The organism is Paraprevotella sp. (assembly GCF_986071375.1).
Window position 1 is genome coordinate 57,672 of the sequence record NZ_CFQRNQ010000005.1, and the last position, 105,161, is coordinate 162,832.

Annotated in this window: 57 protein-coding genes and 1 pseudogene (1 of these 58 only partly in view); 48 read left to right on the top strand and 10 right to left on the bottom strand. The window is 49.0% G+C overall.

Annotated features, from left to right (window positions below):
• From AC5RDV_RS04200 to AC5RDV_RS04220, 5 genes are all read left to right on the top strand, one after another.
• Nucleotides 1-1,230, top strand: the 3' portion of a protein-coding gene (locus tag AC5RDV_RS04200) for a toxin-antitoxin system YwqK family antitoxin (RefSeq protein ID WP_282748083.1). Its footprint begins 294 nt before the window's first position; 1,230 of the gene's 1,524 nt are visible here — the last part of the coding sequence; the start codon falls outside the window, past its left edge; its stop codon occupies nt 1,228-1,230.
• 37 nt (nt 1,231-1,267) lie between these two features.
• Nucleotides 1,268-1,675, top strand: coding sequence for a nucleoside triphosphate pyrophosphohydrolase family protein (locus tag AC5RDV_RS04205; RefSeq protein ID WP_282748082.1), 408 nt, complete (start codon nt 1,268-1,270; stop codon nt 1,673-1,675).
• A 132-nt stretch (nt 1,676-1,807) separates the two neighbouring features.
• Nucleotides 1,808-2,668, top strand: coding sequence for a DnaB-like helicase C-terminal domain-containing protein (locus AC5RDV_RS04210; protein ID WP_282748081.1), 861 nt, complete (start codon nt 1,808-1,810; stop codon nt 2,666-2,668).
• A 117-nt stretch (nt 2,669-2,785) separates the two neighbouring features.
• The gene (locus AC5RDV_RS04215; RefSeq protein WP_282748080.1) at nt 2,786-3,115 is read left to right on the top strand and encodes a hypothetical protein; all 330 of its coding nucleotides are present in this window, start codon (nt 2,786-2,788) and stop codon (nt 3,113-3,115) included.
• The gene (locus AC5RDV_RS04220) at nt 3,112-3,693 is read left to right on the top strand and encodes a hypothetical protein (RefSeq protein WP_282748079.1); all 582 of its coding nucleotides are present in this window, start codon (nt 3,112-3,114) and stop codon (nt 3,691-3,693) included. The genes AC5RDV_RS04215 and AC5RDV_RS04220 overlap by 4 nt, the downstream gene beginning before the upstream one ends.
• Here the strand turns inward: AC5RDV_RS04220 and AC5RDV_RS04225 are convergent.
• Nucleotides 3,688-4,008 carry an HU family DNA-binding protein gene (locus tag AC5RDV_RS04225; RefSeq protein WP_196993544.1) on the bottom strand — a complete coding sequence of 107 codons (321 nt, stop codon included), beginning with the start codon at nt 4,006-4,008 and terminating at the stop codon, nt 3,688-3,690. The genes AC5RDV_RS04220 and AC5RDV_RS04225 overlap by 6 nt on opposite strands.
• A 1,412-nt stretch (nt 4,009-5,420) precedes the next feature.
• Nucleotides 5,421-6,392, bottom strand: coding sequence for a FimB/Mfa2 family fimbrial subunit (locus AC5RDV_RS04230; protein WP_428388534.1), 972 nt, complete (start codon nt 6,390-6,392; stop codon nt 5,421-5,423).
• A gap of 369 nt (nt 6,393-6,761) precedes the next feature.
• Here AC5RDV_RS04230 and AC5RDV_RS04235 point away from each other — a divergent pair, with 369 nt between their 5' ends.
• From AC5RDV_RS04235 to AC5RDV_RS04415, 37 genes and pseudogenes are all read left to right on the top strand, one after another.
• On the top strand, nt 6,762-8,024 hold the full coding sequence (locus AC5RDV_RS04235) for a TolC family protein (RefSeq protein WP_130892656.1): 1,263 nt from the start codon (nt 6,762-6,764) through the stop codon (nt 8,022-8,024).
• Nucleotides 8,025-8,029: 5 nt separating this feature from the next.
• Nucleotides 8,030-9,118 (top strand): efflux RND transporter periplasmic adaptor subunit, encoded by a 1,089-nt coding sequence (locus AC5RDV_RS04240; RefSeq protein ID WP_282748078.1) that lies wholly within the window; start codon nt 8,030-8,032, stop codon nt 9,116-9,118.
• A gap of 15 nt (nt 9,119-9,133) precedes the next feature.
• Nucleotides 9,134-12,259, top strand: coding sequence for an efflux RND transporter permease subunit (locus AC5RDV_RS04245; RefSeq protein ID WP_282748077.1), 3,126 nt, complete (start codon nt 9,134-9,136; stop codon nt 12,257-12,259).
• Nucleotides 12,260-12,308: 49 nt separating this feature from the next.
• On the top strand, nt 12,309-12,986 hold the full coding sequence (locus tag AC5RDV_RS04250) for a response regulator transcription factor (protein WP_282748076.1): 678 nt from the start codon (nt 12,309-12,311) through the stop codon (nt 12,984-12,986).
• An 18-nt stretch (nt 12,987-13,004) separates the two neighbouring features.
• A complete protein-coding gene (locus AC5RDV_RS04255; protein ID WP_282748075.1) occupies nt 13,005-14,348 on the top strand; it encodes a sensor histidine kinase in 1,344 nt (447 codons plus the stop codon).
• A gap of 207 nt (nt 14,349-14,555) precedes the next feature.
• Nucleotides 14,556-16,079, top strand: coding sequence for an MFS transporter (locus AC5RDV_RS04260; RefSeq protein ID WP_282748074.1), 1,524 nt, complete (start codon nt 14,556-14,558; stop codon nt 16,077-16,079).
• 30 nt (nt 16,080-16,109) lie between these two features.
• A complete protein-coding gene (locus AC5RDV_RS04265) occupies nt 16,110-17,228 on the top strand; it encodes an endo-1,4-beta-xylanase (protein ID WP_282748073.1) in 1,119 nt (372 codons plus the stop codon).
• 72 nt (nt 17,229-17,300) lie between these two features.
• Nucleotides 17,301-18,272 (top strand): glycoside hydrolase family 43 protein, encoded by a 972-nt coding sequence (locus tag AC5RDV_RS04270; protein ID WP_282748072.1) that lies wholly within the window; start codon nt 17,301-17,303, stop codon nt 18,270-18,272.
• A gap of 13 nt (nt 18,273-18,285) precedes the next feature.
• Entirely contained in the window at nt 18,286-20,340 is a 2,055-nt protein-coding gene (locus AC5RDV_RS04275; protein ID WP_276787936.1) for an alpha-glucuronidase, read from the top strand.
• 248 nt (nt 20,341-20,588) lie between these two features.
• Nucleotides 20,589-23,147 (top strand): fasciclin domain-containing protein, encoded by a 2,559-nt coding sequence (locus AC5RDV_RS04280; RefSeq protein WP_282748071.1) that lies wholly within the window; start codon nt 20,589-20,591, stop codon nt 23,145-23,147.
• A 29-nt stretch (nt 23,148-23,176) separates the two neighbouring features.
• The gene (locus tag AC5RDV_RS04285) at nt 23,177-26,476 is read left to right on the top strand and encodes a SusC/RagA family TonB-linked outer membrane protein (protein WP_130892663.1); all 3,300 of its coding nucleotides are present in this window, start codon (nt 23,177-23,179) and stop codon (nt 26,474-26,476) included.
• A gap of 19 nt (nt 26,477-26,495) precedes the next feature.
• Nucleotides 26,496-28,211, top strand: a complete 1,716-nt coding sequence (locus AC5RDV_RS04290) for a RagB/SusD family nutrient uptake outer membrane protein (protein ID WP_130892664.1) — start codon at nt 26,496-26,498, stop codon at nt 28,209-28,211.
• A 5-nt stretch (nt 28,212-28,216) separates the two neighbouring features.
• A complete protein-coding gene (locus AC5RDV_RS04295) occupies nt 28,217-30,145 on the top strand; it encodes a fasciclin domain-containing protein (protein WP_130892665.1) in 1,929 nt (642 codons plus the stop codon).
• Nucleotides 30,146-30,181: 36 nt separating this feature from the next.
• Entirely contained in the window at nt 30,182-31,792 is a 1,611-nt protein-coding gene (locus AC5RDV_RS04300) for a hypothetical protein (protein WP_282748070.1), read from the top strand.
• A gap of 4 nt (nt 31,793-31,796) precedes the next feature.
• Nucleotides 31,797-35,033, top strand: coding sequence for a SusC/RagA family TonB-linked outer membrane protein (locus AC5RDV_RS04305; protein ID WP_282748069.1), 3,237 nt, complete (start codon nt 31,797-31,799; stop codon nt 35,031-35,033).
• 19 nt (nt 35,034-35,052) lie between these two features.
• On the top strand, nt 35,053-36,744 hold the full coding sequence (locus AC5RDV_RS04310) for a RagB/SusD family nutrient uptake outer membrane protein (RefSeq protein ID WP_282748068.1): 1,692 nt from the start codon (nt 35,053-35,055) through the stop codon (nt 36,742-36,744).
• A 175-nt stretch (nt 36,745-36,919) separates the two neighbouring features.
• The gene (locus tag AC5RDV_RS04315) at nt 36,920-40,501 is read left to right on the top strand and encodes a hypothetical protein (protein ID WP_282748067.1); all 3,582 of its coding nucleotides are present in this window, start codon (nt 36,920-36,922) and stop codon (nt 40,499-40,501) included.
• A gap of 104 nt (nt 40,502-40,605) precedes the next feature.
• Nucleotides 40,606-42,564 (top strand): NosD domain-containing protein, encoded by a 1,959-nt coding sequence (locus AC5RDV_RS04320; protein WP_282748066.1) that lies wholly within the window; start codon nt 40,606-40,608, stop codon nt 42,562-42,564.
• 966 nt (nt 42,565-43,530) lie between these two features.
• Nucleotides 43,531-47,571 (top strand): ATP-binding protein, encoded by a 4,041-nt coding sequence (locus AC5RDV_RS04325; RefSeq protein WP_282748065.1) that lies wholly within the window; start codon nt 43,531-43,533, stop codon nt 47,569-47,571.
• A gap of 162 nt (nt 47,572-47,733) precedes the next feature.
• On the top strand, nt 47,734-49,599 hold the full coding sequence (locus AC5RDV_RS04330; RefSeq protein ID WP_282748064.1) for a hypothetical protein: 1,866 nt from the start codon (nt 47,734-47,736) through the stop codon (nt 49,597-49,599).
• 26 nt (nt 49,600-49,625) lie between these two features.
• Nucleotides 49,626-49,787, top strand: coding sequence for a hypothetical protein (locus AC5RDV_RS04335; protein ID WP_008626294.1), 162 nt, complete (start codon nt 49,626-49,628; stop codon nt 49,785-49,787).
• 203 nt (nt 49,788-49,990) lie between these two features.
• Nucleotides 49,991-52,933 (top strand): glycosyl hydrolase 115 family protein, encoded by a 2,943-nt coding sequence (locus AC5RDV_RS04340; RefSeq protein WP_282748063.1) that lies wholly within the window; start codon nt 49,991-49,993, stop codon nt 52,931-52,933.
• A 68-nt stretch (nt 52,934-53,001) separates the two neighbouring features.
• Nucleotides 53,002-54,168 carry an alpha/beta hydrolase-fold protein gene (locus AC5RDV_RS04345; protein ID WP_282748062.1) on the top strand — a complete coding sequence of 389 codons (1,167 nt, stop codon included), beginning with the start codon at nt 53,002-53,004 and terminating at the stop codon, nt 54,166-54,168.
• A gap of 104 nt (nt 54,169-54,272) precedes the next feature.
• Nucleotides 54,273-55,325, top strand: coding sequence for a glycoside hydrolase family 43 protein (locus AC5RDV_RS04350; RefSeq protein ID WP_282748108.1), 1,053 nt, complete (start codon nt 54,273-54,275; stop codon nt 55,323-55,325).
• A 15-nt stretch (nt 55,326-55,340) separates the two neighbouring features.
• Entirely contained in the window at nt 55,341-56,711 is a 1,371-nt protein-coding gene (locus AC5RDV_RS04355; protein ID WP_282748061.1) for a glycoside hydrolase family 43 protein, read from the top strand.
• A gap of 61 nt (nt 56,712-56,772) precedes the next feature.
• Nucleotides 56,773-58,083, top strand: a complete 1,311-nt coding sequence (locus tag AC5RDV_RS04360) for a glycoside hydrolase family 43 protein (RefSeq protein ID WP_282748107.1) — start codon at nt 56,773-56,775, stop codon at nt 58,081-58,083.
• 26 nt (nt 58,084-58,109) lie between these two features.
• Nucleotides 58,110-60,200, top strand: a complete 2,091-nt coding sequence (locus tag AC5RDV_RS04365) for a glycoside hydrolase family 43 protein (RefSeq protein ID WP_282748060.1) — start codon at nt 58,110-58,112, stop codon at nt 60,198-60,200.
• Between the two features lie 34 nt (nt 60,201-60,234).
• Nucleotides 60,235-61,863 (top strand): glycoside hydrolase family 43 protein, encoded by a 1,629-nt coding sequence (locus AC5RDV_RS04370; RefSeq protein WP_282748059.1) that lies wholly within the window; start codon nt 60,235-60,237, stop codon nt 61,861-61,863.
• Between the two features lie 114 nt (nt 61,864-61,977).
• Nucleotides 61,978-62,823 (top strand): annotated as a pseudogene (locus tag AC5RDV_RS04375) (sialate O-acetylesterase); the annotation flags it as partial.
• A gap of 32 nt (nt 62,824-62,855) precedes the next feature.
• On the top strand, nt 62,856-65,189 hold the full coding sequence (locus tag AC5RDV_RS04380) for a CE1 family esterase (protein WP_282748058.1): 2,334 nt from the start codon (nt 62,856-62,858) through the stop codon (nt 65,187-65,189).
• Nucleotides 65,190-65,254: 65 nt separating this feature from the next.
• Nucleotides 65,255-67,684, top strand: coding sequence for a glycoside hydrolase family 95 protein (locus AC5RDV_RS04385; RefSeq protein WP_282748057.1), 2,430 nt, complete (start codon nt 65,255-65,257; stop codon nt 67,682-67,684).
• A gap of 29 nt (nt 67,685-67,713) precedes the next feature.
• Nucleotides 67,714-70,305: a glycoside hydrolase family 2 protein gene (locus AC5RDV_RS04390; protein ID WP_282748056.1), complete on the top strand. Its 2,592-nt coding sequence runs from the start codon at nt 67,714-67,716 to the stop codon at nt 70,303-70,305.
• 440 nt (nt 70,306-70,745) lie between these two features.
• Nucleotides 70,746-73,106: a glycoside hydrolase family 127 protein gene (locus tag AC5RDV_RS04395; RefSeq protein WP_282748055.1), complete on the top strand. Its 2,361-nt coding sequence runs from the start codon at nt 70,746-70,748 to the stop codon at nt 73,104-73,106.
• 483 nt (nt 73,107-73,589) lie between these two features.
• A complete protein-coding gene (locus tag AC5RDV_RS04400) occupies nt 73,590-76,187 on the top strand; it encodes a glycosyl hydrolase 115 family protein (protein ID WP_282748054.1) in 2,598 nt (865 codons plus the stop codon).
• Between the two features lie 82 nt (nt 76,188-76,269).
• Entirely contained in the window at nt 76,270-78,102 is a 1,833-nt protein-coding gene (locus AC5RDV_RS04405) for a sialate O-acetylesterase (protein WP_282748106.1), read from the top strand.
• Nucleotides 78,103-78,135: 33 nt separating this feature from the next.
• Nucleotides 78,136-82,161 carry a glycoside hydrolase family 98 domain-containing protein gene (locus tag AC5RDV_RS04410; protein ID WP_282748053.1) on the top strand — a complete coding sequence of 1,342 codons (4,026 nt, stop codon included), beginning with the start codon at nt 78,136-78,138 and terminating at the stop codon, nt 82,159-82,161.
• 75 nt (nt 82,162-82,236) lie between these two features.
• Nucleotides 82,237-84,354 (top strand): hypothetical protein, encoded by a 2,118-nt coding sequence (locus AC5RDV_RS04415; protein WP_428388505.1) that lies wholly within the window; start codon nt 82,237-82,239, stop codon nt 84,352-84,354.
• 96 nt (nt 84,355-84,450) lie between these two features.
• On the opposite strand, the gene AC5RDV_RS04420 is transcribed toward AC5RDV_RS04415, so the two are convergent.
• Entirely contained in the window at nt 84,451-87,351 is a 2,901-nt protein-coding gene (locus AC5RDV_RS04420; RefSeq protein ID WP_282748051.1) for a family 43 glycosylhydrolase, read from the bottom strand.
• A gap of 340 nt (nt 87,352-87,691) precedes the next feature.
• Here AC5RDV_RS04420 and AC5RDV_RS04425 point away from each other — a divergent pair, with 340 nt between their 5' ends.
• The gene (locus AC5RDV_RS04425; protein ID WP_282748105.1) at nt 87,692-90,049 is read left to right on the top strand and encodes a glycoside hydrolase family 2 TIM barrel-domain containing protein; all 2,358 of its coding nucleotides are present in this window, start codon (nt 87,692-87,694) and stop codon (nt 90,047-90,049) included.
• An 80-nt stretch (nt 90,050-90,129) separates the two neighbouring features.
• Nucleotides 90,130-92,985 (top strand): DUF8487 domain-containing protein, encoded by a 2,856-nt coding sequence (locus tag AC5RDV_RS04430; RefSeq protein ID WP_282748050.1) that lies wholly within the window; start codon nt 90,130-90,132, stop codon nt 92,983-92,985.
• 121 nt (nt 92,986-93,106) lie between these two features.
• On the opposite strand, the gene AC5RDV_RS04435 is transcribed toward AC5RDV_RS04430, so the two are convergent.
• Both AC5RDV_RS04435 and AC5RDV_RS04440 read right to left on the bottom strand, forming a co-directional pair.
• The gene (locus AC5RDV_RS04435; RefSeq protein ID WP_130892685.1) at nt 93,107-94,564 is read right to left on the bottom strand and encodes a DUF5723 family protein; all 1,458 of its coding nucleotides are present in this window, start codon (nt 94,562-94,564) and stop codon (nt 93,107-93,109) included.
• A gap of 28 nt (nt 94,565-94,592) precedes the next feature.
• Entirely contained in the window at nt 94,593-96,389 is a 1,797-nt protein-coding gene (locus AC5RDV_RS04440) for a hypothetical protein (protein ID WP_282748049.1), read from the bottom strand.
• 276 nt (nt 96,390-96,665) lie between these two features.
• Here AC5RDV_RS04440 and purL point away from each other — a divergent pair, with 276 nt between their 5' ends.
• The 4 genes from purL to AC5RDV_RS04460 all read left to right on the top strand — a co-directional run bounded on the left by purL (nt 96,666) and on the right by AC5RDV_RS04460 (nt 102,250).
• A complete protein-coding gene (gene purL / locus AC5RDV_RS04445) occupies nt 96,666-100,370 on the top strand; it encodes a phosphoribosylformylglycinamidine synthase (RefSeq protein WP_282748048.1) in 3,705 nt (1,234 codons plus the stop codon).
• Nucleotides 100,371-100,458: 88 nt separating this feature from the next.
• Nucleotides 100,459-101,007, top strand: coding sequence for a chromate transporter (locus AC5RDV_RS04450; protein WP_008626337.1), 549 nt, complete (start codon nt 100,459-100,461; stop codon nt 101,005-101,007).
• Between the two features lie 7 nt (nt 101,008-101,014).
• Nucleotides 101,015-101,590, top strand: a complete 576-nt coding sequence (locus tag AC5RDV_RS04455) for a chromate transporter (RefSeq protein WP_008626338.1) — start codon at nt 101,015-101,017, stop codon at nt 101,588-101,590.
• A 21-nt stretch (nt 101,591-101,611) separates the two neighbouring features.
• Nucleotides 101,612-102,250 (top strand): MarC family protein, encoded by a 639-nt coding sequence (locus AC5RDV_RS04460; protein WP_130894302.1) that lies wholly within the window; start codon nt 101,612-101,614, stop codon nt 102,248-102,250.
• Between the two features lie 105 nt (nt 102,251-102,355).
• On the opposite strand, the gene AC5RDV_RS04465 is transcribed toward AC5RDV_RS04460, so the two are convergent.
• The 5 genes from AC5RDV_RS04465 to AC5RDV_RS04485 form a co-directional block, all read right to left on the bottom strand.
• Nucleotides 102,356-102,820, bottom strand: coding sequence for a DUF4252 domain-containing protein (locus AC5RDV_RS04465; RefSeq protein ID WP_282748047.1), 465 nt, complete (start codon nt 102,818-102,820; stop codon nt 102,356-102,358).
• 12 nt (nt 102,821-102,832) lie between these two features.
• On the bottom strand, nt 102,833-103,270 hold the full coding sequence (locus tag AC5RDV_RS04470) for a DUF4252 domain-containing protein (protein WP_282748046.1): 438 nt from the start codon (nt 103,268-103,270) through the stop codon (nt 102,833-102,835).
• Complete coding sequence (locus AC5RDV_RS04475; protein WP_282748045.1) at nt 103,267-103,758, bottom strand: PG0215 family putative anti-sigma factor; 492 nt, start codon at nt 103,756-103,758, stop codon at nt 103,267-103,269. The genes AC5RDV_RS04470 and AC5RDV_RS04475 overlap by 4 nt, the downstream gene beginning before the upstream one ends.
• A complete protein-coding gene (locus tag AC5RDV_RS04480; RefSeq protein WP_282748044.1) occupies nt 103,736-104,260 on the bottom strand; it encodes a GFO_1088 family ECF-type sigma factor in 525 nt (174 codons plus the stop codon). Before AC5RDV_RS04480 ends, AC5RDV_RS04475 begins: the two co-directional genes overlap by 23 nt.
• Nucleotides 104,261-104,421: 161 nt before the next feature.
• Nucleotides 104,422-104,886: a MaoC family dehydratase gene (locus tag AC5RDV_RS04485; protein ID WP_282748043.1), complete on the bottom strand. Its 465-nt coding sequence runs from the start codon at nt 104,884-104,886 to the stop codon at nt 104,422-104,424.
• Nucleotides 104,887-105,161 lie beyond the last annotated feature (275 nt).

Consider the following 105,161-nt stretch of genomic DNA (forward strand, 5'->3'; position numbering starts at 1 on the left):
TCTACGAACTATTTAAATGGAAAGAAAAACGGAGCAGAAATAATTTATGATTCAGATGGGAAATACCCGATAAAAGTCACTGTTTATAAAGAAGATGAGCCTATCGAGCAAACTAAATATTTTGCTAACAACAAGAAAAAAAGTCACACAAAACTTATTGGAGACAAACAGCAAACAACTATATGGTATGAGAACGGAATAATAGAGTACGATGGAATATTACAGGTAACAGTTGGTAATTATGGAGACATAACAACTCCATTAAAATATATCCAACAAAATAAATCTGGTCAAATTATAGAAAAGCTCGAAGACGGAATTGTTTACAACTATTCCGATGATGGTAAGGTTCTATTAAAAAAGGAAAACCTGAATACAGGTTTATTAGAGGAGTTTGAGGAAAATGGAAATAGGAGCAAAACTATTCAAAAGAAAAGTGAAAATGGCTCTGAATATTATACTATAACATTATACAAAGATAATGAGTCTTATTCTACTAAGACATACGACAAGAATGGTAATGATTTGGAAGTCCTCAAAGCAAGAGAACAGGCAATACAACAGTATGATTCATTATATAATGTTCTAAATCAAAAATCACCTATTGATATTGCATACCAAATTTGCAATCTTAAAGATTACGCCGAAACTCCAACAAATCTTCCTATATACCAATATCGTACAAGTCGTGACAGAGAGAGCGTGATTGATAGAGCGATAAGAAGAATGAAACAAATTATAGATGAGAATGCCAAACAGCGTTTGAGATTCCAAAATTTTGATTTCTCCAACGAAGCTCATAATCCACAAAATGGAGTAGAAGAAATAACAAAATATTTAAAAGGTAATGTAAACCTTACCGAACAATATAACACCTATTCCAACATGTTGAATGTTGCGGAACAACTTGTTAGAAACATATATCTTATAGAAGCCAATTATATTGAAGCTGTTCTTGAGGAACGTGGATATAATTGTACTTTTCAACCTAAGGTACATTCAAAAATGTATTCTTCTTATGAAGAAGTAGTAAAATATTTAGAAAACAAAATTAGTCAAGAAAATATAGAACTTTCAGAATTAAGCAATTATATCAATCAATATTGCATCATTTCTAAAAAAGTCATAAAATGGTATCCTAAAAAAATATCACCTATCAATAAAGCATTGAAAAAAGCTACATCTGTTGAAGAAAAAATAAAAGTATTCTTAACTCAAGATGTAGAGTGATAAATTCATTATTAAAAATGGAAGCCGATGAAGAACTATGAGGAAACAACTTAAACAATTAGAAAAGTTTCACAAGGCATTCAGACTGTATATGAACGAAAGCCCCACCTTGCGCATCCCCCAAGATTTGCATGAACTTCGTATGCGTGTGATGAAAGAAGAAGTTGATGAATATGCAGAAGAATACGCAATCACAGGAGATACAGAGGATGAACGGCTGCAAGCAGTAGCCAAAGAATTAGCCGATATAGCTTACACCTTGTTGGGAACAGTTGTCTCTCACGGATTGCAGGATGAATTTGAGCGTATCTTCGATGCGGTGCATGAAAGCAATATGAGCAAGTTGGACGAAAATGGAAAACCGATTTATCGTGAAGACGGTAAAATACTGAAATCAAGCCGTTACCATGAACCCGATTTGAGTTTCTTGAAAAATAAGAAATAATTTCTCTATACCAACCGCTATGATTATGAAAAATTGTAGCGGTTGTTTTCGTAAATAAACAAATCCTACGTCAGAAAATGTCGCAGGTCAGGTAATAACTTTGCAATGTATTAATCATAAAAATTAGAAAATATGAAATGCTTTGGAAGAAATGGATTAGAGGGAACTAAAAAACCGAATATAAAATCGGGATTTCCTGAATTGGATAAAATAACAAATGGGTGGAACAATGGCGACTTGATTGTTATTGCTGCTCGTCCTGCAATGGGAAAGACAGCCTTTGGAATGTCTTTATTAAGAGAAATGGCAGTAAAGAACAGAATACCTACTGCTTTCTTTTCTCTTGAAATGTCAAATAAACAAGTTATAAACAAATTTCGTATGGCATTAAGCAAAGTGAATGGAGCGAAAATAATGGTTTACGACAATGGCTATACGGATACTTTAAACGAAGAAGAAAAACGCAGACTTGAAGATGCTGAAAAGCAAATGGATATTGCTCCTATTTACCTTGATGACTCTCCCTTTTTGTCCATACACGAATTATCCCAACAAGCAATCCGATTGGTTAGTGATTTCCAAATAAAACTGATTATTGTTGATTATTTGCAATTAATAAGCGCAGGACTTCTATTCTCAGATAGAAATGAGGAAGTGGCTTATATTATACGTAGATTAAAAGCATTGGCTAAAGACTTGAATATACCGATTATAGCATTCAGTCAACAGAATCGTGGCGCAGAAGATAGTGTTGGAATAGAGGGCAAACGTCCTAAACTAAGAGATTTACGTGGTAATACCATTGAGGAAGATGCAGATGTGATATGTTTTATTCATCGTCCAGAATATTATAAAATTTATAGTGATGAAAATGGTAATGACTTGCATGGTAAGACAGAAATAATTGTTGCCAAAAACAGGAATGGAAATACAGGAATTGCACGTTTAAAATTTAATGGAGAATATTCAAGTTTTGATAATTTAGATGAATAAGCCATAGCAACTCATATCCATAGAGCCATTATTCCAATTACGGAGTAGTGGCTCTTTTTCTGTACCTACGTCTAATTCTGTCGTAACCACCAACCTACCTTTGTTGCAAAAAATCCCATGCAAAGGAAAATATTCAAATTCAAAATAATAAGCAAGGAGGGTAATTGTACCCTGTTGCTTGATTATACTAATCTGACTAACGAGATTATCCGTCCAATCACGAAAAATCTAATCAAGATAGAACCTAACGAGAAATGTAAATTGCTGTTTGTAGGGAAAGAAGATTGCAGGCTTACATTGGAAGATGTCTATAATCTATCGAGCCTGTTCCAATCGGTTGTAGGTTCGGGTTTGGTATGGGATATTATAGGAGATTACCTATATACGGACGAGAGCCAAGACTTGGACGGTTACCTGCTTATTAACCCTGATATTATCAATCAATGAGAAATACATTACCACTATTCCAACAATACACCCCATATGATACGGAGATTGTAAAGACCGCCACCCGATGCGGTTTGTACCTTATCGGTGGAACTGCAATAGACTTGCTGTGTAGGTATTACTCCATTCCGTTTTGGAGAAACAGATCTGATAATGACCTCGATTTTTGGACTTCGTTTGTCAATAAGGAAAGGGACAGGTTCGTCAAACAGGTGGGTGGCAAATTCGGGATTGGCGTAGAGGACAGTTCCGATTATATGGTTTCCTTAGAACTGGAGAAAGTCAAGATTGAGACTGACATACTGATAGATTATGATTGCGCCAATACAAAGTTTGCATCTTTTATAAACGGAATTTGTGTGATGTCTCCTATATACTTGTTTTCCTCAAAGTTTGACAGATATATTAATACCGCTAACATTCAGCGCAAGAATACCGATTTTTATGATTTAAGGACATTGCTGTCTATAATCGAAAAGACAAACGGCTTTGATGAACTTGAAAGCCATTTGTCTAATCGGGATTATGACCAGAGAGCCGAAGATATGCTCAACGATATAATTGCAAGTATGTTATAAGCTGATATTATTTTCGTCTTTTCTTTTTCTCCCTCTTTTCTTAACGTTTAAGAGGTGATTCAGATAGATACTTGGCTTAAAGTTTACAACCTTTTTAGCAGGAATATCAATCGGGGCGAAAGAAGTCGGATTCATCCCTTTCCTCGCAGCTTTCTGTTTGACGGAGAACGAACCGAAACCGATAAGGGTGATTCTGCCATTCTGTTTCATTTCATTGGCTACGATTTCAATAACAGCATTAAAGGCTTTTTGAGCTTCTGTTTTAGTCAGCCCTGTTTTCTCTGCAAGAGCATTGCACAATTCTTTCTTGTTCATATTCTAATTCTATTGTTCGACAAGATTTTTTCAAGAATCGTTCCTTTGCATAAAAATATGACGAGCCGTCATATAGTGATTTGATAGAATATGACGTGGGGTCTGCTTTGATATGACGAGTAGTCATATTGAAAACACGGGTCTCAATCTGGGTCTCAATTCTGTGGCATATTGTGATACCCAATGAAACAATAGGCGACAAACTTTCTTGCATCCCAAGACAATCAATGTACCTGTATGTATCACTATGTGTCAGTAAGTAGATATGTTACTGCCCCGTACGCACCGCAATAATATTTCAAATCCCTTGAAAGTCAATCACTTTCAAGGGATTTTTTCTTGAGGTCTCAATCGGGAGACCAATCTGATAACAAAATCCAGGACGAGTTCAAGGATATCTATTGGATTTTAATCCAAGAACACCCGGACCTTACTGCAAGGGGATTTGTCGGTGTGGTTCATGGATGAATACCATAAACTACTTTCAGGGGACGTCCTGATGGGTGGTTAAAGCAAATCCTTAAATATAAGGAACCGAAAGCCAAAGCTAAGAAACAGGATAAAGATGAAAGCCGGAAGAACCGGGCAGAGGATAATCCGGATAATGTTGGTTGTTAAAGACGGCGGGCTGCTTCCATTATTTTACAAACTTGCGCACATTGTATTCTATCAGATATATGGCAATTTTCATCCCCAAATAGATACCGCAGGCAAGAGGTACGGTAAATGTAATGAAAGGGTTACCTACCGGATAACCAAACAACGCATAAATGACTGAGAGGATAACAAGTGCTTTTTCAAAGTAATAATAAAACCATAAGAAAGGTGTCAGACAAAGTTTGTCATGCCATTTATACAACAATAGTCTGTGACTTTTTTTCTGCAAATATGAACCGGATAAGAGTACAATGCACATTAGCGCAATGATTGTTCCACTGAACCATGTGCCTGTAATTGTTTCTGTAAACTGGATTTTCAATATCAGTAACAGGCAGATGGCTATATTGGAGGCTTCGTTCAATAAATAAATCTTTGTCTGCATATATGTACTACTTAATGTTATGATTCGTTTTAAAAATACGTATGCGGTTAAATTTATAAAGATACAAACTATTTCTTATAGAGCCAAAATTCAGAGGCAAAGTCAAGCATGAAGTGCGTTCTTCCCCCAGGAAGTTTGCAAAAGGGTATTCATCCTTTATTCTGTGAAGTGCTATATAATAGTATGTTAATGTGTGTTTTGAAGGATGAATGATATTTTTTGAAAAACTCAGGGGGAAGGAATACGCGAAAGAGAAGAATAATACAGGGAAGCCCGTCTTAAAATAAAAGAGACCGGACGCAAAAGTATATTTTGAGCCGGTCTCTTCCTCCAACATCATTCAGGAACATTGAATGAAGTCAGGGACTCCTCAATCCACCATTGGAAATTCAATGGTTTCACTAACTTCGTTCCAGTTTTCGATTGTGAAGTCCCCGGTACTACCCCCAGATAAAATATCTCCTATCACGATGTTAAGGGTTAGACGCGTGTTTGCTGATAAAGTTGAATTCAGGTTACGTGACAGCTTGTGTACGCTGCCATCTTTCAACGTGATGAGTAATTCCAACGGAGGAGTTTCTGAGGATGGGAATACCATTACAGTAGCATTACTCATTTCCGTTCCGTCTTCCGAACGTTTCAGGTCAAATTTAATCGTCTTTGTCATGTCGGATGCTTCTGCTGTATAGAAGTTGATTTGGTTTGCGATATTTCCGATACGCACCTGCATGTTTGTAATGTTCGAACTGAAGATACCATTGTTTTTCTTCTTGACAATGACTTTCATACCGGCGATGACACGTTTAAGCGATGCTTTTAAGTCTTCTTCTCCTACTTTAGCCTCTTTCACAGCATATACGAGGTCATATACAGGGCGGTAAGTCCCGTCATTGTTGCTCCATAAACTGAAGTAAAGAGAGGATAAGTCTACGCCAATGCTGAAGCCTGGTGTATGGATAGCCGGAGTGTCATAAATAGGTTCCTCATATTTAGGAGTACCCCAGTATACCATGTTATATGTATTCATAGGCAAGTGGAGTTCCCGATTATGTTCACCTTCAAGGATATGCCCGTCTATGATATGGTAGTAGCCATAGAATGGTGTAAGATTGCCATTGACATAGTTTCCGAAATAGGTAGAAGTTCCTGAAATACAGGGGTAAATTTCGATGACGCCAGTCAGTGGGCTTTGATTAAGGGATTCATCAGCGACCGTGGCACTGATTCTTGGGGTTATCATCCTGGTTTCATTGAGAATTTTGTTGTGGTCATCGGATGAACATGATGCAGCCAGAACAAGGAGGCTTAATGCTCCCATCATAACATAATTTTTCATAATCATGTTTTTTTAGAGTGAATAAATAAAGATTGGAAACAGAGGAAATTTGGGGATTAGATTTAAATACACTTCATAAAAGAGGAGTATACCAATAGGGCGGTAAAGTGAATTATGGCCTTATGGAAAAATAATCGGTTGTAAAAAACTTATTTCTTTAATCTTAAGTTGTAAAGATAGGTATTTAAGAGGTATAATCCAAGTTAAAAACAGCCAATCTATATTTCTAAAACATAATGGAGCTATTTATACCTTGAGCAAACAGAAGAATTTGCATTCTAATTATATTCTAATTTTGTCTAAGTCCTTTATAATGCTTTTCACCTGTTATTCTGGTTGGAAGATTCTATTTTTGCACAAAAATTGAAAAGTAGCATGAAGGGATTACTGATTATCGGCTTGGCTTTTACTGTCTGTGATGCTTTGTATGCCGAGGAAGGCATGCCGGGGCTTTCGTTGCGGGAAGCGGAAAAGTGCTTTCTGGAACATAATGTGCAGTTGACGGCTCAGAGATATAATGTAGACCGGGCACATGCACAGGTGGTGCAAGCCCGTTTGTTCGACAATCCGGTCATTTCGTTGGAGCAGAATGTATATAACCGCTTGAACGGGAAATATTTTGATGTGGGCAAGGAGGGAGAAGCTGCGATAGAGATAGAGCAGGAGATTCCGATAGCGAGGCAGCGTAGTAAACGTATCAAGTTGGGGGAAATCAACCGTGAAGCGGCCGAATACCGTTTTGAAGAAGTGTTGCGTACCTTGCGGAGCGAATTGTACCGGAGTTTTGTGGATACGTATTACCAGTCACGTTCCATCAGGGTGTACGATCGTGAAATAACTTCGGTAGGCAAGCTCTTGCAAGCGGTAAGGGAGCAGGAGGGAAAAGGAAACATGTCCCGGATGGAAGTGTCGCGCCTGGAACTGTTTCTTTTGTCTTTGCGGAAAGAACGGCAGGACGCAGAACAGAAATTGGTGGAGATGAGAGGGCGGTTGAATTTGTTGTTGGGTGCTCCGGTCGGACAAGACCGGGAACTGGTATTGGACGAGAGCATATTGGAAAAGGTAGACCTGTCCGCTGTTTCGTTTACTGATTTGGGCACGATGTTGGATTCGCGTCCGGATGTGCGTGCGGCCCGTGCCGGAGTGCGTGCGGCAGAAGCGAATGTGAAATTGCAACGGGCGATGGCAGCTCCCGAGTTTTCGGTGAGAGGGATGTACGACCGTGCCGGAAATTTCATCAACGACTATTTTGCCATTGGTGTCACATGCTCCGTGCCGATTTTCAACCGTAACCAAGGAGAAATCAAATCGGCCAAACTGGAATTACTTCAACAAGGCAAAGAGGAGGAGTATGCTGTGGATAAGGCGGAAATGGAACTTTATTCGGCCTGCCATCAATTACGGAAGGCCGTAGAGCTTTACCGGGCATTCGACGGCCGTATGGAACAGGATTTCGAGCAACTCATGGAGGGCGTCAACGAAAACTTTTACGAGCGCAACATCAATATGTTGGAATTTATCGATTATTATCAGAGTTATAAAGAAGCTTGCCTGCAATGCTATGCGTTGCGGCGGGATGTGTTCGGGGCAATGGAGAACCTGAACACGGTTGTAGGACGTACGATATTTAAACTTTGAAAAGCATGAACCGTATATTTTTTCTTATAAGTTTAGGAGTGTTGGCAGGGGCTTGTTCCCGTTCTACACAGGTGGCCGGTACGGAGGAGCCGGGAATATTCCTTACAGACAGTTTGAAACGTGTGGTGTCTGTCGATACGGTCCGTTGCCGGCCGGTGGCGGATGAATTGACGTTGACCGGCCGGGTGGCTTTCAATCCGGAAAAGGTGGCGCAGGTTTATCCTATATTCGGAGGGACGGTCGTGGAAGTACGGGCCGAAATCGGGGATTACGTGCGCCGGGGAGACGTGTTGGCCGTCATCCGTAGCGGCGAAGTGGCCGAGTATGAGAAACAACGCAAAGAAGCGCAACACCGGTTGGCTCTTGCCCGCCGCAACCTGCATTCCGTGCAGGATATGGAGGCATCCGGAATGGCTTCTGAAAAGGATGTCATGCAAGCCCGCAAGGAAGTGGGCGAGGCCGAAGCCGAGGCTGAGAGGTTGGCTGAAGTCTTTTCGATTTACCATGTGTCGGGCGGGGCCAATTATCAGGTCAAGGCTCCGCTTTCCGGGTTCGTGGTGGAGAAGCATGTCAATCCCGAAGAACAGTTACGCTCGGACGACGGTGAAGAAATGTTCACGATTTCCGGATTGGAAAACGTATGGGTGATGGCAGACGTATATGAAAGCGACATCAGTAAGGTAGGCGAAGGCGATTCGGTGCGTATCACCACGTTGGCCTATCCGGAGGATGTCATTGCCGGGAAGATAGACAAGGTATATAATATGTTGGACGAGGAGAGTAAGACCATGAGCGTGAGGGTGAGGTTGGACAATCGCGATTATAAGCTGAAGCCGGGCATGTTTACCCAAGTCCGAGTCTGCGGACGGGGGACGGGCAAGGAACGGCTGTGTGTCCCTTCGCAAGCCTTGGTCTTCGAGAATGGCCGCTATTATGTGGTTACGGTGGCATCGGACGACCGTTTGGCGGTGAAAGAAGTGGAGGTGTACCTGCACTCGGATGAGGTCTGCTACCTATTCTCTGGGTTGACGGCGGGCGAGCGCGTCCTGAACCGTAACGTGTTGTTGGTTTATAATGCATTGAATGCAGGCTAGTCGGGAGGAAGGAGTATGTACAAGTTCATAGATAACATCGTGGCTTTTTCGCTGAAGAACAAGTTCTTCATATTTTTCTGTACCGCCGTGGCTGTGATAGCGGGGATTGTGTCATTCAAGCATACCCCTATCGATGCGTTCCCGGACGTGACCAATACCAAGGTGACGGTGATTACCCAATGGCCGGGGCGAAGTGCCGAAGAAGTGGAGAAGTTCATCACGATACCTATCGAAATCGCCATGAATTCGGTACAAAATAAAACGGATATACGTTCCACCACGCTTTTCGGACTTTCGGTTCTCCATGTGATGTTTGAAGATGACGTAGATGATTTCGTGGCGCGCCAACAAGTGTATAACCTGTTGAATGATGCAGACTTGCCGGACGGGGTGACACCGGAGGTACAACCGCTTTACGGTCCGACGGGGGAGATATTCCGCTATACGTTGCGCAGCGAGAAGCGGGACGTGCGCGAATTGAAGACTTTGCAGGATTGGGTGATAGAGCGTAACTTGCGGGCCGTCTCCGGTGTGGCGGACATCGTGAGTTTCGGTGGCGAGGTGAAAACATTCGAAGTAAGCGTCAATCCCCATCAACTGAAAAACTACGGGATTACGTCTTTGGAGCTGTTTCAGGCGATAGCCAATAGCAATATCAATGTGGGTGGCGATGTCATTACGAAAAGTTCGCAAGCGTATGTCGTGCGGGGTATCGGGTTGATTAACGACATGGAAGAACTGCGTAACATCGTGGTGAAAAATATCCACGGCATCCCCGTGTTGGTCAGGCATCTGGCCGAGGTACACGAGGCATGCCTGCCCCGTTTGGGGCAAGTGGGGCGTATGGCCGAAGACGATGTCGTGCAGGGGATCGTCATCATGCGTAAAGGCGAAAATCCGGCCGAAGTAATCGACGCACTGAAAGCCAAGATAGATCATATTAACAAGGAGGTCTTGCCGGAAGACGTGCAGATCGTGACGTTCTACGACCGGGAAAACTTGGTGAATCTTGCCGTCCATACCGTGTCGCGCAATCTGGTGGAAGGCATCTTGTTGGTGACATTCATCGTGTTGATATTCATGGCCGATTGGCGTACGACGGTGGTAGTGGCTGTGGTGATACCTTTAGCCCTGCTGTTTGCTTTTATTTGTTTGCGGCTCATGGGCATGTCGGCCAACTTGCTCTCCATGGGAGCCATAGACTTCGGTATTATTATCGATGGGGCGGTCGTCATGGTGGAAGGGATATTCGTGGCACTCGACCGGAAAGTCAAAGAAGTGGGGATGCCTGCTTTCAACTTGATGTCGAAAATGGGGCTTATCCGGCAGACGGCCAAAGAGAAAGCCCGCGCCGTGTTTTTCTCCAAACTCATTATTATCACTGCGCTGATACCCATCTTCTCCTTCCAGAAAGTGGAAGGGAAGATGTTCTCCCCGTTGGCATACACCTTGGGATTCGCTTTGTTGGGAGCTTTGTTGTTCACGTTGACCTTGGTTCCGGTCATGTCGTCCATGTTGCTGAAACGGAACGTGCGCGAGAAGAACAACTTCTTTGTGCGTTTCATCAACGGGAAATCCGTGGCCTTCTTCGATAAATGCCATGCCCGTCGTAAAATGTCCGTCGGCATTGCTGGTATCGTGGCCGTGGGCGGTCTGTGGATGTTTACTTTGTTGGGGACGGAATTCCTGCCCCAGTTGAATGAAGGATCCATTTATATCCGTGCCACTCTGCCACAGAGCATTTCGCTGAACGAGTCGGTACAACTGGCCAACAAGATGCGGGCCAGACTGGCCGCTTATCCCGAAGTGAAACAGGTGCTTTCCCAAACCGGGCGGCCGAACGACGGTACGGATGCGACGGGATTCTATAATATCGAATTCCACGTGGACATTTATCCCGAAAAAGAGTGGGAGAGCGGATTGGACAAGATGCAACTAATCGAGAAGATGCAGGAAGACCTTTCGATGTATCCGGGCATAGACTTCAATTTCTCCCAACCCATTACGGATAATGTGGAAGAGGCGGCTTCGGGGGTGAAAGGTTCCATTGCCGTGAAGGTATTCGGGAAGGATTTGTACCGTTCGGAAAAGATTGCCATGGAAATCGACAAGATTCTCGGTACGGTCGAAGGGATTGAGGACTTGGGAGTGATTCGGAATATCGGGCAACCGGAGTTGCGTATAGAATTGGACGAGGGACGTTTGGCACGTTACGGGGTATCCAAAGAGGATGTGCAGGCCATTATCGAAATGGCCATCGGCGGAAAGTCGGCTTCGTTGTTGTACGAAGATGAACGCAAGTTTAACATCATGGTACGTTATAAACCGGAATTCAGGCAGGACGAGGAAGAAATCGGGAAAATACTCGTGCCGACAATGGATGGGACGATGATACCCATCAAGGAATTGGCGGAAATAAGGACCATTACCGGCCCGTTGTTGATTTTCCGCGACAATCATGCACGCTTTTGTGCCGTGAAGTTCTCGGTGCGTGGCCGGGATATGGGAACGGCTGTGGCCGAAGCACAGGAGAAGGTGAATGCCTCCGTCCGTTTGCCAGAGGGGTACAGTTTGAAATGGACCGGGGATTTCGAGAACCAACAGCGAGCCACGAAACGTTTGTCGCAAGTGGTCCCGGTAAGTATCGCCATCATTTTCGTCATCTTGTTCATTTTGTTCTCCAATGCTCGGGATGCCGGTCTGGTACTGTTGAATGTACCTTTTGCAGCTGCAGGAGGTATTGTGGCATTGTGGGCTACTGGGTTTAACTTTTCGATTTCGGCCGGTATCGGTTTCATCGCCTTGTTCGGTATCTGTATCCAGAACGGCGTGATTATGATTTCGGATATCAAGCATAACCTGAAAGAACGGTTGGCATTATCGTGTGCCGTGAAAGAAAGTGTGCGTTCCCGTGTCCGTCCGGTGGTCATGACGGCTGCGATGGCCGCCATCGGTCTGATGCCGGCAGCCGTAAGCCATGGCATCGGTTCGGAGTCGCAACGCCCGTTGGCCATAGTCATCATTGGAGGTCTGGTGGGAGCTACTTTCTTTGCCCTGTTCGTATTTCCTTTGATTGTAGAGTTTGTCTATGGTAAAATGTTGTATGATAAGAACGGAAATCTGAAGCAAAGGAGTTTGTGACATGCAAAATCCGTATATTTGCAGATGAAATCCCATGGATGCGAAGATTATGGCAAAAATACTATTGGCGGAAGACGAACAGAACATCGCTTCGTTCATCAGGCGGGGCTTGCAGGAGTTCGGGCATGAAGTACAAGTGGCACACGACGGAGGCACGGCATGGGCTATGTTACAGGAAGGAGTTTTCGATTTGCTTGTGTTGGATGTCATTATGCCGAAGATGGACGGGCTTGAGGTTTGTCGGCAGTTCCGTTTGAAGGAAGGGTACTATACACCGGTCATCATGCTGACGGCGTTGGGCACGACCGAGGATATCGTAAAGGGGCTGGATGCCGGGGCGGACGACTATCTGGTGAAACCGTTCAGTTTCCAAGAACTGGAAGCACGTATCAAGGCTTTGTTGAGGCGGGGAAAAGAACGTCCGGACAGGCAACTTTGGTGCCACGACCTCGTGTTGGATTGCGACACCCGTCGTGCACGGCGCGGGGATACGGTGATAGAACTGACTGTCAAGGAATACCGCCTGTTGGAATACTTCATGACCCATCAAGGGGTGGCGCTTTCTCGCCTGACACTCTTGAAAGACGTGTGGGACAAGAATTTCGATACGAATACCAATGTGGTGGACGTTTATGTGAACTATCTCCGGAACAAGATAGACCGTGAATTTGAGGTCAAGCTTATCCGCACGATTGTCGGAATGGGATATATCATGGGGGTACAGTAAAGCCGGGAAGGAAGAAGGATGAAGATCGGGTCGAAGATAGCTTTGTTTTATACCGTAATAACCGTCGGTGCCATTGCGCTGATTGTATTGGTGTTCTATTTCTTTACATTGAGATATATAAATAAGGTGTATGATTCGTATCTTTCGGAAAAGGCTTATCTGACGGCTCAAAAGTATTGGGAAAAGGATGAGGTGGACGAATCCCGTTACCGGGAAATACAGCAGAAGTATGACGAACTCTTGCCCCAGGCTTATGAAATCTTGCTGAATGCCGACAGTGTGACGGCCGTGGCAGACACCTTGGCGAAGTACCTCGACCGCCACCAACAGGCTCGGCTTTTCAAACATGAACCGGTCACGTTCGTTTATGGGCGTTTGCGGGGCGCGGCTCTTTATTATCCGGACAATGAAGGAAACTTTGTCGTTCTGGTGATGGCTTCCAACCATTATGGGCAGGACATACAGAAACATATATTGATGTTGGCGTTTCTCTTGTTGGCGGTGAGTTGCGGCTTGGTCTTCCTCATCGGGAAGCTGTATGCCAACCGGATTCTCCTTCCTTTGCAGCATTTACTGAAGGATTTGAAGCGCATACGTATCAACAATCTGGATGTCCGGTTAGAGACCTTCGGGAATAAAGATGAATGGGATGAACTCATTCGTGCGTTGAATGAGATGTTGGATTACCTGGACGCGGCTTTTCAGGCCGAGAAGGCTTTTATCAGCAATGCTTCGCATGAATTGAACAATCCGTTGACGGCGATTCAGGGTGAATGTGAGATTTGTTTGTTGAAACGACGTTCGACTAAGGAATACGAAGAGGCTTTGCAGCGCATCGCGGATGAAAGCCGACGTATCAGTATGCTGATAAAACATTTGCTGTTTCTTTCGCGGCATGACGAGGATATTCTGTGCCGGGGGGCAGAGAGGGTTGAATTGGCTGTTTTGTTGCAGGACTTGTGCCGGCAGTATGGACGGGTTCGGTTTGATGTTACGGGAATAGGTGCTGGGAGCGAACTGCGGGCCGATTCTCATCTCCTTCGAGTGGCTTTCCGGAACATTATAGATAATGCTTGCAAATATTCCCGGGAGGATGTGGAGGTCCGGATGGCACGTATGGAGGACGAGGTGAAGGTGGAAGTTCTGGACCATGGTATCGGTATACCGGAAGATGACATCAGATATATTTTTAATTCGTTTTATCGTGCCGGTAATGTTCGTGAATACCATGGACAGGGCATCGGACTGAGCTTGTCGATGCGGATTCTGAAGGTATACGGTGGCCGGATTTCCGTTGATTCGTGCCAAGGACAGTATACGAAGGTGACGGTAATTTTTAAGGTTTCGACAAAAACGAAGTAGGCCTCGTATCCGGAGGGGCCGTCACTGTTTTCTTGAATGTTTCTTCCAAAAACGCAAAAAAAGCCTGTTTTTTGCAGTTTTTTCCCGATAATGTTTCATTTTAAAAAGTATAGATTACATAACCGAAAATGAATCTCGGGTAAAATTTGTTACTTTGCAGCGTGGTGAAGTGATGAAAAACTATTTAAAATATAATAAAGGAACATTATGGATAAAATTTTAGGGAAAGTGCCGATAGGCGAGAAGATTGGTTATTCGTTGGGAGATGCCGCAGCCAATCTCGTTTTTCAGATGATGATGATTTATCAGTTGAAGTTCTACACCGACGTGTTCGGGCTTGAAGGGGCGGTAGCTGGTACCGTGCTTCTGATTGCGCGGATAGTGGATGCCTTTGTCGATCCGGCTGCCGGCATCTTGTCGGACAAGACACAAACGAAGTGGGGGAAGTTCCGGCCTTGGGTCATTTGGACCGCTCTCCCGTTCATGGTCTTTTATGTGTTGGCTTTCTACAATCCGGGAATAGAGAATAAGGCGTTGGTCGCAGTGTATGCCGGTATTTCATACGTGTTGCTCATGTCTCTTTATTCTTTTAATAATACGCCTTACAGTTCGTTGGGTGGTGTGATGACGGGTGATATGAAGGAGCGTACGAGCATTACTTCTATTCGTTTCGTAGCTGCCACCGTAGCACAGTTTGTGGTGCAAGGGCTTACGCTTCCTTTGGTACATAAATTCGGTCGTGGCTCGGGGGCGGACGATGCACAGGGATGGCTTTCTACCATTACGATTTTTGCGGTGGTGGGATTTATCTTTCTGGTCGTGGCCGGTTTTTCGGCTAAGGAACGTATTGCTCCACCTGCATCCCAGAAAATGGATGTCAAGAATGACATTAAGGGATTGTTTGCCGATGTGTCATGGCGCTCCATGTTTATTCTGACGTTGTTCGTGTTCATCACTTTGGCCATGTGGGGATCTGCCATGTGCTATTATTTCCAACATTATGTTGACCCGCAGGCGTTGGGGGCTTTTCTTGACAGGCTTGGATTGGTGAAAGAAGAAGGTGCCGCGTTGGGGGCAGGGATGCAGATTTTGGATTCTTTCAGCTTGTTGGCTACTCGGGGGGCAGACGGTAGCATTCCCTCAGCAGAGTCTTATTCCATCGGGCTTTCCGTATTCAATATGGCCGGTGCACTCGTGCAGTTGATAGGAGTGATTACGCTTTCCGAGTTCCTGGCGAACCGTTACGGCAAGAAGTCTACGTTTATTGTATGTTTAGGACTGACGGCCTTGTTTACGGCGGCTTTCATGCTTCCGGACAAGGATGATGTGGGGCTGATTTTTACCTTGGGTATTTTAAAGAGTTTGGCGTATGCGCCTACGGTACCATTGCTTTGGGCCATGATTGCCGATGTGGCCGACCACATGGAATATGTGAGCCATCGAAGGGCCACAGGGCTTTGTTTTTCCGGGGTGGTGTTCGCATTAAAAGCCGGGTTGGGCGTGGGAGGAGCCGTGGCCGGTTTGATTCTCTCTGTATTTGGTTATGTAAACGATGCTGCTGCCTCCCAATCGGCAGACTCGTTGTTCGGTATCCGGATGGCCTCAAGTATAGTGCCCGGTTTGTGTTTCGGTGTGGGAGTGGTGGCTCTTTTCTTCTACCCTATATCCAAGACGCTGAACGAAAAGATGCAGGCTGAATTGGCACGGAGAAGGACGAATGATGGTAAATGACGTTTTATTAATTTTTTAAATAGGTCTATTATGAAACGAAGTGTTTTTTTACTGGCAGCGGTAATGGCGACCATTGGGGTTTTTAGTCAGAAAGCTACTACCATGCGAGAAGCTTTTGCAGACAAGTTTCTTATCGGAACAGCCTTGAATACGCGGCAGGTGGTGAACCGTGATAAGGCTTTGCAGGCTTTGATTAAGGATAATTTCAGTGCTGTGGTGGCAGAAAACTGCATGAAAGCCGAAGTGCTGCAGCCGCAAGAAGGTGTCTTTAACTTTAAGGACGGGGATCGTTTGTGCGATTTGGCGGAAAAAAATGGGCAGGTGGTTACTGGCCACTGCTTGATATGGCATTCTCAAGCCCCCCGGTGGTTTTTCAAGGACAAAGACGGTAAGACTGTGAGTCGTGAGGTTCTTGTACAGCGGATGAAAGACCATATATATAAGGTAGTGAGGCATTACAAAGGACGTGTCAAAGGTTGGGATGTGGTCAACGAGGCCGTTGAAGGCAACGGTGAACTACGTAAGTCGCCTTTCTACAAGATTATCGGGCCGGACTTTATCCGTTTGGCTTTCCAGTTTGCCCATGAGGCAGATCCTGATGTGGAGCTTTATTACAATGATTATGGGATGGATTCACCTCGTAAACGAGAGGCTGTGGTACGTATGGTCAAAGACTTGAAAGCTCATGGTTGCCGTATAGATGCAGTGGGGATGCAGTCACATGTGGCATTTAACACCTCTCTTGGTGAATATGAAAAAAGCATGGAGGCTTTTATCAATGCCGGGGTCAAGGTCTTGGTGACAGAATTGGACCTTAGTGTATTGCCTTGGCCGAAAGGGAACTATGGTGCCGCTATTGAGACAAATTTTGATTATAAGAGAGAAATGGATCCTTATACTGATGGGTTGCCTGCGGAGAAAGCGAAAGAATTGGATGATTTTTATATAAAGCTTTTCGATATATATTTACGCCACAGCAAGGACATCGGAAGAGTAACGTTCTGGGGAGTGACTGACGGGGATTCTTGGAAGAATAATTTTCCAGTGCATGGCCGTACGGATTATCCTTTGGCTTTCGGTCGTGACATGAAGCCCAAACCCTTTGTGCGTACCATTATTGAGATGGCACAGTCGGGGAAGTATGATTGATGAGGTGATTTTAGGAACAAGTAGATTGTATATAATATAATAAGGTGTAACCATTCATTAAATATTTGTATCATGAAGAAAAGATATTTGATACCGGGCGATTATATGGCAGACCCGTCGGTACATGTGTTTGAAGGCAAAGTGTATATTTACCCCTCCCACGATTGGGAAAGTGGCATACCCGAGGACGATTGGGGGGCGCATTTCGACATGCGCGACTATCATGTATTCTCGTTGGAAGATGTGATGGAAGGAGATGTGACAGACTATGGTATGGTTCTTGACAAGACGGACGTACCTTGGGTGAAGCGTCAAATGTGGGATTGCGACTGTTGCGAAAAGGATGGGAAGTATTATCTTTATTTCCCTGCCAAAGACCATACGGATATCTTCCGTTTGGGCGTGGCTGTCAGCGACACGCCTTACGGGCCCTTTGTACCGGAGCCGGATCCCATCAGGGGAAGTTATTCCATAGATCCGGCCGTATTCAAGGATGATGACGGTCAGGTGTATGTTTATTTTGGGGGACTGATGGGCGGTCAGCTTCAGCGTTATAAGGATAATAGTGCTTTGGAATGTGCGGAGTTTCCGGCTGATGGTGAACCGGCCATACCTTCCCGTGTGGTACGTCTGGCGGAAGACATGAAACAGTTTGCCGAAGAGCCGCGTCCCGTGGTCATTTTGGATGAGGACGGAAAACCTCTGAAAGCAGGCGACCATGACCGCCGTTTCTTCGAAGCTTCATGGATGCATAAATACAACGGGAAGTACTATTTCTCTTATTCCACAGGAGATACGCATCTTTTGTGTTATGCCATCGGTGATAACCCATACGGTCCGTTTGTTTACCAGGGGGTAATTCTTACTCCGGTTGTAGGATGGACTACCCATCACTGTATCGTGGAGTACAAAGGAAAGTGGTATTTGTTCCATCATGATTCGGTGCCGTCGGGAGGGCGTACGTGGTTGCGTAGCCTGAAAGTCTGTGAATTGCGTTATGACGCAGATGGAAAAATCGAGATGATAGAAGGAATGGATGATTAACGGTTTGGGCAGGATGAAAAACTGGTTGTGGATTATAGGCTTGTTTTTCGTGCTTTCGCTCCATGCAGAGGATGGCCATCGGCTATGGCTCCGCATGGAGCGAAATGCGCTACCGGCTGATGTCAGTCTGTCGGAAAGTACGGAACGGACGGCAACTTTGGATATTGCGTCTCGTGAATTGAAAGACTTTTGGAAAGGGGAGGGGCGTGTGCTTCTTCGTGTCTCTAAGGATGGGGTTATGAGGGATGGTTTTACGATTTGCAGGAAAGGTCTGGACGTGGAGCTTTCTTCGGCATCCGACAACGGCGTGCTTTATGCCGCCTATGATTTGTTGCGTAGACAGCAGGCCGGAGATTTACTGTCGGATGGTGTGGCTGTGACAGAAAGACCTTCTTACGACATTCGCATCCTGAACCATTGGGACAATCCCGATGGGACGGTAGAGAGAGGTTACGCAGGACGTTCGATATGGAAGTGGGACGAGCTGCCCGAAACGGTTTCCCCATTGTACGAGGAATATGCTCGTGCCAATGCTTCTGTCGGCATTAACGCCGTGGTGCTCAATAATGTGAACGCCAAACCTCAGATGCTTTCCACCGGAATGCTTCGTAAAGTAGCGGTTATTGCCGAAGTGCTGCGCCCGTATGGCATAAGGACTTATTTGTCGGTGAACTTTGCTTCCCCGAAAGCCCTTGGGGAACTGTCTACGGCCGACCCGTTGGACGAGGATGTACAACGGTGGTGGAAGAAGAAGGCTAAAGAAATCTACCGTCTGATTCCCGATTTCGGCGGTTTTTTGGTCAAGGCGAACAGTGAAGGGGAACCCGGCCCACAAGATTACGGGCGGACGCATGCCGATGGGGCCAATATGTTGGCCGACGTGCTCGCTCCCTATGGGGGATTGGTGATGTGGCGGGCATTTGTCTATCAGGCGGAAAGTCCCGACCGGGCATGCCAGGCATACGAGGAGTTTATGCCTTTCGATGGGCAATTCCGTGATAACGTGATTGTACAGGTGAAAAACGGGCCGATAGACTTTCAACCCCGTGAACCTTTCAGCCCCTTGTTCGGTGCCATGCAACACACACAGGTTATGCCGGAGTTCCAAATAACCCAGGAGTATTTGGGGCAGTCCATTCATACGGTATTTTTGGCAACGATGTGGAAAGATTGTTTGGATGCCGAAACTTATCGGGTTGGGGGAGGAACTGTAGCAGATGTCACACAGCATCGGGTCGGCATTCATTCCCGGTCGGCCGTGGCGGGAGTGGCCAACATCGGGGATGTGGTCAATTGGACCGGAAACGACATGGCACAGGCTAATTGGTATGCTTTCGGTCGTTTGTGTTGGAATACCGAACTGTCGGCGGAACAGATTGCCGAAGAGTTTCTGAAGCAGACTTTCTCAACTGATGAACATTTCATCGAACCGGTGCGCCAGTTGCTTTTACGTTCATGGGATACGGCGGTTAGCTATATGATGCCGTTGGGGTTGCACCATATATTTGCTTTCGGGCATCATTACGGACCTGAGCCATGGTGTGCTCCTCCTGATACACGCCCGGATTGGTTGCCGAAGTATTACCACCGGGCCGATACGGTAGGAGTTGGTTTCGATCGCACGGTACGGGGGTCGAAGGCCGTTTTGCAATACCATGAACCGTTGGCTACGCTTTACGGAGATTTGGAAACATGTCCGGAAGAATATCTTTTATGGTTTCATCACGTGCCTTGGGAGTATGTGATGCGGAACGGTTTGACTTTGTGGGATAACCTCTGTTACATTTATAACAGCGGAGTCGAAGATGCCCGGGAGTTTGTGGATTTGTGGCAGAAAGTTCAACCGTATGTCGACACGGAGCGTTACGAAGCCATACAGATGCGATTCGAGCGGCAAGCACTTGATGCGGAATGGTGGCGGGATGCTTGCCTGCTTTATTTCCAACAGTATTCCCGTCGGTCGATTCCGGCCGATTGTCCTCCTCCGGTACATGATTTGGAGGAATTGATGGAATTCAGGTTACATTTGGACAATTATACGGCAGCTGATATGGATAAATTACCATAATTCATAGGAAATGTTACAAAGAACATAGAGAATGTAACATGAGGGCATTAATGCTTTTTTGAGTTACAAAAGCGGGAAAGACCTATCCAACGGGCTTTTTCGCTTTTTTTGTAGGTATGTAACAAAATAAAAGGAATATGATACATGAGCGAAAATGACTTTCAGTTTTATGCTGTAATTTAGCACCCGATAACGAGAGTTTCGATTTATTTTTAAATGAAGTAATAACACTAATAAAATAATCTAATATGAGTGCAAGGAAAAACAGAAGAAGATTCGCTCCTTTTTGGGCAGGCTTGGCATGCTGTGCCTTGGGTTGTGTCTACTCCTGCAATGATGGCTACGATTTGATAGATGAAGATCCGGCGTGGCTAGGCAGTAGTATTTACGACTATTTGAAGTCGAATGGGAATTACACCAATGTAGTGAGAATGATTGACGACCTTGGTTATACTGAGGTTCTTGCCCGTACGGGTAGCAAAACTCTCTTCGTGGCTGATGATGATGCCTACGCACGTTTCTATAATAGTGGAAAATGGGGCGTGAGAAGTTACGAGGAGTTATCCATGGCGCAAAAGAAGCAGTTGCTTTATGGCTCAATGATTAACAATGCTTGCCAGGTAGCTTATTTGTCCAGTTCCACAGGCCCGACAGAGGGAGACTGTATGCGCCGTTTGACTTCGGCATCGGCATACGACACTGTTCCCGTACTTCGGCCGATTGATATGCCGGATACAAAGTATTGGGCATATTACAAAAATTCAGGTAAGACTATCCCTTGTTTGGCAGATATGACCACGGCGCCTATGATCCATTTCATTGAGGCTTATTTGCAGAACCGTCGTATTTCCAATGACGATTGTAATTTCCTCTTTAATTACGCCACGGAGCGTAAGCCGGGTGATGCCAATGTGAATGGAGTGATGATGGTAGAGCAAAACATTCGTTGTTCTAATGGCTTTGTACATAAGATGGGAGATGTGATGACCCCGCTTCCTAATTTGGCTAATGTCATTGCAGGGATGCCACGCGCACAACAATTTTCAAAGATGTTGGATCGTTTTTCAGCACCTTATTATGATGAATCGTTGACGCAGGAGTATAACCGTTTGTATGGCACCAGTTATGATTCAGTTTTTCAGAAACGTTATTTTTCAGAGCGTTCACAAAAAGGACAACCTTTGAATTTGACACAGAAGGAAGAACCGGTGGAGGCGATGCTGAAATTCGACCCGGGTTGGAATGAATATTATTCCGAGTTGAATGCCAGTGTCTCTACGGATGTCCTTTTGCAACAAGACATGGCTGTCATGCTTGTGCCAACCGACGCCGCACTTACGGATTATTGGGAGAATGGTGCCGGAAAAGTATTGAAAGATAGGTATGGGACTTGGGAAAATGTGCCAGACAAGGTGCTTTCGAAGCTATTGAACGTAAACATGCTTAATTCTTTTTCCAATTCTGTTCCCAGTAAATTCAGCACAGTGTTGAATGATGCGAATGATGAACTGAAGATTAAAAAGGAAGATGTGGATAGCGTGTTCTTCGCTTGTAACGGGGCTGTTTATTTGACGAATAAAGTGTTTAGTCCGGTAGCCTATATATCCGTGTCGTTTCCGGCCTTAGTCAATGAAACTATGAATATCATCAATTGGGCTATTGAACAGTATGATTATGATGTATATCTGAATTCGCAAAATTCTACTTATAGCTTCTTCATTCCGACGAATCAAGGACTGCTGACTTATGTCGATCCATGTTCTTTTGGCAAGAATCAGACTCAGGTCTATGAGTTTCATTATGATGAGAAGGCCCAGACGGAAGCAGAGAAAGTACGGGCTTTTATCTTTAACTATGACGTGGAGTCTGGGACAAGGCTTGATTCGATAGGTGAAGCTTCGACGACTCAGATACGTGACCGTTTGACGGATATTTTGGAAACACATATTGTGGTTGGTAATGTGGAAAGCGGGGAAAAGTATTATAGAACAAAAGACGGAGGTACGATTTTTGTAGAAAATGCAGGAAAGCCTAATATGACCGTTGCCGGAGGATGGCAGGTGGAACATGGTGAAAAGTTGCCTATTGCACAAATTTATAAGGAAGAAAACGGTAAGGCTTATATATTGGAGGGCTCGCTTATACAGACCGCCCAGAAATCTGTTCCCGATTTACTGAAAGAACATGATGAGTTTTCGAAATTTTACGAATTGTTGGAAGGTTCCTCTATCATGTCAAATGTTATTTCGACAGGAAGTGGTGCAGATGCACCGTCTTATGCTTGTCCAAGTCCGAGTATTACATTATTTAATACGTTCCATTATACGGTATATGTACCGACTAACGAGTCCATACAAGCTTTACACGATGAAGGAAAGTTGCCGACTTGGGATGAGGTGGAAGCTGAACAGGACGAGGATGAAAAAGAGAAGATGACAGAGCGAATTGAAAAATTCCTTAAATACCACATTCAGGACAATTCGTTGTATATCGGTCAGGGAAAGATTGCCGAAGCTGACTATGAAACCTCTGCTTATGAAATCAATGGGGCGGATAACACCATTTCTTATTGTCGTTTGACAGTGGAGGGTGATGACAGTCATCTGACAGTAAAGGATGCGGCAGGGAACAAGCGCAACGTGTTGAAAAATGGTGGCCTTTACAACTTGATGGCACGTGAATACCAGTATAATACTGCAGACGTGGCCTCAGCTTCGGAGATTTATACGACTTCTTACGCTGTGGTGCATCAAATAGATGGACCGTTAATGTGGGAAAAGGATGCTGAAACGGGGAATATGGAATAAAATGTCAAACCAAATAATACTATAAATGAATGAAAACCCTATATCGACATATTATGTTAGGTGCGTTTGTCGCTTTGCCTTTGATGGGTTTTGCGCAAGCACCCGGGACGATGATTAGTGGTACTGTCTCTGACGATATTGAGCCATTGATGATGGTGAATGTGGTCGAAGTAGACGAGGCAAACCGTATCGTGGCTCATGGTGTAACGGACATCAATGGAAACTTTTCTTTCCGCATTGTGGATCCGAAGCACCGTCTGAAGATTTCGTACGTAGGCTATGCCACACAACTTATCCCTATTAAAGGGACACGTTACAATATAAAGTTGAAGAGCAACCTGCAATTAAAAGAAGTGGTTGTGAAACAGAAACGTGTAATACAATCCAGTGGTTTGGCCATACCGGAACGCGAAGTGTCGGTGGCTCATCAAACTATTGATGCTAAAGAATTTGAAGGATTGAGCCTGACGAGCATCGACGAGGCTTTGCAAGGTCGTGTGGCTGGTTTGGATATCGTGTTCAATTCCGGTGACTTGGGTGCTGGTACGACCATGCGTTTGCGTGGAGTCAGTTCTATCAACGGTAATACCCAACCTTTGGTGGTCGTAGACGGTAATGTGTTTGAAAGCGATTACTTGTCCGGTTTTGATTTCGCTTCGGCCACAGAGGAGCAGTATTCTGAGCTGTTGAATGTCAATCCGGACGACATCGCCAGTATTACGGTGTTGAAAGATGCCGCAGGTACGGCCATTTATGGTTCGCAGGGAGCAAATGGTGTGATTGAAATTAAGACAAAGCGTGGGGCAAGGGGGAAGACGAAAGTGACTTATTCCTATGCGGCTACGATGACTTACCAACCCAAAGGCATGCGCATGCTGAATGGTGACCAGTATACTATGTTGATGAAAGAAGCGTATTATAATCCTGCATTAAGTGATGCTTCGTCCAACATACCGGAATTCAATTATGATCCGTCGTTTGCGGAATATGAGAATTACAACAACAATACGGACTGGGTGGACGCTGTGACTCAAGTGGGTTGGTTGCAGAAACATTATGTGACACTCTCTGGAGGTGGTGAGAAAGCTGTATTCCGTATCTCTGCCGGTTACGACCACCAGACAGGTACGGTCATTGCCCAGAAGCTTGACCGTTTTACGACGCGTGTGGCCTTGGATTATTTTGTGAGCGACCGCATCAAGATTGTGACGAACTTTAACCTGACGTATCAGGATAATCAGAAGAACTATGATGATTTGTTGAATATTGCTTACCGTAAAATGCCGAATATGTCTATTTATGAGCAGGATGCTTATGGTAACAATACTTCAAATTACTATCACATGTTGCCGACGGCATCTTCCACATTCCGTCAGGATAAAGACCAATACAGTTTGGTGAATCCGGTGGCTTTGGCATACGAGGCCACGAATGATGAGACATTGTATAAGATGCAGCCCGAGTTCCAATTGCATTATAACCTTTTGGGCTTGGATGAGACCAAAACACAGTTGAAGTATGAAGGCAAAGTGTTGTTCAATATTGAGAACAGGTATACTGACAAGTTCTATCCTTCCAGTTTGGTAACAGCCGGATGGACGGACAAGAATAACAACAAGGCTTCATCAGAGGCATATAAGGGGCGGGCTATCACGACGACACATCGCTTGACGTTTATTCCGCACATTATGAATACCGACCATTCTTTCATGGCGATGGCACAGTTCCAACTGACGGATGGTGATTCCAAGAAGCAGTCTAATTCTGTGTATAACCTTCCGACAGGAAGCATCCAGTCGCCTACGGCAGACGGCTTGATATCCGATATGTCTACGTCGGCAGGTCAATGGCGAAGTATTTATATGACGTTTTCAGCCCATTATGCGTTTAAGGGCCGTTATATTGCAGACTTTTCTATTCGTCGGGACGGTACGACAAAGTTCGGTGATAACAAGCGTTGGGGAACTTTCCCGGCTCTGTCTTTCCGTTGGAATGTGGTGGATGAGCCGTGGATGAAAGGCACGCAAAAATGGCTGTCCATGCTTTCGCTTCGCCCGGGATGGGGGCGTGTGGGTAGCCAACCTACGGATGAATATCTTTTTTTCTCGAAGTATACGGGTACGGATTCCTACAACGGAGCCAATTCTATTTATCCGAGCAATATACGGTTGAGTAATTTGCAGTGGGAAGAGAAAGAGACATGGAACGTGGGCTTCGACCTCGGTTTGTTCAACAATATGATTACGGCAGATTTTAATATCTATACCCAAATGACATCCAAACTTTTGATGCGTGATGTGAAGCTTCCGTCATCGTCCGGATTTTCATCGCTTTCTTGGACTAATGTAGGAAAAATGCGTAATAACGGTTGGGAGTTCAATGTCAATGGGACGGATGTGGTCAAGGTCGGTAAGTTCAGATTGGGTTTCAACGTGACGTTCGCCAATAACAAAAACGAAATCGTGGAGATGGAGCCTACGGCATTGTCCAATCTTAATAAAGACTTCGATAATAAAAATGGTTCTTATCTGACCCGAATCCAGCTCAATAATCCATTTGGAGCCATATACGGTTTCCGTTATAAGGGTGTATATCAGTATTCCGATTATTCGGAGGTGGAAGTTCCGGGTGTAAGTGGTCCGAATGCTCCGGTAGCTCGGGATGAGAACGGTAATGTGATCCGTGACAAGGCTGGGTTCACCATTCCGATGGTATTCGGTTATGATAAGACGACGAATACAGAATTGTATGAGTTCCAGGGCGGAGATGCCATTTACGAGGATATTAACCATGATGGTAATATCAATGAGTTGGATATCGTTTACTTGGGTTCTTCTTTGCCTAAGATTACCGGTGGTTGGGGACTGAAGCTTTCTTATGGTCGTTGGTCGCTCAATGCGCAATTTAACTTCCGTGCGGGGAACAAAGTGATTAATGAAGCCAGGATGAATGCAGAGTCCATGTATAATAACAACAATCAGGCCGCTTCTGTGAATTGGCGTTGGCGTACGGAGGGGCAGGTTGCGGAAATTCCCCGTGCTTTGTATAACAAGGGATTTAATTATTTGGGTAGCGATCGTTTCGTGGAGGATGCTTCCTTCATGCGTCTGAATTATCTCTCTTTGGGATATTCTCTGAATCCCAAATTGTTGAGGCGGATTGGCGTTAACTCATTGAGTATCAATTTGAATGCTAGCAATTTGTTCTGTCTGACAAATTACTCGGGGGCAGACCCGGAAGTCGGATATGGTGGGATGAGTGTGGCCACGGATGGAGCCAAGACACCGCGTTCGCGGCAGTTTACGGCACGTGTGCAGATAGGTTTCTAATATTTAAAATGTTTACGTTATGAAATTCTATATAAACAAACAAGTGACAAGATTGTTCTCTGCGGCTTTATTGGCATCTTCGTTGACGGCTTGTGATGATTTTTTAAGTATTATCCCGCTCAATGACGTCGTATTGGAGAACTATTGGACAGAAGAGGCCGATGTAGCCAGTGTGGTGAATTCTTGTTATGCGCAGTTGGAATCGGGCGATTGCTTGAAGCGGATGTTGGTATGGGGTGAGATGCGTTCTGATAATTTGACTACGGGGGCAGGTGCTCCACAAGACATTATCCGGATTGCGGAAGAAAACTTGTTGGAAACGAATGGTTTTGCGAAATGGGAATCCTTCTACCAGTGTATCAACCGCTGTAATACGGTGATTCATTATGCGCCTCAGGTGCAAGCAAAGGATCCTAATTATACGGAGGCTGAATTGAAAGCGAATATTGCAGAAGCTACAGCTATACGCAGTTTGTGTTATTTTTATTTGATTCGTACATTCCGTAACGTTCCTTACGTGACGGAACCGTCCATTGACGATACGCAGGACTATCAGGTTCCTGCTTCCGGTTTCGATGAGGTTTTGGCTCATATTATTGCTGACTTGGAAGCCGTGAAGAATGATGCGATACGGACTTATGGCGAATATAGTAATGACAATATGAACCGTATTACCCGTTATGCCATATATGCCATGTTGGCAGACATGTATCTGTGGCAGGGGGATTACCAACGTTGCATAGACTATTGTGATTTGATTATTGATTACAAAAAAGAGCAGTATGACGATATGCTCCAGGAGTCTTCTTCTTTCATTGAAAATGTAGAGCTATACGGTGAATTTCCTTTGATTTCAGAAGCTCCTTATGGTTCGTCTTATGCGGGTACGGCATTCACGGAGATATTCGGGGAGGGAAATTCCTTTGAGAGTATCTTTGAATTAAACTTTGTGGATTCGGAGACGCGCGAGAATCTCTTGACGAAAGAGTTTTATGGGGCATACAATAGTACGAATGTGGGACAACTTGCAGCATGCCCGTATTTGAATGCTCAAGTGGCGGATGGTTCAAATTCTTATTTCAAGCGGACTGATTGCAGGGTATATGAGAACATGTCGGGAGAATCTACGGTAAGTATCCGCAAGTATGTCACTGCAGGCGTTGAATTTAGGACCAATACGACTACGGGTTCGGCTCCTACGGTGAGTGAATATCTTCGTTCGAACAATGTGGGCAATTGGATTGTGTATAGGCTTACGGATGTGATGCTGATGAAGGCGGAAGCGGAGGTACAACTTGCCGGAAATGTGGGAGATGGTTCTTCGCTGACATCGGAGCAGGAGGCTCGTTACCGGTCTGCTTTCTCTTGTGTGTCAGCTGTTTGGAAGCGGGCCAATAATAAACGCATCGCGACTACTGATACGTTGGTTTTTGAGGATTATGGCACCTCACGCTTGAGTATGGAAAATCTTGTGTTGGAGGAGCGTCAACGTGAATTGATGTTTGAAGGCAAGCGTTGGTTTGATTTGGTACGCCTTTGCCGTCGTGAAGGCTCCAACACCCGCATGTTAGATAAGGTTATGCAGAAGTTCAGCGAGAATACGGCTGCGCTCCGTATCCGCCTCTCTACTCCCGATGCCCTTTATTTCCCCTATCACGAAGATGAGTTGAAGGCCAATCCTTATCTGGTACAGAATCCGGCCTATGAGAATGAAAATATAACCACAACTGAATAATAGATATGAAAAAAATAGATAAAATATTAATGCGGTTCGTGATGGCGGTTTTGGTCATGCCTGCTTTCACAGTGTCTTGTTCGGACGAACCTTTGGCAGAGAACTATTATACGTTTACAGGAGAAATGGTGACTGACTATCTTCAGAACCGTTCCGGTGAATTCAGCGACTTCATAGCCATTCTCCAACGTTCCGGTATGTATGGCATGATGGCAGCCTACGGGAGCTATACTTGTTTGGCTCCGAATAATAAGGCCGTGGAGCAATATCTTCATGAATTGGGGATTCAAAGTGTGGACCAACTTACAAAGGAACAGTGCGATACCTTGTCATGGAACCATATTATTGACCAGGCCTACTTCACTACGGACTTGATAGATGGGAATATCCCCACGGCAAACATGAATGAACGCTATCTGACGTTTTCTTGTGACTCCGATGCCTTGAACAACAATAATGTGATTTATTACATCAACAAGAGTGCACGTTTGATTGTACGGGACGATTCTGTGGAAAACGGTGTGGTACATACGCTTGACCGTGTGATTGTGCCCCAGTCGTTCCTGTTGCCGGATTTGTTGGCGGAAGATTCCACTATTTCCATTTTCAATGAAGCACTCCGGTTGACAGGTTTATGTGATTCGTTGAGGCAGTATATCGACCCTACTTACTCTTGCGGAGAAGATTCCGTAAATCAGGATATGATAATTTCTACGGGAGGGTCATCGTACACTATGCGTTATGTGGGTACGCGGATGAAACGTTACACGGCTTTTGTGGAGACTGATGAAGTCTATGCAGCCAACGGCATACACGATTTGGATGATTTGAAAGCACACGCCAAGCAGGTATATGATCAGATGTTTCCTAAGGATGCAGGATTGTATGATGACGATTGGACGAACCGTAAGAATCCCTTGAACCGTTTCATTTCTTATCATTTGTTGCCATATTACGGGGCTTATAATGATTGGACCGTGTCGGGTGACATTAAAAATACATGTGCCAAGACGGATTTGATTGATTGTACAGACTGGTATACCACAATGTTGCAGGGAACTATCATGAAGATGAGTACGCCGTCCGATGGACTTTTCATCAACCGTAAAGGAGTGGGGGCACGTTATACGGTTCGGGGTACTAAAGTACTTTCTCCTTCAGAAATCGGTGACGTGGACCAACAGGCCTTGAATGGCATCTATCATTACATTGATCAGGTCTTGGACTATAATCAGGAAACTCGCGATGTCGTCTTTAACGACCGTATTCGTGTCATGGCTGCCACGCTATCTCCGGAATTCATGAACTGCGGTGCGCGTGGAAATACGGAACGTGCCACGGGATTTAAAGTTGTTGAAGGATGGGATTTTCATGGCAAGACCCCGACCATGACTTTACGTAAGCGTGATGTCTGGATGGTGACTTATGCGGATTGTATCGATATGGTGGGACAATTCGACGTGACGTTCAAGTTGCTTCCTGTACCTAAAGAAGGGACTTACGAGGTACGTTTCGGCTATGGTTGGGGAGATATGCGCGGAAAGGTGCAAGTTTATTTCGGTACGGACCCGGATGGTTTGTTGCCCATGGGGTTGCCTATCGACTTTACGCTTTGGCCTACAGACCCCTTGATTGGTTGGGTGGCTGATACTCCGGGTGACGAAGAAGGAAACCGTGCCATCGACAAGGCTATGCACAATCGTGGTTATATGAAGGATATGGATTCTTGGGCGCAAGGCGGAGCCAATATCCTGCGAGCACAACCGATGAAATTGCGTAAGATCTTGACCACGGAGAATATGAGTCCGGAAAAGGATTATTACGTACGGATTAAATTGGTTGTGGATAACCCACAGGCCGAGTTGCCTATCAATTATTTCGAGATTGTGCCGAAGAGCATCTATGCCGGGGTAGAAGCCGAGGATACCCATTGATTTGAGGTGATATAGGGAAAATATAAAAATAGGTATATGAAAACAAATAATAAAATAAAGATGTTTGCGGTAGTGGCAATGGCCTTGTCGGCTGTGGCTTGTACCGATACGTGGGACGAACATTATGGTAATGAAGGCCGTCCTGTGTCTGACAAGTCCCTTCTTCAGGTGATGGAGGAACAGGGTGATTTGGGTGACTTCCTCAAGGTGCTCCGTGCCACGCATGTGTTTAGCAATAATAAACCCACAAAAGTGACGTACGCAGATTTGTTGGCCAGCGACCAGACTTTTACTGTTTGGGCTCCCAAAGACGGGCAATTTAATGTGGACTCTTTGTTGGCGGAGTGTCAGACTGTGTCGGGTGATTCTATGTGCGGGCAGCATTTTGTGCAGAATCATATTGCGCATTTCGTAACCAACAGTACGGATGAGAAATCAGTTCTTATGCTCAATAATAAGTATCTTGATGCCATTCCCGGTTCTTTCCAAGGTGTGACGTATGAGTCCGGGAGGGCTAATGAAGCAGCAAAGAACGGGGTCCTGCACGTGCTTTCCGGGGAATTGCCTTATTTGTATAATGTATATGAAGCTTTGACTACCTTGTCGGAGTATTCCGGAATCGGTTCCTTTTTCAAAGGTTATGAAAAATTGGAATTGGATGAGAACTCCAGTATTCAGAGCGGAATTGTGGATGGAAACATCGTCTATTCCGATTCAGTGATGGTTACGACTAACATATTGTTTAGCAAGTTCGACCGCATAAATGAGGAAGACAGTAGTTTTATTATGTTGGTTCCTGAAACTCGGGTGTGGGATGAGGTTTATAATGAGGCAATGTCTTATTTCAATTACGGCAGCGTGAACCAGGCGGATTCTTTGCAGCGTTTGTATGCCCATCAGGCGCTTATTCGTGATTTGGTGTACAACCGGGATATTGGTTGTTCCCACATGGCAGATTCCGTGTATTCGATTGCATATAGCAAATATGACGAGGAGCGTCGCCATGTGTATTACAAGCCGTTGGCTGCCGGTGGAATCTTTTCTTCCGATTTCGTGCGAGACACGATGGCTTGTAGCAATGGAGCTATTTATAATTTGTACGAATGGCCGTTCAAGCCAGAAGACATATATTTCTACCCGGTAAAGACCGAAGCCGAGTATGAGAGCATGATGACAGATTACGAAGATTGTACTTATGCGTCACGAAGCTCGGTAGCCGACAGTATTTCCGATGGCTATTTGGTGATTTCGCCCCGTACGAATTCATCCAATTGGACTATGGAGTTCCAAATACCCTCTGTGTTGTCCGGTACGTATGATGTTTGTGCGGTTGTGTTGCCTCGTACAGTGTATAATGCCAGTGACCGTAATTTCCGTCCATGTAAATTTAAGGCTTCCATTGGTTACGAGACGGTAGACGGCGTGGAACAGACTTACGATTTTGAAGACGAAGTGCAGAACGACCCTTATCGGGTAGACACGGTGAAAATAGGTACGTTCACTATTCCGGTATGCAGTTATGGCCAACCCGATGCCAAAGTCCACTTGACGTTGGAATGCAGTATCAGCCGTATGGAGTCCGGACGGTATAACCGCGAGATGTATCTTGATTGTTTATATTTCAAACCCAATAGAGAAGAAGAATAGTGCCATGAAACATATTTTATCAACATTTTGCCTGATGGCCGCCGTGGCAGCTCCGGCGGTGGCTCAAGAGGTGGATCAGGAATCTGCCCAGGCTACGGTACGGGATTCTGCAAAGATGGTAAAACCCATGTTGCCGGAAGTTCCGATGCGCGAAATTAAAGGACGTGTCTATGATAATGCCACTAAGCAGCCGACAGCCGGTATCAGCGTCTCTGCTTTCAATGACGCACGTTATGCGGCTATGACCGACGAGAAGGGGGATTATGTAATCCGGGTTCCGGAATATGTTACTTCCTTGTGGATGCGCGGAGACGGTTACAACTCCCTTCAAGTGCCGCTCGGCAAAGGGAAAGGTTCGGTGGATGCCTATATTTTCAGCGATACTTTCAATCCGGTCTATACGGCTTCTGGGGCAGCTACGAGTGAAAGGACGGTGGCTGTGGATTATAACACGAATGAAATCAGCATTGACGGTCAGATTCAGAACAAGTTGGGAGCTGATATACATTCCATTACGCGTAGTGGTGTGCCAGGCATGGGCGTGGCCATGTTCATGAACGGCTTGAACTCGCTCAATACGAACGCGCAGCCGTTGGTTGTCATTGACGGGGTCATCACTGATATGAGGCTTTCGGCTCCTTCCGTCCATGACGGTTTCTTCAACAACCTCCTTGCGAATATCATGGTGGAGGATATTGAGAAAATCAGTGTTTTGAAGAACGGGACGGCTATTTATGGTGCGAAAGGTGCGAATGGGGTGATTCTCATCGAAACCAAGCGTAATAAGAGCATGGCCACGAAAATCGATGTTTCTATCGGTGGAAGCTATGAATTATTGCCCAAGTCGATGGATATGATGGATGGAGAACAGTATCGTATCTACGCTTCCGAACTGATTGGAACGACGGGTACGACCAATAACAGTTTCAAGTTTTTGCAGACGAATCCGAATTACTACTACTATGATGTGTACCATAACAATACGGACTGGCAGAAACATGTGTACGAGGAAGCCTTCACCCAGAACTATAGCATCAACGTGCAGGGTGGGGATGACGTGGCCAACTATAATCTGTCGGTAGGGTATGCTGCGGCTGATGCCACGTTGAAGAACAATTCTTTTTCGCGTTTCAATCTGCGTCTGAACTCTGACATCGTGTTGGCGAAAAACCTCACAGTACGTTTCGATGCAGCTTATAGCGATGTGACGCGCGACATGCGTGATGACGGGGCACCGGCCACATTGGATGACGGAGTGATTTCTTCACCGGGGTTCCTGAGCCTGATCAAGTCGCCTTTCCTCAGTCCGTATGCGTTTGACACGAATGGGAACATTTCTTCTTATTTGGCCGATGCTGATGATTACCTTTCAGATGTGTTGGTGACCAAGCCTTATTTGAACTCGTTGGCCAACCCTCTGTTTATTCTGGAAAACGGAGACGGTGACAACAAAAATTATTTCGGTAACCGTCTTATCACATTAGCCGTGACTCCGAAATGGAATATCAACCGCTATTGGAGCATTTCAGAGCATTTCGCATTCCAATTGGTGAATACGGACGAGAATGCCTATTTGCCGATGAACGGTGTTCCGGACTTTGATGTGGAAGGTGTGGGTGAAGCCTTGCAGAACCGTGCTTCTGCTTTGGCCGCACGCGAAACGGTCATCATGAGTGACTCTTATTTCGATTATGCCCGCCGTTTCAAGGCACATTGGCTTGGCTTGCGTGGAGGCTTGCGCTATCAGCGTACGAGTTACCAACTGAATTCCCAAGTGGGGTACAATAGTGGAAACGACAAGACCCCTAACATGTCGAATAACTTGCTCTACAAATCTACGGACGGTACGGAAGAAGAAGTGGTGGACATGACTTATTACCTTTCGGCCGATTACAACTGGCGTGAGCGTTACTATGTTTCGGCAGCGCTCAGTATGGCCGGTAGCTCCAAGTTCGGAGTGGATGCTGCCGACGGGGTGAAAATCGGAAATTATGCTTGGGGATTCTTCCCGTCAGTGCAGGCTGCATGGGTGTTGACCAATGAGTCGTGGATGCCCCGTACACGTGCCCTGAATTATTTGCGGCTGAATGTGGGTTTCGACCTTGTGGGTAACGATGACCTTGAAAGCCAGGCATCGCGTACGTATTTTGTGGGACAGAAGATGTGGAATACGTCTACAGGCTTGTCTATGGCCAATATCGGTAACACGCAATTGCAATGGGAGACTACGGCACGTTGGACGGCAGGTTTGGATTTGTCCCTTTTGGACAACCGTTTGGGCGTGAACTTCAATTATTTTTATGGAAAGACATCCAATTTGCTTAGCTTGAGCGCGTTGTCGTATGTCAGCGGTTTGAAGACCAATTGGAAGAACAGCGGTGAGATGAAGAACCAAGGTTTCGACGTGAGCCTGTCTGCCAGGGTCATCGATTTGAAAGACTGGAAGTGGAGTTTGGGAGCCAGTGCAGGACATTATAAGAACGAGTTGACTTCCTTGCCGAATGGTTCGTTTATTACGGAACTTTACGGAGGCAATGTGCTTTCACAGGTAGGTACGGCTGCCGGCGTGTTCTATGGTTACAAGACAGACGGGGTTTTTTCCACAACGGAAGAGGCTGATGCCGCAGCTTTATACCAGATTGACGAAACTGGGGCGAAGACCTATTTCAGGGCAGGAGACATGAAGTTCGTTGACGGGGATGGTAACCATATAATTAATGAAAAAGACATGCAGGTTATCGGTGATCCCAATCCCGACCTTTACGGGAATATTTTCACTAACGTGCGTTGGAAGAACCTTTCATTGGACGTTGTCTTTAATTATTCTTTGGGTAACGACGTGTATAACTATCAACGCCGTTTATTGGAGAGTGGGTCACGTTTCCACAACCAGACTACCGCCATGTTGTCCCGTTGGACACATGAAGGACAGGAAACAGATATTCCCCGTACCTATTATTTGGACACACCGGGCAACAGCCGCTTCTCCGACCGTTGGATTGAGGATGGTTCCTACCTTCGTCTGAAGAATGTCACGTTGAGCTATTACTTTCCTATCCATACAACTTATTTGCAAGGTATTACGGTGTGGGGAGCTGCCAATAACCTGCTTACGTTCACGAAGTATTTGGGAGCAGATCCGGAGTTCAGTGCAGACAACAGCGTGTTGTCCAGAGGTATTGATCGCGGTTTGTTGGCCCAAGGACGTAATTTCTCATTGGGCGTAAAGATTAACTTGTAACATTCAAATGAAACGAATCATGAAAAAGAACAAGATATTTTCTATGGTATTGGCATTGGCTTTTGGTGCCGGTGCAGCCTTTACCTCCTGTGTGGATACGGATTCAAGTTTGGTGGACTTCAATCCCCAACTGAATTCACCTAACGATACGGTGTTTTCCCTTTTGGGCATTATGAACAAAATGCAAGTGGTGGCCGACCGTACGATTATCCTCGGTGAAATGAGAGGGGAACTTTCATCCGCGACAGAAGCTGCCACGACCGACCTGAAAGAACTGGCAGACTTCACGGCAACTGTGGAGAACCGTTATAATGCGCCGGAGGATTATTATGCCGTCATTCAAAACTGTAATTATTATATTGCCCATGCCGATACGATGCTTGCTTTGCGTGGTGAGAAAGTGTTCATCCGGGAGTATGCCGCAGTGAAAGCTTTCCGTGCATGGACTTATTTGCAGTTGGCCATTTATTATGGCAAGGTGCCTTTCTTTACGCGACCGTTGATGACGGAGGTGGAAGCGGATCCTTCACGTTATCCGTTTTATGACGTGAAACAGGTTTGCGAATACTTCATTCCGGATTTGGAACCTTATGTGGAAACTGATTTTCCCTTAGCCGGGAACGACCGTTATTTCATCCCCGTGCGTGCCTTGTTGGGCGACCTTTGCCTTTGGGCAGGGCGTTACCGGGAGGCTGCACAATACTATCATGACTATCTGACGCATCCCGACAATCCCTTGGCTCCGGCCGGCAATATGGAAGCCCGTTGGATGAGTTATGAATTCAAAAGCCATTCTGCGAGTTATTCAAGTACTACCGATGTGACTGGGATACGGATGGAAACCAGTGAATATGACGGGGTGGTAAGCCGGTTGGGAGATATCCTGAATTCCACGGAGGATAACCGTTATTATTTTGAGATGACTTCTTCGCAGGCGTTGTTGGAGCTGTCTCAGGCGCAGCGTTACGTGATGGTGTATACGGATCCGACCACGAATTTACGGGATACGATATCACCGGGGGAGAATACGATATATAATGACAGCCGGGCGATGGGAGACTTGCGTTTGTGTTCAAATGTCACTACTTCTTATGCGACAAGTCTCGATGACTATTCGGAGGATTATCAAAGCATAAGCCGTTTCTCTGTGTCATCCAATTCCCCTTTCTTGTCGGAAATCCCCCTTTACCGGCTTTCGTCCGTCTACCTTCGTATGGCTGAAGCTTACAACCGTGCGGGGTTGCCCGAATCGGCTTTTGCCATTCTGAAGTATGGGCTGAGCAACGGGACTGTATCCAAGTATATCAGTGCCGGTGAACAAGGACGTGCAGGTGATTTGCTGACGTGGAGTCCATATAATTTCATTACGCAGGACATGTCGTCCACCTCTACGACGACGGTGAATACGGAGGGAATCCATTCTTATGGTTGTGGCGAGTCTTATGCCGACACGCTTTATGTCATTCCCGAAGGATTGGCCACTCGTGAAGATTCCATCCTCTTTGTGGAAGATTTGATTTGCGATGAGATGGCTTTGGAGCAGAGTTTCCTGGGGCAGCGGTTTGGCGACTTGCAGCGTATCGCACTTCGGCGCGGCGACACGGACTTTTTAGCCCGTAAAATAGCCGGACGTGACGGGAAAGATGGTTTCAATACGGAACTTTATGGCCGCCTTTCTGATCGGGAAAATTGGTATTTACCTTTGGAATGATGTTGTAATTGGTTGTAAATCAATTCTAATTGAAAGATGTTACAAATACGAAAGTATATGATACAAAATATTTTGGAGAAGATTCCGGCAAAGGCTAATTTAGCAGCCGGAATCTTATTTCCGACAGAAACAGAAGAGATATGGTAATTTTAGTATTAATCTTAAATTGAAGTTTATGAGGAAGAAAAACTTTTTGATGTTGCTCGGCCTTGCCGGATTCGGTTTGACGGCGCAGGCACAGGTCATTGCAACGTTAGGTTTCGAGGATGGTGACCAGTTCTACCATCACAAGGACTCCACGCAATTTGCGGACTTTTACGGTGACCACATCAATCTCCAACCCGGGGATGTGTGGAATGAGAAGTGTGAAGAGTCCTATTCGGGCAAGTATGCCTTGGAGGCGAACAACTCCAATACGGTACAGGGTTCCCAATGGTTTCGCGGTTTGAAGTTACGCTATCTGCCCATTGAGGAAGGCAAATCCTACCGTGTGTCGTTTTGGGTGAAGGCCAATCAGACGTTTACAATGGCCGATGGGGGCGATCCTATCAATACGGCCATCAAATCGAGCCTGTCCATCGGAAGGGAAAACCTTGAGGCTCCCTTGATGTCGCAGAGTGGTACGCAGTATTATTACGATTGGAAGGATGGCATCATGACGGGCGATTGGCGGCGTTTGTCGTTCGTGGCTTACAACTCCGGAAAGGCCGTGCAGGACAAGTTCTTCGACCAGTTCGACGATAACATCAAAGACATCATCGTGAATGATCCGGACGACCCGTCGAAGAACGACACGATTTGGTGGAAGGGTGATGATACGTCGTTCCCTGACACGTATTTCCTGACCATCAACATGTACAATCCTGGTCGTTACCTTTTGGATGACATTAAGATTGAAGAAGCCACGATGGCAGGCTGTACGTATAATTATGATGCCATCAAGGTGGACTTCGGTTATCCTACGAATGCCGCCCAGTTGGCTTCCGCCAGCACAGACCCGATCGGGGTGCGCCTGTTGCCCAATTCGTATGTGAAGGTGACGAACGGCGAGGAAGAGATGGAAGTGGCTTCTGTGGAACTGAAGAAGGATGGTTACATGTATATTTTCATGGCGAATGAAATCGCCGAGGATGAGAGTGCCAATATCAAAGTCAGCTTCACGCCAGATGCGGATTGCCCTCTCATCTATACCACCGACCAACGTCCGAGCATGGATGTGACGAGCGAGATGAAAGTGCTCCCATTCACGAGCGAAGCCATTTACTATGATGAGACTATTGAGGAAATGTCTTATCTGATGGATGGTCCGAACTATTTGTCTTCCGTGCCCGAAGACCATAGCTTTGAGTTGGATCCGGCCACGTTCAATGAGGTGCACGTAACTTACGACCGTGCCGTCTCTACGGAAATTGCTTCCGTCTTATTGATGCAGAATGGGGTTCAAGTGGCTGATTTGTATAGTTCCACAGTGGTGTCTGAGACCGATCCGAATACTTTGGTCGTATCGGTCGGGACATTAGAAAATGGCGAATACCAGTTGGTGGTGTCCAATGTGACTAATGCAATGAGCGGTTTTGAGGCTTTGCAGTCGCAGACCATCAACTTCTCCGTGGGACCGGACCAGAGCACGGGAACGAGCGAAATGGTTTATTCTGCCGCAAAAGACTTTGCCACCTATGCTAACGGTACTTTCCCGAAAGGATGGTTGTCGAACGACAATGGGACCATCCACCAGTATGGCGTGACGGAAACCGGTGAGGTCTGGAATTATAACTGGGGTGGTAACATCGGAGGCGGAGGATGCCGTTTGCAAGGTCCTTATACCGGTGATTTCAATGGCATGGGACTTTATTGGCGTGCTACCGGCGGTACGGTGGGTACGGCTACTTATGGCGAACAGGTAAAAGACTATGTGATGCCCGACGGCACTTTGGATCCGGAAATGGATCCGGGAGTGGCTCTTCATTTGACTCCACGTAAATATCAGGTTTCATTCCGCATGGCGGCATGGAAAGGTTTTGCCGATGGCACGTTCCCGAAATATGACTTCTCGCTCGAAAAGATTGATTTGAACAATCCGGATGCAGAAGGTGAGGTGGTAGCCCAGTTCAATGGTGTGGAAGCCAAGCCGAGCGTGGAGGGTGCTCAAAATGTTCAGGTGACGGGCACAACCCTTTCCACTACGGAGTTCACGGTGGCAGAAGAGGGTTATTACATGTTGAAGTTCTCTTGCCAGAGCGAGGGTGGTTTCCATGAATTCCTTTTGGGGGCCGTGGAATTGATTACCAAGCCTTCCGATGCGGCATATTACAAGGCGCAGTTGGCTGCGGCCGTGGACAGCGCGACCGTCGTGCTCAATGCTGTGGCCAATGAGATTTACAATGGCCAGACAAAGACAGCCTTGGCCGAGGCTTTGGAAGAAGCCAAGGGCACGTTCAACAGCCCGTCTGCCGTGGAGGCCATGAACGCGAAGTTGTATGGTTTGTGCGGTACGATGTTGACCCGTCAGGCTAATGTGGATAACTATGATCCGAAATTGCAGACATTGCGCGACAACATGGCCAAGATAGACCCGGCTTCCAAGTATGTGATGACGGATGAATATATTGAAGGCGAAGCTTTACTGAAAGAATATGGCGAAACGTCTTCTTTGGACTTGGACGATGAGGCATTGGCAAGTGCCGTAGAAAAGTTAGGTTCCATTGCGGACAAGGTGGGTAACATCCAATCTTGCGTGGACGTTTTGACTTACCGCTTGACGAAGTCTGCTGCTACGGCTGAGAAGTTGGGCGTAGAGCCTGAAAGCATCATCACGGATGCACTGAATGCCTTGGATGATGATGACGCTATGGCAGAAGATATGAACTGGCACAATAGGTTGGCTCTCTACAAGTTCTTGGGTGAGAATGGCAACCTTTCCGACGAGATGAAGGATACGCTATACAGTGAAACGGTGGCAGACGGTACCACAACTACAGGGTATAAGGTTCTGACTTCTGGTTTGGAACTTACCGGCTTCGTGAAGAATCCGCAGTTCTACACGTTCAGCAGTTCTTCTGCCGATACGATTACGACGGAGAATACACCGGGATGGGAAACCACAGAAGGTTATGCCCATTTGCGTGACGGTGCCGGTCTTTATTTGACGGATGCTTCTCACTGGGTGGTGAACTCTATGATTAACCTTTATCGTGGACGTTATACGGTGCGTCAGGTTCTTAGTAATTTGCCGGTTGGCGTGTATGACATTCACATGCGTACCCGTACAGCTCCGGGCAAGATAGCTGGCTTGGGAAGTGATAGCATTCCTGACATGTACATTTGGGCTTCTACGGCTGAAGGTGATACATTGCGTGCTGCTTTTGAACAAGGCGATACGAAGTATAGCCAATCTGAAGGATTCCCAACGGTCATTAAGAATGTGGAAGTGAAAGAAGGTATGGTATTGAGCATCGGTGTGAAAGAGGCGTACACTTCCGGTAAGAGTCTAAATGCGGATGGTACGGATCAAGGTTCTTGGGATACAAATACTTATGCTGATGATGTGCGTCTTATTTTCGTAGCTCCGCTTGCCGGTTACGACTATGCCAAGGCGTATGCCGACAATATTGACGGCGTGAAGGCTGCCGAGGCCGTGTCTTATGAATACTACACGTTGGACGGCATGAAGCTCGAACGTCCGATGAGGGGTGTGAATATCGTGAAGATCCATCGTGCCGACGGAACGACCGACGTGAAGAAGGTGGTAGTGAAGTGAACTCATAATTTTATTTTTTAATATTCCATTTCAAGGGGAGGTTTTCAGGTAAAGGGAAGCCTCCCCTTTTTTGGGGTAGGACGATGCAGGTTAAGATAAGCATTATGAAAAATCAGAAAAGAATCCTAATTGCCTTTTTGTGCTTTTCGGCATTCATGTTGCATGCGGCCGATGCCGGGGGCAAGTCTTATTATGTGTCAGCTGCTGCGGCTGACGGTGACGGGACACGGGAACACCCGTTCCGGAGCATACAGGTTGCTGCCTCCCTTGCCCGAGGGGGCGACACGGTGTTCGTCTCCGGAGGTTTGTACGTGCTCGACGATGTGAAACCCGGCAATTCCGGCAGTGAAGGGCGTTATGTGGTGTTTCAGGCGCAGCCTGGCACGGGAGAGGCCGTACTGCAGCATCCCGACACGTCACCCGGTGGCTACAGCGCGGTGTTCGACCTCTCCGGAATGCGATACGTCTGGTTGGAAGGCTTCACGTTCCGGGATTTCAAGTATGCGAGGTGCGCCGTGGCGATGGAGGGGAGCGAAGGTTGCGTGGTGTCCCGTTGCAGGTTTGAGCAGTTGGGGCATCCCGAGGTGTCGGCATGGAATGCCAACTCCGTCATTTGGATGGGGAATGCCCGGAGGAATGCGGTGGTGGACAATGTTTTTGAGGACATCATAGGCGACGGGGTTTCCCTCAACGGCCAGGAATGTACCGGCAACATGGTGGCACACAATTCGTTTTTCCGTTTCAGCGGCAAGAAACGTTCCTGGGGCGGAGAGAACCTTTATACGCGGTGCGTCGACGTGCAGGACATGTCAGACGGGGATAACCTCTTCGTTTCCAACTATTTTTCGGAGGTACGCACTTGCATTTGGCTCGACCGCGACGGTAGCCGCAATGTCATATTGAGGAACCGTGCGCACGATTGCGGTGATTTTGTTTTCAATGAATCGAGGTGTGCCGGCAACGTGGTGGCTGAAAACATCGGGGGCAACTTGGAGGGGATAGGCTACCAGACGGCGCGTTATGCCACGGGATGGACGGAAGACGCGCAATGGACAAACAATGTGGCTTACCGTTGCGAGACCGGTTTCTTTGTCCACAAGTCGCGGCGCGACCGCATGCGCGGCAACATCGTTTACGATTGTTCGGGATACAACATCGAGTTCTCCGATTCCGCATACGGTGCCGACCCCCATTTGTTCGTAGACAACATCGTGTACACGCCGGGGAATACGAAATCGGTCGTGTTGTGTGGCCGGGAAGTGATGTTGCGCACGTTCCAATCCCGTTTGGACGGCGAGGGCAACTTGGAAGGTTCACCCGGATTCGTGTCGACGGCCTATGGAGAAGAGGACTTCACCTTGAGGGAAAACAGCCGGGCCAAAGGCATGGGATATGGCGGGGTGGACGTTGGGGCGTATCCCGTCTATGGACCCGGACCGGTCGGGGCTGCCGGACAGGATGTACCGGTGCCCGTGCAAGCCGGTTTCGACCGCTATGTCGTGCGGATGGACCGCGATGCGGAAGTGGCTTTCACCGTACGTCTTTCGCGTCCGTGCACGGAAGAATTAGGCTTGGCCTTGCAACCTGTGGCGGGAGAGGCTAGGGAAGGGGAAGATTTCCTTCTTTCGACGGGCGAATTGGTGTTTGCGCCCGGCGAGACCGTGAAGCGTTTCACGATGGCAGGCATGGGGCTTTCGCCGTATGACGAGCTGTTGGCTTTGCGTCTCGTGCCGAATGTCGGCGAAGCCGGTGCGTCTTGCGGATATGCCGTGGTGCAAATCCGCAAGAACACGGAGGGGGAGCCGGAGTCGGTGGCCGGAAACCTTCGGGATGCCGGGGACTGCAGGATAGTTTACGATAGTGGAAGAGGGACGTTGGTCGTGGGATGGCAGGACGGCGAGGCTGCGGTTTGCATATACAGCCACGACGGGCAGATGGTGCATCAAGCCCGTGCCACAGGCGGCAGTTACAACTACGACATGGGTGGGATGCCACGCGGGTTCTACATAGTCAGGGTGCAAAGCTCTGATGGGCAGGCATCGAAGATTGTCGCGAAAGAGTAAGCCTGTGGATTTGTCAGTTTGTCAAAAAGTCAATTCACGGCTTATGAGAATCTGTTATTTGTGCCCGTTGCAGGGCGTGTCCGGAAATAAACGAATCTCGTACGTTGGTGGGATGACTTTTTGTCGGTATGGTAATGTTTTTGTTCGCAAATAGAAAGTAAGGAGGGCGTGCCGGGCGTATGTTGGAATGGAGCATGAAAGCCGGAAGTGGGATTTGCCTGACATGCCTGCTTCCTTTTTTGGATGGCAGGAGGGGGGCAATTAGAGAAAAAACAAGCCTGTACGGCACGATTTTGAATGGCCTTCAAGACGTTTTTGGACGGATTTGCGGAACTGGCCGGTATGCCATGCGGAGAAAAAAAATGTTTTTTCAGCCAGATGAAAAATCATTCGGCTGAGATTGAGTCTTATTTTTGGTTATGAAAGTATAAAAACGAGCTTGTAGTGTGAAATCGTGTGAATGTTTCGGGCGAAAAAATCTGTGGAATACACTTGAAACGGACTTTTCTTTGCCGGAAAAATGGCATGGTAATTGCATTCTGTTACCAGGACTATTCAAAACATATCATTTTTCTATTTGGAGCTATAAACCGAATATCTGTTTTCAGATTGATTTTCAGGTGGAATAAAAGTCTATCTCTTAACAAGAGAGCGACTGGCATACGTTACGCGTTGAATATCAAATTTATATATAGATGAATGGAAATAAGAACAAAAACGGAATAATCACTTTATATTGGCATTTCCCAAAAATATTCTCTAAATAGCGTTTAAAAATCAGTTTTTTCCTTTAATTTTGTATGCCAGTCGCTCTCTTGTTAAGAGATAGACCGTTTGGGCGTTCAAAGACAGGGGAGATTTAACGGAGATATAGAAGAAAGAATCTATTGAATTGATATTTTATCTAAAACCATGAACGGTAGAAAGTATTTTTTAAGTTTATTTTGGACTGTGTGTGTTATCGCAATGAAAGCACAGTCGCCAATTTCTTTTACGTCCGATCAAGGATTGTCGAATACACGTATCCGTTCCATAACGGAGGACAGTCGGAAAAACGTTTGGATTTGTACCCAAAGTGGCCTGAACCGTTACGATGGGGTGAAAATGAATGTTTACCGGCATCAGGACGGGATGTCGGGAACCTTGGGGCATGATATCGTCACTTGCGTCTTGGAAGCAGAACCCGGGTGTGTGTTGGTAGGCATGGAGTCCGGGGTGCAGGTTTATTCTTACGATACGGATAAGTTTACCGATGTACCTCTGTTGGCAGAAGGAAGCGATACGCTTTCTGCCCATATCGTTTCGATGGCCAAGCTTTCCGGGGGAGACGTATACGTCTGTACGGCAGGATATGGATTATACCTGTTGTGTAAAGGGGACAAGGGCAAAATGTATTTGAAGGAAACGAAAGAAATGCAAAGTGGCTCTCCTCTTTTGCAACTGTTTGAAGATAAAAAAAGGCGTTTGTGGATGTTGGGGGCGGATGGTTGCATATACTGTCGTGCGGAAGGGAAGGTGCATAGGTTGGCCCGGCGACCGGGTGCCGTGGATTTTTGCCAAAGTTCGTCCGGACGTGTTTATTTGGCTATGCAGAATGACGGGCTTCTGTGTTATTCCGAAAAGGACCGTAGTTTCTACCGGGTTTCTTCCGGGCATGAAAGTGGAGTCATCGCTTCCATCAATCCCGGAACGGACGGGCAGGTCCTGATTGCCACCGATGGGGGAGGCTTACGGGTGTATGACGAGTCTACGGGACGAATCACCCAAAGTCCTATCCGTACGTATGAGTACAATCTGGCTACCTCCAATGTGAAAGAAGCCATTGTGGACAGTGACGGGAATACATGGGTAGGTGTGTATTGGAAAGGCGTATGGGTTATGCCGGACATGGCTACGGGCTTCGACTACATAGGGCGGCGTTCGGTACAGAAAAACACCATCGGCACGAACTGCGTGACCGCCATTGTCGGAGACGGCAGGGGCGACTTATGGTTGGCAGCCGACCATTGCGGGGTGTACCATCTGAAAGCGGACGGGAGCAGCAGCGTGCATTTCAAGCCCGGAGTGGTGAAGACCATGCCTTCTACGGTGGTGAGCATCCTGGTGGACTCGGAAGGAGGTGTATGGCTTGGTTCCACGTGGTCGGGTGTATCGAAAATGAATCCGGAAACGGGGGAATGTACCCGTATCGGGGCATGGGTAAAGGGTGGGGAGAAAATCCCCAATGCGTATGCCATGGTGGAGGACGGGGCCGGTAACATTTGGATAGGCACGAACGGTGACGGGTTGTACTGTTACCGGCCGAAGACGCATGGATTGGAACATTATCAAGTGAGGGAGGGCGACGAGGTTCGTTATCCTGACAGGATTTTGTATAACTCTTATATTACGGCGTTATTGGTATGGGGGGATTGCCTTTATGTGGGGATGGCGGACGGGATGGATGTGTTCCGGTTGACACCGGAAGGTCCTAAAAGGAAAGGGAGGTTTTTGCCAAAAGCCAATGTCCGGGATATGGAGATTGGTGAAGACGGGGTGCTTTGGGTGGCTACGTCTACCGGTCTGGTACGTTTCGATGTAAAGGACGGCAGTATGAAGTCTTATACGGCGGCAGACGGGCTTCCCACGAATTCTCTGTGCAGCATAGAGAGGGATGCCGGCGGAAAGGTGTGGGTGGGTACGGATGACGGGCTTGCTTGCTTCAATCCGGCCAAGGAGACTTTCGACAATTATCGTATCGAAGACGGGTTGCAAGGCAATGAGTTCGGTGCGAAGGCTTCGTATGCCCAAAACGGTCTGTTGTATTTCGGAGGAATCAACGGGCTGACTTGTTTCCGCCCTTCTGATGTGGGAAAGAGGGATGGCGTGAACCTGGAAAAAATGGATTTGCGCATCGTGGATTTCTACGTCAACGGTAAAGCGGTTCATGCGGGTGACCGTTCCGGACATTATACGATTATCGACCGTTGGCTTCCGTTGACGGACGAAGTAAACCTTTCCCATCATGACAAATCTTTCAGTGTAGAGCTTTCCACGATGTCTTTCAGCAACTCTCGCGTGACCTATCGGTATTGTGTCAATGATGGTGAATGGATGGCCTTGGAACATGGGCAGAACCGCATATCTTTTGTGAACATGGAGGCGGGAACCTACCGCATAAGGATAAAGGCGGAGGCATACGGGGAGTCGTCGGATGTGAAGGAACTGACGGTGAAGGTGCATCCGGTATGGTACCTGTCTCCATTGGCTGTCATGGTCTATTGCGTGCTTTTCCTTTTCATTTGCTATATGGTATTTTTGCAAGTCAAAGAGCACTTCAAAACCAAACGGATTTTTGAAAAGCATCGCCAGGAAGAGGAATTGAATGAGGCCCGGATCCAGTTTTTCATGAATATCAGTCATGAAATACGTACGCCGATGACGCTTATCCTCAGTCCGCTTATGAAATTGATGAAGCAAGATCAGGATGAAGCGCATCAACGCAGTTATTCGCTCATGTATCAGAACTCTCAGCGTATCCTCCGGCTGATCAATCAGTTGATGGATGCGCGTAAGATAGAAAAAGGGCAGTTCCGTCTGAAATACCATAAGGTGGAAATGGTGGGGTTTGTCAATAATCTCTATGAGTTGTTTGAAACCACGGCCCGTAACCGGGGCATTACGTTCTGCTTTGTGCACGACATGGAACGGATGGATGTTTGTGTGGATCCGCAGAATTTCGACAAAGTAATCATGAATTTGCTGTCGAATGCGTTCAAGTTTACTCCCGACGGGGGGGACATTACCATCGAACTGAAGGAGGTGGACGGCAATGTCTCGGGCGAACGGGACTTCAGGCTTTCGGTGACGGACAGTGGGGTGGGAATCCCCGACCAGGAGAAGAAGCGGGTGTTCGAGCGTTTCTATTCAGGCAAGTGGGGAGGCGATTACGTCGGTACAGGCATAGGGCTGAACCTGACAAAGTTGCTGGTAGAGCTGCATGAGGGGCATATTTGGGCAGAGAATAATCCTAAGGGCAAGGGCACGCGTTTCATCGTGCAGATGCCTCAGGCGTTGGAATTGTTGGAAGACATTTCGGATGACAAGATGCCCCGGGCTGTTTATTCCGCACCGTTGGAGGCAGAGCATGTGGCAGAGACGGTAGCCGAATTGCCGGAAGAAAAGAAAGGCGGAAGCAAGCACGGACGTATATTGGTCGTGGAGGACGAGACGGCTATACGGCGTTATCTGCATGGTGAATTTTCCGGGGAATATCATGTCTGTGAATGCAGCAACGGGCAAGAGGCATGGGACTACATTGTCCAGAACGTTGAAAAAGTGGATTTGGTCGTGAGCGATGTCATGATGCCGGTCATGGACGGTATTGCGCTTTGCCGCAACATCAAGGGAAGTTTCAACACGAACCATATACCGGTGATTCTTTTGACGGCAAAAAGCGATGATGCCGACCGGTTGGAAGGATTGTCCATAGGAGCTGATGCCTATATGTCCAAACCTTTTAATATGGATGTCTTGCGGCAGACTGCGGAAAACCTGTTGAAAAACAAGCGGAGGCTTCAGGGCAAATATAGCGTGGCTCAACAGGAAGGAAAAATAGACAAGATAGAATGGATGTCTCCGAACGACCAGATGATGGAACGGGTGATGAAGGTGATCAACGAGAATATTTCCAATCCGGATTTGGGTGTGGAATTCATTGCCGATAAAATAGGTATCAGCCGGGTACATTTCCATCGGAGATTGAAAAACGCGACGGGACTGACTCCGCGCGACTTTGTGCGGAATATCCGCCTTATGCAGGCTGCAAAGCTGCTTTCAAGGACGGATACCGATGTGACCGGCGTGTCGGTGGCCACCGGGTTCAGGTCGGCATCTACGTTTTCTACATGCTTTAAGGCTTATTATGGTATGTCGCCTACTGAATATGCCCACAAGAATTCCAAGTCGGAAGATGGACCGGAAAATAATGAGGGCGGGAATGTGGCAGAAGACGGACATGAACAGTAGCTTCTGATGTAACAGGATGCTATGTGAAATGTAATATCCGGGCATTTGTTACAAAATAGCAAAAATCCGTTACGCAGGAATAAACAGGAATGGTTTGTTTCTGCGTAATTTTGTATCCGTATTGAGAATCTTTATTATGTTAAACTAAAATTTTATGGAGAAATGTTACGAAAAAATTTGCTTTTGGCTTTCTTGGGCTTGACCGCCGGTACGGGGCTGTGTGCCCAAGGAGAGAAGAGTCCCGTGTCGTTGCAGTACGACGTGAACGGGGTTGCCAACGTGTCCCTTGAAGACTTGGTGTTTGACGGGGAAGGTACATGGAATCCCGAGACAGGTTTGCTTACGACCACCGCAGGCGGTTGGACACTTACGTTGTATTTGGATAATGAAGATTTTTCCAATGTCGGTTATATCAATGTGGCCACAGACGAGAGTACCGACAAGGGGTATGCTTGTCTTGTCAACGATGTGCAGGTAATCGCTCCCGACGGAAAAGGGGCTGGCGGTGGTTGGTATAGTTCGTGGAGGAGTGCCAATTATGCGGCACAATGGAGTGGGGATACGGAAAATCCGAAAAGGACGTACCAACAGCTTTGTCCCACGGCTGCCCGTTACGTGTTTAATGGAAAGGCAGACCAAGGTGGTGTGGGTGCCATGGTCATCCAGTCCATTACGGTGGTGAAGAATCTGTTGAAGGCTTATCCCGGAAATGAAACAAGCCTGAATGCCTTGCCGAGGCTCAAGAACGACGGGAACTTCAACTTTACGGAGGAGGAGGCGAACGGTACTTGGAACATGGGAGTGGTTACGGACATATTCTATGGCGCGTCTTCCAGTGTGCAAGGATGGCCCTCTTATTGTGACTTGACGGGTTACGACGAACTGCGGGTGTACTTGCCAAAGGATAACAATGTGGGGGTACGTTGTTGGTTTTGCACGGCAGAACATAATGGCGACAACTCGAGCAATGACAACCTGTATGTCCCTATTGTGAAGCAGAATGATGACGGGAAGGATTATGCATCCGTGGACTTGGCTGAGGTGAGAACTAAATGTGGGGGAAAGGCACACCTCATCGGAATGAAGACGGAAGGCGGAGGTACGACGGCAGTCAATGACATTATCGCTGTGGATTACAGCAAAACTGAGGTGGATTATGTGCTGAACGGCTCGGGCGAATATACGGAAGGCATGAAAGCTGCCATGGCAGACACGAAGGCCACGGTGATAGATGCCACCGGGTTGTCCAATGCCGTGCCGATGGCTTTAGTTTCCGTTAACCCGAACTGCCTCTTCCTCGTGTCTGACGCTACGAAACTCTCCAACGAGAAGAACGTGGTGGTGAAAGGTGAAGACGGCACGTACACTTGTGCCAACTTGGCATTGGAGGGCGGATACGCTTTCCGTACGCCCTATGCCTTCACTGCGACATCTGCCAGTGTGAAGAAGACGATGCCCGCTTCTGGTTTCGCAACCTTCGTGTCTCCTTTCGAGGTGTCCGTGGCTGACGGTTGCAAGGCATTCAATTTGACCGGTGTGGACAATAACGACATGGTGGTGGGCGAAGAAACAGCCACGTTGGCAGCCAATGCACCCGCATTGTTGTCCGGCAACGGTGAATATGGTTTCACGGCGACAGGCGTGGAGGTGACCGCTACGCCCCAGTCCCTTGTGAACGGCATCCTGACCGCTTCGTATGCAGACGGCGCGATGGCTCCCAAGGGCAGCTATGTGCTCCAAACCCAGGCAGAAGGCACTGCCTTTTATAAGGTGCAGGAGGACGGCAAGCAGCGCGTCACTCCTTTCACGGCATACCTTTCGTTGCCGGAGGCTGCGGGCGTGAACGTGCGTTCGATAGGCATAGGCTTCTCCGAGGACGGGACGACCGGAATCTCTGCCGTAGCGGACGGAATGGTTGGCACAGCAGCCGTTTACGACCTGCAAGGCCGCAAGATGGAAAGCCTGGCCAAAGGCATCAATGTCGTGAAATACTCGGACGGCAGCGTGAAAAAAGTAATCATAAAATAAGTATAACCTTATAAAACAGAAGAACGATGAAAAAAGAATATCAGTCTCCCGTGATGGAGGTGACGGAGTTGGAAACAAAAGAAATGGTGTTGCAAGCTTCTGATGGTTGTCCCGGAGTATCCGATTCTCCTTCCGACACGGGAATGGGCTCAGAGGCTAACAAGAACATTTGGGACAGCCTTTGGTGATGGATATCAGCACAAGTCTTTTCATATAATGTTAGTTAGATTTAGAATGCGGAGTGCGTTGGGAAGTGATTCCCGGCGCACTTTTTTCCCGTTTATGGGATAAAAAAGCGCTTTTGTTACTTTATCAAAAAATAATGTTACATAGGCGAAATTAAGCAATGCCTTTTTCGTGTAACTTTGCGAGAAACAATAAAAGGTGAACCATGAAAAGTAACTTCTTGAAAATATGGGTTTGTACTTTCTTCTTTGTGGAAGGGATAGTGAGTGCATGGGGGGCAGGCCATGTGGCCTTCTCGCCATTGCGCGGTGCTTTTTGTCTTGCCGGGCACGGGCGTGCCGCTACCATCCATGTGGATACGGCAGATTATAAAGGTGTGTATCTTGCCGCCCTAAATTTGGGGACGGACATCGGAAAAGTGACCGGAACGAAAGCCGATGTCTCTACGGCTTTGCCCATGGGGCAGGGAACTGTGATAGCCGGGACGCTCGGCCGGAACCGACGGATAGACGAATGGGTGAAACAGGGGAAAATTGACGTGTCTGCCATCGAAGGGAAATGGGAGAGCTTCCTGGTTCAAACGGTGGAGGGGAACCTCGTGATTGCGGGGAGTGATAAGCGTGGTACAATCTTTGGCATATATGACCTTTCGGAAAAGATAGGTGTTTCGCCGTGGCACTATTTTGCCGACGTTCCAGTACAGCGGCACGAAGTATTGTTTGTGAATCCGGGGCGGTATGTGCAGGGTTCACCGAAAGTGAAATACCGTGGCATTTTCCTGAACGACGAATGGCCGAGCCTTGGCGGTTGGGCATCCACGAAGTTCGGTGGGTTCAACAGCCGCTTTTATGCCCATGTGTTCGAACTGTTGCTCCGGTTGAAAGCCAACTACATATGGCCGGCCATGTGGGCCAGTTCGTTTTATGAGGATGACCCGGCGAACGGACAGTTGGCAGACGATATGGGCATCGTGATGGGCACTTCCCATCATGAGCCGATGATGCGTCCGCATAAGGATTATACCAAGCGGCGGAAAGAAGTAGGGCCTTGGGATTACGCCACTAATAAAGAAGGCATTGATTCTTTCTTCGTCGAAGGGGCGGAACGGAGCCGTAAGTACGAAAGTATCGTGACCATCGGAATGCGCGGTGACGGGGATGTGGCCATGGGAGGCGGCACGGATGAGGAGAACATGGCTGTGTTGTCGGATGTGATTAAAGGACAACGTGAAATTCTCGGACGTGTACATGAGAAAGACCCTGCCGGAATACCGCAACTTTGGGCGGTGTTTACGGAGGTACAACGGTATTATGACAAAGGTTTCAAGGTGCCTGATGACGTGATGCTGCTTTTCTGTGATAACAACTGGGGATATATCCGTAGGGTAGGACCGTGGCGGGAACAGCGGCGTAAAGGAGGCATGGGGCTGTATTATCATATTGACATGAACGGCGGACCGTGGAATGACCGATGGATTAACACTACGACCATCCCTAAGTTGCGCGAACAGTTCAATTTGGCTTACCAATCGGGCATAGACGACTTATGGATTGTGAATGTGGGAGACCTGAAGCCAAAGGAATTGCCTATTGATTTTATTATGCGTTATGCTTGGAATCCAGATGCCATACAAGCGGATGAAACGGATGATTACCTGAGGGGGTGGGCACGGCAGAATTTCAGCGGGGCGCATGCGGATGCCATTGCCGGCATTGTGTCCCGTTATTCCCAATATAACCTGTGGCGGAAACCCGAAGTGCAGTCCACCGATATATTCAGCGTCGTAAATCACCGTGAAGCCGACCGTGTGACGGAGTTATGGCGTGCATTGGTCCATGATGCGGATTCTGTAGGACAACTTATGCCTCAGGCATACAAAGACGCTTATTACCAGTTGGTGCTTTATCCGGCCAAAGCTTCGGCCGGAGTGGCAGAAATCTATTTAGCTGCGGCAAAGAACCAACTTTATGCGCGGCAAGGACGTGTGACGGCAAACGATTATGCGCAGCGGGTGGAGGATTTGTATATGGCGGATACTGCCATGACCGCCTATTATAATAAGGTGTTGGCCGGAGGAAAATGGGAGAAGATGATGAGCGATATTCATTTGGGATATACCCAATGGTCGATGCCTAAAAAAGATTCCGTTCCGCAGGTGGTACGTGTGGAGCCTTTGTCGAAGCCCGTGATGGGCGTGGCCGTGGAAGGAAGCGAGGCGGCATCGCCGGAAGGAGATTTGGAACTCCCGGTTTTTGATAATTTTGAGAACCGTAAGTACTACATCGACATCTTCAATCGGGGGACGAGGGCGTTCGATTTCAAGGTCAAGACCGCCGAGCCATGGATGGACGTGAGCCTTAGGAAAGGGACAGTGGAAACGGAAACCCGTCTTTGGGTCGGTATAGATTGGACGAAAGTAAAGGCCGGAAAGACGGAAGGCATGCTTTATATTTGTCGGGGAAGGGAGCGTGTGCCGGTGAAACTCCGTGTGGTAAAAGCTGAGAGGCCCGTTCAGGTAGAGGGGCACTGGTTCGGAAATGCTTGCGGAAATGAGTTCTCCGTACCTGCATGGCAGTTCAACGCTTGTTGGCCCGGACGATATGCAAAGTGGACTTTCCTGCCCGGTTTGGGCCGGGGTAAGGGCTGCATGGGACTGACACCGGTCACGGCACCTTCGGTTGAGGCGTTCCAGGATGCTCCATGTCTGGAATATCAGGTTTATTTTCCGAATACGGGGATGCAGACAGTTTGTCTCGGTATCCTTCCCACGCAGGATGTGGCACCCGAACGGGGTTTGCGGTTGGCTTTTGGTTTAGACAATGGAGCCGTTCGCACGTTGGATGCCCGTCAGGGATTTGTGGATACTTTCGGTGAATATACTTCTAAGAACTTGAAAAACTCACCGAACCTCAAACCACTTCCTTCTCGTAACCGGACGCTGAAACTCATTAACGGGACGGGAAGGATGCGCAATGAGGTGTTTGACAACCTACGTTGGCTGACAGCGGAATTCAAGGTGGACCAACCGGGATTGCATACGTTCAAGGTTTATATGGTAGATCCGGAAATAGTTTTGGAGCAGTTGGTGTTTAATCCCGACAATGCGCATCCGAGCTATTTCGGTGCACCACCGGTCAGGCATCAGTGAGAGCGGGAGCGGTGGAACGTATGGTGTTTTGGAAATTTAATTGGTATTCATTAAAATAAGATTGGAATATGAAAACAGGAATGCGGAATTCGAGAATGATATGGGCTTTCGTATGGGGAACCCTTACGGTCGGTGGGGGCCAAGGCTTGTGGGCGCAAGGCGTGGAAAGTTCCATCTACAATGTGCCGATGGCAGAGTATCCGAAAGTGGATGGGCAGCGGCGGGCCATTTTCCGGTTGCGTGCCCCGGAAGCACTTTCTGTGCAAGCCGATATTTGTGGAAAGAAATATCCGATGAAAAAAGGCAGTGACGGAATGTGGACGGTAACGACCGACCCGTTGGTGGTAGGTTTCCACTATTATTTTTTCATTGTAGATGGCGTGCAGGTGACAGATCCGGCTTCGGATTGTTTTTACGGTTGCGGCCGTATGGCAAGCGGAATAGAGATACCGGAAACTCCGGAAGAGTCCGCATACTACACGTTTAACCGTGGCATTGCCCATGGGCAGGTGCGTGAATGCCAGTATTATTCTGAGGTAGAAGGACGTGCACGTCGCTGTTTTGTTTATACTCCTGCGGAATACGAGACTTCGCCAAAGAAGAAATATCCGGTGCTTTACTTACAACATGGCATGGGAGAAGATGAACGTGGTTGGCATGAACAAGGGCACATGGCCAATATTCTGGACGGACAAATTGCGAGTGGGAAATGTAAGCCTATGATTGTGGTGATGGATTACGGTAATTGCGGATATATCCATGGGGCAAAAAGAGGAGAGACGCGGGATGAATTCGGTGCATCGTTTGGTGACATCATGTTGAAAGACATCATTCCGTTTGTGGAGAAGACGTTCCGTGTGGAAACCGACCGTGACCATCGTGCAATGGCCGGACTTTCGTGGGGAGGACATCAGACTTTCCAAATCACGTTGACACATTTGGACCGCTTTGCACATATCGGAGCTTTCAGCGGAGCCATACTGATGGCTCCGGGACAGGATATAAAAGGCGTGTACGGAGGTGTGTTTGCCGATGCGGAGAAGTTCAACAGCCAAGTACATACACTTTTTATAGGTCAAGGAACAGAAGAAGGCATGGGGAGTGACCGTATGAGCCGATCGCTTAAGGAAGCAGGTATAAATCATGTGTATTATGCCTCGCCCGGCACACATCATGAATGGCTGACGTGGCGGCGTTGCTTGAATGAGTTCCTGCCTTTGTTGTTCAAGGAGTGAGGGTTAGGACGGAACTGATAGGATGAGATTATAAAACGTAAGTAAGGACATGAGTTAAAGAAGTTATACACATGAGGAAAAACTTGATATTCGGGATGGTTATGATGTGTTCATTATGGGGGCATGGTCAACTACCGACTGTGAAGACATTTGAGATGAAGGGCAATCCCATTGTGACGGATAAGTTTACGGCTGATCCGGCTCCTATGGTTCACGACGGAACATTGTATTTGTATGTCGGACACGATGAGGCACGCAACGGAGAGATGTTTAACATTACGGAATGGCTGTGCTATTCCACAAAGGACATGAAGACGTGGACAGACCATGGAGCTGTATTGAAACCTACTGATTTTTCTTGGGCCGTAGGCGAGGCTTGGGCATCCCAGGTGGTAGAAAAAGGCGGGAAGTTCTATTATTATACCACAGTGCAGGCTGGCGAGCCTTACACGGGCAAGGCGGTAGGTGTGGCTGTGGGAGACAGTCCTACGGGCCCTTTTAAGGATGCCATCGGGAAACCGTTGATTACGGATGCCATGACCCCGAATGGAAAAAGGGGATGGTGGAACGATATCGATCCAACGGTTTTCATAGACGATGAGGGAACTCCTTGGTTGAGTTGGGGAAACGGGACATGTTTCTTGGCCAAACTAAAATCCAATATGACGGAATTGGATGGAGAGATACAAATATTGGAATTGCCCCATTACGTGGAAGGGCCTTGGTTGCATAAACGGGGGAATTTGTATTACTTGACCTATGCTTCTATGGGAAAAGGGCGTGAGATGATACACTATGCCACAGCGGAATCCATAGGCGGGACGTGGACTTACCGGGGGGCTTTGACCGGCATGGCGGAAAACAGTTTCACGATACATCCCGGAATCATAGAATTCAAAGGACAGTGGTATCTGTTCTATCACAATGCTTCGCTTGTCATCGGGAATCAGGCCGGTGCCACAGGGCGCAGAAGTGTTTGTGCGGACTATCTGTATTATTTGCCGGATGGTTCCATGGCATACGTGGAACAGACGAAAGCCGGAGTGACGCAACCTCCCAAAACGGCTGACGACGTATTGCGGATAGCCAATCCTTATCCGGATGAACCGAAGGAAGTGAAGAAACGTGCGGTAAATGCCGATGGTGCGGTGAAGTAATCTTTATATGATGATATGATGAAGAAAATGGAAGTTGGAAAAAAGGTTTTGGCCTTGTCTTTGGGCTTGTTTTCCATGGTTTTGTCTGCTCAAAATCCGATAGTGCAGACACATTATACAGCCGATCCGGCACCTATGGTGTACGGGGACACCTTGTATTTATATGTAGGATGTGACGAAAAGGACGCACCCCGGAATGCCTACCTGATGCGGGAGTATCGCTTGTATACGACTACGGATATGGTGAATTGGACCGACCACGGTGCGGTGCTCCGTACGAGTGCCTTCGGTTGGTCGGCAGGCGATGCCAGTGCGGCGCAGTGTATCGGGCGGAATGGCAAGTTCTATTGGTATATTTCTTCGCAGAACCGGTTTAAGCCCGGCTCGTCCATCGGTGTGGCCGTAGGTGATACCCCTTACGGTCCTTTCAAGGACGCTTTGGGACATGCGTTGGTGACGAATGACATGACCACATACGCCAAGCACAGTTGGGATGATCTCGACCCGTCCGTGTTTGTGGACGATGGCGGGCAAGCATGGTTGTATTGGGGAAATGGCGTGTGTTACCGTGCCAAGTTGAAGGAGGACATGGTGTCGTTGGACGGAGGTATCGAGGCCATCGACCGGAAGGATGCTTCGTCCTTTTCTGGAGGCTTCACGGAGGCACCGTGGATTTATGAAAGGCAAGGGCGTTATTATCTGGTTTATGCGTCCGGATTCCCCGAATCCATCCATTATTCCATGGCAAAGTCTGCCGGTGGAAAGTGGGAGGCACAAGGTGTGGTCATGCCGACGGAGAAAGGAAGCAACACCAACCATCCGGGTATCGTGGATTTTAAGGGACATTCCTACTTTTTCTATCATAACGATGCCTTGCCCGGCGGGCACAGCTATTGCCGTTCGGTGTGTGTGGAAGAGTTTGCTTACGGTGCCGACGGGACGGTTCCGGAGTTGCACATGACATACGAGGGGGTGAAGCAAGGTGTCGGCACGTTAGACCCTTACCGTCGAACGGAAGCCGAGACTATCGCTTGGTCGGAAGGGGTGACTTCTGCCGTTTCGGCCGAGAAAGGGGTATATATCACCGGAATACATGACGGTGATTATATCAAAGTGCGCGATGTGGATTTCGGGGATTCCGGCCCGAAGAAGTTCTTGGCAGCTGCTTCTAGCCGTTACCATGGTGGGGAGATGGAGTTGCGCATAGATGGGCGTGACGGTGAAATCATAGGCAAGGTCCGCATTCCTTATACTGGCGAGTGGGATAAGTGGGGCGAGTTTGCTACGGATGTGAAAGCCGTTACGGGAATACATGATTTGTATTTCGTATGCCGGGGAAAGAAACCTCATGAGTTGTTTAATTTTGATTATTGGTATTTTAAATGAAATAAAAGGTATGAAAATAAGTAGATTGAAACATTGTATCGGGGGATTGGCTTTATGGCCAATGGCGTTGGCGGCACAGAATCCCATCGTGCAGACCATGTACACGGCAGACCCGGCACCGATGGTGCACGACGGTAAGTTGTTTTTGTACACCAGTCATGACGAAGACGCTTCCACATGGTTCGTGATGAATGACTGGAAGCTTTATACGACGACCGACATGGTGAACTGGACCGACCACGGAGCGGTATTGTCTTACGAAACATTCTCGTGGGCGAAAGGTGATGCTTGGGCCATGCAATGCGTGGAGCGCGGAGGCAAGTTCTATGCTTACGTGCCCGTGACGATGAAATCGGGGGGAGGTGCTATCGGAGTAGCCGTGGCAGACAGTCCTTATGGCCCGTTCCACGACCCGTTGGGAAAGCCGTTGGCGCAAAGCAAACGGGGAGACATCGACCCCACGGTCCTTGTGGATGACGACGGGCAGGCTTATCTCTATTGGGGAAATCCTTTTTGTTATTATGTGAAACTGAACGAAGACATGATTTCCTACAGTGGTGACATCGTCCGTGTCCCGATGGTGGAGGAGGCGTTTGGCAAACGTGAGGGCAACGTGGCCGAGCGTCCGACGCTCTATGAAGAAGGGCCTTGGTTGTACAAGCGCAAGGATTTGTATTATTTGCTGTGGGCGGGAGGCCCCATATCGGAGCACCTCGGTTATTCCATGAGCAAAAGCCCGACAGGCCCGTGGAAGTACGGTGGTGTGTTGATGCCTACCGAAGGACGGAGCTTTACCAACCATCCCGGTATGGTGGACTATAAGGGAAACACTTACCTGTTTTATCACAACGGGGCGTTGCCCGGTGGCGGAGGTTTTACCCGTTCGGTATGCGTGGAACAGGCGGAATTCAATAAAGACGGGTCGATTGTCCCGTTGAAAATGACCGCCGGGATAGAGAAAGGGTTGGAGACGCTGAATCCTTTCCGGAAGACGGAAGCGGAAACCATCGCTTTCTCCGAAGGGATGAAAGCTTCCCAGAATGAGAAAGTGGGCGTGTTTGTCAATGCCATGAAGGACGGGGCTTACATCAAGGTGAGGGACGTGGATTTCCGTGAAGGAGGCGCGTCCCGTATCACAGCTCGTGTGGGCACGACGCACAACGGCGGCGTGACGATGGAAGTACGTGCCGACGGTCGTGAGGGACGGTTGTTGGCTACATTGAAGGTGCCTATGACCGGAGGAGACAACCGTTGGGCATTGGTTTCTTCCGAAATAGAACGGATAACCGGCGTGCATGACCTGTATTTTATTTGCAAGGGGAACAAACTCGGCAGGTTGATGTACTTCGATTATTGGATGTTTTGCAAATAGAAGTGAAAACATAAAACAGAATTGTTATGAGAAATATCATTTTAATACTCTTGTCTTTGAGTATAAGTTGTATGTCGCAAGCCCGTTCTTGGACGGCAGACAACGGCAACGGAACGTTTACCAATCCGTTGTTCTATGATGAGTTTACAGACCCCGACATGATTCGTGTCGGGACGGATTTCTATTTGGTGGCCAGTTCCATGCACGCCATGCCCGGGTTGCCTTTGCTCCGTTCAAAGGATTTGGTGAATTGGGATTTCGTCACTTATGTCTTTGATGAACTGGATTTGGGACCTGAATTCCATTTGGAAGGGAAGAAAGGTGTGTATGGAAATGGCATTTGGGCACCGGCCATCCGATACCATGACGGACGTTTCTATATCTTCGTCAATGTCAACAACTATGGCTTGCAGGTGTTCTCTGCCGAGCGTCCCGAAGGGCCTTGGACGCACAAGAACATGGGCGGGCGCATTTACGACCTGGGAGTCTTGTTCGATGATGACGGAAAGATTTATGCAGTGCACGGATATGACGAAGTGCATCTCATAGAAATCAAGCCGGATTTCAGCGGATATGTGGACGGCAGTGACCGGGTCATCATTCCCAAGGGCAGTGCCATGGGGGAAGGACACCATTTCTATAAGATTAATGGTAAGTATTATATCATTAGTGCCGACTATTCACCGGTGGGCCGTATGCAATGCGCCCGTGCCGACCGTCCGGAAGGACCGTATGAGACGGCAGTCATCAGTCACAGGGAAACGATGGGGATGCAGCGTGGATGGTGGACGAATGGTTATGGCTTTTGGTCGGATATTCCGGACGAAGGAGCCGAATTTTCTTTTTCAGAGCCTTCGGAAAACGGCTTTAGTGCCGTTCCGTTGCATCAAGGTGGTATAGTGGACTTGCCGAATGGCGAATGGTGGGGTTTTTCCATGATGGATATGAAATCCGTGGGACGTTTGACCTACCTGTCTCCTGTTACATGGAAGGACGGGTGGCCTTACTTCGGAGTGGAAGGCAATCTCGGGCGCTCGCCTCGTACGTGGTTCAAGCCCGATACGGGAGTGGAGGTGGAGCCGCATGCTCCATACGAACGGGATGATGATTTTTCTGCCGGACGCTTGAAGCCTGTTTGGCAATGGAACCATATTCCTGTGGATGGAAAATGGAAGTTGGCGAAGGGGATGTTGCGTTTGCAAAGCCTTCCGGCCAAAAGTTTCATGTTTGCGAAAAATACGTTGACCCAACGTGTCGTAGGGCCGGAATCGACAGTGACGGTAGAACTTGAGGCAGACGGTTTGAAGAAAGGCGATGTGGCCGGCCTGGCTTTGCTCAATACTCCTTATTATTGGATAGGCATGGTAAAGACGGATGGCGGGTATGTGCTCCGTTTCTACGACATGGTGAAGAATAGCCGTACGGACGAGCCTTTGACGGTTTCCCGCGTGTGGCTTCGTTCCCACGGGGATTTTGATAAGGATTTGGCTTCAATGTCTTATAGTACGGATGGGAAAACGTTTAAAACATTAGGCAAAGACTTGCGTTTAGGATACCAGATGCACACATTCCAAGGCGTACGCTACGCATTGTTCGCTTATAACATGGGGGGAAAGCAAGGCGGTCATGCCGCATTCGATAATTTTAAGGTGGAAGAACCTTTTGCGGACCGCTCGAAGAACTTGCCCGTGGGTAAGGTCATCACTTTGACGAACCTGGCCAACGGAGAACAGGTCTGGGCCAATCCTCACGGCATGCTTCATCGTGCTTATCGGGGGAGTAAGACATTCGACGGTGCGGGATGCCGTTTCCGTGTGCACGACCGTGGGCGGGGGCGTGTGGCTCTCGAAGCGATGGACGGTTCGGGGTTTGTCACGGTGACCGGCTTGGGGCTTTCCGGTGATGTGAGGTTGATGAAGCAAGAAACAGAAGGGAGCCTGTTCTTGTGGCAAGACATGTTGTGGGGGCACTGCATGTTGCTCTCCTTGAAAACAAACCGTTTTGTGGGATTGAACCCGCCAACGGGCGAACCATACGCTGCAGATTGGCCCGGCACACGTCCCGACCGTAAGGATGGGTGCGTTTTTGCTTGGAAAGTGGTCGGAGAAAAAGATTAAAATCAATAGTTTCACCTTTATATATAATAGGTATATGGAAAAGAACAGATTCTGGAGATGGCCGTTGGTTTGTGCTGTGGCACTTTCCGCTTTGACGGGAATGGAGGCCGCTCCTTTAGGAAAGAATCCGGTGGAAGTTCAGTCTGCCACGTTTAAGAATCCGGTGGTTTGGGCCGATGTGCCGGATCCCGATGTCATTCGTGTGGGTGATTATTTTTATATGGTCAGCACGACCATGCACCTGATGCCCGGGGCACCGGTCATGCGTTCCAAAGATTTGGTGAACTGGGAGACGGTCAGTTATCTTTTCGATGAGTTGCATGAGACTCCGAAATACGACATGGAGGAAGGTACGGTATACGGACGGGGACAATGGGCTACATCCATCCGTTATCATGACGGTAAGTTTTATGCCTTGTTCTCTCCCAACGATGTGCCGTACCGTTCTTTTATTTATACTACGGACGACCCGGCTAAGGGTTGGACTTTGCACAGCCGCATGAAGCATTTCCACGACTGTTCTTTGTTCTTCGATGATGACGGACGTGCCTATGCCTTTTATGGTACGGGGCAGGTTACTGAATTGGAACCGGATTTGTCCGGTGTGAAAGAAGGTGGTTTGAACATCACCTTGCCGGTGAGGGATGAGGAGGAAAAGGGACTGCTTGAAGGTAGCCGTATGTTGAAACATGACGGGAAATATTATCTCCTGATGATTTCTTGGCCCAATGGGGGGAAACGCCGGCAGTTGTGCTACCGGGCCGACAAGATTGACGGTCCGTACGAAAAGAAGGTCATCTTGTGCGATAATTTTGCGGGCTTCCCTTACGTAGGACAAGGGACGATTGTGGACGATGCCGAAGGAAACTGGTATGGTGTGATATTCCAAGACCGTGGCGGCGTGGGGCGTGTGCTGACATTGTCCCCCTGTCGTTGGATAGACGGTTGGCCTATGTTGGGCGATGAAAACGGTCGTGTGCCGGAAGTGATGGAAGTGCCGGTGAAAGGCGGACCGGTCATCCCCTTGGTCGTAAGCGATGAGTTCGATGGGGATAAGCTGAAGATGGAGTGGCAGTGGAACCATAACCCTGTGGATGAGGCTTGGACACTGAAGGAACACAAAGGATTCCTACGTTTGAAAACCAATAAGATAGTACAGAATCTGTATGAAGCCCGTAACACGCTTACCCAACGGATGGAAGGGCCGGAATGCAGCGGACGCATAGGTCTGGATGTCAAGGGGATGAAGGATGGTGACCGTGCCGGATTCGCCGCCTTTAACGGCCATTCCGGTATCCTGACCGTGGAGAAAGACGGGAAGGACTTGTTCTTGGTGATGACTGAGGAGGTTGTGTCATTGACCGACAAGGAGAAGAAAGTCACAGGGGTGGAACGGAAAGAATGCGCCCGTGTCAAGCTTCCTCGTACCAAGAATGTTTACCTGCGTATAGATGCGGATTTCCGTTTGAAACGGGATATAGCCGTGTTCTATTACAGTCTGGACGGTGAGGAATGGACGAAAATAGGTTCTGATTTCAAGATGCGTTTTGACTTCCGTAAGCTCTTCATGGGCACGAAGTTCGGCATATTCAATTATGCCACGAAGACGGGTGGAGGTTACGTGGATGTAGACTATTTCCGGTATGAAAAGGTTGAAAAGTGAAAATCGCGATTAAGCTCGGCAGAGGAAAGCTTGCTTGCCTCTGCCGAGTGGGAGCGATTTATGCAAAAAGTACGTGGGATTGAAGAATAAAATGGCAGAAAGGGAAACTGAATGATGAAGAAGATTATATTAAGTGTATGTATGTTGTGCGCATCCGTGGGAGGATGGGCGCAAAAGGATGGGGGAAAACCCGATCCGGACTTTTACGTGTTCCTCTGTTTCGGACAGTCGAACATGGCGGGCAATGCCCGTGTCGAGAACCGGGATTTGCGAGACGTGGATGAGCGGTTCCGGATGATGGCGGCAGTGGATGATTCGGGGCGGAAACGTGAAAAAGGGAAATGGTACACGGCGGTGCCTCCGCTTTGCCGGCCGGGGGATGGACTTACTCCGGTGGATTACTTTGGTCGGACATTGGTGGCCACGCTTCCGGAGAATGTCAAGGTCGGTGTTATCAACGTGGCTATCGGAGGCTGTCATATCGAGACGTTCATGGAGGATAGTATTGCAACGTATGTGGCCCACCGTGCTCCGGGTTGGATGAAAGGCATGTTGAAGGATTACGGCAATGACCCTTATGCCCGTTTGGTGGAGATGGCCCGTTTGGCCCAGAAGGATGGCGTGATAAAAGGTATCCTGGTTCATCAGGGCGAATCCAACACGGGCGACAAGGCATGGCCGAAAAAGGTGAAAACAGTCTATGAAAGCCTGTTGAAAGACCTTGGGCTAAAAGCCAAGGACGTGCCCCTCTTGGCGGGGGAAGTGGTCAATGCCGACCAAGGTGGCGTATGCGCTTCGATGAATAATATCATCCGTACTCTTCCGCAAGTCGTTCCGACAGCTGCTGTGGTATCTTCCGCCGGATGCACGTGCGCTACGGACTCGTTACATTTCGATGCGGCCGGTTACCGTGAGTTGGGACGGCGTTATGCTGAAAAAATGTTATACCTTTTAGGAAAGAACAGTCGTTGAAAACCTGAATCTATATGCAAATGAATAAACTTATAGGAACTTGTCTGCTCTGCGCTTGGGTATGGGGAACGCAGGCAAACGCGCAAGAGAGCATCAAAGTGGGTAATACAACCCGTAACATGATTACATACGCCCCCGAGGGATTGCCTTATAATCCGCCTTTGGTCATTTCGTTACATGGAATGAATCAGGATGCCAATTACCAAAAAGGACAGGCGAATTGGGAAGCCGTGGCCGATACGGCCAAGTTTGTGGTGGTTTACCCCAATGGCATCAATAAGGCTTGGGATATATCCGGTGATACGGATATAAAGTTTTTGGAGACGATTATCGACACGATGTACAACCGTTACCACATCAACCGTAACCGGGTATATCTCTCCGGTTTTTCCATGGGCGGTATGATGACGTACCATGCCATGGCGCGGATGGGTGATAAAATTGCGGCCTTCGGCCCGGTGAGCGGTATTCCGGTGGACTACCGTAATCCTTCAGGCAGACGTGCAGTGCCCATCATCCATACGCACGGCACAGCTGACAACGTCGTATACTACAACGGGGATGCCAACCATCCGGCCGGAGGGTATGGAAGTATACCGGAATATGTGAAGAAGTGGGCTGCGTTCGACGGTTGCGACATGAATCCCGAAGTCATCAAACCCTATCCTGCCGGTAAACCGGGGTCATCGGCTACATATACCCGGTATTCCGGAGGAAAGGACGGAGTGGAAGTCGTACTCATTTCAATAGAGGGCAAAGGACATTGGCACTCCAATGATCCGGCCAGTGTCATGACGACGGAAGAAATCTGGAATTTTTGCAAGCGATATTCGTTGGGACCAGAGGAACCGGAACCTCCTGCTTTGGTGTCGGCTGAGCCGGAAAACCATTCTTTTGACTTGCCTTCGCAGGATTTGGCTTTTGTTTACACCTTCGATGAAGCGGTAGATGGTGGAGAAGCCAAGGCTATTCTTTCCGGCGAAGGCATGGAATATCCGCTTGTGTTGTCTGAGAGTGGTTTTAGCAAACGCTTGACATTCCGTTTGCCGGACGGGGTACAGTTGCCTGATGGGGATTATACGCTGAGAGTGGAACATTTGGAGAACGAAGCGGGAGGTGTCTTGCAGTCGTGCGTGTTCACTTATACGATAGGAGTGGTTGAGGTCGGCGATGAACTTGCCATAGAGACGTTGCTTTCACCTGTTTGGAGAGAAGAGCAAGCGGTGGTGGGCGAAGGCATACCTACCGGTTGGAAGCGTGTGAACAGCCGTAAGGACGGCACGAAGGATGAGAAAGGATCGGGGGCCGCCAATACAGGCGGTGCCCGGCTGAAATACTTCCCTGAAGGAGGTGATTTCGATGCGGGGTTCTATTTGAGTGCCCGTGATTACGATGTATGTGACTTTTATTTTGGGAGTTACGATGGGTATCGTCTGCACTTGTTGCCCGGACAATACGTATTGTCATTCAATTCCGTATATTGGAGTGCGGGGTCGGAAGAAGGAAAGGCCACCTTTGATGTGCAAGTGACCGATGGGACAGGCAAGGGCGTGTGGTCGCAGGTCGGGCTGCTTTCTTCTGGATGTATGGACGAGGTCTCCACGGAAAAAGTAAAAGGTTCCAAAGCGCATGAATATGTGTTTTCCATAACATCCGAAGGTAATTATGAATTGCATTTTACGATGTCTCAGGGGTGGAATTCCATCATTCTTGGTGGGATAAGGATGACGACTCAGCCTTCTGTGGCCGACGTGTACAAAGGTGGCTTCCTGAGATTGATGAAAGAAGCGGCGCGGGGATACGAGGCAACGGCATCGGATTGTTATGCCGCTTCGGAAGATTTACGCACAGCTTTGAAAATCGTGTTGGATCAATATGAAGGTTTCGTTTCCACAGCTCCTTCGGAGTATGAAGAAGCGATGGAGGCGGTAGAGGCTGTATGGCTACCTTTGGCTGACCGGAAAGAAAGCGTAGACGTGTATGTGAATGCTTTGGAAACGGCACAGGAAGCTTTATCCGGATGGGAGAAGGACGGGTTTGACTTGACAGCACAGGCTTATTTGGATTTGAAGGAGGCCGTGCGGGACTGCGCATTCGGGCAGGTGGACATGACAGACAACTTGCGGATGCGGGATGCGGCGGAAAGTTTGTCCGGCTATGTGCAGAAGTTGCGGGAGGAAGCCTTGACGGTGGACGGCGTGACGGTGTCGGGGCGTCCTGTAAGTGTGGAGCATTATGATTTGAGTGGCCGTAGGATAAAGCCCGGTTGCCGGGGCGTGACGGTGGTGCGTGAACTTTACCGTGACGGCAGTGTCCGTGTGCAAAAAAGGTTGAATGTTTTTTCTTCTTTGTAAAGGCGAAGACTTTTTATTTGTATATCTTTGTAGGAGGTTAGGAAATATTGAAAAAATCGAGTACGATGAAAAAGAAGTTATTAGGAGCCTTGCTTCTGCTTTGTAGCAGCATGGCATGGGCGGGGGATTTGAAACTTTGGTATGGTAAGCCGGCCAAGGATTGGACGGAAGCTTTGCCTGTGGGCAATTCCAAGTTGGGTGCCATGGTTTATGGCGGCACCGGGCGTGAGGAACTGCAGTTGAATGAAGAGACATTCTGGGCCGGCGGTCCTTACGACAATAACAATCCGAATGCGTTGTACGTCCTGCCGGTAGTCCGGAATCTGATATTTCAGGGTAAGACACGTGAAGCCCAACGGTTGGTCGATGCCAATTTTTTTACGCGCAAGGATGGCATGAGCTATTTGACGATGGGAAGCCTTTTTCTGGATTTCCCGGGGCATGACAAGGCAACGGATTTTTATCGTGACTTGGATATCGGGAATGCTACGGCCACTACCCGCTATAAGGTGGACGGCGTGGCTTATGCCCGCACTGTGTTTGCCTCTTTCACGGATAGCGTGATTGTAGTGCGCCTGCAGGCCGACAAGGCCGGGGCTTTGGCTTTCACGGTGGGCTACGACGCTCCTTTAAAGCACGAAGTCAGTGCCGATGGAGACATGCTTTCCATCGCTTGTGAGGGCAAAGACCAGGAAGGTGTAAAAGCAGCCTTGTGTGCCGAGTGCCGCGTGAAAGTGGTGAGCGACGGCAAGACAACCGCCGACGGGAAAAAACTGGAGGTGGTCGGTGCAACGAAAGCTACGCTTTACCTGTCGGCGGCTACGAATTACGTGAACTACCACGATGTGAGCGGTGATGCGGCTGCCCGTGCCGACCGTTGCCTGCAACGTGCTGTCCAGATTCCTTATAAGAAAGCTTTGGAAAAACATGTGGCTTATTACCGGGAATTGTTCGGACGGGTGGAGTTGGATTTGGGTGAGACAGAGGCTGCGGCGCGTGAGACCCCTTTACGTATCCGCGATTTCAGTCAAGGTGGAGATCCGTCGTTGGCTGCGCTTTTGTTCCAGTATGGCCGTTATTTGTTGATTTCCTCTTCCCAACCCGGCGGGCAACCGGCTAATTTGCAAGGCATTTGGAACCGCAGTACGAATGCTCCTTGGGACAGCAAATACACCATCAATATCAACACTGAGATGAACTATTGGTTGGCCGAGGTGGCCAACTTGAGTGAGATGCACCAACCCTTGTTCTCCATGTTGGAAGACTTGTCCGTGACGGGGGCGAAGACAGCTCGTGACATGTACAATTGCGGAGGATGGGTGGCCCATCACAATACCGACTTGTGGCGCATCAGCGGCGTGGTGGATTTTGCAGCGGCCGGCATGTGGCCGAGTGGAGGGGCATGGTTGGCCCAGCATCTGTGGCAGCACTACCTGTTCACTGCCGACAAAAAGTTCCTGAAAGCTTATTATCCGGTATTGAAAGGCACGGCCCGTTTCCTTTTGGATTTCCTGACCGAGCATCCTTCTTACAAATGGTGGGTGGTGGCTCCGTCGGTGTCGCCCGAGCACGGTCCGGTAACGGCAGGTTGTACGATGGACAACCAAATAGTGTTTGATGCCTTGTACAATACTTTGCAGGCTTCTGAGATTGTGGGCGATGATGCCGCTTTCCGCGATTCTTTGGCGCAGATGCTCGACCGGTTGCCGCCCATGCAAGTCGGACGGCACGGCCAGTTGCAGGAGTGGTTGCAAGACGTGGACGATCCTAAGGACGAGCACCGCCATATTTCCCACCTTTATGGCCTTTATCCGAGTAACCAGGTTTCCCCGTTTTCGCACCCCGGACTTTTCCGGGCTGCCCGTACTACGTTGGAGCAGCGTGGCGACAAGGCTACGGGGTGGAGCATCGGGTGGAAGATAAACTTCTGGGCGCGCATGTTGGATGGCAACCATGCTTATCGTTTGATCAGCAACATGCTTCAGTTACTGCCCAGTGATGCCGTGGCGGGGGAATACCCAGAAGGCCGTACATATCCTAATATGTTCGATGCCCATCCGCCTTTCCAGATTGACGGCAACTTCGGGGCAGCGGCCGGTATTGCAGAGATGCTGTTGCAAAGCCACGACGGGGCGGTGCATCTGTTGCCTGCCTTGCCCGATGTGTGGAGAGAAGGCCGTGTGAAAGGTTTGCGGGCACGCGGGGGGTACGAAGTGGACATGGAGTGGGCCGATGCCCGTCTGTCGTCTGCCACCGTGCGTTCCACCGTAGGGGGTACGTTGCGTTTGCGTTCTTACGTACCGTTGAAAGGCAAGGGCTTGAAGAAAGCTTCGGGCGTGTGTCCCAATAGCTTGTTGGCTCCAGCCACAATCAAGGAACCTTTGTACTCGTCCGAACTGAAGGCACGTCCGTCGGTTTCCGTTCCCGAAGTGTATGAATATGATGTGCAAACCCAACCCGGGAAGACTTATAAATTCCGCATAGGGAATTTGTAGGTTTCCCCTAAAAAAATAATCACATAAGGATGAAACAGGTTGTATGGATATGTTGGTGTTGGCTTAGCTGTATCACGTTGGGGGTACAGGCCAAGAAGACGGATAACCGCGAGGTGGTGAATTTGAACCGTGAGTGGACTTATCAGCGTGGCGATTATCCGGGAGCCGAACAGGCAGATTATGACGATTCAGGATGGGAGCACGTCGGCTTGCCCCATTCGTTCAGCATTCCCTATTTCATGTGGAAGGACTTTTATACCGGTTACGGTTGGTATCGCAAGACAATAGTGTTGGACAAGGCTGACCTGAAGCGGGAAATCTTTTTGGAGTTCGACGGAGTGTTCCAAGTGGCAGAAGTATATATGAATGGCCGTTTGGCCGCGACGCATAAAGGGGGCTACACCGGTTTCAACGTCCGTCTCACGCCATACATGAGAAAGGGAGAGAACCAAATCGCCGTACGGGTGGACAACTCGTGGCGGGGCGACGTGGCTCCGCGTGGAGGTGAACATGTGTTTAGTGGAGGTATCTACCGTAACGTGCGTCTGGTGAAGAAGAACCCCGTGCATATCGATTGGTATGGCACGTTTGTGACCACGCCGACCTTGGCTGCGCATAAGGGACGTTCGTCCTCCGTCCGTGTACAAACCGACGTGAGCAACCTGACGGACCAAGTGGGAACGTATGAATTGCAGATACAGGTATTGGATGAAAACCGGCGTGTCGTGTCCGGACAAAGGGCTGTCCGGCGCGTGGAAGCGCAAAGTATGGCTCGGTTCGATTTGTCTACTGATGAAATAGAGGGCGTGGCCTTGTGGCATCCGTCGCATCCTCATTTGTATTCGGTGGTGTGCAGCCTGTACAAAGGGCGCAAGTTATTGGACAGCGAAGAAGTGGCGTTCGGCTTCCGGTGGTTCGAGTGGACAGCCGACAAAGGTTTTTTCCTTAACGGGGAACATTTCTTCTTCCGGGGTGCGAATGTCCACCAAGACCAGGCCGGTTGGGGCGATGCCGTGACCGAAGAGGCCATGCGGCGCGACGTGCGGATGATGAAGGAAGCCGGTTTCGACATGATTCGCGGCAGCCACTATCCCCATGCCCCGGCTTTTGCAGAGGCATGTGACCGGGAGGGGATGCTCTTCTGGTCCGAAACCCCGTTTTGGGGTACGGCGGGGCCGAAAAAAGACGGTAGTTGGACCGCCAGTGCCTATCCCGTGAAGGAGAGTGACGTTACGGGATTCGAGAGTAACGTGCTTGCGCAATTGGAAGAAATGATACGTATCCACCGTAACCATCCTTCCGTATTTGTGTGGAGCGTGAGCAACGAACCGTTCTTTACCGACGGGAAGACGATTCCGGCTGTGAAGGTCTTGTTGAAAAAGATGGTGGACACGGCGCACCGCCTCGACCCTACGCGCATGGCGGCCGTCGGAGGAGCACAACGCCCGTTAGGAGACGACCGTATAGACAAGATAGGCGATGTGGCCGGGTATAATGGCGACGGGGCCAACATTGCCGACTTCCAGCAGCCCGGCATTCCCAGTGTCGTGACGGAATACGGCAGCACGTTGGCCGAGCGTCCCGGCAAATACATGGCCGGATGGGGCGATTTGGCCCGTGACGAAGGTTGGAAAGGGCGCGAATGGCGGAGCGGACAGGCTATTTGGTGCGGGTTCGACCATGGCAGCATTTTCGGAGAGAGCATGGCGCGGTTGGGCATTGTGGACTATTTCCGCCTGCCCAAGCGTTCGTGGTATTGGTATCGTAACGAATACGGGCACCGGTTGCCTCCGTCGTGGCCACAAGAAGGCGTGTCTGCGCGTTTACGTCTGGAAGCCTCGAAGACAGGAGGCATCTTGGCTGACGGTACGGACGATGTACAGCTGGTGGTCACGGTATTGGATAAGGAAGGCCGCGAGTTAAGCAATAGTCCGGATGTGACGCTTTCCGTCATTTCCGGTCCGGGAGAGTTCCCGACCGGGCGTTCCATCACGTTCTCGGCCGACAGCGACATACGGATTGCGGACGGCAAGGCAGCCATGTCACTGAGGTCTTATTATGCAGGCCGTACGGTGGTGGAGGCCTCTTCGTCCGGATTGGAATCCGCCCGGGTGCAGCTTGAATTTACGGGTGCGCCGCAATATGAGGAAGGCAAGTCGGTCCAAGTGCTTTCGCGCCCTTACGTGCGTTTCACTCCCGGCCATGTGGAGTCCGTGCTTCAGGTTTACGGTCCGGACAGTCCCACCTTTGCCAGTAGCTCGTCTGAGGGCCATTCTCCCGGTTTTGCGGCGGATGGCGACCGGAAGACTTATTGGAAGCCTGCTGAAAGCGACGCGTCTCCTTATCTGACGCTCGATGTGGAGCGGACATTGGAGGTGCATGCCGTGAAAGCCCAGTTTCCTCCGGAAACCCGTCAGGGTTTCAATGTAGAGTTTTCTGTGGACAATGTGGAATGGGTTCTGGTTTCGGATGGAGTTGTGACAGAAGGAACATCATGGGAGAAGACGTTGGCGCATCCGCAGAAAGCCCGTTTCGTACGTTTCTCTTTCCCGTCGGAAGGGAACGGACAGCGGCCGGCCGTGGCCGAGATAGAAGTACATGGCAAAGTGGGTGCCCGTTGAATGGACGGGATATGCAGGGGCGTGCCGTAGGTGGAAATCTTTGAAAAGTAAATATTTATTCATTCCGAATTGATTCGGCTGAGATTACGGATTTGTTTGGCGCAGATTGGAAAATCATTCTCCTGAGAATGAAAAATCGTTCTCCTGAGAATGATTTTCGATTCTGCGGAACAATGTAAGTCGTTGAAATAGAATGTGTAATACTTGGGGTGATCAAGGCGTTACGAAAGGGTACATGTCATGGATATTTATCCCGGTGCGAATCGGTGTCCGGGAGCCGCATGGACAAAAGGGATGGCATTCCGGGAGAATAAGTAAGATGTGGACGGTTATGGTTGCGCCGGTTGGAGCAATTTCGTATATTTGTGCGTGTGAGAATGACACCCATCCGTGAAAGAGTGGGTAAGGTCGGATTAAAATTAGAAAATGATATAAGAGATATGAATGTATTGAAAACATTATGTTCGGCATCATTGCTGGTGGTGATGGCTTCGGCAGATGCCCGGATTCCGGTGAAAGTGGAGACTTTCCCGTTGAGTGACGTGAGACTGACGCAGAGTCCGTTCAAGCATGCGGAGGATTTGGATATCCGTTATCTGCTCGGGTTGGATCCCGACCGCCTGTTGGCACCTTATCTGAAAGGTGCGGGCTTGGAACCGAAAGCCGACAATTATACCAACTGGGAAAATACCGGTCTGGACGGCCATATCGGGGGGCATTACGTTTCGGCACTTGCCTATATGTACGCTGCCACCGGGAACGAAGAAATCAAACAACGGTTAGACTACATGTTGTCCGAATGGAAAAGGGCGCAGGACGCTGCCGGTGACGGATACCTTTGTGGTGCGCCGAACGGGCGCAAGATATGGGATGCCGTGTCTAAGGGGGACATACAGGCTTCTTCTTTCGGACTGAACGGAGGGTGGGTGCCTTTGTACAATATCCATAAGACGTATGCCGGTTTGCGTGACGCCTACGTGGTGGCAGGCTGTGCGCAAGCCAAGGACATGTTGGTGAAGTTGACCGATTGGATGATGAACCTGACGAAAGACCTGAGCGATGAACAAATACAAGATATGTTGCGTAGCGAACACGGGGGATTGAACGAAGTGTTTGCCGATGTGGCCGACCTGACGGGCAAGGGCAGCTATCTGCAACTGGCCCGCCGTTTCTCGCACCGTGCGATTCTCGACCCTTTGTTGAAGCAGGAAGACCAACTGACGGGCAAGCATGCCAATACCCAAATCCCGAAAGTCATCGGTTACAAGCGTATTGCGGACTTGGAAGGGGACGAAAGTTGGGACGATGCGGCACGTTTCTTCTGGAAGACGGTGGTGGATCAGCGCAGTATCTCCATAGGTGGCAACAGCGTGCGCGAGCATTTCCATCCCTCGGAAGACTTTTCCAGCATGCTGACGAGCGAACAGGGACCGGAGACCTGCAATACCTATAATATGCTGCGGTTGACCAAGATGTTGTACCAGACCAGTGCGGACGCACATTACATGGACTATTACGAACGGGCGTTGTACAATCACATTTTGTCTACCATCGATCCTGTGCAAGGAGGCTTCGTATATTTCACGCCGATGCGTTCGGGGCATTACCGGGTGTATTCCCAACCACAGACGAGTTTTTGGTGTTGCGTAGGTTCCGGAATGGAGAACCATGCGAAATACGGGGAGATGATTTATGCCCATGGCGGGGATGATTTGTATGTGAACCTGTTCATACCCTCGGTGTTGCAGTGGGGAAAGGTGCGTGTAGAGCAACGTACGTCTTTTCCTTATGAAGAAGCGACCACCCTTCGCCTGTCGTGTAGCAAGGCTAAGACGTTTACGGTGAAATTCCGTGTGCCGGAGTGGACGGACGCTTCCCGGATGGAGTTGACAGTGAACGGGACGGCCCAACCTGTTTCGGTTTCCGGCGGTTATGTGGCGGTCAGCCGTAAATGGACGGACGGGGACGAGGTGCGGTTGACTTTGCCGATGTCGCTCCGGGCTGTGGTTTTGCCTGACGGGTCGGACAACTATTCGTTCATGTATGGTCCGGTGGTCTTGGCTTCCCGTATGGGTAAACAGGAGCAGGTCGGATTGTTCGCCGATGACAGCCGGGGCGGCCATATCGCGGGCGGGCCGCAGTGGCCTTTGCAGGACATGCCGGTGATTGTGGGCGACAAGGACGAACTTCTGTCACATATCGAAAAGGTGGAAGGGAAACCATTGGAATTCAAGCTTCGCGGTGTGCGTCCCGAACGTTATGAAGGGATGGTGTTGGAACCGTTCAATCGCTTGTATGAATGCCGTTATATGGTGTACTGGCCGGTGATTTCTCCCGAAAAACTGAAAGCCCAACAGGAGGAACTGGCACGTGTGGAGCGTGAACGGAATGCTTTGGAGGCTGCGACGGCAGATAAGGTCATCTGTGGGGAACAGCAGCCGGAGAGCGACCATTTCATCCAGTCGGAGCAGTCGCGTACGGGAAGCCAGGGCAATCGCCATTGGCGTGCTGCGGACGGGGCAGGTTGGTTTTCGTACCGTATGAAAACGAATGGGCGCGAAGTGGCTCGTTTGCGGGTGACTTATGCGGCAGGAGGTAAAGACGTGGCTGCTACAGTCTCGGTGGACGGGCAGGCGGCAGGCATATTGGGACAGCCGGATGGCAAGGGTATGCAGACGGTTTTCCTTGATTTGCCGGAAGGTGTGTCCGGGAAAGACGTGTTGACCGTGCGGTTTGCCCCTTCCGGGAAAAGTTCGACACCGCGTGTCTATGAAATAAGATTGTTGGTGGCTGACGAGTAAAACAAGAGTGTCAGGGCTTGTCCTGCAAGTAAAATGCAAAACCGCTGGAGGAGGAACTCTTCCAGCGGTTTTTGATACATAGCCGGTTATTTTTCCAGCTGTTTGTGTTTCCATGATAACAATCTTCCTTCCTCAAACAATACCAACACCTAAGAACCAATCATTAACCTAATTTCCAATTATGAAAAACCATCCTGTGCAATCTTTACCTTGAGGCAAAACCACCTGAAAAACCAACATTAACCTAATCATTATATTATGAAACCTATTTTGCTTTGCCTTTATCCTTATAGTGCAAAGATAAGGTTATATTTCCTTTTTCATTTTTGAATAAGTAGCATATATTTTGTTTTATGAAACGTGATGGAATTTTTTTTGGTAAATGAAACATAGGAGAATAAATATGTTACATAGGCAAAAATGGGTTACATGCAGAATGCCGTATCTTTGCGTGTAAAGAACAAGATAGTATATATGAAGGTGATGAGAAGAAGAATAAGGATGTTGTGTCTGGGAATCATGGCATGGGCGATGTCCTTTGCCGTGTATGCGAAAGCGAATACGTTACTTGTCTTTGGAGAACCCCGGAAAGGAAGTTTTCCTATATCCGAAGCTTATTTGGTATATGCCTCCGAAGACGGGAAGACTGTAGAGAAAGTGACTGGGCTATTGTCGGAAGACATCTTCAGGGTCACGGGGAAAAAAGTCGGCATACGTACGGAGGTAGCCGGGGGGCATCCGGTGATTCTTGGTATACATGGGAAGGGTAACGGACTTATAAGCCGTATGGTGGAAGAGGGACGGTTGGATGTTTCATCGCTTGAAGGCGGATGCGAGCAATTCATTATCCGGCGGGTGGAAAATCCATTGCCCGGAGTGAAAGATGCTTTGGTTATCGTGGGCAGCGACCGTCGTGGGGTGGCTTACGGTGCCTTTACGCTCAGCGAGGCCATGGGCGTTTCTCCTTTCTACTGGTGGGCCGACGTGCCAGTGGAACGCCGTGCGCGTTTGTGGGTCAAGGCAGATTATGTTTCGGACAAACCATCCGTCTGTTATCGCGGCATTTTCCTGAACGATGAGGGATGGGGGCTGAATCCTTGGGCGGCAAAGACATTCGAGAAAGAATTGGGTAATATCGGTCCGAAAACCTATGCGAGGGTGTGCGAACTTGTCTTGCGCTTGAAAGGGAACATGCTCGCCCCAGCCATGCATGGTTGTTCCGACCCTTTTTATTTTCATCCGGAGAACAAACGCGTGGCAGATGAATACGGCATCATGGTGACCACTTCGCATTGTGAGCCGCTTCTGTTCAACAACGCTTCCAATAAAGAGTGGGACACGAAGAAAGACGGGGCATGGGATTATACGCGAAACAAGGAGACCATTTTAGGGAAGTTGGACAAACGGGTATGTGAGGCTGCCCCTTATGAGAATGTATATACGTTGGCCATGCGCGGTTTGCACGATGCCGGGATGCAGGGTGACCTGACGGAAGAAGGCAAGGTGGCTTTGCTGCATGAGGCCATTACCGACCAACGTGGCATCCTGTCGAAGTACGTGAGGAAACCGTTAGAGGAGATTCCCCAGATATTCGTTCCTTATAAAGAAGCGTTGGAACTCTATGAGAAAGGGTTGGAAGTGCCGGAGGATGTGACATTGGTGTGGCCGGACGATAACTATGGTTACTTGAAGCGGCTCAGTAATCCTGAGGAGCAGAAGCGCACGGGCGGTTCCGGTGTGTATTACCACCTTTCTTATTTAGGTGGCCCTCATGATTACCTGTGGCTGTGTACCACGCCGCCGGTGTTGATGTATGAGGAATTGAAAAAAGCGTATGATACGGGGGCCGACCGGTATTGGCTGCTGAATGTGGGCGACATCAAACCGATGGAATTGGGTATCAAGACTTTTTTCGATTTGGCTTGGGACTTGGACGCGTATGACTATGGGCGGGTTCACCGGCATCAGGCCGAATTCATGGCCGGGATGTTCGGCAACCGTTATCAGGACGAGTTCCAGGACGCACTCGATACTTACTATCGGTTGGCTTGGAGCCGTAAGCCGGAGTTCATGGGCTGGGAACGTGAATGGGATGCCCCTGAATATAAGGAGTTGGCAGACACGGAATATTCTTTTGAGGTGTATAATGACGCACGTCAACGGTTGGCCGATTACCGGCGTATTTCCGATTGGGCGGAGAAAACCATGGCCGGATTGCCGGAATCCTACCGTGCGTCCTTTTTTGAGATGTTGGGCTATCCGGCCATGGCCTCTTACCAGATGAACCGGAAGTTTCTGATGGCGCAACTTAACCATGAACGTGCTGAACAGGGGTGGATGGAAGAGGCTAATTGGGCGGCCCGGCAGTCCCGGGAGGCTTACGACAGCATAAACCGCTTGAACGACCGTTACAATCGGTTGTTGGATGGAAAGTGGAACCACATGATGATGTTGGCACCGGGGTGGGTGGCCAAATACCAAAACATGCCTCGCTTGGCCTTGTCGGATGAAGTGGGGGAAAAAGAAGTGGATATTATGCCTTGTGAGGAGCAAGGGCGTTTGGAAGGTTGTACCGTGGTGGATTTGGCCGGATATACCCGGATGGACGGTGAGGGGACTCATAGTCTGAAAGTGGTGGAAGGCATCGGTTACGACGGGTGCGTTTTGCAGTTGGGCGAGGCTGTGGAGGCCTCTGTCAATCCTGAAGACCCAAGGTGTCCGCATGTGGAATATGCACTTCCGGACATGGCTGCCGATAGCGTGACCGTGCATGTATATACTTTACCGTTTTTTCCTATATATAAAGGAAAGGGAACACGTTTCGGGATTTCCGTGGACGGCCATCCCGTCCAGGTGGCTCAAAACCTACCCAAGGAGTTTTCCAAGGCGTGGAAAGACCAGGTGTTGCGTAACGGTGCTGTGGCTACATTCCGTTTTCCCATAGATGCCAAACGGAGGCGGCACAAACTGGCCGTGGTATGTGGCGATCCGGGTGTAATGGTACAACGGGTCGTGGTGGATTGGGGCGGACTGCAAGATACGTATGTGGGGCCGGCCTTGTCTTTGGTTCGTGGAGAATGAATGGAATAACAATATAGATAAAATAAGAATGGAAATGGGAAAAGTGGCAAGGCGGCTATGTCTCGGCTTGCTTTTTGGGGGGATGTCCTGTGTCGGCAATGAAGCCGGGGCTGTAGTAAAACTGCCCAGTCTGGTGGGTGACCGCATGGTGCTCCAACGCGAGACGGATTTGAAAATATGGGGATGGGCCGATCCGGGCGAGAAGGTGACTGTGCGTTTCCGGGGGGCGCATTATTATACCGAGGCTGACGGCCAAGGGCGATGGCACGTGCTGCTGCCTCCGCAACAGCCGGGAGGTCCTTTCCTCATGGAGGTGAACGAGAAAGTGATACGTGACGTGCTCGTGGGAGACGTTTTCTTGTGCGGGGGACAATCGAACCAAGAGAATCCGATAGAACGGTTGGTGGAGAAATTTCCTGAAATACCGGTGTCGAACAATCACATGATCCGCCATTTCAAAGTGCCTTATCAGGACGACGTGAGAGGCGTGAAGGAGAATCTGGCCGGAAGTGGGGTATGGCATTCGGCTACGGCTTCCGAAGTGATGAACTGGACTTCTTTGGCTTATTTCTTTGCCACGGAAGTGTACAACCGCTATAAAGTGCCGGTGGGCATGTTAGTTTCTAGCAAGGGGGGGACGGACATAGAATCTTGGATTAGCCAGGAACATCTGAAGGACTTCCCCAAGCTGCGGGTAGACCGCGAGGCATTAGAGGCCGCAGCCGAAGCCAAGCGCGACAAGGGTACCGGGAAATGGAACCGGAGGGATTTCGACGATTCCGCTTGGGACTCAGTGGACGTGCCGGGCACTTGGCGCGAGACGGGTATCCGGGTAAAGGGAAGCGTATGGTACAGGAAGAACTTCCGTCTTCCGTCTTCCATGGTGGGACGGCATGCGAAACTCTATATGGGGCGCATGTCCGATTGTGACTCGGTGTTCGTGAACGGCACTTTCGTAGGTACGACGGCGTATTTCGGACCGCCGCGCAAGTATGATGTTCCGGCAGGCGTATTGGTGGAAGGTGTGAACAACGTGACCCTGAAGCTGACGGCATTGAACGGCAATGGAGAAATCGTGCGTGACAAGGTGTATAAGTTGAAGGGGGATGACGACGAAGTGGAATTGTCCGGGGTGTGGAAATACAAGGTCGGATTCGACCGTGCCGAGGCAGAACCTTACGAGCAACGTCTGGCCAACCTGAGGCATGCCGGTTCCGGATTGTACAATGGCATGATTTACCCTGTGCGTAACTGGAAAGTGAAGGCAGCGATATGGTACCAAGGAGAGAATAATGCGGGACGGGCAGGAGAGTATGCCCCGTTGCTGACTTCCCTGATAGCGGACTGGCGCGAGACATGGGGGTGGCCGGAGATGCCTTTCCTCTTGGTGCAGTTGCCTAACTATATGGCAAAGCAAGACAAGCCTTCCGACAGCGGGTGGGCACGCTTGCGCGAGGCACAGTTCCAAGTATCCCGAAACGTTCCCCATACGGCTTTGGCCGTGACATACGATGCCGGGGAATGGAACGACATCCATCCTTTGGACAAGAAAACGGTGGCCCGGCGGTTGTTCCTTGGGGCACGCAAAATCGTGTATGGCGAAAAGGTGGCGGCCTCGGGTCCTATATATAAAGGTATGGAGACGAAAGGCAACCGCATTATCCTTTCATTCGACGATGCCGGACGGGGATTGTCGTGCCGGGGCGGAAGGCTGAAGCATTTTGCCATTGCGGGTGAAGACCGTAAGTTCGTATGGGCAGATGCCGTAATCAAAGGCGGCAAGGTGGTGGTGAGCAGTCCGGAGGTAGAACATCCCGTGGCCGTGCGTTATGCTTGGAGCAACAACCCCGAAGAGGCGAACTTATGTAACAAGGACGGGCTTTTGGCTTCTCCTTTCCGTACGGATAATTGGTAAATCATTATAATTAAAAATCAAACAATTACTTTTATGAAACAATTTTATTTGAAATGCAAACGGGCGTTCTTGGCGGGCGTTTCGTTTGTCTTGATGGTTGGGGCAGGCTTGGTGGAAGCCAAGGCCGATGCACCCTTGCGACGGCCTATCTCGCCGGAGCGGCCCATGTTGTTGGTGCATATCGACACATGGAACTATCCCGACCCCGAACGTATCATCGAGATGGTGCCGGAAGATATTCTTCCTTACGTGGTGTTCAACATTTCCTTGTCGGCTTCCGACAACGTCTGTGCGGACGGCTATGCCGTGGCCGGTTCTTGGCTGAAGGCGTGTGCGCAGAAACGTGCGTGGGCCATGGTGCAGTGCGCCAGTGGAGGCCATAGCCGTTTTTCCGACCATGACCTTTCTGTCTACGAGGATTATTTCCGCCAATACCCCAACTTCCTCGGTTGGAACTTCGCCGAGCAGTTTTGGGGGTTCGGTGAAGACGGTACGCCTTCTTTCTTGGAGCGCCTCTCGTTGTTCGGCGACATCTTGAAGATTTGCCATCGCTATGGCGGTTATTTGGTGGTGAGTTTCACGCAGGCTTATTGGTCGGCCGACATGTTACCCATTGCCTATATGAAACGAAATCCGGAAGTGAACCGTTTGTTGACGGAACATCCCGAACACTTTATCTGTTGTGAGAAATACACGATGCAACATGGGTTCTATGAAATAGAGAGTAATTGCCTTGGAGCTTTCTTAGGAGGTTATGCCGGGAATTATGGCATCCGTTTCGACGATTGCGGATGGTCGCCCGATGATGGTAATCCGGCAACGGAAAACGATGGGGACTTATATCCTTTCGTGAAAGCGGCAGGTGCAATTCCTATTATGGAGCACGTGATGCTGACGGGGCAGACGGTCATTGACGGCCCTGAACTGATTTGGACGGACGTGTCCCGTGAGGTGGGTACTTCTGTGACCCCCGATGGCTACACCCGCCGTAATTGGGATTGGTTCCCGCAGTTTGTCAATATCCAGATGGATGAGTTCCGTAAGATTCTGGACGGAACAGTACGCATCCTTACCCGTGAAGAAGTCATCGACCGGACGAAAGTCTGCCTGCAAAATGATGTGAACGACGGGACTTTCGACAGTTACCTGACCCCGGCCACGCTGTTTGACGGGCTGTACCGCCCCGATTGCGACCGCGACCGTGCGGACGGTAATCCATGGTTGGAGAACAAATGGTGGATGAAGACCACGGGGCGTTATCCCACGATTCCGTTGGTGTATGACCTTTTGGACGATACGGCCAAGAAACTTCAGGTGGTGAAGGTATCGGAATATGATACTCGTTGGCCGGACATAGCTGCCAAGGTGGAAGAACTCAACCAACTGTTCCCACAGGAATACACTGGTGACATTTATGCAGCCCATGCGGAAAATACATGGATGACCTACAACCCCTATCAATATGAGGATCAAACGACGAACGGGGTACGTACGCGTTATATTTCCAAACGACGTGCCTCGGGCAACATACCTTTCCTATATAATACGGCAGACAGCATCTCCTTGGACTTTTCGCCATACGCCATGACTGTGATGAAAGAATATCCGGATAGTGTGACGCTTTACATGAGCAATTACCGCCTGAGCGACGATAACAATCTGGTAGAAGCTGAAAACGTGGAGGACACGGTACGCATCTATGGTGCCACGGAGGAACCGGTCGTGGAGTGGTATGACCGTGCCGACCATCGTGCCAGCGAAGTGAAACAGATTTGGGAAGACGGTGTGCTGACATTGGTAGTAGGCCATAACGGTCCGGTGGAACTGAGCATCAAGTGTAAGGGAAAAGCTACCGGACGTCTGACGGAATGGACACCGGCACGAATAGAAGTGCCCGAGCGTCCGTCCGTATATGCCGGTACGTTGCAGTATGAAGCCGAATTTTTCGATTACAAGAATATCGGAGCTTGCCGTACTAATGCTTATTATAATGGCTATCCGGGCTACCAAGGCCAAGGGTTCGTGGAAATGGGCACGAACCGTTCGGCTTCCATCCGTGACACGGTAAGAGTGCTTCGGAATGGAACTTATACCATAAGCGTCCGTTATCAGGTTCCGAATGGTAGTGCACGTATGTATTTGATTGTAAATGGCAAACGAAATTCTCTGACGATGCGTGCCACCAATGGTGTTTGGGCAGAGACATCTGTCGAGGCAGAGTTGGAGGCCGGGGAGAACGAAGTGGAATTGAAGTTTGTTTCAACGCCTGTAAACGTATTGGTGGATTGTATCAAGATAAATCGTGATAATGCTTATGTTTACGATTTTGAAGATGATAAACCGGGCACGTCTGCCACAGACCCGGCGGCTGAAATGCTGACCCTGATGGGAGGCGAAGCCGGCGTGGTTGCCATTGAAGACAATCAGGCATTGCATGCCTATGCTGCCGGTACGGACGGAATGGGGCAAGCCCTGTTGGAGTTGTTCCCGCGTGATGCCGTGGATTATAGTGTGTCATGGCACCAGTTGGAAGGCGATGCAGGCATGTTGCTCCGTGGCGGTTATCTGTTCCGCGTGCAAGGTGGTAAAGTATCGCTCGTTGTGATGGAAGAAGACGAAGACGGGACTTTGCGTGTGGGCAAAACTTTAGCCGAGGGAGACAAGGCCGAGGGGATGGCATATTACCGTGCCACGCTGCTTGATGGGAAATTATACTTTGACGGTTCTGTAGACGGGGTACAATGGCAGAATATGCTGTCTGCGGAAGATGCCACGTTCTCGTGTGGTGAAACACGTCTTTGTTGGGAAGCAGCCATGACGGTAGACGACATCCGTTTCCATAATACCGGGCTTACGATGTCACAGACGGATTTGGAGGACATAAACATGACTTATGGTGGAACGAATGCGGTCATCCGCAGTTTGGAAATCAGCGGAACGGATTTGTTGGGTGATGTGAAGATTTCTTTGGCAGGCAATGCCTTTGGGCTTTCGCTCGACTCCTTGGGTGAATATACCGGCGCACTGGTTGTTGAGTCCAACCGCTTGACCAATGAGCAAGGTGCCGTGCGTGTATTCGTCCGTCTGAAACCGGAGATGGCCGTGGATGACTACGAGGACGTGATGACCATCGCTACTTCTTATATGGAAGAACGCAAGGTGAACCTGAAAGGGAGCGTGACTCCTGCCAATTATGTCACGTATTATGATTTCGAGGATGATGCCGTTTCTTCCGGGGCTTCCAATCCACCGGCCGAGGGGATTACCCGTGGCGTGGGCAACCTTTGTACGGCAGGGGTGTCGAACTATACGGATTCGGAGAACCGTACGAGCAAGATGTTACGGGTGTACACGGCACCGAGTGCGAACGGCACCGGAGTGTTGGATTTGGAGCGGTTTACACGCAAAAGTACGGATTACAGCGTGACGTGGCGGCAGGTCGTGACTTCATCGGGCGATTACAAGAACGGAGTGCTTCTTCGCGGTGACACGCTCACGATAGGGAACGCCAACCAGGGGTATACTCCGGGTATCATGGCCGGTTATTATATGAATGTGTACAACCACGGTACGGTTACCGACTTCCGCATTTACAAGTCCACGTCTTCCAAGCAATTGAACATGTTCAACAGCGCGAGCGTATCCTTGCAGGCGGCTTCGGGCAAAAGCATTTGGTACCGGGCTTCGGTTTCGGGTTCTTCCAAGGTGACTTTGAAAATAGAGTACTCTACCGACGGGGAAACCTGGCATCTGGGGACTTCCACCACGGATGAAGGTGGTGAATTCCAACAGGGAGCCACACAATATGTATGGGGCTTGGCGGCATCCCAAGGTAATTTCCTCATAGATGACATATCGTTCGAGGGCATTACGTATGACGAGGGTGTGGAGAACGGAATTTACTCGGCCGAGGAAACTACGGCAACGGTGGAGCGAGAAGAGTTCTTCGACTTGTCAGGCCGTAGGGTACTTCCGGGCGATAGCATGACAGGAGTAATCATTCGCCGCAGTTACCTGTCGGATGGCACGGTCAAGGTGGATAAGATATTAAAACGATGAATTTTTCTGGAAAGAAACGGTACTAAACAGGATGTTTAGCCGTTTTCTTTCCAGATATTAAACAAGATAAAATCAATGGAAAAAAAGAAAATGATTTTGGGAAGAGGCCATTGGGTGGCATTGTGGTGTGCTGCCGCATGCTGTTCTTTGACCGTAGGTGTGGATGCGTTCGGGCAACCGGATGCACAGGAGTATGTGTTTCATGGGGCGGGAAACCCTTATTTGCCGTTGTGGGAACATTTGCCCGATGGTGAGCCGCGCGTGTTTGAAGATCCGGACAATCCCGGGAAATACCGCGCTTACATCATTGGTTCCCACGATTTGCGGATGAACAGTTATTGTGGGCCGGACATCCGGATGTGGTCGGCACCGGTAGAGGATTTGTCCAGTTGGCGTGACGAAGGCCCTATCTTTACTTATCCCATTGAAGGACAGTGGGACGTGATGTATGCGCCTGACTTGGTGGAAGTGCGCCGCCGGGATGGAAAGAAGGAATACTACCTGTATCCGCACAGCCGTGGGCGTAACCGGGAAGCGATGGTGACTAAGAGCGACCGTCCCGACGGGCCTTTCAAACCTATAAATTTGAATGCCGACGGCACCAAGACTTTACCGGGCAGCATCTTGGGTTTCGACCCGTCTATTTATGTGGAGCAAATCACCGACCCGAAAGACCCCGACTACGAAATCGGCTTCCGTGCATACGGTTATTGGGGCTTCCAACGTTCGTCGGCAGCACAGCTTGACCCGAATACGATGTATTCCGTGCGGCCGGGTACGGAGGTGATTCCGTATTTCATGCCTGCCGGTACTCCGCAGGGAGGTGTCCGTGATCCGGAAGGTACTGAATATCCTTGTCTTTTTGAAGGGCAGGATCCCAAGGCTTTCAACTTCTTCGAGGCTTCTTCCATTCGTAAGGTGGGAAACAAATATGTGACGATATATAGCGGATATTCCGGCCCTGATTACGGCATAGGAAATTCCAATTCCACTTTGCGTTATGCTTATGGGGATAGCCCGTTGGGACCTTGGAAGAGCGGTGGGGTCTTGGTAGATTCCCGCGCTCCGGTGCTGAACGAAGACGGTTCACGTTTGCAGACCACCAATGCCGGGCACAATACGCATGGGAGTATTGAGCAAATTAACGGACAATGGTACGTGTTCTACCACCGTCCGCCGCGCGGATTCGGTTTTGCGCGTCAGGCCATGGTAGCCCCCATTCAGGTGGAATGGGATGAGAAGCCGGTAGCCAAGGGAGGCAAAGTCTCCATCCGGGCTTACGACCCGTATGCCAAGAACCATGTGTGGACGGCCAAGGACAAACAAGGTAACGAATACAAAGGGGCGGAAGTCACGTCGGAAGGTTTCCACATCTTCGGGCTTGACCCTTACCAATACTATTCTGCCGGTATCGCCTGTTACTTGTCGGATATACGTCTTCAGCAAGATGCTTGGGACATTTGGGACAACCATGCCCCGATTGTCGGTGTGAAAAACGGAAATATCATCGGATATAAATATTTTGGTTTCGGAGGTTTGAAAAAGGACCAGTTGGGTTTGAAAGCCTTTGAGGGGACGAAGAAAGGAAACCAGACGGTTTTCAATCTTTTCCTGACCCCAAGAACGTCCAAAGCTTTCAAAGTAAACGTATGGATGGATGGTCCTTGGGACAACGCTACGTGGAAAGGCAAGAAGATAGGAGAAATCCAGGTACCAGCCGGTTCGGCGCAGGAAGTCACACAGTTTACTGTGGATGTCTCGGCCCATGTGGACGGACTGGGTCGGAAGCATGCTATTTATTTGGTGGCAGAAGGAGGCAGTGGAGAGGAACTTTTCGACTTGACAGGGTTGGGATTCAGTTCGGTCGGGAAGAAGATAGCCCGTCCGGTCGTACCTTCTGTCAGCATATCGGTGGACGGGAAGGCTATTGAATTGCCTAAGACTCCGGTACGTTCCACCAATGCCAATGGCATAACCGGCTACGGGACGTATGAAGTGGTATACGTGCTTCCTTCCGAGACTGCCCGTCTGCCTAAGGTGTCGGCATCTTCCGATAATAAGGACGTGAAAGTGGAAGTCAAGCAGGCTCGTCCGGATGCAGAGACAGCCGTGGTGACGTTCGACTATCAGGGGATGGTCAAGACCTATAACGTGGTATTCTCCCGTTCTTTTGTGGTAATGGGGAATAAATAAGGTGTTTGCTTCCGGATACCGTTTCCGGTTTCTTAAGTGCAAAAATAACGGGTGCGTTAGCGGCGCACCCGTTATTTTTGCATCTGCATTCCTTTTTTAATGTTCGGAGAGTTTCTTGTCGGTTTTCACGCTTCCGTCACTGTAATACGTCTTACGGATATACATGCCTGTGGCGGGTTGTTCTGTAAGACGCATACCGTTGGGGTGGTAATATTCATACCGTACGGGAGTTCTGTCTTCCATTTCGGTATTTGTGATGGCATCGGAACCTTTCCCGGCAAACTGCCATGTGTCGAACTTCACTTCGCCCCGTGTTTCCGTGAAAAGGAAATACACGTCATGCGATCCGGTAATAGGTGTGGGACAGTCGACGGATACTTCTGTGGCCTCCGGTGTGGAGAAGTCGAGGGTGGCCACGGGTTCGGTTTCTATGTCGTCCAGACGGATTTCCAACGTGCCTTCCCCTTGCAGGTTTGCCGTGAACTTTTTGATGCACTCCGTGCCGAACATGACACCTTTTACCATGGTCCAACCTCCGGATTGTGGGATAGTGATACGGGTATTGCCCGTTTTCCCGTAGCTTTCGGCACTCACTCCGGCTGCCGTGCACAAGTTTTCCGCTTGTTGGAGGATGAACGGGTTTACACGTTTGGCCGTGAGTTGCATAACGCCGGTCGGAGAAGCCGTCACGGCATTGATGCGTTGCGAGCGTTCCACTACGGTACATCTGTTCATGGCTATGCTACGGTAACCTCCGTTGATGGCCATTTGTTGTTCCAATCCTTGCGTGTGGTAAAGAAGGTAATAAGCATTACTGAATTTTTGCAGGTGTGAATGGTTGTTACCGTACGGGTAGCCGAATGTGCCGGGGTTGGCGAAGTATTCTCCTTTGTAGGTCCAACTGTCCGGGGCAAGGGGCGTGTCGGTCGTCATGTAACATATACTGCATGCCGAAGGAGCTTCAGAGATACCGCCGTATGAAGGCCAGTTCGTACGTTCGCGCCAACTGGTACAATAGGAATAGACCAGTTTTCCGCCCATCACGTTCAGTTCGTTGGCTTCGAAATGATAAGGCGCAGGAATCGGCATGATGTCACTGTCAAGCGAAATCATGTCCTTACCGAGGCGTACGATACGGGCATTGCCCGGCATGAGTTCCGTTCCTTCCGCGTTCGGGTTTCCGCCGCCGAAGGCCAACCACCCCGTACCGTCGTTGTCGATGACGACACCCGGGTCGAAAGGTGTACTGCAAAGGCCGAGTCCGGGTGTGCTGCCGGAAATGAGGTTTTTGCCGAGCGGGTCGGTCCATGGCCCCAGAGGAGAAGTGGAGGTAATGACGCCTACGCCTCCTCCGCTATTGGAGAAATATAGATAGAAATGGGTTTTCCCGTCGGCTTCTTCACGGGAGACGATTGAAGGTGCCCACGAAGCGTTCAGCCATTGCCCGCAGACGGTCGTCATATCTATGGTGCCGTGGTAAGTCCAGTTGACCAAATCCTCCGTAGACATCATGACCAAGGAACGGATCTTTCCGTAAGTGTTGGAGGTCAGGCCTCCTGTCGCGTCGAATTCCTGTTGGTCGTTCGTTCCGTACACATAGAGGCGCCCTTCATATTCGACGGATGTCGGGTCGGCACAGAAACGGTAGGGGTTGAGCGGGTTCACCTCGGTTGTTTTCTTGTAGGCTTCCATGACGGTAGGTTCACTCGGTTCGGGTGTCTCTGCTTCCGTCCGGATAAATTGCAGGGTATAGAAAGCGTTTCCGAGTAGGTCGATTTCCGGTGAGGCCGTTCCCGCATATTGTGTGCTTACGTCTTGCACGAAGCGGTTGCGCGTGGCGTTCGTCAGAACGGCGTATACCTGCCGGCTTTCAAACGGGAGGTTTGCTTTCAACTTTACTGGTTCGGAAGAGCGGTTGAGGACGAACAGACTGAGGGTGTCGCCGTTCTCACTGACGTATGCCGAACCGTTGACCGGAGTTTTTCCTTTGTCGGAGAATGAGGATTTGATGCGCGTCATTCCGGTTGCATATCGGGCATAATGCCCTAGCACGTAGGCGAAAGTACTTAATTCCGAAGCGTTGCCACCTCCTTTCCCGTCGCCGAACATGTGGTTTATCATATTGTAGTAAACGTAGGCACTGAAGCCGGCCCGCATGCAACTGTCTATCTGTTCCTGGAAATCGCAGGCACTTTCCCATGTGCCCACCTTGTCTTCATCGAATATATATTCAGTCATCCACATGGGGCGCTTCGTCAGGTTGCGCACGTAGTCCACGTAGGTCATGTCATTGACACCGTAGATATGGTTACCCCAGATGTCGATGCTGTTGCGCATGGCCGCCGATCTTACTAAATCCCGGTTGTATTTGTGGCTGTCCCATCCGAAGCATTCCGGTGCCATGACCTTGCATTCCGGTGAAAGGTGTTGGCGTAAGGCTGTCACCATGTGGGTCATTTCGTCGACGGTATAGAGGCAGCCTTCGTATCCTTCCGGGTCGTAGTCGCTTTCGTTTTGGACGGATAGGATGTCTATGGCCGCTCCCTGGTCTTCCATGAACTGGCGGTAACGTTCCAACCATCGGGCGTATGAGTCGATGCTGTCCGTATTGATATGTCCGTGGTTAGAGGATTCTCCCCACGTCTGTTCGGCACCGACCTTGAAACGGAAGGGAGGTGTCCACGGGCTGGCAAAAACGATGGCACCGTGTGCCTTGGCCCATTTGACAGCGTTCACGTAACTCTTCCAGTTACTTTCGTCGGGGTTGATACGGATACGCATGATGTTGTAGCCCATTCCGTCCGGTCCCCACAACCGGTCCACTTGTTCTTGGGTGTAGACGTCAGCCCATTGTCCGTTCATTCCGCAGCCTCCGAATCCGTCTATTTTTTGGTATCTCGTTTCGGAGTCGAGGTTTACGTTGGCCGTACGCTGTGCGCAAAGCGGTATGCATCCCGTGAGGGCCGTTGCATACAAGAGGGTAATCGTTCTTTTCATGTGTTTTTGGTTTTAAAGTTTGCAGGGTAAGTCCCATGGTTCATCTGTTTTTCTTGATGACAAGCAAAGTTACGTATTTTCAGCCTGTCGCATTTTCGCTCCAATAGCGGATACTTTCGTACAAGTAACATCCTTTTCTTTTGTATAACATATATTTTTGCGTATGTAACATAGACCTTGAAAAAGCTTTTTCAGGGCAAAGATTGGTAACATGCGATAAAGCCCCTTGCTTGGGATTTTCCTAACTTTGCTGCGAGAATCATGAAAAACTTGAAAACGTATGATGAAGAAGAAAGCGTGGAGCCGGTGGATACTGGCGTTAGCGGTGGTTTGGCCATGCATGGCCGTAGCCCGCGATCGTGTGAGGGAAAAAGAGAATTTTGATTTCGATTGGAAGTTCATCCTGAATGCCGACGACCGGGCAAACGCCGGTATGCAAGTATCGGAAGCCGGATGGCAAGACGTGCAGTTGCCGCACGACTGGAGCATTTCTCAGGGTTTCAATCCGAAGTTGAGCGGAAGCAACGGGCATTTGCCTGGCGGCATCGGTTGGTACCGGAAGACGTTTCGGGTGGACAAAGAGGACAAAGGAAGGCGTATCGCCGTGCTGTTCGACGGCATATACAGCCGTAGCGACGTGTATGTGAACGGGCATCATTTGGGATTCCGTCCCTACGGTTTCTGTTATCTGGAGTACAATCTTACACCTTATTTAAATTATGGAGCTGAAAACGTGTTGGCCGTTCGGGTAAACAATCCATTGGAACACGACAGCGTGGCACGTTGGTACACCGGTGCGGGAATTTACCGCCATGCCTGGTTGGTGAAAACAGCCGAGGTGCATGTGGCTTCTTACGGGACTTACGTCACGACTCCGGTGGTGACGGCGGAACGGGCGGAGGTTCGTGTCCGTACGTCGGTGGCGAACGAGGCGGAGCGTACCAAGACTTTGTCCGTCCGCCAACAGATTACGGACGGAGAGGGACGTACAGTGGTGCAATCCGGCAAGCAAGCCTTGCAAGTGGCTGCCGGGCAGACGGCTGACACAGAGCATACGCTCAAAATCCCCCGTCCGCAGTTGTGGGACACGGAACATCCTTATCTTTATACTTTGCATACTGCAGTATATGACGGGCGCAAACTGGTCGATACCTACGAAACGGTATTCGGCGTGCGTACGTGCGAGTTCACTCCCGACCGTGGTTTCCTGCTTAACGGGAAGCCCTTGAAGTTGAAAGGTTTCTGTTTGCACCAAGACGATGCCTCTTTGGGGACGGCACTGCCTTTGCGTTCCATGGAACGCAAATTGGAGATTTGCAAGGAGTACGGAGTGAATGCCATCCGGTGCAGCCACAACCAACCCTCGCCGGAGTTTCTCGACCTTTGCGACCGCATGGGGTTTGTGGTTATCGACGAGGCGTTCGACAAGTGGAAGTCCGGCTATTATGCGCAGTATTTCGATGCGTGGTGGCAGGAGGACTTGAAGAACATGCTGGTGCGCGACCGCAACCATCCCTGTGTCGTATTATGGAGCATCGGCAATGAATTGCAGGAAGCATGGGACGGGGCGGATACGGGATGCCGACGGGCGGCTATGTTGCAGGACTTCGTGCACGGGTTCGAACCGTCGCGGCAGGTTTGCCTTGCGGCACAGAACCGCCATAACGAGAAGTTTTCCGGAGTGACCGATGTCGTGGGCTACAATTATCTGGAGGCACGTATGCTTTCCGACCATAAGAAATTTCCCGAGCGTCGCTTTTTAGTGACGGAGGAGTTGCCTTATTACTGCGGGGCGGAAGGGAATATCCGTAGTTACGACACGAACAATCCCTGGAATATCATTGCCGAGAACGATTTTATCGCGGGCGGTTTCCTTTGGACCGGTACGGACTACATCGGTGAAGCCGGTTGGCCGAGCCACGGTTGGCCTGCGGGACTTTTCGACATTTGCATGGTGGAAAAGCCGCGCGCGGCTTTCCATCGGGCGATGTGGAACGACGAACCGATGGTGCGTATCGCCGTACGAGACAATGCGCTCGACATCGACCACGGGCGTGACCTTTGGCAATGGCCGAACATGGCGGCGATATGGAATTTCCCCCGCGCTTACGAGGGTTTGGTCATCGAAGTAAACACCACGACCAACTGCGAGCGTGTGGCTCTGTTCCACAACGGCAACGAGATGGGCGTACGCCGGACGGCGGATTACCCGAACCATACGATAACGTGGTGCCTGCCTTACCGGCGTGGGACGCTTGTGGCTAAAGGCATTAACGGGACGGATACGGTGGCTGTGCATGAAATACGTACGGCAGGCGATGCCGTGAGGTTGAAAGCCATAGCCGACCGTGGAAAATTGATGGCCGACGGGCAAGATTTGAGTTATGTACAGGTGGAGTTGTTGGACCAAGACGGAACACTCGTGCAGCATGCAGACCGCCGGGTGAAAGCCTCCATTGAGGGCGAGGGCCGTTTAGTGGGATTCATCAGCAGTGACTTGCGGCGTAAGACTCCTTTCACTTCCCATGAAGACAAGACGTATTTCGGGCGTGCCATGGCCATTGTGCAGTCTACCCGGAAGGTAGGGACAATCCGTTTACGCTTCGACGTGGAAGGATGGGATGAACCTGTGTGGGTAGAGCTGACTTCGGAAGCCTTACCTAAGGATTACGTATCCGACATCCCGAGTTTTCGGTAAAAAGTGCAGGGTGGGATATAACTGGACAATTTGGATTTTCTTACCTTTGCCTTACGATAAACCTAAACCATTAAAAAGACATGATGAAGAAAAGGATGTGTGCATGGGTATGGGCCGTGCTTTTTTCGTGCGCGATGTTTCCCCAACGCCAACGGATGGACTTGCAAGGCAAATGGGCATTCAAGTTGGATGTCAGGGGAAACGGGGAAGAAAGCGGTTTTGCCACAGCACCGTTTGCTGAGGAAGTGATGCTTCCGGGTACGACAGACACGAATCGAAAAGGATTCCGGCCCACAAGGACGGAAGAAACCACTTATCTCACACGGTTGCACGCTTATGTGGGCAAGGCTTGGTATAAGAAAGTGGTGGACATACCGGAAAGTTGGAAAAACAAAGTCGTGACACTGACTTTGGAACGTACGAAGCCCACCCGCGTATGGGTGGACGGCAAGGAAGCCGGAGGCCGGGACGGCATTTCCGTACGCCAAGTGTACGATCTCAGCCATGTCCTCACGCCCGGCCGACATGAAATAGCCATCAGGGTGGACAATGGTGAGTCCGTGCCGCCGGAGTTGCTCGGCTCTTCCCATGCCTATACGGAATCCACACAAACGAATTGGAACGGTATCATCGGCGACATTTTTTTGGAAGCGAAAGAACCGTTGCATTTGGCCGGTGTGCAGGTTTATCCCGATGCGGAGAAAAAGTCGGTCCGGCTGAAAGTGAGGCTGGCCTCGCCCGAAGACATTCGGAACCGTATGCAGTTGGAAGTGCGCGCTACGGCATGGAACACGGAGAAAGAGCATCGCGTCCGTCCGCTTGAGTTTGGTTTGGAGAAGGGGCAGGCGGAATACGACTTCGATTTCCCGTTGGGCGAAGAAGCTTTGTTGTGGAGCGAGTACGACCCTGCGCTGTACCGGTTGGAGGTCGAACTGCCCGGGTATGACCGGCTATCCGTCGATTTCGGTTTGCGGGACTTCCGTGCAGAGGGAAAGCATTTCGCGATTAACGGTATGACCACTTTCCTGCGCGGAAAACATGACGCCTGTGTGTTTCCTTTGACAGGACATACGGCCATGGATGTGGAGACGTGGCGGCATTATTTCCGGGTGGCCAAATCCTATGGTATCAACCACTATCGTTTTCATTCCTGGTGTCCGCCCGAAGCCTGCTTTGAAGCCGCCGACATCGAAGGAATATATTTGCAGGCCGAACTGCCGTTCTGGGGATGGATGGGGAAGGACAACACCCGTTTGATTTCGTATCTGCGCGAAGAGGGTTTACGCATTCAGCAGGAATACGGCCATCATGCTTCTTTCGTCATGTTCGCGTTGGGCAATGAACTGTCCGGAGATTTTGAAGTCATGCAATCTTTGGTCGATACTTTCCGGCAGGCAGACCGTCGGCATTTGTATGCTTACGGTTCCAATAATTACTTGGGTTTCAAAGGGCAGCTTCCGGGTGAGGACTATTTGGTGACGTGCCGTATCGGGGGTGAAAAGCCGCAGAGCCTCGACACGCATGTCCGTGGCTCGTTTTCATTTGCCGATGCGTACGACGGAGGGTCTCTCAACCATACCTATCCCAATACGGCGATGGACTTTTCCGAAGCCGTGGCGCGGGCGGGCGTTCCGGTGGTGAGCCATGAGACGGGACAGTTTCAGGTGTATCCCGATTATCGCGAGATAGCCAAGTACACGGGTGTCTTGTACCCTTATAATATGGAAGTCTTCAGGGACAGGCTAGCTCGTGCCGGGATGTCGGAACAGGCGGAAGATTTCTTTCTCGCTTCCGGGCGGTGGGCAGCCGAACTTTACAAGGCCGACATCGAAATGGACTTACGCACGGAGGGACTGGCCGGCTTCCAGTTGTTGGATTTGCAGGATTATCCGGGGCAGGGTTCGGCTTATGTCGGTATCTTGGATGCTTTTATGGACAGCAAGGGACTGGTTTCACCTGAGCGTTGGAGGGGATTTTGCAATGAAGTGGTTCCCTTGTTGCTGACGGAAAAATTCTGTTGGACGGAGGGAGAGACGTTGACGGCCCGGGTGAAGGTCGCCCATTATGGCGCACGTTCTTTGCAGGGAACCGAATTGGCATGGACGTTGAGGGACGAACAAGGGCACGTTGCCGGGAAGGGCGTGTGCCCTATAGTTTCTTCCGGACGGGGATTGCTGGAGGTCGGAGATATCCGGCAGCCGATTCCTGTGACCGGCAAGGCGAGGAGGTTGAATCTGGAATTGGCCATAGAAGGTACGGACTATAAAAATACTTATCCGCTTTGGTTCTATCCCGAAAACCGGAGCGCGGAAGAAAGCCATCCGGGCATCACGGTGGTCAAACGGTTGGACGGCCATGTGCTTTCGGCATTGGAAAACGGCGGGAAGGTATTATGGTTTCCCGAACGGGACCGCTATGCCTCCCAAACGGTAGGCGGGTTGTTCCAGACCGACTATTGGAATTACAGGATGTTTGAGACCATCAGCCGCAACAACCGGAAACCGGTCTCTCCTGGGACGATGGGGATGCTGACCGACCCCAGCCATCCGTTGTTCCGTTCCTTTCCTACGGATTTCCATACGAATTGGCAATGGTTCCCTATTGTGAAGCAGAGTTATCCCTTGATTCTGGATCTTTTTCCGAAGGGCTACCGTCCCATCGTACAGGTTATCGACAATATCGAGCGGAACCATAAGTTGGGGCTGATATTCGAACTGGCGGTAGGGAAAGGGAAATTGCTGGTGTGCATGTCGGATCTTGAGGCGGTGGATGACAAGCCTGAAGTACGTCAGTTGTATCGCAGCATGTTGGATTATATGGCATCCGGTGATTTCAATCCGAAGACCGCTGTAAGTAGCGGTGAATTGCTTCGGTTACTCCAAATGAGGCCTGAGGAAACAAAGCGGGAAGAGTTGAGGAATATATCTTTTGAATAGTATTGTTTGTGGGACTGTTGTCCAGAACTTAGCTCTTGAGGTTGCGGAGAAGAGAAGAAAGCCTGCCCGTGCCGGTAACGAAAGGCACGGGCAGGCTTTTATAAAGGATTTTTATCGAAAGTTACAAGGACTTGATGTCTCCGAACGGGAAGTTGATACCGATACTGATGTTCATGTTGGCATTTCCCACCGGAATGAATTGCGGAGTCACCTTGAAGAACTGGTGGTTGCTACCCAAGAAGAGACTGAATCCTTTTCCGTGGTAGTTGGCCACCCATCCGAAAGACGAACCGAAAGATGAAATGGCGTAGCTGATGGAGGCATCGAAGCACTTCACCGGAGCCACGTTGGCCGAGAAACGGCCTTCGGACCAAGAATAACGTCCATTGATACGAGTCGATTCCAAAAAGCCGAATTTCAGCTTATCATAGTATGGGAAAGTGTAAAGTGCACCTATGTTCAGTGTGGCTCCCAAAGCACGCGTATGCTTTTTTGTACCTTGCGCCTTCATTTGGAACAAGTCTTCCAAATCATCTGTCAGATTGTCTATTTGGTCTTCGATAGACATACCCGGAGCCGCTTTGTCCGAATCGAACGGAATGTCATGGAAACCGTCGAACTCCCAAGGCTCGGCGGCCATGGTAGCCTGTGTGGCATTCTTGTAACTTATCCATCCTAAGTCGAGTACGGCCATGGACAATTCCAAATCTTCGCGTAATTGGTATGTGGCACCGAAGTCGAATGCCATGCCGAAACCACCGATGGCGTTGCCCGTTTCGATGTTGTCAAAGTCGAGTTCTTCTTCCTCTTTCTGTCCTACTACGGCTCCCGTGTTCTCGTCTACTACATCCTTGAGTTTAGTTTTGGTCGGAATGTCCACGATGCCGGCGGAAGAAAATTCACCATTTCCAGACACGGCCCATTTGTCATCGGTCAAGGTCAGTTTCATGTCGTTGACGTGGAAGTCTGCGTTATATATGCCCAAAAGGAATTTTACTTTGGCTCCCACTGTCAGTTTGTCCATGATTTTACGTGAGTGTCCGAAAGCGATTTCCGCATAGTTGTTAGAATAGATACCCATGTCTTCGAGAGTATATTCGCTGTTCCCATTAGCCATGCCTACCTTAGCGAATTCGAATAAATCCTTGGGAAGGTTCATACGCGTACCGCTCTTTACGGAAAGGTCGAATGTGTTGAATCCTCCCCATTTATGGAAACCGAAAGACAGAATGGTCATATCAAGGTCTAAGTTCAGGCGGTTGCGGTTTTTCAATCCATCTAAGAACTCTCCGGCATCCACGTGGTCGTTGAGGAACGTGGTGAGGCTTCCGTCGGGGAGTTTATGGATGAAATCCTTCACTCCGACAGTGGATTGTAGGCCTACGTTGAAATTACCTAATGGGATGAGGGGCATACTTATGTAGTTACGTTCATTGGCGAATGCCGGGTTCATCTGGTGGCGGTAGGTGTAGCCTTCAAGGAAATAGGCCGAACGCAAACTGTTTTGTGCCAAAGTAGATACCGTGGGTAAGGACACCGCAAAAAGCAGGGCTGCTGCGATTTTATTTCTTCTTTTCATAATTTTATTCCGTTATAAAAATGAGATATTAGTTCAAGTCTACCGTTACTCCGTCTTTGATGCGGATGCGGATATTGGAAAGCTTCAGGGTCATGCCTTTGTTCAGCGTGGCATTTTGGTTGACACCTTCCATGTCGGCCGTGAAATTGACAATCAGTCCGTCAAGGTCTTTCATGTCTCCGCTTTCGCATACGATCTCCAATTGTATGGGACTCTCGGTAGCTGTTTCACCATTTTCGCCTGTCAGTTTCAGACCCGGGGCAATCGTGTTTTTGACCGGATTAACCGTTACGTTGGGATATACGTTGCCGTTCCGGTCTATGGCTTGTGCATTAAGCTTGAAGTTGAGTGGAATACCGTTCAAGGCATCCATTTCTACGATGGCTTTTTTGATGGTGATGTCTTCCAGGTCACCGCCCCAATCGTTAATGGTATCTTTATAAACTATGTTCAGTTCGTTTCCGAATTGCAGCGGGGCATTCAGTTCGTAAATGGTGTTTACTTCGTAATAGGCACCATCGTTGCCGAGTTCCACTTCCGTGTCGTGTTGCAGTGCCTTGGCTTCTACGTCCGTAAGTTTGATTTCATCAGGAATGGTGCGTATCAGTTCATACAGGTTGTCACCTAATACAATATTCTTGGCGCCTGCGGGCAAATTCTCCATATTGATACGTGAGAGATAATATTCCGAAGTTGCACTTCCTGCAAGTGTGATGGTTTGGTCCGTAGGTGTACTGCCCAAGTCCGTACCGATTTGGAAACCTTCGTTGAAGACACCGTCTTTGGTCCATGTCATGCGTGCCTTCAAATTTACGTCAGCCGGGCTTCCGTTCTCAAGCCTCAGTTTGATGTACGGGTTCGTCAGGTCTAAGTTTACGTCATCCTTCAAGAAATCAGGTACACCTTCTACGGTGATCGGGTCTACGTTGATGTCAATTTTCGGGTCAACGATACCCGTTACACTCTGCAACGTGATGTCGGGCACTTCCGTGTCGGTAATCAGGTCTACTTGGATGTTTCCGGCCGGAATTCCGGGGGTTGTGGCCGTACCGTTAGCTATGACATGCGTTTGCAGTTTGAAATGTCCCGGTTCGTATATTCCTTGGCCGTCGGGGAAATTTTGGATGCGCTTGAAATATACAGGAATTTTCAGTGTCATACCTTTGCGGATTTCTTGATCCTGCAGGAATTCTATGGTCTGGTCTTCTCCTTCTTTGATACCATAATTTCCCGTATTGTCCAATTCAAAAACGAAACCGTTGGGTTGTGTCTGGCCTTCCAATTCCATTTCTATGGAGAATCCCTTTTTCAGGGTGATGACCTCCACGTTTTGGCTTGTCTGGCTGAAACTAAGGGTCAGATAGGCCGTGAAATCCACATCGGTGGAAGTGAGCGACACGATGTCCGTTGTTACGTCGTCTTTCGAGAAAAGGAAGTCCGTGGTCACATCGTTTACTTGGGCCTCCACTTCTTCGCTTGTGGCTGCCGGTGTGTTGAAGTACAGTGTTGTCGTCGTCGGGTTACTTGCCGGGGCGTTGATATGTACGGGGTCTATTTCCACGTCGGTTTCTGTGGTATCGGCTTTGTTCAGGGCATAATTCCCTTGTGCGTCAGCTTTTACGACACTGTTGTCTTCCAAATCCATAATTTCTTCCAACGTGAATTCTTCCGTTCCGCTACCCGGAATGCTGAGGTCTCCGCCCACGGTGATAGTCATGTCAATGTCCTTGGTGAGGTCATAACTGTCATCCACGCAAGATGCGAAGAAGAACGGAGATAAGGCGGTTGTCCATAACGATGCCTTGATGAGTCTTCGTTTGTTCATAATTAATAATGTTTTGAAGTTATTTCTGAATCTAAATAATGCCAATACGTCTTTTTGACCATTTGTTTAGCTTAATCGACCACAAAGATATTTAAAATAAATATAATATAAGTATATTTCATGAAATATTTTGGAAGAAGTTTTATTTTTATAGGCAGAGATTCTTTATTTTATATTATCAAGATTACTTTTCTAAGATGTCAGGACGTGCAATCGGGCTTTTTTGCTTAACTTTGCAGCGCAAGTATTTATTCTAATCTGTTACAAATAGTAGTTATGTCTATTTCATTTTTTAGAACTCCCGGCGGGAGCGTCATCGCTACAGAGGCGGACCATCGTCTCAATGCGGAGGAAATCGAAAAATTATGTTGGCTTTACGGTGGTGCCACCGTGGAAACCGAAGACGGACTGAAAGGTTGTTTCGTAGGTCCGCGTCGTGAGATGATTACTCCGTGGAGTACGAATGCCGTTGAGATTACTCAAAACATGAGCCTCAGCGGTATTTCTCGTATAGAAGAGTATTTCCCAGTGGAAGATGAACATGCCGGGCACGATCCGATGCTGCAACGTATGTATAAGGGTTTGGACCAGGATATTTTTACGGTTGATATCCAACCGGCTCCCATCGTGTATATAGAGAATCTGGAAGAATATAACGAACAGGAAGGATTGGCTCTTTCGCCAGAGGAAATCGAATACCTGCATCAGGTGGAAGGCCAGTTGGGGCGTAAGCTGACGGATTCGGAGGTGTTCGGTTTCGCACAAATCAATTCCGAGCATTGCCGTCATAAGATTTTCGGCGGTACGTTCATCATCGACGGGAAGGAAATGGAGTCTTCTTTGTTCCAGATGATTAAGAAAACTACACAGGAAAATCCGCATAAAATCATTTCGGCATACAAGGACAATGTGGCTTTTGCACAAGGGCCGGTGGTGGAACAGTTTGCGCCGAAAGACCATTCCACGTCCGACTATTTTGTGATCAAGGATATCGAGTCTGTGATTTCCATCAAGGCGGAGACACACAACTTCCCGACCACGGTGGAACCTTTCAATGGAGCTTCCACGGGAACGGGCGGTGAGATACGTGACCGTATGGGCGGAGGTGTCGGTTCATGGCCGATAGCCGGGACGGCGGTCTACATGACCTCTTATCCGCGTACAGATGAGGGTCGTGATTGGGAGGACATCCTGCCGGTACGCCGTTGGTTATACCAGACTCCGGAACAGATTTTGATCAAGGCATCGAACGGGGCTTCCGACTTCGGTAACAAGTTCGGGCAACCGCTGATTACCGGTTCCGTACTGACATTTGAACATCAGGAGAACGGCGAACGTTACGGTTATGACAAGGTGATTATGTTGGCCGGAGGCGTGGGATACGGCACAAAGCGCGACTGTTTGAAAGGAACGCCGCAGAAAGGCAACAAGGTCGTAGTGGTCGGCGGTGACAACTACCGTATCGGTTTGGGCGGCGGTTCTGTTTCGTCGGTGGATACGGGACGCTATTCTTCCGGCATCGAACTGAATGCCGTGCAGCGTGCGAATCCCGAGATGCAGAAGCGTGCCAACAATTTGGTGCGTGCATTGTGCGAAGAGGACGTGAATCCGGTGGTTTCCATACACGACCACGGTTCGGCCGGACATGTGAACTGTCTTTCCGAGTTGGTGGAGGAGTGCGGTGGATTGATAGATATGTCCAAATTGCCGATTGGTGACAAGACTTTGTCTTCTAAGGAAATCATAGCCAACGAATCGCAGGAACGCATGGGATTGTTGATTCAGGAAGAACATATCGAACACGTGCGTAAGATAGCCGAACGCGAGCGTGCACCGATGTACGTGGTCGGTGAAACGACCGGCGACGCGCACTTTGCTTTCCAGCAGGCCGATGGCGTGCGTCCGTTTGATTTGGATGTGTCGCAGATGTTCGGTCACAGTCCTAAGACGTACATGCGCGACAATACGGTGGAGCGTAAGTATGAGGACGTGACGTATGATGAAGCTAAGTTGAATGAATACGTGGCTCGTGTGTTGCGTTTGGAGGCCGTGGCTTGTAAGGATTGGCTGACCAATAAAGTAGACCGTTCCGTGACGGGCAAAGTGGCGCGACAGCAATGCCAAGGTGAAATCCAGTTGCCGTTGAGCGACTGCGGTGTCGTGGCTTTGGATTACCGTGGAAAGGCCGGTATCGCTACCGCTATCGGGCATGCGCCCCAAGCCGGTTTGGCAGACCCGGCCGCAGGTTCCGTGCTTTCGGTGGCCGAATCGTTGACTAATATCGTATGGGCACCGTTGGCCGAAGGGTTGGACAGCGTGTCTCTCTCTGCCAACTGGATGTGGCCGTGCCGCTCTCAGGAAGGCGAAGATGCCCGTTTGTACCAAGGTGTACAGGCTTTGTCCGATTTCTGTTGTGCTTTGGAAATCAACGTGCCTACCGGAAAAGATTCCTTGTCCATGAGCCAGCAGTATCCCGGCGGCGAGAAAATCATCTCGCCGGGTACGGTCATCGTGAGTGCCGGTGGTGAGGTAAGCGACGTGAAAAAGGTAGTTTCGCCGGTGATGGTCAATAAGGAAAAGACCACTTTCTATCATATCGATTTCAGCTTCGACGATTTGCGTTTGGGTGGTTCGGCTTTTGCCCAATCTTTAAATAAGGTGGGTTCGGACGTGCCGACCTGCAAGAATCCTGAATATTTCCGTGATGCTTTCAATGCCGTGCAGACGTTGGTAAACAAAGGCTTGGTTTTGGCCGGTCATGACATTTCGGCCGGAGGTTTGATTACCACTTTGCTTGAAATGTGTTTCGCGAATATGGAAGGCGGTATGGAAATCTCTTTGGACAAATTCGGACGTCATGACATCGTGAAGATTCTCTTGGCTGAGAATCCGGGTGTGGTGGTGCAAATTGCCGACAAACATAAGGCGGAATTCAAGAAAATCATGGAAGATGCCGGTGTGGGTTATCTCAAGTTGGGACATCCTACGGACGAACGCCTTATTCAAGTGACAAAGGACGGTGCGGAGTACCAGTTCGGCATAGATTATCTGCGTGACGTATGGTATAGCACTTCCTACTTGCTCGACCGGAAGCAGAGTATGAACGGACGCGCCAAGGCTCGTTTTGAGAATTATAAGATGCAGCCGCTCGAAATGGTGTTTAATAAGGATTTCACGGGCAAGTTGGCGCAGTACGGGTTGAACCCTGACCGTCGTACCCCGTCGGGCATCAAGGCCGCCATTATCCGTGAAAAGGGAACGAACGGTGAGCGCGAAATGGCTTATTCGCTCTATTTGGCGGGATTCGACGTGAAGGATGTCATGATGACCGACCTGATAAGCGGACGGGAGACGTTGGAAGATATCAATATGATTGTCTTCTGTGGCGGGTTCTCCAATTCGGATGTGTTGGGTTCTGCCAAAGGTTGGGCCGGTGCTTTCTTGTATAATCCGAAGGCCAAGGCGGCACTCGACAATTTCTATGTCCGTGAAGACACGCTGTCTTTGGGTATTTGCAACGGTTGCCAGTTGATGGTGGAACTGGATTTGATTAATCCGGAATTTACGAAGAAGGCGCACATGTTGCACAATGACTCTCATAAGTTTGAATCGGAGTTCGTAGGGTTGACCATCCCGATGAACCGGAGCGTGATGTTCGGTTCGCTGAGCGGGAACAAGTTGGGCATCTGGGTAGCTCATGGCGAAGGCAAGTTCTCGTTGCCTTATCCTGAAGATAAGTATAATGTGATTGCCAAATACAGCTATGATGAGTATCCCGGTAATCCGAACGGGTCGGATTACAGTGTGGCCGGTATATGCAGTGCCGACGGGCGCCATTTGGCCATGATGCCCCACTTGGAGCGTGCCATCTTCCCGTGGCAGAACGCCTGGTATCCGGCAGACCGCCGTGCGGATGAGGTCACGCCTTGGATGGAAGCTTTTGTCAATGCCCGTAAGTGGGTGGAGGCTCATAAGAAATAATCATGTCCGGACGGCATGCAAAGGGGCTGTGCCTATGTCATGGCGCAGCCCCGTGTGCTGTCTGTGCATCCCGTGTAAGAGTTGGAATATGAATATTTATTGGAACAGTTTCCGTACGTTTTTCCGCATAGGTTTGTTTACCATAGGCGGGGGATATGCCATGATACCGTTGATTGAAGCGGATGTGGTGGACAAAAACAGATGGGTGAGCCGTGAAGACTTTCTGGACTTGATGGCCATAGCCCAAAGTTGCCCCGGGATTTTTGCGGTCAACATGAGCATTTTTATCGGCTATAAGCTGAAGGGCGTACCCGGTAGCGTGGTTTGTGCTTTGGGTACCATCTTGCCCTCTTTCTTGATTATTCTCGGCATAGCCTTGTTTTTCCAACAGTTTCGGGATAATGAGACCGTGCAGAGCATTTTCAAGGGTATCCGTCCGGCAGTGGTGGCACTGATAGCCGCCCCTACGTTTAAAATGGGGAAGAGTGCCAAAATCGGGATGACCAATGTGTGGATACCGGTGGTGAGTGCCTTGTTGATTTGGCTGTTGGGTGTTTCTCCTATATACATTATTATAATGGCTGGTTTGGGAGGTTACCTGTACGGCCGTTATGTCAAACCGTCGGAAAGTAAATGATAAAGATATGTGGTGGTTATATATAAAGCTTTTCTATAGCTTCTTCAAAATCGGCTTGTTCGGTTTTGGGGGAGGCTATGCCATGATTTCCTTGATTCAAGGGGAAGTGGTCAACCGTTATCATTGGTTGACGAGCGGGCAGTTTACGGATATCGTGGCTATCAGCCAGATGACACCGGGGCCGATAGGCATCAATTCGGCTACGTATGTGGGCTATACCAGTGTGGTCAATGCCGGTTACGGGCATGGTTGGGCGGTATTGGGTAGTGTGACGGCAACTTTTGCCGTGGTGCTTCCGTCGTTTATCCTGATGTTGCTTATCAGTAAGTTCCTGATGAAGTTCAAGAACCATCCTGTGGTGGAACATGTGTTCCAGGGTTTGCGTCCGGCTGTGGTCGGGCTGTTGGCGGCGGCAGCCTTGCTGTTGCTCACACCTGAGAATTTCAGTACACCGGACAATCCGTGGCAGTTCTATATCAGTATTTTCCTTTTTGCCTTTGCTTTTATCGGCAGTCTGGTGTATAAGATGAATCCTATCAAGTTGATTTGCTTTTGCGGGTTGGCGGGATGGATTCTGTTTTAACCGTTAAATAATATGAGTATGATGGATACGGTAATTCCTTTTGCGTTGTTGTGTTTCACTTCGTTGTTTACCATCACCAGTCCTTTGAGTACGATGCCGGTGTTTTTGACGATGACACAGTCTTTGGATGAGAAAGAACGGCGTGCAGTGGCCATACGCGCCACTTTGGTGGCTTGTTGTGCATTGTTGCTGTTTGTATTGGCAGGTCAGTTCTTATTCAAGTTTTTTGGTATTTCCACCAACGGTTTCCGCATTGTGGGTGGAATTATTATTTTTCGTATCGGTTTCGACATGTTGCAAGCCAAGTACACTCCGATGAACTTGCGGAAGGAAGAAATCAAGGAGTATGCCAACGATGTATCCGTGGCTCCTTTGGGAATTCCTTTGTTATGCGGGCCGGGGGCAATAGCCAATGCTATCGTGCTGATGCAGGAAGCCTATTCCTTTGAGATGAAGACGGCGGTGATAGTAGCCATTATTTTGGTTTATCTGATTACGTTCGTTCTTTTACGTTGGGCAGGGGTTTTAGTGAAGTTCATCGGTGAGACAGGAAATAATGTGATGATGCGTCTGATGGGGTTGATCCTGATGGTGATTGCAGTGGAATGTTTCGTAAGTGGGGCGCGCCCCATCCTGACGGAGATCCTGCATGGAAGTTAGAGCCTGCCTGGAGGTAAAAGAAAAAAGGCGGCAAAGGATAGTGGCAAATCGGGCATAATCCTTTGCCGTCTTTTGGTCAGTGGGTTATGAGAGAAAGGATATCCCTTATTTAAAGGTGCCGTTTTTGATGATTTTGTGTATGTCTTTTATATTGAATTCACCTTTGAGGAGTACGAGTATGCCGTCTTCTTCCGAGTCATCTGTTGAACGAATGACGACTACGATTTGGTGAATGACTTCCTTGTCTTTTTTGAAAAATACCCGGATGTGTTCATCGTCCTCCTTTACTTCTACCATTTTGGAATAGTCCTTAAAGTCCAACATTTCCAAATCATCGAGGTAACGTTTGAGAAGAGTAGAGTCGTTTTGCAGTTTCTCGGGCGTGAGCACTTTTATGCTTTTCACGTTGATGCCCGCCTTGTGGAGTTTCTTTTTCACCAAAGGCATGAGTATGCCCGGCATACGTACGGATGCTTGGTCGTATTGGTTGACGAATGCGTCTATTCCGGTGGTCTGCCTGCTGCACGACATGGCGCAAAGGCAGGCAAGGATAAGGATGAAATGTTTCATGATATTTGTTTTTTAGAGGTTTTTTAATAGTTTTTCCAGTTCTTCTTTCCGCATGTCTCCTATAATCCAAATCAACTGAGTGTCTTCTTGGCTTTGGACGGTGATTAGAAATGCGCTTTGGCGGTCAGAGGATTTTTCTTTCTTTAAGATACAGACCTTTTCGTCGGAGTCTACCGTTTTGATGAGTTGTTTGTACTTTTCGGCCTTGATGCATTGCTGCAAGTCTTTGTCGATGGACTGGAGAAGTTGTCGGTTGTCTATGTCCAGTATGTTGATTTCCTTAATGGATATGTTCGACATATCAGGCAATAAGGTCTTGATGATTTCGCCGTTTATGTTGACGTAAGTCACTCCTTGCTTTTCGGCATAACGGTCGAACAACGTTTGTTGGGCTACGGCCGGCATGATGTATGCCAGTCCGGCCAATAGCACTATAAATCGTCTTTTCATAAGGCAATGTCTTTAAGTTCGTGAATATTCTTATGGATGTCTCTTTTGATGTATTTTAATCTTTCGTGGGTGCGCAGGACGCTTTGTTCGCCCGTTTCTATACATTTGAGCGTACTTCCCAGTGCTTTTTTGGCAATGAGGGTTTCTTGGGGAGTGAGTCCGTTATGCTGTTGCAGGACATGCGTGATACCCACGTAGCAAAGCAAGGCGGCTGCCACGGCCACTGGTCCCCAAAAAAGAAAGCGCCTTTTACGGGAGGGGACGACAGATTGCCGGTCTATCCAAGCTTCCAGACGTTGTTCCATTCCGTCAGGCGGGAGGGCTTGGCTTTCTTCCGCCAAGATACGGAAGAGGGTAGCGTCGGCATGGCTCTCTTCCGTATGGGAAAGGAAGTGAGTCCGGAGCAGATTTTCTTCTTCCAAAGTGGTTTTTCCTTCGTAATACCGCTTCAAGAGTTCCTGGTAATCAACTGTATTTTTTCTGTTCATGGTGGTTCTTTGTTTTTATATATAGTTCTCGTAATTTTCGACGGGCGCGGGAGAGTATCATCCGGATGTGGGCTTCTTTCAACTGTACGGCGGCTGCAATTTCTTCAAAACTGTATCCGCCAATGTCCCTCATGACGATGACTGTGTGTTGGGGCTCTTCCAAACTATCAATATATCGGTGCAGCAGTGCGGCTTCTTCCGAGTGGATGGTCTCTGAATAAGGAGTGGATGCCGCAGCTATGGTACGTTCTGTTTTTTCGTAGTTTTCGTATGAGAGGTGTCGTTTCCGTATGGTGTCGAGACACAGGTTCTTGATGCTTGTTACGGCGTACGCCCTGGCATCAAGGATTCCGTCCAGTGTATCCCGTTGTTTCCATAGTTTCATATAGGCTTCCTGTACCATGTCTTCTGCGTCTTCCGGATTTCCCAATATCCGGTAGGCGGTGCGATACATGGAGGCAGACAACGGTAAATAGGTCTGTTTGAAGGTTTCTTTGTTCATGCGAGGGCTATGTTTTTATAAAGAAGACGCAAGGGAAGCGTTTTTGCAACAAAGGAAATAAAAAAAACTGCGGTAGTCTATTTAAAAAGACGAGTGCCGCAGTTTTTAGAATGTGTGCCGGTAATGTATCCGCTAAAAAGCGTCTGGCTATCTTTGTCGTATCAGTTGAAATAATAAATGAAGATAGCCGTACCCTCCAATGCTTTTTTTCCGGTTTCTTTGATGTCCATCGTGAATCTGATTTCGGCCTTGACGGCACCGCGCAGATTGGCTAAAGACTGGAGTTTTGTACTCAAACGCACGTTTTGTCCGCTGAGGACGGCTTGGCCGAATTTCATCTTGTCGATACCGTAATTAATCATCATCTTCAGATTGTTCACCTCAATGATTTGGTTCCATAAGTAGGGTAGGAGGGAGAGGGTCAGATAGCCGTGTACGATGGTGCTCTTGAACGGGCTTTCCTTTTGGGCACGCTCCACATCCGTGTGAATCCATTGATGATCCAAAGTGGCATCGGCAAAGAGGTTGATACGTTCTTGATCCACCTGCAAATATTCCGATTCGCCCAAAGGCTGCCCTACATATTTTTCAAAATCTTCGAAAGAATTAATTACTAATTTACTCATGTTCCCTGAGATTTAAGTTTATGTAATTTGTTATTTGTAAGCAAATATACAGAATAAAGTGTTTCCGGACAATAATCCGGCTGTTTTTTTGTTTTTTCTTCCCTGGAAATTTTAGAAAAAAGCCTTTCATCTTTCAGGATATGTTATAAACATCTCGCTTTAAGTATATTAGTATCCTGAAGGATGGAGGTGCCATCTTTCAGCCCACTTTCAGGTAATAGGCTGCTACCGTTGTGCGCCAAACGGAAAATCAATCTCAGGCGAGTGATTTTTCA

Excerpts from the sequence above, each read along its gene's own strand:
- AC5RDV_RS04355 (WP_282748061.1), top strand. The coding sequence starts at position 55,341 with ATGATGAAGAAAATGGAAGTTGGAAAAAAGGTTTTGGCCTTGTCTTTG.
- AC5RDV_RS04310 (WP_282748068.1), top strand. The coding sequence starts at position 35,053 with ATGAAAAAGAACAAGATATTTTCTATGGTATTGGCATTGGCTTTTGGT.
- AC5RDV_RS04230 (WP_428388534.1), bottom strand. The coding sequence starts at position 6,392 with ATGATTATGAAAAATTATGTTATGATGGGAGCATTAAGCCTCCTTGTT.
- AC5RDV_RS04270 (WP_282748072.1), top strand. The coding sequence starts at position 17,301 with ATGAAGAAAAGATATTTGATACCGGGCGATTATATGGCAGACCCGTCG.
- AC5RDV_RS04365 (WP_282748060.1), top strand. The coding sequence starts at position 58,110 with ATGAGAAATATCATTTTAATACTCTTGTCTTTGAGTATAAGTTGTATG.
- AC5RDV_RS04335 (WP_008626294.1), top strand. The coding sequence starts at position 49,626 with ATGAAAAAAGAATATCAGTCTCCCGTGATGGAGGTGACGGAGTTGGAA.
- AC5RDV_RS04300 (WP_282748070.1), top strand. The coding sequence starts at position 30,182 with ATGAAAACAAATAATAAAATAAAGATGTTTGCGGTAGTGGCAATGGCC.
- AC5RDV_RS04440 (WP_282748049.1), bottom strand. The coding sequence starts at position 96,389 with ATGAACAAACGAAGACTCATCAAGGCATCGTTATGGACAACCGCCTTA.
- AC5RDV_RS04485 (WP_282748043.1), bottom strand. The coding sequence starts at position 104,886 with ATGAGTAAATTAGTAATTAATTCTTTCGAAGATTTTGAAAAATATGTA.
- AC5RDV_RS04350 (WP_282748108.1), top strand. The coding sequence starts at position 54,273 with ATGTGTTCATTATGGGGGCATGGTCAACTACCGACTGTGAAGACATTT.
- AC5RDV_RS04255 (WP_282748075.1), top strand. The coding sequence starts at position 13,005 with ATGAAGATCGGGTCGAAGATAGCTTTGTTTTATACCGTAATAACCGTC.
- AC5RDV_RS04275 (WP_276787936.1), top strand. The coding sequence starts at position 18,286 with ATGAAAAACTGGTTGTGGATTATAGGCTTGTTTTTCGTGCTTTCGCTC.
- AC5RDV_RS04210 (WP_282748081.1), top strand. The coding sequence starts at position 1,808 with ATGAAATGCTTTGGAAGAAATGGATTAGAGGGAACTAAAAAACCGAAT.
- AC5RDV_RS04430 (WP_282748050.1), top strand. The coding sequence starts at position 90,130 with ATGATGAAGAAAAGGATGTGTGCATGGGTATGGGCCGTGCTTTTTTCG.
- AC5RDV_RS04340 (WP_282748063.1), top strand. The coding sequence starts at position 49,991 with ATGAAAAGTAACTTCTTGAAAATATGGGTTTGTACTTTCTTCTTTGTG.
- AC5RDV_RS04360 (WP_282748107.1), top strand. The coding sequence starts at position 56,773 with ATGGCGTTGGCGGCACAGAATCCCATCGTGCAGACCATGTACACGGCA.
- AC5RDV_RS04475 (WP_282748045.1), bottom strand. The coding sequence starts at position 103,758 with ATGAACAGAAAAAATACAGTTGATTACCAGGAACTCTTGAAGCGGTAT.
- AC5RDV_RS04290 (WP_130892664.1), top strand. The coding sequence starts at position 26,496 with ATGAAATTCTATATAAACAAACAAGTGACAAGATTGTTCTCTGCGGCT.
- AC5RDV_RS04320 (WP_282748066.1), top strand. The coding sequence starts at position 40,606 with ATGAAAAATCAGAAAAGAATCCTAATTGCCTTTTTGTGCTTTTCGGCA.
- AC5RDV_RS04450 (WP_008626337.1), top strand. The coding sequence starts at position 100,459 with ATGAATATTTATTGGAACAGTTTCCGTACGTTTTTCCGCATAGGTTTG.
- AC5RDV_RS04260 (WP_282748074.1), top strand. The coding sequence starts at position 14,556 with ATGGATAAAATTTTAGGGAAAGTGCCGATAGGCGAGAAGATTGGTTAT.
- AC5RDV_RS04205 (WP_282748082.1), top strand. The coding sequence starts at position 1,268 with ATGAGGAAACAACTTAAACAATTAGAAAAGTTTCACAAGGCATTCAGA.
- AC5RDV_RS04390 (WP_282748056.1), top strand. The coding sequence starts at position 67,714 with ATGAAACAGGTTGTATGGATATGTTGGTGTTGGCTTAGCTGTATCACG.
- AC5RDV_RS04410 (WP_282748053.1), top strand. The coding sequence starts at position 78,136 with ATGAAACAATTTTATTTGAAATGCAAACGGGCGTTCTTGGCGGGCGTT.
- AC5RDV_RS04470 (WP_282748046.1), bottom strand. The coding sequence starts at position 103,270 with ATGAAAAGACGATTTATAGTGCTATTGGCCGGACTGGCATACATCATG.
- AC5RDV_RS04455 (WP_008626338.1), top strand. The coding sequence starts at position 101,015 with ATGTGGTGGTTATATATAAAGCTTTTCTATAGCTTCTTCAAAATCGGC.
- AC5RDV_RS04315 (WP_282748067.1), top strand. The coding sequence starts at position 36,920 with ATGAGGAAGAAAAACTTTTTGATGTTGCTCGGCCTTGCCGGATTCGGT.
- AC5RDV_RS04425 (WP_282748105.1), top strand. The coding sequence starts at position 87,692 with ATGGCCGTAGCCCGCGATCGTGTGAGGGAAAAAGAGAATTTTGATTTC.
- AC5RDV_RS04280 (WP_282748071.1), top strand. The coding sequence starts at position 20,589 with ATGAGTGCAAGGAAAAACAGAAGAAGATTCGCTCCTTTTTGGGCAGGC.
- AC5RDV_RS04265 (WP_282748073.1), top strand. The coding sequence starts at position 16,110 with ATGAAACGAAGTGTTTTTTTACTGGCAGCGGTAATGGCGACCATTGGG.
- AC5RDV_RS04420 (WP_282748051.1), bottom strand. The coding sequence starts at position 87,351 with ATGAAAAGAACGATTACCCTCTTGTATGCAACGGCCCTCACGGGATGC.
- AC5RDV_RS04400 (WP_282748054.1), top strand. The coding sequence starts at position 73,590 with ATGAGAAGAAGAATAAGGATGTTGTGTCTGGGAATCATGGCATGGGCG.
- AC5RDV_RS04395 (WP_282748055.1), top strand. The coding sequence starts at position 70,746 with ATGAATGTATTGAAAACATTATGTTCGGCATCATTGCTGGTGGTGATG.
- AC5RDV_RS04480 (WP_282748044.1), bottom strand. The coding sequence starts at position 104,260 with ATGAACAAAGAAACCTTCAAACAGACCTATTTACCGTTGTCTGCCTCC.
- AC5RDV_RS04370 (WP_282748059.1), top strand. The coding sequence starts at position 60,235 with ATGGAAAAGAACAGATTCTGGAGATGGCCGTTGGTTTGTGCTGTGGCA.
- AC5RDV_RS04215 (WP_282748080.1), top strand. The coding sequence starts at position 2,786 with ATGCAAAGGAAAATATTCAAATTCAAAATAATAAGCAAGGAGGGTAAT.
- AC5RDV_RS04345 (WP_282748062.1), top strand. The coding sequence starts at position 53,002 with ATGAAAACAGGAATGCGGAATTCGAGAATGATATGGGCTTTCGTATGG.
- purL (WP_282748048.1), top strand. The coding sequence starts at position 96,666 with ATGTCTATTTCATTTTTTAGAACTCCCGGCGGGAGCGTCATCGCTACA.
- AC5RDV_RS04235 (WP_130892656.1), top strand. The coding sequence starts at position 6,762 with ATGAAGGGATTACTGATTATCGGCTTGGCTTTTACTGTCTGTGATGCT.
- AC5RDV_RS04250 (WP_282748076.1), top strand. The coding sequence starts at position 12,309 with ATGGCAAAAATACTATTGGCGGAAGACGAACAGAACATCGCTTCGTTC.
- AC5RDV_RS04435 (WP_130892685.1), bottom strand. The coding sequence starts at position 94,564 with ATGAAAAGAAGAAATAAAATCGCAGCAGCCCTGCTTTTTGCGGTGTCC.
- AC5RDV_RS04240 (WP_282748078.1), top strand. The coding sequence starts at position 8,030 with ATGAACCGTATATTTTTTCTTATAAGTTTAGGAGTGTTGGCAGGGGCT.
- AC5RDV_RS04380 (WP_282748058.1), top strand. The coding sequence starts at position 62,856 with ATGAATAAACTTATAGGAACTTGTCTGCTCTGCGCTTGGGTATGGGGA.
- AC5RDV_RS04295 (WP_130892665.1), top strand. The coding sequence starts at position 28,217 with ATGAAAAAAATAGATAAAATATTAATGCGGTTCGTGATGGCGGTTTTG.
- AC5RDV_RS04220 (WP_282748079.1), top strand. The coding sequence starts at position 3,112 with ATGAGAAATACATTACCACTATTCCAACAATACACCCCATATGATACG.
- AC5RDV_RS04415 (WP_428388505.1), top strand. The coding sequence starts at position 82,237 with ATGGAAAAAAAGAAAATGATTTTGGGAAGAGGCCATTGGGTGGCATTG.
- AC5RDV_RS04285 (WP_130892663.1), top strand. The coding sequence starts at position 23,177 with ATGAAAACCCTATATCGACATATTATGTTAGGTGCGTTTGTCGCTTTG.
- AC5RDV_RS04385 (WP_282748057.1), top strand. The coding sequence starts at position 65,255 with ATGAAAAAGAAGTTATTAGGAGCCTTGCTTCTGCTTTGTAGCAGCATG.
- AC5RDV_RS04465 (WP_282748047.1), bottom strand. The coding sequence starts at position 102,820 with ATGAAACATTTCATCCTTATCCTTGCCTGCCTTTGCGCCATGTCGTGC.
- AC5RDV_RS04405 (WP_282748106.1), top strand. The coding sequence starts at position 76,270 with ATGTCCTGTGTCGGCAATGAAGCCGGGGCTGTAGTAAAACTGCCCAGT.
- AC5RDV_RS04245 (WP_282748077.1), top strand. The coding sequence starts at position 9,134 with ATGTACAAGTTCATAGATAACATCGTGGCTTTTTCGCTGAAGAACAAG.
- AC5RDV_RS04305 (WP_282748069.1), top strand. The coding sequence starts at position 31,797 with ATGAAACATATTTTATCAACATTTTGCCTGATGGCCGCCGTGGCAGCT.
- AC5RDV_RS04225 (WP_196993544.1), bottom strand. The coding sequence starts at position 4,008 with ATGAACAAGAAAGAATTGTGCAATGCTCTTGCAGAGAAAACAGGGCTG.
- AC5RDV_RS04325 (WP_282748065.1), top strand. The coding sequence starts at position 43,531 with ATGAAAGCACAGTCGCCAATTTCTTTTACGTCCGATCAAGGATTGTCG.
- AC5RDV_RS04460 (WP_130894302.1), top strand. The coding sequence starts at position 101,612 with ATGGATACGGTAATTCCTTTTGCGTTGTTGTGTTTCACTTCGTTGTTT.
- AC5RDV_RS04330 (WP_282748064.1), top strand. The coding sequence starts at position 47,734 with ATGTTACGAAAAAATTTGCTTTTGGCTTTCTTGGGCTTGACCGCCGGT.